102 protein-coding genes (1 of these 102 running past the window's edge) are annotated in these 101,430 nt (G+C 63.2%); 40 read left to right on the top strand and 62 right to left on the bottom strand.

Features of this window, described 5'->3' with window-relative positions:
• Positions 1–175: 175 nt before the first annotated feature.
• On the bottom strand, positions 176–529 hold the full coding sequence (gene uraH, locus ABIE20_RS18340; RefSeq protein ID WP_010225132.1) for a hydroxyisourate hydrolase: 354 nt from the start codon (positions 527–529) through the stop codon (positions 176–178).
• Positions 530–927: 398 nt separating this feature from the next.
• On the opposite strand from uraH, the gene puuE reads away from it, so the two are divergent.
• From puuE to ABIE20_RS18305, 7 genes are all read left to right on the top strand, one after another.
• Positions 928–1,854, top strand: a complete 927-nt coding sequence (gene puuE / locus ABIE20_RS18335) for an allantoinase PuuE (protein WP_429506389.1) — start codon at positions 928–930, stop codon at positions 1,852–1,854.
• Positions 1,854–2,369 (top strand): 2-oxo-4-hydroxy-4-carboxy-5-ureidoimidazoline decarboxylase, encoded by a 516-nt coding sequence (uraD, locus tag ABIE20_RS18330; protein ID WP_429506388.1) that lies wholly within the window; start codon positions 1,854–1,856, stop codon positions 2,367–2,369. Before puuE ends, uraD begins: the two co-directional genes overlap by 1 nt.
• A 104-nt stretch (positions 2,370–2,473) precedes the next feature.
• Complete coding sequence (locus ABIE20_RS18325; RefSeq protein WP_429506387.1) at positions 2,474–2,977, top strand: ureidoglycolate lyase; 504 nt, start codon at positions 2,474–2,476, stop codon at positions 2,975–2,977.
• 50 nt (positions 2,978–3,027) lie between these two features.
• Complete coding sequence (locus tag ABIE20_RS18320) at positions 3,028–4,353, top strand: urate hydroxylase PuuD (protein WP_429506386.1); 1,326 nt, start codon at positions 3,028–3,030, stop codon at positions 4,351–4,353.
• Between the two features lie 133 nt (positions 4,354–4,486).
• Complete coding sequence (locus tag ABIE20_RS18315; RefSeq protein WP_115088006.1) at positions 4,487–5,842, top strand: nucleobase:cation symporter-2 family protein; 1,356 nt, start codon at positions 4,487–4,489, stop codon at positions 5,840–5,842.
• A gap of 133 nt (positions 5,843–5,975) precedes the next feature.
• Positions 5,976–6,761: an outer membrane protein OmpK gene (locus ABIE20_RS18310; protein ID WP_429506385.1), complete on the top strand. Its 786-nt coding sequence runs from the start codon at positions 5,976–5,978 to the stop codon at positions 6,759–6,761.
• Between the two features lie 361 nt (positions 6,762–7,122).
• Positions 7,123–7,911 carry an outer membrane protein OmpK gene (locus ABIE20_RS18305; RefSeq protein WP_429506383.1) on the top strand — a complete coding sequence of 263 codons (789 nt, stop codon included), beginning with the start codon at positions 7,123–7,125 and terminating at the stop codon, positions 7,909–7,911.
• Positions 7,912–7,975: 64 nt separating this feature from the next.
• Here ABIE20_RS18305 and ABIE20_RS18300 read toward each other — a convergent pair whose 3' ends face one another.
• The gene (locus ABIE20_RS18300) at positions 7,976–8,884 is read right to left on the bottom strand and encodes a DUF808 domain-containing protein (protein ID WP_429506382.1); all 909 of its coding nucleotides are present in this window, start codon (positions 8,882–8,884) and stop codon (positions 7,976–7,978) included.
• Between the two features lie 146 nt (positions 8,885–9,030).
• Here ABIE20_RS18300 and ABIE20_RS18295 point away from each other — a divergent pair, with 146 nt between their 5' ends.
• Positions 9,031–9,639 (top strand): TetR/AcrR family transcriptional regulator, encoded by a 609-nt coding sequence (locus ABIE20_RS18295; protein WP_123568117.1) that lies wholly within the window; start codon positions 9,031–9,033, stop codon positions 9,637–9,639.
• A gap of 97 nt (positions 9,640–9,736) precedes the next feature.
• Here the strand turns inward: ABIE20_RS18295 and ABIE20_RS18290 are convergent, their stop codons facing one another.
• The gene (locus tag ABIE20_RS18290; RefSeq protein WP_010225106.1) at positions 9,737–10,177 is read right to left on the bottom strand and encodes a GlcG/HbpS family heme-binding protein; all 441 of its coding nucleotides are present in this window, start codon (positions 10,175–10,177) and stop codon (positions 9,737–9,739) included.
• A 256-nt stretch (positions 10,178–10,433) separates the two neighbouring features.
• Between ABIE20_RS18290 and gcl the strand changes: the two genes are divergently transcribed.
• The 12 genes from gcl (at position 10,434) to ABIE20_RS18230 (ending at position 26,185) form a co-directional block, all read left to right on the top strand.
• Positions 10,434–12,209 (top strand): glyoxylate carboligase, encoded by a 1,776-nt coding sequence (gene gcl, locus ABIE20_RS18285; protein WP_045200404.1) that lies wholly within the window; start codon positions 10,434–10,436, stop codon positions 12,207–12,209.
• 57 nt (positions 12,210–12,266) lie between these two features.
• Positions 12,267–13,049: a hydroxypyruvate isomerase gene (gene hyi, locus ABIE20_RS18280; protein ID WP_045200402.1), complete on the top strand. Its 783-nt coding sequence runs from the start codon at positions 12,267–12,269 to the stop codon at positions 13,047–13,049.
• A gap of 32 nt (positions 13,050–13,081) precedes the next feature.
• Complete coding sequence (locus ABIE20_RS18275; protein WP_045200397.1) at positions 13,082–13,975, top strand: 2-hydroxy-3-oxopropionate reductase; 894 nt, start codon at positions 13,082–13,084, stop codon at positions 13,973–13,975.
• Between the two features lie 172 nt (positions 13,976–14,147).
• Positions 14,148–15,416, top strand: a complete 1,269-nt coding sequence (locus tag ABIE20_RS18270; protein WP_429506381.1) for a glycerate kinase type-2 family protein — start codon at positions 14,148–14,150, stop codon at positions 15,414–15,416.
• Between the two features lies 1 nt (position 15,417).
• Positions 15,418–16,833, top strand: a complete 1,416-nt coding sequence (gene pyk / locus ABIE20_RS18265) for a pyruvate kinase (protein ID WP_429506379.1) — start codon at positions 15,418–15,420, stop codon at positions 16,831–16,833.
• Positions 16,834–16,977: 144 nt separating this feature from the next.
• Positions 16,978–17,862 (top strand): urea transporter, encoded by an 885-nt coding sequence (locus tag ABIE20_RS18260; protein ID WP_429506377.1) that lies wholly within the window; start codon positions 16,978–16,980, stop codon positions 17,860–17,862.
• A 44-nt stretch (positions 17,863–17,906) separates the two neighbouring features.
• The gene (locus tag ABIE20_RS18255; protein WP_429506375.1) at positions 17,907–18,731 is read left to right on the top strand and encodes an ion transporter; all 825 of its coding nucleotides are present in this window, start codon (positions 17,907–17,909) and stop codon (positions 18,729–18,731) included.
• A 93-nt stretch (positions 18,732–18,824) separates the two neighbouring features.
• On the top strand, positions 18,825–19,826 hold the full coding sequence (locus ABIE20_RS18250; RefSeq protein ID WP_429506374.1) for a sulfate ABC transporter substrate-binding protein: 1,002 nt from the start codon (positions 18,825–18,827) through the stop codon (positions 19,824–19,826).
• A 138-nt stretch (positions 19,827–19,964) separates the two neighbouring features.
• Positions 19,965–21,992, top strand: a complete 2,028-nt coding sequence (locus ABIE20_RS18245; RefSeq protein WP_429506373.1) for a mechanosensitive ion channel family protein — start codon at positions 19,965–19,967, stop codon at positions 21,990–21,992.
• Positions 21,993–22,033: 41 nt separating this feature from the next.
• Entirely contained in the window at positions 22,034–22,420 is a 387-nt protein-coding gene (locus tag ABIE20_RS18240) for a DUF2946 domain-containing protein (protein WP_429506371.1), read from the top strand.
• Between the two features lie 101 nt (positions 22,421–22,521).
• The gene (locus tag ABIE20_RS18235; RefSeq protein WP_429506370.1) at positions 22,522–24,690 is read left to right on the top strand and encodes a TonB-dependent receptor; all 2,169 of its coding nucleotides are present in this window, start codon (positions 22,522–22,524) and stop codon (positions 24,688–24,690) included.
• Positions 24,691–24,700: 10 nt separating this feature from the next.
• Entirely contained in the window at positions 24,701–26,185 is a 1,485-nt protein-coding gene (locus ABIE20_RS18230) for a PepSY domain-containing protein (RefSeq protein WP_429506368.1), read from the top strand.
• Here the strand turns inward: ABIE20_RS18230 and ABIE20_RS18225 are convergent.
• Positions 26,169–27,098, bottom strand: coding sequence for a class I SAM-dependent methyltransferase (locus ABIE20_RS18225; RefSeq protein WP_429506366.1), 930 nt, complete (start codon positions 27,096–27,098; stop codon positions 26,169–26,171). The two genes, ABIE20_RS18230 and ABIE20_RS18225, sit on opposite strands and share 17 nt — an antisense overlap.
• A gap of 170 nt (positions 27,099–27,268) precedes the next feature.
• On the opposite strand from ABIE20_RS18225, the gene ABIE20_RS18220 reads away from it, so the two are divergent.
• The 4 genes from ABIE20_RS18220 to ABIE20_RS18205 all read left to right on the top strand — a co-directional run bounded on the left by ABIE20_RS18220 (position 27,269) and on the right by ABIE20_RS18205 (position 33,644).
• Positions 27,269–27,925, top strand: coding sequence for a DsbA family oxidoreductase (locus ABIE20_RS18220; RefSeq protein ID WP_115088024.1), 657 nt, complete (start codon positions 27,269–27,271; stop codon positions 27,923–27,925).
• Positions 27,922–29,037 carry an efflux RND transporter periplasmic adaptor subunit gene (locus tag ABIE20_RS18215; RefSeq protein ID WP_134063549.1) on the top strand — a complete coding sequence of 372 codons (1,116 nt, stop codon included), beginning with the start codon at positions 27,922–27,924 and terminating at the stop codon, positions 29,035–29,037. The genes ABIE20_RS18220 and ABIE20_RS18215 overlap by 4 nt, the downstream gene beginning before the upstream one ends.
• A gap of 45 nt (positions 29,038–29,082) precedes the next feature.
• Positions 29,083–32,163, top strand: coding sequence for a MexW/MexI family multidrug efflux RND transporter permease subunit (locus ABIE20_RS18210; RefSeq protein ID WP_429506365.1), 3,081 nt, complete (start codon positions 29,083–29,085; stop codon positions 32,161–32,163).
• 107 nt (positions 32,164–32,270) lie between these two features.
• Complete coding sequence (locus ABIE20_RS18205) at positions 32,271–33,644, top strand: TolC family outer membrane protein (protein WP_429506364.1); 1,374 nt, start codon at positions 32,271–32,273, stop codon at positions 33,642–33,644.
• 17 nt (positions 33,645–33,661) lie between these two features.
• Here the strand turns inward: ABIE20_RS18205 and ABIE20_RS18200 are convergent, their stop codons facing one another.
• Complete coding sequence (locus tag ABIE20_RS18200; protein ID WP_429506362.1) at positions 33,662–34,576, bottom strand: LysR family transcriptional regulator; 915 nt, start codon at positions 34,574–34,576, stop codon at positions 33,662–33,664.
• Positions 34,577–35,249: 673 nt separating this feature from the next.
• Here ABIE20_RS18200 and ABIE20_RS18195 point away from each other — a divergent pair.
• From ABIE20_RS18195 to ABIE20_RS18155, 9 genes are all read left to right on the top strand, one after another.
• Positions 35,250–36,437 carry a hydroxymethylglutaryl-CoA synthase gene (locus ABIE20_RS18195; RefSeq protein ID WP_429506361.1) on the top strand — a complete coding sequence of 396 codons (1,188 nt, stop codon included), beginning with the start codon at positions 35,250–35,252 and terminating at the stop codon, positions 36,435–36,437.
• A gap of 3 nt (positions 36,438–36,440) precedes the next feature.
• Positions 36,441–37,223, top strand: coding sequence for an enoyl-CoA hydratase-related protein (locus ABIE20_RS18190; protein ID WP_429506360.1), 783 nt, complete (start codon positions 36,441–36,443; stop codon positions 37,221–37,223).
• Between the two features lie 86 nt (positions 37,224–37,309).
• Positions 37,310–39,256 carry an asparagine synthase (glutamine-hydrolyzing) gene (gene asnB, locus ABIE20_RS18185; protein WP_115088031.1) on the top strand — a complete coding sequence of 649 codons (1,947 nt, stop codon included), beginning with the start codon at positions 37,310–37,312 and terminating at the stop codon, positions 39,254–39,256.
• Positions 39,253–40,377 (top strand): FAD-dependent oxidoreductase, encoded by a 1,125-nt coding sequence (locus ABIE20_RS18180; protein ID WP_429506358.1) that lies wholly within the window; start codon positions 39,253–39,255, stop codon positions 40,375–40,377. Before asnB ends, ABIE20_RS18180 begins: the two co-directional genes overlap by 4 nt.
• 10 nt (positions 40,378–40,387) lie before the next feature.
• Positions 40,388–41,464, top strand: coding sequence for an acyl-CoA dehydrogenase family protein (locus ABIE20_RS18175; RefSeq protein ID WP_429506357.1), 1,077 nt, complete (start codon positions 40,388–40,390; stop codon positions 41,462–41,464).
• A gap of 12 nt (positions 41,465–41,476) precedes the next feature.
• Positions 41,477–41,914: a PaaI family thioesterase gene (locus ABIE20_RS18170; RefSeq protein WP_134063557.1), complete on the top strand. Its 438-nt coding sequence runs from the start codon at positions 41,477–41,479 to the stop codon at positions 41,912–41,914.
• A gap of 183 nt (positions 41,915–42,097) precedes the next feature.
• Complete coding sequence (locus ABIE20_RS18165; protein ID WP_429506354.1) at positions 42,098–42,745, top strand: FMN-dependent NADH-azoreductase; 648 nt, start codon at positions 42,098–42,100, stop codon at positions 42,743–42,745.
• Position 42,746: 1 nt separating this feature from the next.
• A complete protein-coding gene (locus tag ABIE20_RS18160; protein ID WP_115088036.1) occupies positions 42,747–43,607 on the top strand; it encodes a glutathione S-transferase C-terminal domain-containing protein in 861 nt (286 codons plus the stop codon).
• Between the two features lie 97 nt (positions 43,608–43,704).
• Positions 43,705–44,397, top strand: coding sequence for an alpha/beta hydrolase (locus ABIE20_RS18155; RefSeq protein ID WP_429506352.1), 693 nt, complete (start codon positions 43,705–43,707; stop codon positions 44,395–44,397).
• Here ABIE20_RS18155 and ABIE20_RS18150 read toward each other — a convergent pair.
• Positions 44,384–45,289: a DMT family transporter gene (locus tag ABIE20_RS18150; protein WP_429506351.1), complete on the bottom strand. Its 906-nt coding sequence runs from the start codon at positions 45,287–45,289 to the stop codon at positions 44,384–44,386. The genes ABIE20_RS18155 and ABIE20_RS18150 overlap by 14 nt on opposite strands.
• A gap of 131 nt (positions 45,290–45,420) precedes the next feature.
• On the opposite strand from ABIE20_RS18150, the gene ABIE20_RS18145 reads away from it, so the two are divergent.
• A complete protein-coding gene (locus tag ABIE20_RS18145; protein ID WP_429506349.1) occupies positions 45,421–45,858 on the top strand; it encodes an Lrp/AsnC family transcriptional regulator in 438 nt (145 codons plus the stop codon).
• A 181-nt stretch (positions 45,859–46,039) separates the two neighbouring features.
• Here ABIE20_RS18145 and ABIE20_RS18140 read toward each other — a convergent pair whose 3' ends face one another.
• Together ABIE20_RS18140 and ABIE20_RS18135 are read right to left on the bottom strand one after the other, a co-directional pair.
• A complete protein-coding gene (locus ABIE20_RS18140; protein WP_429506347.1) occupies positions 46,040–46,951 on the bottom strand; it encodes a transporter substrate-binding domain-containing protein in 912 nt (303 codons plus the stop codon).
• A 35-nt stretch (positions 46,952–46,986) separates the two neighbouring features.
• Positions 46,987–48,228 carry a D-amino acid dehydrogenase gene (locus ABIE20_RS18135; protein WP_429506345.1) on the bottom strand — a complete coding sequence of 414 codons (1,242 nt, stop codon included), beginning with the start codon at positions 48,226–48,228 and terminating at the stop codon, positions 46,987–46,989.
• Positions 48,229–48,334: 106 nt separating this feature from the next.
• Here ABIE20_RS18135 and ABIE20_RS18130 point away from each other — a divergent pair, with 106 nt between their 5' ends.
• Genes ABIE20_RS18130 through ABIE20_RS18120 form a run of 3 tightly spaced genes read left to right on the top strand, consistent with a single transcriptional unit; the run spans position 48,335 to position 50,735 of the window.
• Positions 48,335–49,258, top strand: a complete 924-nt coding sequence (locus tag ABIE20_RS18130; protein ID WP_429506343.1) for a LysR family transcriptional regulator — start codon at positions 48,335–48,337, stop codon at positions 49,256–49,258.
• A 44-nt stretch (positions 49,259–49,302) separates the two neighbouring features.
• Positions 49,303–50,052 (top strand): hypothetical protein, encoded by a 750-nt coding sequence (locus tag ABIE20_RS18125; RefSeq protein ID WP_429506341.1) that lies wholly within the window; start codon positions 49,303–49,305, stop codon positions 50,050–50,052.
• Positions 50,049–50,735, top strand: coding sequence for a hypothetical protein (locus tag ABIE20_RS18120; RefSeq protein WP_429506339.1), 687 nt, complete (start codon positions 50,049–50,051; stop codon positions 50,733–50,735). Before ABIE20_RS18125 ends, ABIE20_RS18120 begins: the two co-directional genes overlap by 4 nt.
• Positions 50,736–50,738: 3 nt before the next feature.
• On the opposite strand, the gene ABIE20_RS18115 is transcribed toward ABIE20_RS18120, so the two are convergent.
• From ABIE20_RS18115 to ABIE20_RS18105, 3 genes are all read right to left on the bottom strand, one after another.
• Positions 50,739–51,401, bottom strand: coding sequence for a histidine phosphatase family protein (locus ABIE20_RS18115; protein ID WP_429506337.1), 663 nt, complete (start codon positions 51,399–51,401; stop codon positions 50,739–50,741).
• A 210-nt stretch (positions 51,402–51,611) separates the two neighbouring features.
• Positions 51,612–51,950 (bottom strand): FKBP-type peptidyl-prolyl cis-trans isomerase, encoded by a 339-nt coding sequence (locus tag ABIE20_RS18110; protein WP_429506335.1) that lies wholly within the window; start codon positions 51,948–51,950, stop codon positions 51,612–51,614.
• Positions 51,951–52,029: 79 nt separating this feature from the next.
• A complete protein-coding gene (locus ABIE20_RS18105) occupies positions 52,030–52,968 on the bottom strand; it encodes a DMT family transporter (protein WP_429506333.1) in 939 nt (312 codons plus the stop codon).
• A gap of 153 nt (positions 52,969–53,121) precedes the next feature.
• On the opposite strand from ABIE20_RS18105, the gene ABIE20_RS18100 reads away from it, so the two are divergent.
• Entirely contained in the window at positions 53,122–54,015 is an 894-nt protein-coding gene (locus ABIE20_RS18100) for a LysR substrate-binding domain-containing protein (RefSeq protein WP_429506332.1), read from the top strand.
• Here the strand turns inward: ABIE20_RS18100 and ABIE20_RS18095 are convergent.
• From ABIE20_RS18095 to ccmA, 12 genes are read right to left on the bottom strand one after another with little or no spacing between them, the layout of a single operon-like run.
• Positions 54,008–54,415, bottom strand: a complete 408-nt coding sequence (locus ABIE20_RS18095) for a GFA family protein (RefSeq protein ID WP_429506330.1) — start codon at positions 54,413–54,415, stop codon at positions 54,008–54,010. The genes ABIE20_RS18100 and ABIE20_RS18095 overlap by 8 nt on opposite strands.
• Before the next feature lie 46 nt (positions 54,416–54,461).
• Complete coding sequence (locus ABIE20_RS18090) at positions 54,462–55,400, bottom strand: 2-hydroxyacid dehydrogenase (protein ID WP_429506328.1); 939 nt, start codon at positions 55,398–55,400, stop codon at positions 54,462–54,464.
• Between the two features lie 47 nt (positions 55,401–55,447).
• Positions 55,448–55,861 carry a hypothetical protein gene (locus ABIE20_RS18085; protein ID WP_429506327.1) on the bottom strand — a complete coding sequence of 138 codons (414 nt, stop codon included), beginning with the start codon at positions 55,859–55,861 and terminating at the stop codon, positions 55,448–55,450.
• A gap of 10 nt (positions 55,862–55,871) precedes the next feature.
• Positions 55,872–57,074, bottom strand: coding sequence for a c-type cytochrome biogenesis protein CcmI (gene ccmI / locus ABIE20_RS18080; RefSeq protein WP_429506326.1), 1,203 nt, complete (start codon positions 57,072–57,074; stop codon positions 55,872–55,874).
• Entirely contained in the window at positions 57,067–57,543 is a 477-nt protein-coding gene (locus tag ABIE20_RS18075) for a cytochrome c-type biogenesis protein (protein ID WP_429506324.1), read from the bottom strand. The genes ccmI and ABIE20_RS18075 overlap by 8 nt, the downstream gene beginning before the upstream one ends.
• Entirely contained in the window at positions 57,540–58,073 is a 534-nt protein-coding gene (locus tag ABIE20_RS18070) for a DsbE family thiol:disulfide interchange protein (protein WP_123568067.1), read from the bottom strand. Before ABIE20_RS18070 ends, ABIE20_RS18075 begins: the two co-directional genes overlap by 4 nt.
• Positions 58,070–60,043, bottom strand: a complete 1,974-nt coding sequence (locus ABIE20_RS18065; RefSeq protein WP_429506395.1) for a heme lyase CcmF/NrfE family subunit — start codon at positions 60,041–60,043, stop codon at positions 58,070–58,072. Before ABIE20_RS18065 ends, ABIE20_RS18070 begins: the two co-directional genes overlap by 4 nt.
• An 11-nt stretch (positions 60,044–60,054) precedes the next feature.
• Complete coding sequence (ccmE, locus tag ABIE20_RS18060; RefSeq protein WP_045200340.1) at positions 60,055–60,510, bottom strand: cytochrome c maturation protein CcmE; 456 nt, start codon at positions 60,508–60,510, stop codon at positions 60,055–60,057.
• On the bottom strand, positions 60,507–60,683 hold the full coding sequence (gene ccmD / locus ABIE20_RS18055) for a heme exporter protein CcmD (protein ID WP_429506321.1): 177 nt from the start codon (positions 60,681–60,683) through the stop codon (positions 60,507–60,509). Before ccmD ends, ccmE begins: the two co-directional genes overlap by 4 nt.
• Positions 60,680–61,456: a heme ABC transporter permease gene (locus ABIE20_RS18050; protein WP_429506319.1), complete on the bottom strand. Its 777-nt coding sequence runs from the start codon at positions 61,454–61,456 to the stop codon at positions 60,680–60,682. The genes ccmD and ABIE20_RS18050 overlap by 4 nt, the downstream gene beginning before the upstream one ends.
• Before the next feature lie 43 nt (positions 61,457–61,499).
• The gene (gene ccmB / locus ABIE20_RS18045) at positions 61,500–62,168 is read right to left on the bottom strand and encodes a heme exporter protein CcmB (protein ID WP_026001415.1); all 669 of its coding nucleotides are present in this window, start codon (positions 62,166–62,168) and stop codon (positions 61,500–61,502) included.
• Entirely contained in the window at positions 62,165–62,797 is a 633-nt protein-coding gene (ccmA, locus tag ABIE20_RS18040) for a cytochrome c biogenesis heme-transporting ATPase CcmA (RefSeq protein ID WP_429506318.1), read from the bottom strand. Before ccmA ends, ccmB begins: the two co-directional genes overlap by 4 nt.
• A gap of 163 nt (positions 62,798–62,960) precedes the next feature.
• On the opposite strand from ccmA, the gene ABIE20_RS18035 reads away from it, so the two are divergent.
• Together ABIE20_RS18035 and ABIE20_RS18030 are read left to right on the top strand one after the other, a co-directional pair.
• Positions 62,961–64,529 (top strand): flagellar hook-length control protein FliK, encoded by a 1,569-nt coding sequence (locus ABIE20_RS18035; protein WP_429506316.1) that lies wholly within the window; start codon positions 62,961–62,963, stop codon positions 64,527–64,529.
• Between the two features lie 64 nt (positions 64,530–64,593).
• On the top strand, positions 64,594–64,926 hold the full coding sequence (locus ABIE20_RS18030) for an EscU/YscU/HrcU family type III secretion system export apparatus switch protein (protein ID WP_429506314.1): 333 nt from the start codon (positions 64,594–64,596) through the stop codon (positions 64,924–64,926).
• Positions 64,927–65,001: 75 nt separating this feature from the next.
• On the opposite strand, the gene ABIE20_RS18025 is transcribed toward ABIE20_RS18030, so the two are convergent.
• The 39 genes from ABIE20_RS18025 to ABIE20_RS17835 all read right to left on the bottom strand — a co-directional run.
• Positions 65,002–65,394, bottom strand: coding sequence for a DUF2802 domain-containing protein (locus ABIE20_RS18025; RefSeq protein WP_429506312.1), 393 nt, complete (start codon positions 65,392–65,394; stop codon positions 65,002–65,004).
• A gap of 1 nt (position 65,395) precedes the next feature.
• Positions 65,396–65,875 (bottom strand): chemotaxis protein CheW, encoded by a 480-nt coding sequence (locus ABIE20_RS18020; RefSeq protein WP_010225041.1) that lies wholly within the window; start codon positions 65,873–65,875, stop codon positions 65,396–65,398.
• 64 nt (positions 65,876–65,939) lie between these two features.
• Entirely contained in the window at positions 65,940–66,797 is an 858-nt protein-coding gene (locus tag ABIE20_RS18015) for a CheW domain-containing protein (RefSeq protein ID WP_429506311.1), read from the bottom strand.
• Positions 66,797–67,585 carry a ParA family protein gene (locus ABIE20_RS18010; protein ID WP_045200330.1) on the bottom strand — a complete coding sequence of 263 codons (789 nt, stop codon included), beginning with the start codon at positions 67,583–67,585 and terminating at the stop codon, positions 66,797–66,799. Before ABIE20_RS18010 ends, ABIE20_RS18015 begins: the two co-directional genes overlap by 1 nt.
• A 45-nt stretch (positions 67,586–67,630) precedes the next feature.
• Complete coding sequence (gene motD / locus ABIE20_RS18005; RefSeq protein ID WP_429506309.1) at positions 67,631–68,518, bottom strand: flagellar motor protein MotD; 888 nt, start codon at positions 68,516–68,518, stop codon at positions 67,631–67,633.
• Between the two features lie 3 nt (positions 68,519–68,521).
• Positions 68,522–69,262 (bottom strand): flagellar motor protein, encoded by a 741-nt coding sequence (locus ABIE20_RS18000; protein WP_045200326.1) that lies wholly within the window; start codon positions 69,260–69,262, stop codon positions 68,522–68,524.
• A complete protein-coding gene (locus ABIE20_RS17995; protein WP_045200324.1) occupies positions 69,262–70,380 on the bottom strand; it encodes a protein-glutamate methylesterase/protein-glutamine glutaminase in 1,119 nt (372 codons plus the stop codon). Before ABIE20_RS17995 ends, ABIE20_RS18000 begins: the two co-directional genes overlap by 1 nt.
• Before the next feature lie 45 nt (positions 70,381–70,425).
• Positions 70,426–72,651 (bottom strand): chemotaxis protein CheA, encoded by a 2,226-nt coding sequence (locus ABIE20_RS17990; protein ID WP_429506307.1) that lies wholly within the window; start codon positions 72,649–72,651, stop codon positions 70,426–70,428.
• A 12-nt stretch (positions 72,652–72,663) separates the two neighbouring features.
• The gene (locus tag ABIE20_RS17985) at positions 72,664–73,452 is read right to left on the bottom strand and encodes a protein phosphatase CheZ (protein ID WP_038996365.1); all 789 of its coding nucleotides are present in this window, start codon (positions 73,450–73,452) and stop codon (positions 72,664–72,666) included.
• A gap of 19 nt (positions 73,453–73,471) precedes the next feature.
• Positions 73,472–73,846 carry a chemotaxis response regulator CheY gene (locus ABIE20_RS17980; RefSeq protein ID WP_036990294.1) on the bottom strand — a complete coding sequence of 125 codons (375 nt, stop codon included), beginning with the start codon at positions 73,844–73,846 and terminating at the stop codon, positions 73,472–73,474.
• A gap of 103 nt (positions 73,847–73,949) precedes the next feature.
• The gene (gene fliA / locus ABIE20_RS17975) at positions 73,950–74,690 is read right to left on the bottom strand and encodes an RNA polymerase sigma factor FliA (protein ID WP_115088066.1); all 741 of its coding nucleotides are present in this window, start codon (positions 74,688–74,690) and stop codon (positions 73,950–73,952) included.
• Positions 74,687–75,520 (bottom strand): flagellar synthesis regulator FleN, encoded by an 834-nt coding sequence (fleN, locus tag ABIE20_RS17970; RefSeq protein ID WP_016393812.1) that lies wholly within the window; start codon positions 75,518–75,520, stop codon positions 74,687–74,689. The genes fliA and fleN overlap by 4 nt, the downstream gene beginning before the upstream one ends.
• A gap of 120 nt (positions 75,521–75,640) precedes the next feature.
• Positions 75,641–76,951, bottom strand: coding sequence for a flagellar biosynthesis protein FlhF (flhF, locus tag ABIE20_RS17965; RefSeq protein WP_429506305.1), 1,311 nt, complete (start codon positions 76,949–76,951; stop codon positions 75,641–75,643).
• An 11-nt stretch (positions 76,952–76,962) separates the two neighbouring features.
• A complete protein-coding gene (flhA, locus tag ABIE20_RS17960; protein ID WP_045200310.1) occupies positions 76,963–79,092 on the bottom strand; it encodes a flagellar biosynthesis protein FlhA in 2,130 nt (709 codons plus the stop codon).
• A 210-nt stretch (positions 79,093–79,302) separates the two neighbouring features.
• Positions 79,303–80,439 (bottom strand): flagellar biosynthesis protein FlhB, encoded by a 1,137-nt coding sequence (gene flhB, locus ABIE20_RS17955; RefSeq protein WP_045200308.1) that lies wholly within the window; start codon positions 80,437–80,439, stop codon positions 79,303–79,305.
• Positions 80,440–80,441: 2 nt separating this feature from the next.
• A complete protein-coding gene (gene fliR / locus ABIE20_RS17950; RefSeq protein WP_045200306.1) occupies positions 80,442–81,218 on the bottom strand; it encodes a flagellar biosynthetic protein FliR in 777 nt (258 codons plus the stop codon).
• Between the two features lie 7 nt (positions 81,219–81,225).
• The gene (gene fliQ / locus ABIE20_RS17945) at positions 81,226–81,495 is read right to left on the bottom strand and encodes a flagellar biosynthesis protein FliQ (RefSeq protein ID WP_045200304.1); all 270 of its coding nucleotides are present in this window, start codon (positions 81,493–81,495) and stop codon (positions 81,226–81,228) included.
• A 21-nt stretch (positions 81,496–81,516) separates the two neighbouring features.
• Positions 81,517–82,269 (bottom strand): flagellar type III secretion system pore protein FliP, encoded by a 753-nt coding sequence (gene fliP / locus ABIE20_RS17940; protein WP_038996372.1) that lies wholly within the window; start codon positions 82,267–82,269, stop codon positions 81,517–81,519.
• Entirely contained in the window at positions 82,269–82,721 is a 453-nt protein-coding gene (fliO, locus tag ABIE20_RS17935; protein ID WP_429506302.1) for a flagellar biosynthetic protein FliO, read from the bottom strand. The genes fliP and fliO overlap by 1 nt, the downstream gene beginning before the upstream one ends.
• Positions 82,722–83,192 carry a flagellar motor switch protein FliN gene (gene fliN, locus ABIE20_RS17930; protein WP_093385593.1) on the bottom strand — a complete coding sequence of 157 codons (471 nt, stop codon included), beginning with the start codon at positions 83,190–83,192 and terminating at the stop codon, positions 82,722–82,724.
• Positions 83,193–83,238: 46 nt separating this feature from the next.
• Positions 83,239–84,207: a flagellar motor switch protein FliM gene (fliM, locus tag ABIE20_RS17925; RefSeq protein ID WP_045200301.1), complete on the bottom strand. Its 969-nt coding sequence runs from the start codon at positions 84,205–84,207 to the stop codon at positions 83,239–83,241.
• Between the two features lie 9 nt (positions 84,208–84,216).
• Positions 84,217–84,711: a flagellar basal body-associated protein FliL gene (gene fliL, locus ABIE20_RS17920; protein WP_045200300.1), complete on the bottom strand. Its 495-nt coding sequence runs from the start codon at positions 84,709–84,711 to the stop codon at positions 84,217–84,219.
• A gap of 107 nt (positions 84,712–84,818) precedes the next feature.
• Positions 84,819–86,108 (bottom strand): flagellar hook-length control protein FliK, encoded by a 1,290-nt coding sequence (locus ABIE20_RS17915; protein WP_429506300.1) that lies wholly within the window; start codon positions 86,106–86,108, stop codon positions 84,819–84,821.
• Positions 86,109–86,188: 80 nt separating this feature from the next.
• Entirely contained in the window at positions 86,189–86,536 is a 348-nt protein-coding gene (locus ABIE20_RS17910; RefSeq protein WP_429506299.1) for an Hpt domain-containing protein, read from the bottom strand.
• Positions 86,537–86,561: 25 nt separating this feature from the next.
• Complete coding sequence (locus tag ABIE20_RS17905; protein ID WP_429506298.1) at positions 86,562–88,277, bottom strand: ATP-binding SpoIIE family protein phosphatase; 1,716 nt, start codon at positions 88,275–88,277, stop codon at positions 86,562–86,564.
• Positions 88,274–88,579, bottom strand: coding sequence for an STAS domain-containing protein (locus ABIE20_RS17900; RefSeq protein WP_429506296.1), 306 nt, complete (start codon positions 88,577–88,579; stop codon positions 88,274–88,276). Before ABIE20_RS17900 ends, ABIE20_RS17905 begins: the two co-directional genes overlap by 4 nt.
• Positions 88,580–88,672: 93 nt before the next feature.
• A complete protein-coding gene (gene fliJ / locus ABIE20_RS17895; RefSeq protein WP_429506295.1) occupies positions 88,673–89,125 on the bottom strand; it encodes a flagellar export protein FliJ in 453 nt (150 codons plus the stop codon).
• Between the two features lie 6 nt (positions 89,126–89,131).
• A complete protein-coding gene (gene fliI / locus ABIE20_RS17890; protein ID WP_429506294.1) occupies positions 89,132–90,496 on the bottom strand; it encodes a flagellar protein export ATPase FliI in 1,365 nt (454 codons plus the stop codon).
• Entirely contained in the window at positions 90,486–91,247 is a 762-nt protein-coding gene (gene fliH, locus ABIE20_RS17885) for a flagellar assembly protein FliH (protein ID WP_429506293.1), read from the bottom strand. The genes fliI and fliH overlap by 11 nt, the downstream gene beginning before the upstream one ends.
• A gap of 84 nt (positions 91,248–91,331) precedes the next feature.
• Complete coding sequence (gene fliG, locus ABIE20_RS17880; protein WP_045189054.1) at positions 91,332–92,351, bottom strand: flagellar motor switch protein FliG; 1,020 nt, start codon at positions 92,349–92,351, stop codon at positions 91,332–91,334.
• On the bottom strand, positions 92,344–94,125 hold the full coding sequence (gene fliF, locus ABIE20_RS17875) for a flagellar basal-body MS-ring/collar protein FliF (RefSeq protein WP_429506292.1): 1,782 nt from the start codon (positions 94,123–94,125) through the stop codon (positions 92,344–92,346). The genes fliG and fliF overlap by 8 nt, the downstream gene beginning before the upstream one ends.
• Before the next feature lie 15 nt (positions 94,126–94,140).
• Positions 94,141–94,467 (bottom strand): flagellar hook-basal body complex protein FliE, encoded by a 327-nt coding sequence (gene fliE, locus ABIE20_RS17870; RefSeq protein ID WP_429506290.1) that lies wholly within the window; start codon positions 94,465–94,467, stop codon positions 94,141–94,143.
• 120 nt (positions 94,468–94,587) lie between these two features.
• On the bottom strand, positions 94,588–95,964 hold the full coding sequence (locus tag ABIE20_RS17865; protein ID WP_429506288.1) for a sigma-54-dependent transcriptional regulator: 1,377 nt from the start codon (positions 95,962–95,964) through the stop codon (positions 94,588–94,590).
• A complete protein-coding gene (locus tag ABIE20_RS17860; protein ID WP_429506286.1) occupies positions 95,964–97,175 on the bottom strand; it encodes a sensor histidine kinase in 1,212 nt (403 codons plus the stop codon). The genes ABIE20_RS17865 and ABIE20_RS17860 overlap by 1 nt, the downstream gene beginning before the upstream one ends.
• Positions 97,176–97,379: 204 nt before the next feature.
• The gene (gene fleQ, locus ABIE20_RS17855) at positions 97,380–98,855 is read right to left on the bottom strand and encodes a transcriptional regulator FleQ (RefSeq protein ID WP_429506285.1); all 1,476 of its coding nucleotides are present in this window, start codon (positions 98,853–98,855) and stop codon (positions 97,380–97,382) included.
• 171 nt (positions 98,856–99,026) lie between these two features.
• Positions 99,027–99,323 carry a flagellar protein FliT gene (locus tag ABIE20_RS17850; RefSeq protein ID WP_045200277.1) on the bottom strand — a complete coding sequence of 99 codons (297 nt, stop codon included), beginning with the start codon at positions 99,321–99,323 and terminating at the stop codon, positions 99,027–99,029.
• 9 nt (positions 99,324–99,332) lie between these two features.
• On the bottom strand, positions 99,333–99,728 hold the full coding sequence (fliS, locus tag ABIE20_RS17845) for a flagellar export chaperone FliS (RefSeq protein ID WP_115088085.1): 396 nt from the start codon (positions 99,726–99,728) through the stop codon (positions 99,333–99,335).
• 133 nt (positions 99,729–99,861) lie between these two features.
• Positions 99,862–101,262, bottom strand: coding sequence for a flagellar filament capping protein FliD (gene fliD / locus ABIE20_RS17840; RefSeq protein WP_429506282.1), 1,401 nt, complete (start codon positions 101,260–101,262; stop codon positions 99,862–99,864).
• A 71-nt stretch (positions 101,263–101,333) separates the two neighbouring features.
• On the bottom strand, positions 101,334–101,430 hold the final stretch of the coding sequence (locus ABIE20_RS17835; RefSeq protein WP_429506281.1) for a flagellar protein FlaG. The gene runs 269 nt beyond the window's last position; the window shows 97 of its 366 coding nt (coding positions 270–366); its start codon lies beyond the right edge, outside the window; its stop codon occupies positions 101,334–101,336.

Raw genomic sequence — 101,430 nt, 5'->3', positions numbered from 1 at the left:
AGAACAAAAGGGACCCGCCGTAAGGGCGGAAGGGGCCAACAGCGGCGCCACACCGAATGGATAAGCCCGCAACCCAACCCAAGAATCATAGCCCCCCGAGATTCCGTGAAGAACCCAAAAAAAAGCCCGCAGTGTGAGCGGGCAAGGGACCTACGAAGATTCTTCTAGCGACCAACTAGCTTCCACGATAGGTCGAGTAACTGTACGGCGAGATCAACAGCGGCACGTGGTAGTGATCCTGTTCGGCGCTGATGCCGAAACGCAGTACCACCACGTCAAGGAAAGCAGGCTCGGGCAGTTGTACGCCGCGGGCGCGGTAGTAATCGCCGGCGCTGAACTGCAGCTGGTAGACGCCACTGCGGTAATCATCGCCTTGCAGCAGCGGTGCGTCGCAACGGCCATCGCTGTTGGTCAGGGTAGTGTTCACCAGTTCCAGCTGCTGGCCTTCGACCCGGTACAGCTCGACCTTGATCGAGCTGCCAGGGCAGCCATGAGCGGCATCCAGTACATGCGTGGTCAAACGTCCCATTGCTTGCTCGCCTCTGTTCTATCTGTGGGCAAAAAATACCCGCACGCCAGCGTCAGGAAATCCGACAACGTGCGGCTGTCGGATTATTAAGACATTTTTCTATAAAATTGTACACAATAATTCGGTATTCTTTCCTGGCACGCCGCTCGCCCTCTGTAAATAGGCCATCAGTCGCAAAACCACGCCAATGGCCGACGACCCCGTCATTAGCTGACCGATCAGGCAGGTTTCTTGCAGGGCTTCTTATAGAGGTGGGAGTGGCTAAAAAGGCAAAGAAAAGCGAAAAAACAGGCTTACAAATCGCAAACAAAGTTGTATACAATCATTCCATCGTCGTGGCCGATACCCTACCCGGGTGCCCACGCCCTCCGTATTCACGTACAAGAAGGAAGACTGCAGTGAGCGCTGATTACCCTCGCGACCTGATCGGTTACGGCAACACCCCACCTCATCCGCGCTGGCCGGGGAATGCCCGCATTGCTTTGTCTTTCGTGCTCAATTACGAAGAAGGTGGCGAACGCAACATCCTTCACGGTGACAAAGAGTCCGAAGCCTTCCTCTCGGAAATGGTCGCCGCCCAGCCGCTGCAGGGCGCGCGCAACATGAGCATGGAATCGCTGTACGAGTACGGCAGCCGTGCCGGCGTCTGGCGCCTGCTCAAGCTGTTCAAGGACACCGGCGTACCGCTGACCATCTTCGCCGTGGCCATGGCCGCCCAGCGCCATCCGGACGTGATCCGCGCCATGGTCGAAGCCGGCCACGAGATCTGCAGCCACGGCTACCGCTGGATCGACTACCAGAACATGGACGAGGCCCAGGAGCGCGAGCACATGCTCGAAGCCATCCGCATCCTCACCGAACTCACTGGCGAGCGCCCGCTGGGCTGGTATACCGGCCGCACCGGGCCGAACACCCGTCGCCTGGTGATGGAGGAAGGCGGCTTCCTCTATGACAGCGACACCTACGACGACGACCTGCCCTACTGGGAACGCAACAACCCGACCGACAAGCCGCACCTGGTGATCCCCTACACCCTGGACACCAATGACATGCGCTTCACCCAGGTACAGGGTTTCAATTGCGGCGAGCAGTTCTTCCAGTACCTCAAGGACGCCTTCGATGTGCTCTACGAAGAGGGCGCCGAGGCACCGAAAATGCTCTCGATCGGCCTGCACTGCCGCCTGATCGGCCGCCCTGCCCGCCTGGCTGCGCTCAAGCGCTTCGTCGAGTACGCCAAGAGCCATGAGCAGATCTGGTTCGCCCGGCGCGTGGACATCGCCCGTCACTGGCATGCCACCCACCCTTTCCAAGCCGAGAACGCCTAATGACTGCATTCAAGAAACTGAAGCCTTCGACCCTGGATCGCACAGCGTTCGTCGAAGCCTTCGCCGACATCTACGAACATTCGCCATGGGTTGCCGAAAAAGCCTACGACCTGGGCCAGTTGCACGAAGCCGACCAGATCGAAGCCCTGCACCAGCGCATGAGCGACATCCTCCTGAGCGCCGACCACGCCGCCCAGCTGGCGCTGATCAACGCTCACCCGGACCTCGCTGGCAAGGCCGCGATCCAGGGTGAACTGACCGAATCGAGCACCAATGAACAGGCCGGCGCCGGTATCCACCAGTGCACCGCCGAAGAGTTCGAGCGCTTCACCGTGCTCAACGATGCCTACAAAGAGAAGTTCAAGTTCCCGTTCATCATGGCGGTCAAAGGCAGCAACCGGCACCAGATCCTCGCCGCCTTTGAAAAGCGCATCCACAACTCGGTCGAAGCCGAGTTTAAGGAAGCGCTGGCGCAGATCAATCTGATCGCCCTGTTCCGCCTGCTGCAGCTTTAAGGGCGTCGATCGCCGGGCTGGCCCGAGTGCGCTACGCGAGCGTACCCAGGGCCTGACCGGCGCAACAACGACACCCTCCACAACACAGAATAAAGAGAATCCGCATGCGCACTTTAGTGATTGAGCCCCTGAGCAAAGAAGCCTTCGCCCCTTTCGGTGACGTGATCGAAACCGACGGCAGCGACCACTTCATGATCAACAACGGCTCGACCATGCGCTTCCATCGTCTGGCCACGGTCGAAACCGCACAACCCGACGACAAGGCGATCATCAGCATCTTCCGCGCCGATGCGCTGGACATGCCACTGACCGTACGCATGCTGGAGCGCCATCCGCAGGGCAGCCAGGCTTTCATTCCGCTGCTCGGCAACCCCTTTCTGATCGTGGTCGCGCCCGTTGGCGATGCACCTGTATCAGACCTGGTCCGTGCCTTCATCAGTAATGGAAGGCAGGGCATCAATTACCATCGCGGCGTCTGGCACCACCCGGTGCTGACGATCGAAAAGCGGGATGACTTCCTGGTGGTTGATCGCAGTGGCACTGGCAACAACTGCGATGAGCATTTTTTCAATGAGGATGAGCAATTGATCCTCGCCCCCCACCAATAAGAGAAGACCTGAGCGCCCGGCTACAGGGTGCCAGGGTAGAGGTAAAGACTGTGGAAGCACATCTGTTGGAATGGCTGAACCTGAGCGTGCGTTGGGTTCACATGATCACTGGCGTGGCATGGATTGGCGCGTCGTTCTACTTTGTCTGGCTGGAAAACAACCTCAACCGGGCCAACCCGCGCGACGGTCTGTCCGGCGATCTCTGGGCGATTCACGGTGGCGGGATCTACCACCTGGAGAAGTACAAGCTGGCTCCGCCAAAAATGCCGGAGAACCTGCACTGGTTCAAATGGGAAGCCTATTTCACCTGGATGTCGGGCATCGCCCTGCTGTGCCTGGTGTTCTACTGGAACCCGACCCTCTACCTGCTGGCCCCTGGCAGCACCCTGAGCGGTGGTGAAGGCATCGCCATCGGTGTCGGTTCGCTGATCGCCGGCTGGTTCATCTACGACTTCCTCTGCGATTCGCCCCTGGGCAAGCGCCCTGGCCTGCTCGGCCTGGTCCTGTTCGTGTTGATCATTGCCGCCTGCTACGGCTTCAGCCAGGTGTTCAGCGGCCGCGGCGCGTACCTGCACACCGGCGCGATCATCGGCACCATCATGGTCGGTAACGTGTTCCGCATCATCATGCCGGCCCAGCGTCAGCTGGTGGCTGCCATCGAAGCCAACCAGACGCCGGATCCGCTGCTGCCGGCCAAGGGCCTGCTGCGTTCGCGACACAACAACTACTTCACCCTGCCGGTGCTGTTCATCATGATCAGCAACCATTTCCCGAGCACCTATGGCAGCCAGTACAACTGGTTGATCCTGGGCGGTATCGCGGTGGCTGCGGTGTTGGTGCGTCACTACTTCAACACCCGTCATGACAGCAACAAGTACGCCTGGACCCTGCCGGTCGGCGCCCTGGCGATGATCTGCCTGGCTTACGTAACCGGCCCTGCGCCGATGCCGAGCGCCCCTGAGCAGGCCGCCGCCAAGGTCGAGTACCAGCCGCTGCCGGAAACCGCCCTGGGCGGCAAGACCGCTGCCGAGAAAGCCGCCGAACAGGCTGCCGCCCCTGCCCAGCCAGCCGCCCCTGCTGCTGCCCCGGCCGAGACCACGGCCAAGCTCGACGATGCCGGTTTCGACAAGATCCACAGCGTCATCCAGGAACGTTGCGCGGTGTGCCATTCGGCCAAGCCGACCAGCCCGCTGTTCAGCGCCGCCCCTGCCGGGGTGATGCTCGATACCCCGCAACAGATCCAGCAACAGGCCGCGCGTATCCAGGCGCAAGCCGTGGCAACGCAGATCATGCCCCTGGGCAACATCACTCAGATGACCCAGCAGGAACGTGAACTGATTGGCGCCTGGGTCGCCAAGGGAGCACCGACCCACTAAGGCAGCCGCAAGCTGCCAGCTGTAACCGGCAAGCAAAAAAAAGCTGCAAGCCAAGCGCGACCTCCTGCTTCTTCTTGAAGCTTGGCGCTTGAAGCTTGCAGCTCCAAGAATAAAAACAAAACCGAGGTGTTGCATGTCCGAGTCACGCAAGGCGTACATCCCTGTTGCGCCCCCACGACAGCCACTGCCCCTGTTCCAACTGTTCCTGGTGGGTCTGCAGCATGTGTTGCTGATGTACGGAGGCGCGATTGCCGTGCCGCTGATCATCGGTCAAGCCGCCGGACTTTCTCGTGAAGAAGTCGCTTTCCTGATCAATGCCGACCTGCTGGTCGCTGGTGTCGCCACCATCGTCCAGTCGTTCGGCATTGGCGCTGTCGGCATCCGCATGCCGGTGATGATGGGCGCAAGCTTTGCTGCGGTCGGCAGCATGGTGGCCATGGCCGGCATGCCCGGCGTCGGCCTGCAGGGGATTTTCGGCGCGACCATCGCCGCCGGTTTCTTCGGCATGATCATCGCGCCGTTCATGTCCAAGGTCGTACGTTTCTTCCCACCCCTGGTGACCGGCACGGTCATCACCTCGATCGGCCTGTCGCTGTTCCCGGTTGCCGTCAACTGGGCCGGCGGCGGCGCCGATGCCGCACCCTTCGGCTCCCCCGTCTACCTGATCGTCGCCGGCCTGGTGCTGGCTACCATCCTGCTGATCAACCGCTTCATGCGTGGCTTCTGGGTCAATGTCTCGGTACTCATCGGCATGGGCCTGGGCTACATCATTGCCGGCTCCATCGGCATGGTCGACCTCTCCGGCCTGAGCGAAGCGCCCTGGGTGCAGGTGGTGACCCCCCTGCATTTCGGCATGCCGACCTTCAGCCTGGCGCCGATCCTGTCGATGTGCCTGGTGGTGGTGATCATCTTCGTCGAGTCCACCGGCATGTTCCTCGCCCTGGGCAAGGTCACCGACCGTGAAGTCACCCCGGGCATGCTGCGTCGCGGCCTGATGTGCGATGCCGGCGCGTCGTTCGTGGCCGGCTTTTTCAACACCTTCACCCACTCCTCGTTCGCCCAGAACATCGGCCTGGTGCAGATGACCGGCGTGCGTTGCCGCTACGTCACGGTGGTCGCCGGTGGTTTTCTGATCCTGCTCAGCCTGCTGCCCAAAGCGGCGTTCCTGATTGCCTCGATTCCGCCTGCGGTGCTCGGCGGTGCGTCGATCGCCATGTTCGGCATGGTCGCCGCAACTGGCATCAAGATCCTCCAGGAAGCCGACATCGCCGACCGCCGCAACCAGTTGCTGGTGGCCGTCAGCGTCGGCATGGGCCTGATCCCGGTGGTGCGCCCCGAGTTCTTCGCGCAGATGCCACAGTGGATGGAACCGATCACCCATAGCGGTATTGCCATGGCCACCGTCAGCGCGTTGATCCTCAACCTGCTGTTCAACATCCTCGGTGGCGCCGAGCGCGCTGCCCACAACGATACCGCCCACCAGCACTGAGCCTTTGGGCGGCGCATGCCGCCCGGCGTCACCCGAGCAACATGCAAGGCCGTCGACCCGTAGGAGCGGGTCGGCCGGGGCGCTTCGCGCCAAAAAACCGAAAACCAACAATAACAAAGCCGGGAATCACAACATGAAAGGCATCACCACTTCCCTCCTGCTGGGTAGCAGTCTGCTGGCCACCTTGCCAGCCGCCGCAGGGGACTTGCTGCTCTGGCACACCAACAGCCTCACCTACCTCTACGGCAAGGACTTTCAGGTCAACCCTGCGATCCAGCAGACGGTGACCTTCGAACATGCCAACAAGTGGAAGTACGGCGACACTTTCCTGTTCATCGACAAGATCTTCTACAACGGCGGTACCGACCGCAACAAGGGCAGCAACACCTACTACGGTGAGTTCAGCCCGCGGCTGTCGCTGGGCAAGATCTTCGATCGCAAATTCGAGTTCGGCCCGATCAAGGACGTACTGATCGCCATGACCTACGAGTCGGGCGAAGGCGACAACGAGGCCTACCTGATCGGCCCCGGCTTTGACCTGGCGATTCCCGGCTTCAACTACTTCACCCTCAACATCATGCAGCGCAACACCGAAGGCAGTCGCCCAGGTGATCGCGTCTGGCAGATTACCCCAACCTTTTCCTACACCATCCCCGTGGGCAAGTCCGACGTGCTGATCGATGGCTACATGGACTGGGTGGTTGATAACGACCAGAGCCGGCGCGGCACCTACCACGCCAACCTGCAGTTCAACCCGCAGGTCAAATACGACCTGGGCAAGGCCCTGAACCTGGGCGCCAAGCAGTTGTACGTGGGTATCGAATACAGCTACTGGAAAGACAAATACGGTATCGAGAACAGTGGAAAGCTCGACACCAACCAGAGCGTTACCAGCGCCCTGGTTAAGGTTCACTTCTAAAAGCTGACCAAACGCACAGTTTTTGCCACACCTGCTCCAGGACGGGGCACTTGAGGACCGGCGCGCAAGCCAGTAATCTGCGCGCCCCCTCGCTCAGGGCAGGACGGATCCTGTCTGCGTTTGCTGACCGCTCAGTCAATGAATTCGGGCGGTTGGCAAGCGTCACGCCATCCAGCAAGACCCTTTTCATCTGTTCAGTCTGACGTCGAGCAGGATTGTTGAGCCAGCCCCGAAAAGTTGGCCCAGCTCTTGCCAAAAAGCTGTGGCCAATCGAAAAAAACTGACTCAGAAGACAAGTAATTACCCAAAAGGTGCCACACCAGAGCACCGACACAGAATCAATCAAGGGAGCAACTACGCGATGCGTATTACCAACAGCCTGATCCTCGCCAGCGGCCTGCTGGCGGCCAGCACCGGCGCCAGCGCCGGTGATCTGCTGCAATGGCAGAACAACAGCCTGACCTACCTGTGGGGCAAGAACTTCGCCGTCAACCCGTCGATCCAGCAGACCGTGACCTTCGAGCACGCCGATGGCTGGAAGTACGGCGACAACTTCATCTTCGTCGACAAGATCTTCTACAACGGCGACAAGGACTTCAACAACGGTCCCAACACCTACTACGGCGAGATCAGCCCGCGCCTGTCGTTCGGCAAGATCTTCGACCAGAAGCTGGCCTTCGGCCCGGTCAAGGACGTGCTGCTGGCCATGACCTACGAGTTTGGCGAGGGTGACACCGAGTCCTACCTGATCGGCCCTGGCTTCGACCTGGACATCCCGGGCTTCGACTACTTCCAGCTGAACTTCTACCAGCGCCACACCGAAGGCAGCCGCGCCGGTGACAACGTCTGGCAGATCACCCCGGTATGGTCCTACACCATTCCTGTGGGCAAGTCCGACATCCTCATCGATGGTTTCATGGACTGGGTCGTCGACAACGATGCCACCAGCCGCCGTGGTACCTACCACGCCAACCTGCACTTCAACCCGCAGGTCAAATACGACCTGGGCAAGGCGCTGAACTGGGGCGAGAAGCAGTTGTATGTCGGTTTCGAATACGACTACTGGAAGAACAAGTACGGCATCAAGGACAGCGATGCCTTTGATACCGATCAGAACACGGCCAGCTTCCTGGTCAAAGCGCACTTCTGATCAAAACAATCGCGGGGCAAGCACGCTCCTACAGTAGGAGCGGGCTTGCCCCGCGATGAGGCCATCAACCTCTGACAGCTCGCCAGAGCTTGCCGATAACCGCAACCACCGCCAGCACCGCAGCACCCGCGACAATCCCCACCCCGGCATTGAGCAGCGTGCTGGTCAGTACCCCGCCGCGCCCTTCGCTGAAGGCTTCAATGGCGTGATGCAGCGGTGCCACGCCGTGCACCAGGATCCCGCCACCGACCAGAAACATCGCCGCAGTGCCGATCACCGACAGGCTTTTCATCATGTACGGTGCCGCGCGCAGGATGCCGTTGCCGATCGCCTTGGCCGCGCTGGAAGCCTTCTGGGTCAGCCACAGGCCCAGGTCATCAAGCTTGACGATGCCGGCCACCAGGCCATAGACACCGATGGTCATGACAATGGCGATGCCCGAGAGCACGATGATCTGCTGAGTCAGCGGCGCATCGGCGACCGTGCCCAGGGTAATGGCGATGATTTCGGCCGAGAGGATGAAGTCGGTGCGCACTGCGCCCTTGATCTTGCCTTGCTCGAAGGCCACCAGGTCGACCGCAGGGTCCGCCACCGCTTCGCTCAGCGCCGCATGCTCGGCTTGGTCCTCTTCCTTGCTGTGGAGGAACTTGTGCGCGAGTTTTTCGAATCCTTCAAAGCACAGGAACGCACCGCCGACCATCAGCAGCGGCGTCACCGCCCAGGGGATGAAGGCGCTGATCAACAGCGCCGCCGGCACCAGGATCAGCTTGTTGAGGAACGAGCCCTTGGCCACCGCCCAGACCACCGGGATTTCCCGCTCGGCGCGCACGCCGGTAACCTGCTGGGCGTTGAGCGCAAGGTCGTCGCCCAGCACACCTGCGGTCTTTTTTGCCGCGACCTTGGTCATTACCGAGACATCGTCGAGTACCGTGGCGATATCGTCGATCAATACCAGAAGACTGCTTCCTGCCATGTTTGCCTGATTCCAGCGGGTTGAGAGGGCCACAGTCTAGCTCAAAGTCGCCACCTTGAGCCGCTTGCGAACGCGGTGCTACCATGCGCAACCGCCCTCCCAGGCCCGGTGCCGCCAGCGGCCAGACACGAGGAACAGCGTCAACCATGAGCAGCATTCGCGAGCGCAACAAAGAACTGATCCTGCGCGCGGCCAGTGAAGAGTTTGCCGACAAGGGCTTCGCTGCCACCAAGACCAGCGATATCGCGGCCAAGGCCGGCCTGCCCAAGCCCAACGTCTACTACTACTTCAAGTCCAAGGAAAACCTCTACCGCGAGGTCCTGGAAAGCATCATCGAGCCGATCATGCAGGCGTCGACGCCGTTCAATGCCGACGGCGATCCCAAAGAAGTGCTGAGCGCCTACATCCGCTCCAAGGTGCGCATCTCCCGCGACCTGCCGTTCGCCTCCAAGGTGTTCGCCAGCGAGATCATGCACGGCGCGCCGCACCTGAGCCCGAACCAGGTCGAGCAGCTCAACGACCAGGCCCGGCACAACATCGAGTGCATCCAGGCCTGGATCGACCGCGGCCAGATCGCCCCGCTCGACCCGCACCACCTGATGTTCAGCATCTGGGCCGCGACCCAGACCTACGCCGACTTCGACTGGCAGATCTCGGTGGTCACCGGCAAGGCCAAGCTTGATGACAGCGATTATGAAGCGGCGGCGCAGACCATTATTCGTCTGGTGCTCAAGGGCTGTGAGCCGGACGCTTAGTACGCGCTGTCAGCATCGCCGGCAATGTCGGCTCCCACACTAACCCCAGTGGGAGCTGGCCTTGCCAGCGATGGGCTGCAAAGCAGCCCCAGAGGTCTTAAGCCGCTACCCCCGCATCCGCCGTCAACCCCGCCTCTTCGATCGCGCTGATTGCGCACTGCTCGTCGATATCCGACGTATCGCCACTGATACCGATCGCCCCCAGCACCACGCCCTGCTGATTACGAATCAGCACCCCGCCCGGCGCCGGCACCACCGGGCTTTGACCCAGACCATTGAGCGCGGCGAAGAACGCCGGGCGCTGTTGCGCGTCCAGCGCCAGCAGGCGTGAGCCCTTGCCCAGGGCAATTGCGCCCCAGGCTTTGCCCATCGCCACTTGCGGACGCAACAGACTGGCGCCGTCTTCACGCTGCAGGGCCAGCAGGTGCCCGCCGTTATCCAGCACCGCGACGGTCAACGGCGCGGAGGAGATCTTGCGCCCGGCCACCAGCGCAGCGTTTACCAGGCTGACAGCGACTTTCAAGGTCAAAGCGTTCATGGAAAGGTCCTCTTGTTGTTAGAAGCCCGAGGGCAGGTGTAAAAATCAATAGAACAAATAGAACACAATGGCGAATATTTTTGTATACAATAATTTCGACGCGATGAACCAATTCTGACGAAATGCCATTTTTAAAGGCTTCCCGACGAAAGCGCCGATCGCCGATGAAAATGGATTGACCAGAGTCGCCTGGCGTGAATACACTCTGACGAAAAGCCATTTGTATACAATTACAAAATCAAAGAGGCACAAAACCATGAGCAAAATGAGAGCAATTGATGCAGCCGTTCTGGTGATGCGCCGCGAAGGTGTGGAAACCGCGTTTGGCATTCCGGGTGCAGCCATCAACCCCCTGTACTCGGCCCTGAAGAAAGTCGGCGGTATCGATCACGTCCTCGCTCGTCACGTTGAAGGCGCCTCGCACATGGCCGAGGGTTACACCCGCACCAAGGCCGGCAACATCGGCGTGTGCATCGGCACATCCGGCCCTGCCGGCACCGACATGGTCACCGGCCTGTACAGTGCCTCGGCCGACTCCATCCCGATCCTGTGCATCACCGGCCAAGCGCCGCGTGCCCGCATGCACAAGGAAGATTTCCAGGCCGTCGACATCACCAGCATCGTCAAGCCGGTGACCAAGTGGGCGACCACTGTTCTGGAACCCGGCCAGGTGCCGTATGCGTTCCAGAAAGCCTTCTATGAAATGCGCTCCGGCCGCCCAGGCCCGGTGCTGATCGACCTGCCGTTCGACGTGCAGATGGCCGAGATCGAATTCGATATCGACGCCTACCAGCCGCTGCCGGTGCAAAAGCCTGCGGCCAACCGTGTCCAGGTCGAAAAAGCCCTGGCCATGCTCGACACCGCCGAGCGTCCATTGCTGGTCGCCGGTGGCGGCATCATCAATGCCGATGCCTGCGACAAGCTGGTGGAATTCGCCGAGCTGACCGGTATACCGGTGATCCCGACCCTGATGGGCTGGGGCATCATCCCTGACGATCACCCGCTGATGGTGGGCATGGTCGGCCTGCAGACCTCGCACCGCTACGGCAACGCCACTATGCTCAAGTCCGACGTGGTACTGGGTATCGGCAACCGTTGGGCCAACCGTCACACCGGCTCCGTTGACGTCTACACCGAAGGCCGTCGCTTCATCCACGTCGATATCGAACCGACCCAGATCGGCCGCGTCTTCACCCCGGACCTGGGTATCGTTTCCGACGCCGGCGCCGCCCTCGACGTGTTCCTCGAAGTGGCCCGCGAGTGGAAAGCCGCCGGCAAGCTCAAGGACCGCAGCGCCTGGCTCGAAGACTGCCAGCAGCGCAAATCGAGCCTGCAACGCAAGACCCACTTCGACAACGTGCCGGTCAAGCCACAGCGCGTTTACCAGGAAATGAACCAGGTATTCGGCAAGGACACCTGCTACGTCAGCACCATCGGCCTGTCGCAGATCGCCGGCGCGCAGTTCCTCCACGTCTACAAGCCGCGCCACTGGATCAACTGCGGTCAGGCCGGCCCGCTGGGCTGGACCATCCCTGCCGCACTCGGTGTGGTCAAGGCCGACCCGACTCGCAAGGTCGTGGCACTGTCGGGCGACTATGACTTCCAGTTCATGATCGAAGAGCTGGCAGTGGGCGCGCAGTTCAACCTGCCCTACGTCCACGTGCTGGTGAACAACTCCTACCTGGGCCTGATCCGCCAGGCCCAGCGTGGCTTCGAGATGGATTACTGTGTGCAGCTGGCGTTCGAGAACGTCAACGCGCCAGAACTCAACGGTTATGGCGTCGATCACGTCGCCGTGGTCGAAGGCCTGGGCTGCAAGGCCCTGCGCGTGACCGAGCCTGGCGAGATCGCCCCGGCCCTGCTCAAGGCGCAAAAGCTGGCTGAAGAGTTCCGGGTACCGGTGGTGGTCGAGGTTATCCTCGAGCGCGTGACCAACATTTCCATGGGCACCGAAATCAACGCGGTCAACGAATTCGAAGACCTGGCGCTGGTCGGCAACGACGCGCCAACCGCGATTTCCCTGCTCGACTGATCGCTGCGAAGGCCCTGCTGCCGGGTGCACAGGGCCCCTTTTTGCAAGGAGACAACCATGCCACGTTTCGCCGCCAACCTGTCCATGCTGTTCACCGAGCAGGACTTCCTCGCCCGTTTCAAGGCTGCTGCCGACGCCGGCTTCAGCGGTGTCGAGTACCTGTTCCCGTACGATTTCAGCTCGGCTGAAATCAAGCAGCAGCTCGATGCCCACGGCCTGACCCAGGTGCTGTTCAACCTGCCGGCCGGCGACTGGGCCAAGGGTGACCGCGGCATCGCCTGCGACCCAGCCCGTGTCGAAGAGTTCCGCGCCGGTGTCGATCTGGCCATCGCCTACGCCCAGGTGCTGGGCAACACCCAGGTCAACTGCCTGGCCGGCATCCGCCCACAAGGCCCGGACTGCGCCACGGTGCGCAAGACCTTCGTCGACAACCTCAAGTTTGCCGCCGACAAGCTGCAGGCCGCCGGGATCAAGCTGGTCATGGAAATGATCAATACCCGCGACATCCCGGGCTTCTACCTGAACACCACCAAACAGGCGCTGGAGATCCAGGCCGAGGTGGCGAGCAGCAACCTGTACCTGCAATACGACATCTACCACATGCAGATCATGGAGGGCGATCTTGCCCGTACCGTGGAGAGCAACCTGGCCAAGATCAACCACATCCAGCTGGCCGACAACCCCGGCCGCAACGAGCCGGGCACTGGCGAGATCAACTATCGCTTCCTCTTCGAACACCTGGACCGCATCGGCTACCAGGGCTGGGTGGGCTGTGAATACAAGCCGCTGACCACCACCGAAGCGGGCCTTGGCTGGCTGAAGACCCATAACGCGATCTGACCTGCATCCAACAATTACAAGAGGCATTTCTCATGGCTAAAATCGGATTCATCGGCACCGGCATCATGGGCCGCCCAATGGCGCAGAACCTGCAAAAAGCCGGTCACAGCCTGTTCCTCTCGACTCACCACGATGCTGCCCCTGCCGACCTGGTCGCCGCCGGCGCCGTGGCCCTGGCCAACCCGAAAGAAGTGGCCCAGGAAGCTGAATTCATCATCGTCATGGTCCCCGATACCCCGCAGGTTGAAGCGGTGCTGTTCGGCGACAACGGCGTGGCCCAGGGCGTCGGCCCGAACAAGGTCGTGATCGACATGAGCTCGATCTCGCCAACCGCCACCAAAGCCTTCGCCGAGAAGATCAAGGCCACCGGCGCCACCTACCTCGACGCGCCGGTGTCCGGTGGTGAAGTCGGTGCCAAGGCCGCGACCCTGAGCATCATGGTCGGCGGCTGCCCGAACGCCTTCGAACGCGCCCTGCCGCTGTTCCAGGTCATGGGCAAGAACATCACCCGCGTCGGCGGCAGCGGCGACGGCCAGACCGCCAAGGTCGCCAACCAGATCATCGTCGCCCTGAACATCCAGGCGGTGGCCGAAGCGCTGCTGTTCGCCGCCAAGAACGGCGCCGATCCAGCCAAGGTACGTGAAGCACTGATGGGCGGCTTCGCTTCGTCGAAAATCCTCGAAGTGCACGGCGAGCGCATGATCAAGGGCACCTTCGACCCAGGCTTCCGTATCAGCCTGCACCAGAAGGACCTGAACCTGGCCCTGCAAGGCGCCAAAGAACTGAACATCAACCTGCCCAACACCGCCAATGCCCAGCAAGTGTTCAGCACCTGCGCGGCCATCGGTGGCGCCAACTGGGACCACTCGGCGCTGATCAAGGGCCTTGAGCACATGGCCAACTTCTCGATCCGCGGTGAAGAGTAAGAGGCCAGCTGCAAGCCTCAAGCTGCAAGTAAAAGCAGGCCGCGCATCGATCCGCTTTCTCTTGCGGCTTGAAGCTTGAAGCTTGCCGCTTTCAGCGCCCCTGGGTCGGCCTGCACGGAGGCAGAACCAGGGGCGTTTTCGATTTTGAAAAACAATAAGATTGGAGCCTGCCATGTCGGTCGATCCGCAACACTTTCTGCGCGAGCTGTTCGCCACGGCCATCGATGCCGCGCATCCCCGCCAGGTCCTTGAAGCCCACCTGCCCAGCGACCGCAGCGGTCGCGTCATCGTCATCGGCGCCGGCAAGGCTGCCGCGGCCATGGCTGAAGTTGTCGAGCGCGCCTGGAAGGGCCCGGTTTCCGGCCTGGTGGTTACCCGCTACGGCCATGGCGCCAGCTGTTCGAAAATCGAAGTGGTCGAAGCCGCCCACCCGGTTCCGGATGCCGCCGGCCTGGCCGTGGCCAAGCGGGTGCTGGACATGGTCAGCAACCTCACGGCTGACGACCGGGTGATTTTCCTGCTCTCAGGCGGTGGTTCGGCGCTGCTGGCGCTGCCTGCCGAAGGCCTGACCCTGGCCGACAAGCAACAGATCAACAAGGCCCTGCTCAAATCCGGCGCGACCATCGGCGAGATGAACTGCGTGCGCAAGCACCTCTCGGCGATCAAGGGCGGGCGCCTGGCCAAGGCCTGCTGGCCGGCCACCGTTTACACCTATGCGATTTCCGATGTACCCGGGGATCTGGCCACGGTCATCGCCTCCGGCCCCACCGTGGCCGACCCGAGCACTTCGGCCGAGGCCCTGGCGATCCTCAAGCGCTACAACATCGAAGCGCCCGCGGCGGTTACCGCCTGGCTCAACAACCCGGCTTCCGAGACCGTCAAGGCCGATGACCCGGCCCTGGCCCGCAGCCACTTCCAGTTGATCGCCCGGCCCCAGCAATCGCTTGAAGCAGCTGCGGTCAAAGCCCGTCAGGCCGGTTTCAGCCCGCTGATTCTTGGCGACCTGGAAGGCGAGTCACGCGAGGTGGCCAAGGTCCATGCCGGCATCGCCCGGCAGATCGTCCAGCACGGCCAGCCGCTGTCGCCGCCCTGCGTGATCCTCTCCGGTGGCGAGACCACCGTGACCGTGCGCGGCAATGGCCGTGGCGGGCGCAATGCCGAATTCCTGCTGAGCCTGACCGAAAGCCTCAAGGGCCTGCGCGGGGTCTATGCCCTGGCCGGTGACACCGACGGCATCGACGGCTCCGAAGACAACGCCGGCGCGCTGATGACCCCGGACAGCTACACCCGCGCTGCGGCCCTGGGCCTGTCGGCCAGTGACGAGCTGGACAACAACAACGGCTATGGCTACTTCGCCGCGCTCGATGACTTGATCGTTACCGAGCCGACGCGAACCAACGTCAACGATTTTCGCGCCATCCTGATCCTCGAGAGTGCCTGACATGACGCCCGATAAAAAAGTCAAAATCCTTGCCACCCTCGGTCCTGCGATCAAGGGCATCGATGACATCCGCCAGCTGGTCGAGGCCGGGGTGAACATCTTTCGCCTGAACTTCAGCCACGGCGAGCACGAAGACCACGCCCTGCGCTACCAGTGGATCCGCGAAGTAGAAAGCCAGCTCAACTACCCGCTGGGCATCCTCATGGACCTGCAGGGACCTAAACTGCGCGTCGGCCGTTTTGCCGACGGCAAGGTCCAGCTGCAACGCGGCCAGGCCCTGCGCCTGGACCTGGACTGCACCCCGGGTACGCTTGAGCGGGTCAACCTGCCGCACCCGGAAATCATCGCCGCGCTGGAACCGGGCATGGACCTGCTGCTCGATGACGGCAAGCTGCGCCTGCGGGTGACCGCCAAGCACAGCGACGCAATCGAGACCGAAGTGCTCAACGGCGGCGAGTTGTCCGACCGCAAGGGCGTCAACGTGCCGCAAGCGGTGCTCGACCTCAGCCCGCTGACCGCCAAGGACCGCCGCGACCTGAGCTTCGGCCTGGAGCTGGGCGTGGACTGGGTGGCGCTGTCGTTCGTGCAGCGCCCGCAAGACATCGTCGAAGCGCGCCAGCTGATCGGTGACCGCGCCTACCTGATGGCCAAGATCGAAAAACCCTCGGCGGTCACCCAACTGCGCGCCATTGCCGAGCTCAGCGACGCGATCATGGTCGCCCGTGGCGACCTGGGCGTGGAAGTGCCGGCCGAAAGCGTGCCGCAGATCCAGAAGAGCATCATCAACACCTGCCGCGAACTGGGTAAACCGGTGGTGGTCGCCACGCAGATGCTCGAATCGATGCGCTTCTCCCCGGCCCCGACCCGTGCCGAGGTCACCGACGTCGCCAACGCCGTGGCCGAAGGCGCCGATGCGGTGATGCTCTCGGCCGAGACCGCTTCGGGTGACTACCCGCTGGAAGCGGTGCAGATGATGAGCAAGATCATCCGCCAGGTCGAGAACGGCCCGGACTACCAGGCCCAGCTCGACGTTGGCCGGCCGAAAGCCGAGGCCACCGTGTCGGATGCCATCAGCTGCGCGATCCGCCGCATCAGCGGCATCTTGCCGGTGGCGGTGCTGGTCAACTACAGCGAATCGGGGGCTTCGACCCTGCGCGCTGCGCGCGAGCGGCCACGGGCGCCGATCCTCAACCTGACGCCGAACCTGTCCACCGCCCGGCGCCTGAGCGTGGCCTGGGGTGTGCACTCGGTGGTCAACGATCGCCTGCGCCAGGTTGACGAAATCTGCTCCACCGCCCTGGAAATCGCCCAGGCCCAAGGCATGGCCAGCCGCGGCGACACGCTGTTGATCACTGCCGGTGTGCCTTTTGGCAAACCGGGGTCGACTAACACGCTGCGGATCGAGACCTTGATCTGAGGTAGACCGCATCGCGGGTCAAGCCCGCTCCCACAGGTGTTTGTGTGGGAGTGGGCTTGACCCGCGATGAATGCAACACAAACCCCCGGTGGGACAACCCGGCCCAAAGAGGCTCCCCACTCCACATCAACCCAGACTGCCCTCATGTACACCAAGAATTTCGTCAACCCGTGCCCCGACTGGGCCACGGCCTTGCTCAACGGCTTCAGCCAGGTGCTGCTGCAGCGCAATCCGCTGTGTGGCCTGTGCTGCCTGCTGGCTATCACCCTGACCGCGCCCGACCTGGTCGGCGGCGCGCTGCTCGGGGCCCTCGCCGGGCTGCTGACCGCCCAGCGCCGTGGCTACAACCGCACTGACCGCCAGGCCGGCCTGTACAGCTACAACGGTGTGCTCATCGGCCTGCTGATCAGCTATGCCCTGCCTTGGTCGGCGATCCTGCCACCCCTGATCATCGCCGCCGCCGGCCTGAGCAGCATGCTCGTGCACCAGTGGCTCAAGCGCGGCCCCAAGCAACTGCTGCCCGCCTACACCGCGCCGTTCGTATTGCTTGGCTGGATGGCGCTGGCCATCGCTGAACCCGCCAGCGCCGCCGGCACCAGTGTCGAGGCCAACCCGCTGTTCGCCCTGGCCCGCGGCCTTGGGCAGATCTTCTTGCTCGACCAGCCACTGGCCGGCGTGCTGATCGCCATTGGCCTGCTGATCTCCAATCGCTACGCCGCCGTCTGGGCCCTGCTCGGCTCGGCCATCGGTGGCAGCGTGGCGCTGATCGGGGGCGAGGCCACGGCGGCCTACAACGGCCTGTTCGGCTTCAACGCCGCCCTCGCCGCCCTGGCCTTCAGCCAGGAACGCCAGCGGCCCTGGCTGCCGCTGCTGGCCATTGTCCTGGCGATTGCCCTGCAACCGGCGGTGAGCCTGCTGCCGGTCGCCGGCCTGACCGCACCGTTCGTTCTCGCCTGCTGGCTGCTGCACGCCGGTGGCCGCCTGCTGCGTTTGCCGGCATCCCACAGCCGGCGTCGCTTGCACAGCTGAGGTGCAGCCCCTAGGCTCTGCCCATCTGCCTTTGGAACGAGCCTATGGACACCCCTTCGAGCTGGCGCGAGCGGCTCTACGTCATCGTCTTTCAATCCGACACCACGGCCGGCCGGCGCTTCGACAAGATCCTCCTGCTGATCATTCTTGCCAGCCTGGTGACAGTGATCCTCGACAGTATCGACGAGGTGCACCAAGGCTATGCCGGGCTACTGGCGGCCATCGAATGGGGCTTTACCGCGATCTTCCTGGTCGAGTACCTGATCCGCCTGTACTGCTCGCCCAAGCCATTGCGCTACGCCTTCAGTTTCTATGGCCTGGTCGACCTGCTGGCGATCGTCCCGGGGATCATCGCCCTGTACTACAGCGATGCCCAGTACCTGCTGATCATCCGCGTCGTGCGCATGCTGCGGATCTTTCGCGTGCTCAAGCTCAGCCCCTACCTCAAGCAGGCGCACTACCTGCTCGCGGCGCTGCGCGGCAGCAAGCAGAAGATCATCGTGTTCCTGCTCAGCGTCTCGACCCTGGTCACCGTGTTCGGCACCCTGATGTACGTGGTCGAAGGCCCCGAGCATGGCTTTACCAGCATCCCCAAGGGCATCTACTGGGCCATCGTCACCCTGACCACGGTCGGCTTTGGCGACATCGTGCCCAAGACCCCGCTGGGCCAGGTGCTGTCGTCGATGGTGATGATCACCGGTTACTCGATCATTGCCGTGCCCACCGGGATTTTCACCGCGGAACTGGCCAACGCCATGCGCGGTGAACAACTGCAGCACGACTGCCCGGTGTGCCGGAAAAACAGCCATGAGCACGGCGCGGCGTTTTGCTCGCGTTGTGGCAACGCGCTTTTCAAAAAAACGGAATAAGCAAAGCACTTTTTAATCTTTTAGCGCCTAAAGCCCAACCGCTATAGTCGCTGGCATAATGCCTTTAACGCCAACTCGAACAAGGAATGCGCAGTGAAAAAACTCTTCAGTGCCTCGCTTCTGGCCGCAGGCCTGGCCTTCGGCTCCGTTGCCCAGGCCGCTCCGGCGCCGCTGCTGAACGTCTCGTACGACGTGATGCGCGACTTCTACAAGGATTACAACGCCGCGTTCCAGAAGCACTGGGAAGCCGAGCACAAAGAGAAGATCACCGTGCAGATGTCCTTCGGTGGCTCCAGCAAACAGGCCCGTTCGGTGATCGATGGCCTGCCGGCTGACGTCATCACCATGAACATGGCCACCGACATCAACGCCCTGGCCGACAACGGCAAGCTGGTGCCGGACAACTGGGTCACGCGCCTGCCGAACAACAGCGCGCCGTTCACTTCGGCGACCGTGTTCATCGTTCGCAAGGGCAACCCCAAGGCCCTCAAAGACTGGCCCGACTTGCTCAAGGACGGCGTCCAGGTCATCGTGCCAAACCCGAAAACCTCCGGTAACGGCCGTTACACCTACCTTTCGGCCTGGGGCTATGTGCTGAAGAACGGCGGTGACGAGAACAAGGCCAAGGACTTTGTCGGCAAGCTGTTCAAGCAGGCGCCGGTGCTCGATACCGGTGGCCGCGCCGCCACCACCACCTTCATGACCAACCAGATCGGCGACGTGCTGGTGACCTTCGAGAACGAAGCCGAGATGATCGCCCGCGAGTTCGGTCGTGATCAGTTCGAAGTCATCTACCCAAGCGTCTCCGCCGAAGCCGAGCCGCCGGTGAGCGTGGTCGACAAAGTAGTCGACAAGAAAGGCAGCCGTGCCACTGCCGAGGAATATCTGAAGTACCTGTGGTCGCCAGAGGCCCAGGAAATCGCCGCCAACAACTACCTGCGCCCGCGTGATGCAGCGGTGCTGGCCAAGTACACCGACCGCTTCCCGAAAGTCGACTTCCTGTCGGTCGAGAAGACCTTTGGTGACTGGCGCACCGTGCAGAAAACCCACTTCAACGATGGCGGGGTTTTCGACCAGATCTACACCGGGCAGTAATGGCCTCATCACGGGTCAAGTCGAGGTGACGCCTCGATTTGACCCGCGATTGCTTCACCTCCTATCGAACTTACCCTCCCATCTGCTGATCAGTTCATTGACTACCCTTTCCGTCATCCACGGCTCAAGGAGTGCCCAGTGACCCGATCTTTACTCACCTTGCTGTTCAGTTGCCTGTTGAGCAGCCAGCTGTTCGCCGCCGAACCTTCGCCCGCCGCACCAACACCTGAACCTGAGCCGGTGGTCCAGGGCGGCCTGCTCGGCGCCATTGCCGATGGCCTTGACGATGTCAGCTCGGAACTGAATGTCGACAGCCACCTGTTCGACAGCTGGCGCCTGCGCGCCGACCGCGCCGCCAATGAAGTCGATCAACTGGTCAACCGCCACGCCGGTCGCGATGGCCTCGACCTGCTCGGCGATTTCGCCCTGCTGAGCATCACCTGGCTGGTCGCCTTCGCCGTGCTCACCAACCTCGGCCGCCTGCTGGCCCATCGCAGCAACAACAGCCGTCCGCTGCACCAACGCCCGCGCCTGCAGAAACTGCTCGGCTACCTGCTGCCCTATACCCTGCCGGCCCTGGCCAGCCTGCCGACCACGCTGTACGTCAGCCATTACCTGGCGCCCTCGGTCGGCCGTGCCCTCGGGCTGAGCCTGGCCTATGCCACCAGCAGCGGTATCTTCTCGACCTCGATCATCCTCTGCCTGATCACCCTGTTCGACACCGGCCACAAACGCGCGGCGGTGCACATCATTCGTCAGCTGGCACCACGGCCACTGTTCATGATCGGCTTTTTAGCGGCCTGGAGCGATGCCCTGACCAGCCCGCAGATCGCCCGGCAACTGGGCGGCAACATCACCAGCAGCGTGGCGGTAATCACCGGCCTGCTGGCGACCTTGTCGTTCGCCATCCTGGTGATCCGCCTGCGCCGCCCGGTGGCGCACCTGATCCGCAACCGTTCGCTCAAGGACCGCTTGCAGCACCGCGCCGTGCAGGAGACCCTGCGAATCTTTTCCTGGCTCTGGTACCTGCCGATCCTGATGATGATCCTGGTCTCGGCCATCACCCTGATCGGCGCCGGCGAAGAGAGCCAGAAGGCCCTGCAAAACGCCCTGCTGACCACCATTTTGCTGATCGGCACGCTATTCCTCAGCACCACCCTGCAGCACCTGTTCAAGACCCACGACATCGAGCCCGGGCAACGCCTGCGCCCGTACAAGGAGCTGCTGCGCAACCTTGCCCACGCGCTGCTGCGCATCGCCATGGCGGTGACCTTCATCGAGCTGCTGGGGCGCATCTGGGGCTTTTCGGTGCTCGACTTTGCCCTGCGCAACAGCCTGGGCCGGGCGATCAGTGATTCGCTGAGCAGTATCGGCCTGATCCTGCTGGTCACCTGGCTGCTGTGGGTGGTGATCGACACGGCAATCCAGGAAGCCCTCAAACCCACGGTCGGCCGGCGTTCGTCGCGCCAGCCGAGCACCCGGGTGCGGACCATCCTGCCGATGCTACGCAATGCCATCAAGATCATCCTGGTGGTGATCTGCACCATCACCACCATGGCCAACCTGGGCATCAACGTCGCGCCGTTACTGGCCGGCGCCGGGGTGGTCGGCCTGGCGATCGGGTTCGGCTCCCAGCAACTGGTACAGGACGTGATCACCGGGCTGTTCATTCTCATCGAAGACACCATCGCCATCGGCGACTGGGTGGTGCTCGACTCCGGGCATGCCGGCACGGTCGAAAGCCTGACCATCCGCACCTTGCGCCTGCGTGATGGCAAGGGCTTCGTCCACTCGGTACCGTTCGGCCAGATCAAGGCGGTCACCAACCAGTCGCGGCAGTTCGCCTATGCGTTCTTCTCGGTGCAGTTCAGCTACGAGACCGACGTCGACAGCGCCCTCAAGCTGATCCGCGAAGTCGGCCAGTCGATCAGCGAAGACCCGCTGCTGCGCCATAGCTTGCAGGGGCCGCTGCAAGTGTTCGGGGTCGACAGCATGAACCTCAACGGCATCACTTTGACCGCGCAGTTTCGCACCAGCTCCGGCGGGCAATATGCGGTCAACCGCGCCTTCAACGAACGGCTGAAAAAGCGCGTCGACCAGACCGACGACGTGAGCTTTGCGCAATACAATCCGCCGCCGCAAAAAGTCGCTGAAGAACCGGCCTGACTGCTTTAACGCCAGCGGGCATCGGTGCTAAAGTCGCGGCCATGAACCGCGCCCCCGCCGACCGCCCGCTGATTGCCTGGACCTTGTACTTCTGTGTCCTGTTCAATCTGTTCGCCTGCGGTATCGGTCACGGGCAGATGATGGGCCTGCAACTCAACGGTATCGGCGGCGCCTATTGCTCGGCCATGGGCAGCGCCGGGCCGACGCTGAAAAGCGATTTCGGCGATCAGTCTGTTGCCGGTTGGGACAGCATGCAAACCTGCCCGGTGTGCGCTGCCGCCGTGGTCTACCTTGGCCTGGTACTGGTCATCGGCTGGCTGCTGGCAGTTACCCGGGTACGTCGCTATCACCGTGAACTGCGCAGCAAGGCGCCGCCGCGATATTGCTGGCCGGCCGCCAACCCCCGCGCCTCTCCGCTTCTGGCTTGAACCTCCTGGCAGCCGCTTGGGCTGCCCGAAACCGGCCGCTTTTTGCTGTGCCTGCCTGACAGGTGCAGGCGGCCGCTGGCTCAATTTCCAGAGTGTGATTCATGCCCTACTCCTATCGCCTTTACGGTTGCGCGGCGCTGCTGTGCGCGCTGTCCTTCCACGCTGTGGCCGAGGCGCCGCTGACCCTGCCTGACCTGCGCATCAACAGCCGCGCCGATGCCGAAGACGGCGTGCTGCTCGACACCCCCTCGCAAACCGCTTCGCGCCTTGGCCTCACCCCGCGGGAAACCCCGGCTTCGGTGAGCATCGTCAACCGCCAGCAGATCGAGCAGCGCGGCGCCCAGACCACCCAGGACGCGCTTAACGGCGTGCCCGGCATGACCGCCGCCTCACCACCGGGCTCGGCAGGCTCGGTGGCTTACCGGGGGTTTTCCGGGGGGCAGATCACCCAGCTGTTCAACGGCATCAGCGTGCAGTACGACTCGGTTGCCGCGCGCCCGGTCGACAGCTGGATCTATGACCGCGTCGAAGCCGTCGGCGGGCCGTCGAGCTTCCTGTTCGGTGCTGGCGCCGTCGGCGGCTCGATCAACTACATCACCAAGCTGGCCAGCCGCGACGAGAACTTCAACGAAGGCCGAATCAAGTACGGCTCCTACGACAGCAGCGAGACCTCGTTCGGTTTCAACCATGCGCTCAACGACGGCGACGGCATCCGCAACTACGCACGCCTGGACTTCAGCCACAGCAAGAGCAACGGCTATGTCGATCGCGAAGAGCGCGATGCCTGGACCGTGGCGTTCTCGCTGCTCACCGACATCAACGACCAGCTCTCCCACACCCTGGCTGTGGAGTACCAGAACGAAACGGTAGACAGCCCCTACTGGGGCAGCCCGGTGCTCAACCCGCTGGGCGGCGAAATGAAGGTCGACGAGAGCCGCCGCTTCGAAAACTACAACGTCGAGGACGGCCGCTACGAGCAGCGCGTGCGCTGGTTGCGCTCGATCACCGAGTACCGCTTCAACGACAACACCTCGCTGCGCAACACCCTCTACCACTACAACACCGAGCGTGATTTTCGTAACCTCGAAACCTATGCCTACAACGCCGACAACAGCCGGGTCAACCGCTCCAACGCGCTGTTGCAACGCCATGACCAGGAGCTCAACGGCAACCGCTTCGAATTGCTGCACGAGGGCCAGTTGTTCGGCCTGAACAGCCAGTGGTCGGCGGGCCTGGACTACAGCCATAACGTGCAGATGACCTACCCGCGCTCGATCACCGGCATTTTCGACAACGTCGATCCGGCCAGCTTCGAACCTGGGCATTTCTATGACCTGAACGGCATGGTCCCGGGCTTTCAGAAGAACCGCGAAAACACCGTCGACACCTGGGCGACGTTCGTCGAGAACCGCCTGCAACTGACCGAGCGCCTGTCGCTGCTCACCGGTTTGCGCTATGACCATATCGACCTCGATGTGCACAACTACCGCACGGTCGATGCCAACAACCCGCTGGACTTCCAGCGCAGCTACGAGCCTACCACCGGGCGCATCGGCCTGGTCTACGAGTTGACCCCGGCGGCCAACGTTTACGTGCAGTACAGCACCGCCGCCGACCCGCCCTCGGGCATGCTCAGCACTGCCAGTTTTGCCACGGTACGCGACTTCGACCTGAGCACCGGCAAGCAGCTGGAAGTGGGCAGCAAGTTCAGCTTTCTCGATGGCCGCGGCGCCGCCACCATTGCCGCCTACCAGATCGAACGCAAGAACCTCGCCACCGCCGATGCCGCCAACCCCAGCGTCACCCAGCCGGTGGGCAAGCAGACCTCGCGCGGGGTCGAGCTGGCCGCCTCGCTGCACGTCACGCCCAAGCTGTTGGCCGAGGGCAACTTCGCCTACGTCGACGCCCAGTATGACGAGTTCAACGAGAACGTTGGTGGCCGCTCGATCTCGCGCAAGGGCAATACCCCGACCAGCATCCCCGAGCGGGTCGCCAACCTGTGGCTGACCTACGACATCGACCCGAGCTGGCAGATCGGTGCCGACAGCCGCTATGTGTCTTCGGTGTATGCCGACGCGGCCAACACCCGCTATGCGCCGGCGTACACGATCTTCGGTGCCTTCGTCGGCTTCAAGGTCGATGACGACACGCGCATCACGGCCCGGGTGCGCAACCTGACCGACGAGGTATACGCCCGCTGGACCTCCTCAAGCATGCTCTACCTCGGTGCCCCGCGCACCCTGGAACTGGCCGTGCAGACGCGCTTCTAGGACGCCGCCGATGAAACGTTACCTGTACCTGTGGCACCGTTGGCTGGGCATTGGCTTATGCCTGTTCATGGCCCTGTGGTTCTTCTCAGGGATGGTCATGCTGTATGTCGGCTACCCCAAGCTGACCCCGCGCGAGCACTTCGCTCACCTGCCGCAGTTACGCTTGCAGGATGGCTGCGTCGACCTCGGCACTGCCCTGCGCAGTGCCGACGCCGAGCGTACCCCGGCAAGCATCCGCCTGAGCACGGTAGCCGGCGCGCCGCGCTATCTGTTCAGCTACCCGGGCCGGGCCAGCGTGGCGGTGGATGCCCGCACGGCCCTGCGCCTGCAGGCGATCGATCGCGAACAGGCCCTGGCCAGTGCGCATCAATACGATCCGCAGGCAACAGCCCGTTATGCCGGCGCGGTGACCGAAGACCTGTGGAGCCACTCGCGCGCCCTCGACGCCGAGCGACCGTTGCAGCGGGTGCAGCTCGACGATGGCGAACGCACCTTGCTGTACATCTCCGGCCATACTGGCGAAGTGGTGCGCGATGCCAGCGCTCTGGAGCGCGGCTGGAACCTGGTCGGCGCCTGGCTGCACTGGCTGTATCCGTTACGCGGCATCGGCGTCGACGGCCTGTGGAGCAACCTGGTGATCTACCTGTCGCTGGCCGGCACGCTGATGGCGCTGCTCGGCGCAGTGGTCGGGATTCTGCGCTGGCGCTTGCGCAAGCCTTACCGCAGTGGCTCGCGCTCGCCCTACCGGGGCATTGCCCGCTGGCACCATATCGGCGGCTTGCTGTTTGGCGTGCTGGCGATCACCTGGATCTTCAGTGGCTTGATGTCGATGAACCCATGGCGGCTGTTCAGCAGCTCAGTGCCGCTGAACGTTGCGGCCTATCAAGGCGGGCCGTTGACCGCGGCGGCTTTTCCGCTGTCGGCCTCCGAGGCGCTGGCACGGTTCGACCAGCACGGCTTCAGGGCCCGTGAGCTGGAATGGCGCTTGATTGCGGGTGCGGGGTACCTGGTCGGTCATGATGGCGCCGGGCGCACGCGGGTGCTCTCTATGGCCGACGGCCAGGTGCTCGAACGCCTGCCGCGGGAGGTGCTGGAGCACGCCGCGCAAGCGATCCTGCCCCAGGGCCAGATGCACAGCGAGCAGCTTGAAGCCTACGACTTCTACTACTACGCCCGGGCCGAGCAAAGCATGCTCGGCCACCTGGAAAAGCGCTTGCCGGTGTTACGCGTGCGCTTTGCAGACACGCAACAGACCTGGCTGCACCTGGACCTGTACACCGGCGAGGTACTGGGTGTACTGGACCAGCCGCGGCGCGTGTCGCGCTGGTTGTTCTCGTTGCTGCACAGCTGGGACTGGCTACCGCTGTTGCAACGGCGGCCATTGTGGGATGCCTGGATGATCGCCTTCAGCCTGGGCGGGCTGGTGCTGAGTGTCAGTGGTGTGGTGCTGGGCTGGCGGCGCTTAGGCAAGCCCGCTCCTACACAAGTTCCCTGAACACCAGCGCCTTCAAGCCACCCGCCGGATCGTTGTCGGGAAATTCCGGCGGGTTGGCCAGACGTTCGACGAAGGCCAGCCCCGGCGCTTCTGCGGCCATGCCTTCGATGAGAAAGTCCGGGCCGATGGCCGGGTCGTTGACGCAGGCCAGCACCGTGCCGCCGGCGCTCAACAACTCCGGCAGGCGCCGCAGGATCTTGCGGTAGTCCTGGGTCAGGACAAAGCTGCCCTTCTGGAAGCTTGGCGGGTCGATGATGATCAAGTCATAGGGCCCGGACTTGCGCACCTTGCCCCACGACTTGAACAGCTCATGGCCAAGAAAACTCACCTTGCCCAGGTCATGGCCGTTGAGCCGATGGTTATCGCGCCCGCGGCTCAATGCCGAGCGCGCCATGTCCAGGTTGACCACCTGCTCGGCGCCACCGGCAATCGCCGCCAGCGAGAACCCGCAGGTATAGGCGAACAGGTTGAGCACGCGCTTGCCCGCCGCCTGCTCGCGCACCCAGCGCCGGCCATAACGCATGTCGAGGAACAGACCGGTGTTCTGCTTGAGGCCCAGGTCCAGCTGGTAGCGCAAGCCGTCTTCATCGATCAGCCAGTGCTCGCTGGGGGTGCCCAGCAGCCACTGCCCGGGGCTGTCCGGCAGGTAGCGGTGCTGGATAAGAATGGCCTGGCCGCGCCAGCTTGGCGCCTGGGCAAGCGTCAGGAGCATCTGCTCCAGGGCCGGCAACTGGCCCTCGGGCGGCTGGCGAAACAGCGACACCAGCAGCACGCCCTGCAGCCAGTCCACGGTGATCTGCTCAAGCCCCGGCCAGCAGCGCCCGCGCCCGTGAAACAGGCGCCGGGTTTCGCCCGGCGCCGGGTCAAGGGCGGCGAGCAGGTGCTGCTGGAGGGTATCGATCACGGAAGTCATGGGCACAATCAGTTGGCTAAAGGCGCCCATTCTACCTTGCCCGGCCCGTGCTGGCAGGCCGTTCGGCCATCGATGAAGGGGATGGGAGGATTAGCTGCACTTTTGTCGCTTTTTTCTCCCCCAGCCGCTGTGGATAGTGCCTCCATCCCCTCTGCTATCGGGTCACTACCATGTCCTCCTTGAAAGTCGAATTTTTCCACGATGTCGTCTGCGGCTGGTGCTTCGTCCTCGCCCCGCGGCTCAAGCAGCTGCAAGCCGAGCTCGACCTGGATATCCAGCACCGCAGTTTCATTCTGCAAACCAGCCGTGAGGCGATGATCGAGCGCTTCGGCTCAATGCCCCAGGCCAAGGACACCATCCTCGGCCACTGGCAAGCCTGCGCCCGCGCCGAGGATGAAAAACGCATCAACATCGAAGGCATGCGCCAGCAACCGTTCGAATACCCCAACGGCCTGCTCGCCGCCCGCGCCTGCCAGACCGCCAATGCGCTGGGGGGCAATGCCGCTCACGAGCAGATGTTCGATCGCCTGCAACTGGCGCACCTGGTGCAAAGCCGCAACATCGGCGACAAGGCCACGGTACTGGCGATTGCCGCCGAAGCCGGCTTTGACCCGCAGGCCTTCGAGCACGCCTTCGAGCATGACGCTCCGGCCCTGCTCGAACAGGACCTGCGCCTGGGCCGCCACCTGGGCATCAGCTCGGTGCCGTCGCTGGTGATTGCCGATCGGTACCTGATCCCCGGCGCCCTGGGGCTTGAGCAACTGCGCCAGTCACTGAACAACATTCGTCAGGAACTGGCGGCCAAGCCAGAAGGAGCGGTGCAATGAAAGCGCGCTACTGGGTAGGTTCAGGCAGCGCCGTCGCGGCATTGGCGGCAGCCTTCATGGTCTGGTCGCCAAACGGCGTCAGCGACACCAGCGCACCGGCACCGAGCGCGGCGCCAGCTACCCCGGTGGCCGTGGCCAATGTGCAGTCGGGGCCGATGCCGGTGGTGCTGTCCAGCGTCGGCACCCTGGCCGCGGTGCAACAGGTACAGGTATCGCCGGAAGTCGGCGGACGCATCGTCGAACTCAATTTCACCGCCGGCAAGGCGGTCAGCGCCAACCAGGTGCTGCTCAAGCTCAACGACGGCCCGGAACAAGGCGACCTGGCCAAGCTCCAGGCCCAGGCCAAGAACGCCAAGCTGGCCCTGGAGCGCACGCGCAAGGTGTTGCTGCTGGCCTCGACCCAGTCGCAACTGGACCAGGCCCAGGCCAACTACGATCAAGTCCGTGGCGAGATCGCCCGGGTCCAGGCGGTGATCAACCAGAAGACCATCCGCGCGCCGTTCGCCGGCGTGCTGGGGATCCGCAAGGTCGACCTGGGCCAGTACATCAGCCCCGGCGACAGCGTGGTGACCCTGACCCAGCTGTCGCGCCTGTACGTGAACTTCTCGCTGCCGGAACAGGCCGCCGCCCAGTTGCAACCCGGGCAGCTGATCAACCTCAAGGTCGACGCCTGGCCACAGCGTCCGTTCCAGGCCACGGTCACCACCCTGGAGCCGCAGATCGACCCCGGCGCCCGTTCGATGCAGGTCCAGGCGACCCTGGACAACCCCGAACTGCTGCTCAAGCCGGGCATGTTCGCCAACGTCAGCGTCGAGCTGCCGAGCCTGGCCGATGTGCTCAGCGTTCCGGAAACCGCGATCAGCTACAACGCCTACGGCAACTCGCTGTTCGTCCTGCGCGAGAACAACGGCCAGCTGAATGTCGAGCAGGTTTTCGTCAAGCTCGGCGCGCGGCGCAATGACCGGGTGGTGGTACTGGATGCGATCAATGCCAACGACCGGGTGGTGGTCTCCGGGCAGATCCGCCTGAGCAACGGCATGCCAGTGCGCCTGACCCAGGATGCCATGGCCGCCAGCGACCTGAAGAAACCCGACGTGGCGCAGCAACTGTAACGCCGACCTGCGCCTTGCGTGCCTTTGAAAGGGACTTGTTCCGCTATGAAATTCACTGACCTGTTCATCCGTCGGCCAGTGCTGACGCTGGTCGTCTGTTCGATGATCGTCATGCTCGGCCTGCTGGCCTTGCTGAACCTGCCGATCCGCCAGTACCCGCAGCTGGAAAGCGCGACCATCACCGTCACCACCGAATACCCGGGGGCCCGCTCCTCCTTGATGCAGGGCTTCGTCACCCAGCCCATCGCCCAGGCGGTCGCCTCGGTGGACGGCGTCGACTACCTGAGTTCGACCTCGACCCAGGGCAAGAGCGTGATCAGCATCCGCCTCAAGCTCAATGCCGATTCGAACAAGGCGCTCACCGAGATCATGGCCGCGGTCAACCAGGTGAAGTACCGCCTGCCCGAAGGCGCCTATGACTCGGTGATTGCCAAGTCCTCGGGTGAAGGCACGGCGGTGATCTATGTCGGCTTCTCGAGCAAGGAGATCGGCCTGCCGGCCATCACCGACTACATCTCGCGGGTGGTGCAACCGCTGTTCGCCTCGGTGGACGGCGTCGCCGAAGCGCAGATCCTCGGCGGGCAGAAACTGGCCATGCGCCTGTGGCTGGACCCGGCGCGCATGGCGGCGCGCAACATCTCTGCCAGCGATGTCGCCGAAGCGATCCGCAACAACAACTTCCAGGCCGCCCCGGGCCAGACCAAGGGCCAGTACGTCTCGGCCAACATCAACGTCAACACCGACCTGACCAGCGTCGAGCAGTTCCGCCAGATGGTGGTCAAGACCCAGGGCGACACCCTGATCCGCCTCAGCGATATCGGCACCGCCGAGCTGGGCGCCACGTCCTTTGACACCAGCGGCATCATGGACGGTGAACCGAGCGTGTTCATCGGCCTGCACCCGACCCCTACCGGCAACCCGCTGACCATCGTCCAGGGGGTCAAGGACCTGATGCCGCAAGTTCGCGAAAACATGCCGCCGGGCATGACCGCGAACATCGTCTTCGAGGTGGCGCGCTTCATCCAGGCATCGATCGACGAAGTGCTCAAGACCCTGGTCGAAGCGGTGATCATCGTCGCCGTGGTGATCTTCCTGTTCCTCGGTTCGCTGCGCACCGTGCTGATCCCGCTGGTGACCATTCCGCTGTCGCTGATCGGTGCGGCGGCGATCATGAGCCTGTTCGGTTTCAGCATCAACCTGCTGACCCTGCTGGCCATGGTCCTGGCCATCGGCCTGGTGGTCGACGATGCGATCGTGGTGGTGGAGAACGTCCACCGCCATATCGAGTCGGGCAAGTCGCCGCTGCATGCGGCGCTGGTCGGCGCCCGGGAAATCGCCGGGCCGGTGATTGCCATGACCCTGACCCTGGCGGCGGTGTATGCACCGATCGGCCTGATGGGCGGGCTGACCGGGGCGCTGTTCAAGGAGTTCGCCTTTACCCTGGCCGGAGCGGTGGTGGTGTCCGGGGTGGTGGCCCTGACGCTGTCGCCGGTAATGAGCTCGTTCCTGCTCAGCCGCCAGGTCAACGAAGGGCCGATGGCCCGCGCCGCCGAACGCTTCTTCCACAGCCTGGGCAATGGCTACCGGCGCCTGCTGGACATCTCCCTGCACCATCGCAGCGTGACCCTGGTGGTGGCGGCGGCGGTGTTCATCAGCCTGCCGGTGCTGTACCTCGGTGCCCAGCGCGAACTGGCGCCGGTCGAAGACCAGGCCCAGGTGCTGGCCGTGGCCAAGGCGCCGCAATACGCCAACATCGATTACACCGAAGTCTATGCCATGAAGATGGACCGCCTGTTCGCCAGCTTTCCGGAAACCGACATCACCTGGGTGGTCAATGGCAACGATGGCCCGCGCACCGCTTTCGGCGGCGCCAACCTCAGCGTCTGGGAAGAGCGTGAACGCAGCGCCGACGAACTTCAAGGCGAGATCCAGAAGGCGGTCGGTGAAATCGAGGGTGTCAGCATCTTCGCCTTCCAGCTGCCGTCGCTGCCAGGCTCCACCGGTGGCCTGCCGGTGCAGATGGTGATCCAGAGCTCCCAGGAACACCGGGTGGTATTCGAGGCGATGGAGAAGATCAAGCAGGCCGCCATGGCCAGCGGCCTGTTTGCCGTGGTCGACAGCGACCTGGACTTCAACAGCCCCTTGGTCAACATCACCATCGACCGCAACAAGGCCAACGACCTGGGCATCAGCATGCAGGCCATCGGCGATGCCCTGGCGGTGCTGGTGGGCGAGAACTACATCAACCGCTTTGCCCTCAACGGCCGTTCCTACGACGTGATTCCGCAGGTGCTGCGCAACCAGCGCATGTCCGCCGAGATGCTGGTCGGGCAATACGTCAAGGCAGCCAACGGCGCACAGATCCCGCTGTCGACCCTGGTCAGTTTCGACATGTCGATCGAGGCCAACAAGCTGACCCAGTTCAACCAGCTCAACTCGGCCACCCTGCAGGCCGTGCCGGCGCCGGGGGTGAGCATCGGCGCTGCGGTGCAGTTCCTCAGCGCCCAGGCCGACAACCTGCCGGTGGGCTTCAGCCATGACTGGCTGTCCGACGCCCGCCAGTTCGTGCAGGAAGGCAGCGCCCTGGTGATCACCTTCATCTTCGCCATCCTGGTGATTTACCTGGTGCTGGCCGCGCAGTTCGAAAGCCTGCGCGATCCGCTGGTCATCCTCATCAGCGTGCCGATGTCGATCTGCGGCGCGCTGATCCCGCTGTACCTGGGCTACGCCACGGTGAACATCTACACGCAGATCGGCCTGGTGACCCTGATCGGCCTGATCAGCAAGCACGGCATCCTCATGGTCGAGTTCGCCAACGAACTGCAACAGGCCGAACAGCTCGACCGCCGCAGCGCCATCGAACGCGCCGCAGAGATCCGCCTGCGGCCGATCCTGATGACCACCGCGGCCATGGTCGTCGGCCTGGTGCCGTTGCTGCTGGCCAGTGGCGCCGGCGCCCACAGCCGCTTCAGCCTGGGCCTGGTGATCGTGGTCGGGATGCTCATCGGCACCCTGTTCACCCTGTTCATCCTGCCGACCGTGTACTCCTTGCTGGCCAAGGACCACCGCGCCGCCAACCAGTCGCCACGCCACCAGGAACTGGCCGACGTGAGCGCCCTGGCCTGACTTCAACCGGGCACGGCCTGCGCCCTGCCCGCCTGTTTCCCTCCGCCTTCCCCGGTGGCCCCCAAGGGCCGCTGCGGGACCGGCTTGGTAAAAAAAGAGAACCGCACATGTTTCGAAAGTCGATCCTGACCCTGCTGATCCTGGCGCCGCTGGCCCAGGCCGAAGAGGCCAACCGCAGCAGCCTGATGTCGGTGTACACCCAGGTGGTGGCACACAATAGTGAAATGGCCGCCGCCCGGGAGAACTACCTGGCGCGCCAGGAGGGCATGCCCCAGGCCCGCGCCGAATTGCTGCCACAGGTGGCCCTGGAAGCTGACGCCGGCAATCGCCGCAGCGACCGCCATGATGTCGAGGAACGCAGCGGCAGCCTCTATCGCCTGACCCTCAACCAGCCGCTGTTCGATGCCTCGCGCTGGTTCACCTTCAAAGCTGCGCAAGCCGAGAGCGAGCAGGCCGAGCTGGACTTCTCGGCATTCCAGCAGCAGTTGATCCTGCGCACCGCCGAGGCCTACTTCAACACCCTGCTGACCGAGGACAACCTGGCCGCGACCAAGGCCGAACTGCGCGCCTTCGAGCGCCAGTTGCGCCAGACCCGCCAGAGTTTCGATGCCGGCCTCTCCGACCAGAACGACGTGCTCTCGGCCCAGGCCAGTTTCGACCGCGCCAACGCCAACCTGATCGACAGCCAGCGCCGCAGCGATGATGCCTACCAGGCCCTGATGCGCCTGACCGGGCAGGCGCAGCCGCCGCTGATCGGCATCCGCCACAGCCTGCCGGTGGTGGCGCCGGTGCCGAACCAGGTCGAGCCCTGGGTTGACCAGGCGCTGAGCCAGAACCTGCGCCTGCGCGCCAGCCAGTCGCAATTGAAGGTTGCCGAACAGACCCTGCGCAGCAGCAAGGCCGAACACCTGCCGACCCTCAACCTGGCGCTGGGCTATGCCGAAGGCGACAGCGACCTGATGGACAACCCCAGTCACTTTGGCCAGCGTGCGGGCAACCAGCGCGACAGTTCGGTGATGGTGCAGTTCAAGCTGCCGATTTTCAGCGGTGGCGGCACCAGCTCGCGGGTGCGCCAGGCCAGCCATCGCCTGGACCAGAGCGAATACGACCAGACCAGCCTGCAGCGGGAAGTGGTGGAGCGTTCGCGCAACGCCTTTCGTGCGGTCAACAGTGATGTCGAGCAGGTACGGGCACGGCGCCAGACCATCATCTCCAGCCAGGGTTCGCTCAAGGCCACCGAAGCCGGATACGAGGTGGGCAACCGCAACATCGTCGATATCCTCGATGCCCAGCGGGATCTGTACAACGCCGTGCGCGACTACAACATCGCCCGCTACGGCTACATCCTCAATGGCCTGCGCCTCAAGCTTGAGGCCGGCAGCCTCAACCCTGGCGACCTGCAGAGCCTGGCCCAGTTCCTCAAGCCCGACTACGACCCGGACAAGGATTTCCTGCCCGCCGACCTGGCCCGCCAGGGCTGAACCAGGCCGGCGCCGGTTCAGCTGACCAGGCGCTGCGCGCTGTCCTTGTGCTGCTGGCACAGCTCACGAATGATCTGCGCCATCAGCCGCACCTCCGGGCTGTGCTTGAACTCTTCGGCATAGCCCATGTACATCGGCACTTCGCGCTCGCGCTGGTGCTGCAGCGGCACTCGGAGCAGGCTGCCGTCGGCCAGCTCGTCGGCGATCACGTGCTCTGGCAGCCAGGCAAAGCCCAGGCCGCGCTCGACGAAGGTCTTGGCCGCCGCCAGGCTGCTGACCGTCCAGCGCTGCGAGGTACCGAGCCAGCCGCTGTTCTGCGAACTGCGCGTACCTGAGTCGCGGATCACCACCTGGCGGTGAGTCTTCATGTCATCCAGGCTCAGCTCGCCCTCGACCGCCGCCAGCGGATGGTCGGCGGCCACCACGCAGATCAGCGAGACATTGAGCAGGAACTCCTGCAGGTAACCGGACGGCAGGCTGCTGGCGATACCCAATTCGACCTTGCCGTCTTCCAGCAGCTCGCGGGCTCCGGACAGGGCGGTTTCGTACAGGCGGATGCGGTGGTCCTTGAAGGTCGAGGAGAACTCATGCAAGCCCTGCTGGAGCAATTCGATGGGAAACAACACGTCAACCGCCATCGCATGCTCGGTAAACAGTCCCGGCTGATACTGGTTGGCCAGGTGCTCGAGCTTCTGCGCAGCCCCCAGCAGGTGCTTGGCCTGGGGCAACAGGGCCTTGCCCAGCGGCGTCAGCACCGCCTTGCGCCCCTCGATGATGAACAGCTCCTGGCCCAGCAGCATCTCCATGCGATTGACCGAATGGCTGATCGCCGACTGGGATTTGTACATGTGCTCGCCAGCCTGCTGAAAGCCGCCGCACTCCACGGTGGAGACGAACGCGCGCCACTGATCGAGACTGATCTTGGAAAACATGCCTACCTCCTTGTATGACCGGCATCGGGACGTCAACTACATCACCCCGGCGTTTGTACCACAGGCGCAGCGGATACATGAAGCGGGTGACCGGTTCAGCGCTACTTAATTCACTTTTCCCGGCCTTCGCCTTCATGCGACAACTGAATAGCAAACCGATTGTTCAATCAGGGATGAACGCCTACCTTCAGGGAGAACGCTATGGATTCAGCGACTCAGGCACGAACAACTAAAGCGGCGGGAAAACCGGTGTACCGCGCCCGCCCCTACCGGCATAAATATTCAATAAAGCGACCTCCACCCGGCGCCGCCTGATTATTTAAATAGACAGTTATTGTCGAACAAACCGGCAAAACAAAATAATACTTGCCTATCGCCTGTTCTTTTCGCTTCGTGCTTGCGCGAGGCTTTAGCCTGCCTGTTACAAAGCCCTGCATAGCTGAATAATTACGGCGCCAGCGCCGTACAACAACGGCTGCTTGTCATAAAAAAACAACAGTCAACAACCCATGAACCCCCCTCATGAATCCTATCTGAATATTTCGCTTTTCCTGATTGAACCTTCAGCCGCAATAATTCTACCGCCACTTGCAACTGGATAAGTCGGCACCGGAAAACTACAACCCGGGCGTGTATCTGAAACTTCTCGAACGAATAATAAATGGGCATACACATGAAAATCGGCATTGACGATATTGGGCTGTTTGTACCGGAGCACTTCTTTCCACTCGATGAACTTGCCGCACGGCATAATATCGACCCTAATAAATACCTGGTGGGTATTGGCCAGGAATTCATGGCCGTCCCAGCCCCTGACGAAGACATCGTCACCCTGGCGGCCAACGCGGCACTGCCGTTGATCGACAGCGCAACCCGGGCCAGCATTGCCACGGTGATCCTGGCCACTGAAAGCGGCATCGACCAGTCGAAATCGGCCGGTCTGTTCGTCCATAGCCTGCTCGGCCTGCGTGCCGACTGCCGGGTGGTGGAGTTCAAGCAGGCCTGCTACGGCGCCACTGCCGGCTTGCAGATGGCCTGTGCCCTGGTCCGCCAGCGACCCCAGGAAAAAGTCCTGGTGATCGCCACCGACATCGCCCGTTACGAGCAGAACTCCGAGGGTGAATGCACCCAGGGCGCCGGCGCCGTGGCGATGATCGTCAGCGAAAACCCGCGCCTGCTGGAGATCCATCCGCACCAGGGTCGCTACAGCCTGGACGTCATGGACTTCTGGCGGCCGAACTACCGCAGCACCGCGCTGGTGGACGGCAAACTGTCGATCGATGTCTACCTCGAGTCGCTGCAACACGCCTGGCAGAACTACCGTGCCGATGGTGGCCTGGCCCTCACTGACATCAGCTACCTGTGCTTCCACCAGCCGTTCACCAAGATGGCGAAAAAAGCCTTCTCGGTGTTCGAGAATATCGAGCCGGAAGCCGCCAAGGCCCTCGGCGACAAGGCCTACAGCACCAGCCAGCTATACGGCAAAGCCATCGGCAACTGCTACACCGCCTCGCTGTACATTGCCCTGCTGTCGCTGCTGGACAAGACCGAGGAAGACCTCAGCGGCCAGCACATCGGCCTGTTCAGCTACGGTTCGGGCAGCGTCGGCGAGTTCTTCAGCGCCACCGTGGTCAAGGGTTACCAGGCCCATTCGCGACGCCAGCAGCATGCGCGCATGCTCGCCCAGCGCACGCGCCTGAGCCACGCCCAGTACAGCGACTGGTTCTACGGCAACAACCAGCCGGCCAGCGCCGACTACAGCACCCCGCGCGTGACCACTGGCGCCTTCCGCTACTGCGGCGCCGAAGGTTACCGCCGTCTGTACGAAAGCACCGCCCAGCAGCTGCAGATGGCGAGCTAGGCCATGAGCGAAGTGCTTCTGAGCTGGCTGCAGCCGACGGTTGCCTGCCTGACCCTGAACCGTCCCCATGCCGGCAACGCCCTCAATGAAAGCCTGTTGCGGGCCTTGACCGGGCATCTGGATGATCTGGCCAGCCGCCCCGGGCTGCGGGCCCTGGTGCTGGACGGTGCCGGCGAGCATTTCTGCACCGGTGCCGACCTTGAGTGGATGCGTCGCAGCCTGGCTTTCAGCGAAGCCCAGAACCTGCAGGACGCCGGCCTTCTGGCCGCTGTCCTGCAGCAACTGGACAACTTCCCGGTGCCGGTCATCGTCGTCGCCAAGGGTTCGGTGTTCGGCGGTGCCCTGGGCCTGCTGTGCTGCGCCGACTACGTGCTGGCAGCCGAACAGACGCGATTCTCCTTCAGCGAAGCGCGCCTGGGCCTGGCGCCGGCGATGATCAGCCCCTACGTAGTGCGCGCCATGGGCCTGCGCCAGGCGCGGCGCTACATGCTGTCGGCAGAGATTTTCGACGGCGACAGCGCGGTGCAGCTGCAACTGGTGCACAAGCAAGTGCCGCTGCAAGTGCTTGAGAGTTGCCGCGACCGCTGGCTGGGACTGCTGCTGCAGACCGGCCCCCAGGCCAGCCGCGCGGTCAAGCACATGCTCCTGCGCCTGGGCCGCCAGGACGGCCTGCTCGAAGAGCAACCGGAAAACCTGCGGCTGATCGCCCGCCTGCGCACTTCGCCAGAAGGCCAGCACGGACTCAACGCTTTTTTCAATCGCACCCGGCCTGACTGGGTGGAGTGAACCCTGATGTGTTGCGGGTGAGTTTGCCCCCGCTACCCGGCGCCGCCCGATGACGACGCCCGACCTCATTCAAAAAGGAATTTGCCATGTGTGGTTTTATCGGTGTGTATCAGTCCAATCGCCACAATGTTCCCGACCAGGCAGTGCTTGATGCCCTGGTCGCCATCAATCACCGCGGTCCGGACGAACACAGCCTCTGGCGTGACCCCGGCGAGCACGCCGTGCTCGGCCATACCCGTCTGAGCATCATCGGCCTGGACAACGGCATGCAGCCGATCGTTGCCGACGAAGGTGACCTGGTGATCGTGGTCAACGGTGAGTTCTACGACCACGAACGCATCCGCGCCGAGCTCGAAGCTGACGGCGCCACCTTCAAGACCGCCTCGGACAGCGAGATCGCCCTGCACCTGTACCGCCGCTCAGGCCTGGCCGGGCTCAACCGCCTGCGCGGCGAGTTCTCGATGGTGCTGTTCGACCGTCAGCGCCGCCTGATGCTGGCAGTGCGTGACCGCCTGGGGATCAAGCCGCTGTTCTACGCCCAGCATGAGGGCAACTGGTACTTCGCTTCGGAGATCAAGGCCCTGGTGGCGGCCGGTGTCAGCGCCGAGTGGGATGAAAACGCCTACGCCAGCCGCGCCTTCTACCTGCGCGACCACACCCTGTTCAAGGGCGTGCGCAGTGTGCAGCCGGGCTGCTGGATCATGGTCGACCACGGCGGCTTGCACAGCGGCCGCTACTGGGACATGGAGTTTGCCCGCCGCGACGCAGTGGCACCGTCCGACGAAGCCGGGATGATCCAGGCAGTGCGCGAAGCCATCGAGGAATCGGTGCGCCTGCGCCTGCGTGCCGATGTGCCCATGGGCGTTTACCTGAGCGGCGGCATCGACTCCTCGGCCATGCTCGGGATCGCCACCAAGCTGCACGGCGAGCCGCTGGATGCCTTCAACCTGTCGTTCACCGACATGGACGACTACGACGAGAACCGCTTCGCGCGCCTGGCCGCCGAGCACAACAATGCACGCTTCCACACCATCGAAATCACCCAGGACCACCTGGCGGACAATTTCGAGCAGGCCCTGTGGCACAACGAAACGCCATTCTTCAACGCCCACGGCGTGGCCAAGTACATCCTCAGCCGCGAAGTGCGCAAGGCCGGCATGAAGGTCGTGCTGACCGGTGAAGGCGCCGATGAAGTGTTCGCCGGCTACCCGCATTTTCGTCGCGACATGCTGCTGTACAACAACGAGCAGCAGGACCCGAAAGTCATCAGCCTGCTGCGCCAGCGGATCAAGGACAACGAACAGGGCTACACCGGCGCCAACATGCCCCATGACATCCACTGGATGGTCAATCAGCTCAAGCACGGCGTGTCCTGGCTGGACAACCAGGCCGGCTGGTTCAAAGCCCTGGAAGGCCTGTACCGCGCCGACTTCCGCGATCACTTCGCCGGTATCGACCCGTACCGCCAGTTCTTCGACCGTCTCGACCACAGCAAGCTGCAAGGCCGCGACCCGGTGCACAACTCGATGTACCTATGGGCCAAGTCGTACCTGCCCAACTTCGTCCTCACCACCCTCGGTGACCGCATGGAGATGGCCAACAGCATCGAAGGCCGGGTACCGCTGCTGGACCACCACGTGGTCGAGCTGGCCTGCCAGATGCCCGTGTGGATGAAGGTGCGTGGCGCCACCGAGAAGTTCGTCTTCCGCGAAGCCATGCGCCCCTACCTGCCGACTGCACTGTACGAGCGCAAGAAGCACTACTTCCGCGCGCCGCCGGCCACCCTGCAGCAGCAAGGACGCCTGTATCAACTGGTCCAGGACACCCTCAACAGCAGCGACCTGGACGCCCTGCCGTTCTTCGATGCGGCCAAGGTGCGCGCCCTGCTCAACCAACTGCCGAGCCTGTCGGCCCAGGAACAGGGCCTGCTTGACCCGATGCTGATGGAGCTGACCAGCCTGTGCCTGCTGCAACGTCGCTACCGCATGACCAGCCAGCAATGGAACCCCCTGGATGCAGGGGTGGCGGCATGAAGATCGCGATCATTGGCGCGGGCCTCAATGGCCTGGCCTGTGCCCTCATGCTCAAGCGCTTCGGCCTGGACTGCACGGTCTACGAACGCAGCCACGGGCCACGGGATTCCGGGACCGGGATCTACGTCTGGCCCCAGGGCGTGCAGGTGTTGCGCTTTCTGTTCAACGATCGTGAGTTCATGCAGCACGGCAAAGCCATCGAGTACCTCGACACCCATGGTCGCGATGGCCAGTTGATCCACAGCCAGCCGGTGCGTCCGGCCGGGCTGGGGATCCCGGCACCGGCGGTGATGTTCCCGCGCAGCGAGCTGTTCGGCCTGCTGCGCGAGAAGCTCGGGGCCGAGCAGGTACGCTACGAAATGGGTTGCGAGCGGATCGAGAACCTCGGCGATCGGGCCCGGGTGCACTTCAGCAATGGTCATCAACAGGACTTTGACTTGGTGATCGGCAGCGATGGCGTCGGCTCGACCGTACGCCAATGCCTGGAGCCAGGGCTCGAGCCCTACGACACCGGCCTGGTGGCCAGCCGCGGCATGGTCGAGTTCGACTCGCCGCTGCTGCACAGCGACCGCTGCCAGATCTTCACCTCGGCCTTCTCGCGGGTGGTCACCTACCCGCTGGCCGCCGACCGGCCGTACCGGTACTGGTTCGCCGCCTACCAGCACCACGACCAGCCGTTGCACGACCGTGACGGGCTGCTCGAGCTGTTCGCCGACCTGCCCGCGGACATCCTGCGGATGATCGAGCGTACCCCGCACGAGCAGATCCTCACCCACAAGATGATGGCCCTGACCGGCGCCGGGCGCTGGCACAACGGCCGGGTGGCGATGCTCGGCGACAGCATCCACGCCATGCTGCCGACTCTCGGCTATGGCCTGACCCTGGGCCTGGAGAACGGCTTCATGCTCGCCCAGGCCCTCGTCGGCCTGTGCGACGACAGCCTCGATGCCGCCCTGCAGCGCTACGAAGTGCGCGCTGCCGAGCGCTCGCGGGTGATGCTGGAAGTGATGCGCGACATGACCGACCTGTACTACTTCGAAGAAGACAGCGCGGTCACCCCGGCGCGTATCCTGCCGATCGTCAACCGCTTCCACGACCTGGCCCATACCACCGTCTTCTGAGGGAACGAGCATGAGCGAAGCCTATCGCAACGACGTGCGCGCCTTTGTCAGCCAGCACATCAGCCCCAACGTGGCGCAGTGGGAAGAGTCCGGGGCCTACCCGTCACAGCTCAATCAGCTGGCCGGCGAGGCCGGGTTGCTCAACCTGGGCCATACCAGCGCAGCGTTGCCGGACGATCCGCAGCGCCTGGCGATCCTGGTCGAGGAACTGACCCGCAGCGGTGCCCAAGGCATCACCATGGGCCTGGGTTCGCACCTTGTGAGCCTCAAGGCCCTGCAGGCCAGCGCCCCGGAACTGGCCGCCGACCTGATCCCGGCGGTGCTCGATGGCCGCCAGAGCATCGCCCTGGCGATCACCGAAAGCCAGGCCGGCTCCGACCTGCGCGCCCTCACCTGCCGCGCCGAACGCCACGCCGACGGCTACCGGTTGAGCGGCCACAAGGCGTTCATCTGCAACGGCGCGCGGGCCGACTGGCTGTTACTGGTCGGCCACTGTGAAGACGGCCTGGCCTTGTTCCTGGTCGACGGCAAGGCCGCCGGTATCAGCCATACGCAGCGCCAATGCCTGGGCTGGCGCTGCCTGCCGCTGGCCGACCTGAGCTTCGACAACACCCCGGTGGTACGCCTGACCCAGGGCGGCGGTGTCGGCCGTCTGCTGCAGGGCAGCCTGCAGCAGGAGCGCCTGAACCTGGCGGTAATGGCCAGCACCTCTGCCGATATCGCCCTGCAGCAAGCCATTGCCTGGTGCAGGCAGCGCAAGGTCGGCGGCAAGGCCCTGATCGACAAATCGGTGATTCGCCATCGCCTGAGCGAGCACTACGCGCAACTGAGCGTCAGCCGTCATTACGTGCAGGCCTGCGTGACCTTGCAGGCCGCCGGCCAGTTGAGCCCGCACCAGGTGGCAATCGCCAAGAACAGCGCGGTACAGACCCTGGAAACCATCGCCCGCGATGCCGTGCAATTGCAGGGCGCCCACGGTTGCATGGCGCCCAACAGCGTCGAGCGCATTCACCGCGACGCCCGCCTGCTGGCGATCGGCGGCGGTACCCACGAAATCATGCTGGAAATCATTGCCCGGCAACTGTGAAGGAACACAGCCATGAGTCAGATCAGTGAACACGCCGCCGCCCACTCCAGTGCGCTGCTCGAACACGCCTACCAGCGCTACTGCGGGCTCGAACTGCTGGAGCAATCGCCTGGCGCCTGCACCTGCCGCCTGCGGGTCACCGAAGCCATCGACAACCTCAGCCACACCCTGCACGGCGGGGTGATCTACTCGATGCTCGATGTGGTCAGCATGCTTGCCACGCTGCCGATTCTCGGCCCCGAGGAATATGCCCTGACCAGCAGTTTCAATACCATGCTGATGTCGGCCAGCCCCTTGCACAGCGAGCTGGAGTTCAAGGCCCGGGTGATCCGTGACGGGCGCAACCTGATCTTCACCCAGGCCGACGCCTGGCGGCTCAATGCCGATGGCAGCCGCACCCAGGTGGCCAGCGCGCAACTGACCAAGTTTCGCCTCAAACACCAGTGGTAAGGGCTGCTCCCGCAGCCCCGGCAAACAGCCCGGTAGCGCACTCGCCTGCGCCACCGGGCTGTTTGCGTTGGGGGCCGGGAAATACATGAAGACCCTTGAAGTTTGAACCTGAATATATGCGCTATTTTTGTCCGGCCAATTGTTAAAAACTCTAGTGACTCCCTCATCACAAGAGTTCAAGCCATGAATCACAAAGTACTGGTCATTCGTTCTTCGATCAAAACCGACGGCGGTTTTTCCGGGCAACTGGTCGACAACTTCCTTGCAGAACTCAAGGAGGTGATTCCAGAAGCCTCGATCGTCGTACGCGACCTGCACGCCCAACCGATCCCGCACCTCAACGCAGTGACCATGGATGCCCTGTACGGCGGCGATGCCAGCAGCGCCGAAGCCAGCGCCGCGCTGAAACTGTCCAACGAACTGATCGAAGAACTGCAGGAAGCCGACCGCGTGGTCATCGGCCTGCCCCGCTACAACTTCGGCGCACCGTCGATCCTGCATGCCTGGGTCGACTATCTGGTACGCGCCGGCGTCACCTTCAACTACGTCGATGGCGCCCCGGTCGGTTTGATCAACGACAAGCCAGTGCATGTGCTCAACACCAGCGGTGGCGTCTACAGCCAGGGCAGCGACAGCCTGGCCGGCTGGCTGTCGCAGACCCTGGGCTTCATCGGCCTGCAGCAGGTCGAATTCATCTACGCCGAAGGCCTGGGCATGGGCGAGGAAAGCCTGGCCAACGGCCTGGCCGCTGCCCGTCGGCAGATCCAGCACAGCATTGAATCCATGGGCGCACGCCCGCGCCTGAGCCTGGCTGCCGCGCAAGGGAGGTAACATGTCCAAAGCGAACGACAACACCCTGGGTGAAGCGCTGATCCTCAGTGAACTGGTGGCCGAACCCAACCGCTATCACCTGTACATCTCCCACGCCTGCCCATTCTCGCACCGCGTGCACCTGGTGCAGAGCCTGCTGGGCCTGGGCGATGCGCTGGATGTCACCTCGGTGGCGGCGCGTCGCTACGACAAGGGCTGGGAGTTCGATGAACGCGACCAGGATCCACTGCACAAGGACGTGACGCTGCTGTCGACCCTGTACCAACGCTCGCACCCGGACTTCAGCGGCAACCAGTCGGTGCCGGTGCTCTGGGACCGGCGCAAGGACTGCATCGCCCACAACGATTCGGCCGAGCTGGCCCTGCAGATGGCCACCCGCCTGCTGCCGCTGGCGCGCACCCCGCTGGACCTGGTGCCGGAGCGCTCCAGCTGCGACATCGTCGAGCTCAACAGCTGGCTGCACACCAACATCAACCGCATGGTCTACCACATGGGCTTTGCCCCCGACCAGCACAGCTACGACAAGGCCTACGCGCAGTTCTTCGCGGCCATGGACAGCCTGGAAAACCGGCTGCGCAAGCAGCCTTACCTGGTCGGTGGCACGCTGAGCCTGAGCGACCTGTTCTTGCTGCCGACGCTGATCCGCTATGAAGCGGTGTACTACGTGCACTTCAAGGCCAACTTCAAGACCTTGAGCGAATACCCGGCGCTGTATGAGTACCTGTGCCGCCTGGTACGGATTCCGGAGATCTACCGCACCATCGACATGGCCCATATCAAACTGCATTACTACTACTCCCACGACCACATCAACCCGACCCGTATCGTCCCCCAGGGCCCAGCCCTGCCCTGGCTGAACTGACCCGGGCCTGTCGCGGCGCCGTCGCCCGCGGCAGGACTCCTCGCAATCAGGCAGGAGCGTCTACACTGGCTTTCCCACCTTTAGCTGGAGAACGGCCATGAGCGACACCCCATCCATTGTCCTGGTTCATGGTTTCTGGGGCGGCGCCGCCCACTGGAGCCGGGTCATCCTTGAGCTGTCACGCCTGGGCCACCGCAACCTGCATGCGGTGGAAATGCCCCTGACCTCGCTTGCCGACGACGCCGAACGCACGCGCAAGATGGTCGCCTCAATACCCGGCAAGGTGTTGTTGGTCGGTCATTCCTACGGCGGCGCGGTAATTACCCAGATGGGCAACCAGGCCAACGTCGCGGGCCTGGTCTACATCGCCGCCTTTGCCCCAGATAACGGCGAGAGCCCCGGCGGCATCACCGCCCAGCACCCGCCGGAAGCGGCCGCCAACCTGCAACCGGACGGCGATGGCTACCTGTGGATCAAACCCGACAAGATGCATGAGAGTTTTTGCCAGGACCTGGGCAAGGACGAAGGGTTGGTCATGAGCGTGACCCAGAAAGCGCCGCTGGCCATCACCTTCGGCGACACCATCGGCGACCCTGCGTGGAAACACAAACCCACCTGGTACCAGCTCTCGACCCGCGACCGCATGATCCACCCGGACAACCAGCAACTCATGGCTCAACGCATGCAGCCCAAGGAGCTGCTCAAGCTGGACGCCAGCCACGCCTCCCTGGCCTCCAGGGCCGCCGAAGTGGCAGCCCTGATCGACCGTGCGGCGGTCAGTCTGGCTTGACCGCCGGGGCCTTGAGCGCAGGCTTGAACCACCAGCCTTGCTGCATGCCGGCTGCGGCCAGCAGGATCGCGGCCACACCCAGCCATTGCAGCGGCGCCAGGCGATGGCCAAAGGCGAACCAGTCGACCAGGATCGCCGCGATCGGGTAGATAAACGACAGCGCGCCGGTCAAGGCGGTCGGCAGCTTCTGGATCGCGCCATACAGCAGCACATACATCACCCCGGTGTGGACGATGCCCAGGGTCACCAGGCTGGCCAGCGCACCGACGTCGCCCGGCAGGCCACTGGTATTGGCCCAGGGCGCCAGCAGGAGGATGCCGGTGCACACCTGGATCAAGGCGATCAGGTGCGGCGGGGTGCCGCTCAGGCGCTTGATGATCAGCGCCGCCACCGCATACAGAAACGCCGCGCCCAGGGCCAGGGCGATACCCAGCAGATAGTCGTTGCCGCTGCCACCCTGGCGGCCATGGGCACTGACGATCGCCAGCATCCCGACAAAGGAAACCGCCAGCCAGAACAGCTTGGGCACGGTGATTTTCTCACCGAGAAACAGCGCCGCCAGGCCCACCAGCATGAACGGCTGGACGTTGTATACCGCAGTGCCGATTGCAATCGAGGCGCGTGAGTAGGAGGCAAACAGCAGCACCCAGTTGCCGACGATGGCCACGCCGCTGAGTACCGCCAGGGCGAAGGTGGCCAGGGTCAGGATACCGGGCTTGAGAAAGCCCATGGCCAGGCAGATCAGCAACAAGGTGCCGGCACCGAACACGCAGCGCCAGAACACCACATCCAGCACCGGTTGCCCGGACACCAGCACGAACCAGCCAATGGTCCCGGAAATCAGCATCGCGGCGACCATCTCGAACGACCCACGGCGTATTGAACTGTCCATCACTCACCTCCTTGACGATGGGCAAATTATGGCAAGGGCAGCGGCGACCATTCCAGTGGATAAAACAGGCTAGACTGACCTTGTACCTTTACTATCAAGGCAGTTTTCGAATTTTGCCTAACGAGGCCTGTATGACCGACGATATCGACCAACTGTTGATCAAGGCACTGATGGAAGACTCGCGGCGCTCGCTCAAGGCCCTGGCGCAGCTCAGCGGGCTGTCAGCACCGAGCGTCAGCGAACGCCTGCGCCGCCTTGAAGAGCGAGGCGTGCTCAAGGGCTACACGGTGGAGATCGACCCGCGCTGCTTCGGCTACCAGTTGCAGGCCATCGTCCGGGTGCGGCCGCTGCCCGGACAGCTGCAGGAAGTGGAGCGCCAGATCATGGCCATCCCCGAGTTCACCGAGTGCGACAAGGTCACCGGCGATGACTGCTTCATCGCACGCTTGCACGTGCGCTCGATGGAAGAGCTCGACAGCGTGCTGGACAAGCTCAACAGCCATGCCGAGACCAACACCGCGATCGTCAAGAAGACCCCGGTGAAACGGCGCTTGCCGCCGATGGCCTGAACGATCCGCGGCCACTGTGGGAGCTGGCTTTGCCAGCGATCGAGCACGCAGCGGTCGCAAGTCAGGCCGTAGATGGGGTGCTGACCGCACTGGCCTCATCGCCGGCAAGGCCGGCTCCCACAATGGATCGGCGTACACGGAGCCCGGTGGGAGCTGTGTGTCCCCTGCAAGAGCTGCGGCGTTACTGCACCGGCTCACTCGACGGCCTGGCAATCAGGCCCTTCAGTTCACTGGTCATCGGAAAGTCCAGGTTCAGGCCATTGGGTGGGATCGGCTGCTGGAACCAGCGGTTGTAGATCGCCTCGATGCGCCCGCTGCGATAGACATCCGCCAGCGCTTCGTTGACCAGCGCCAGCAAGCCGTCATCGCCCTTGCGCACCATGCAGCTATAGATCTCCTTCGATTGCGCCGCGCCCACCACCACCCAGTCGTGCGGGTTGCGCGCCTTGGCCCGCTCGCCGTACAGCAGGGCATCGTCCATGTAGAACGCCGCCGCGCGCCCGGACTGCAGCATCATGAAGGCCTCGCCGTGGTCCTTGGCACTGATCACCGAAGCCCCCAGTTGGTGCTCCAGGTTGTAGTTCTTCAGGTACTTCTCATTGGTGGTGCCCGCCGTGCTGACCACATTCTTGCCCTTGAGGTCATCCAGGCCCCGGATGCCGCTGTCTTTTTTGGTCAGCAACTGGCCTTTAACAAAAATAAAGCCATAGGAGAAATCCACCTGCTTCTGCCGCTCGGCGGTGACCCCGGTGGTGCCGCACTCCAGATCGACCGTGCCGTTCTGTACCAGCGGGATGCGCGTCTGCGAAGTCACCAGGTTGTAGCGCACCTTGAGCGGCGGCACCGCCAGCTTGGCCTGCAGGTGCTTGACGATCTCAGCCGCAAGATCGACCGAGTAGCCCATGGGCTTGCCGCTGTGGTCGCCCACATAAGAAAAAGGAATGGACGAGTCGCGATAGCCGAGGGTGATGCTGCCGGATTCGGCGATCTTCTTCAGGCTGCCGCTGAGCGCCGGCGTTTGCGCCAGCAGCGGCTGCGCAAAACACAATGACAGGGCAAGCAGAGCAGGACGGTGCAAACGGGTAATCGACATCGGGACACTCCTTGCGGTTGTTGTTCTTGTTCGGGTCAGGCCGCCCGTGGGGTCAGGCCGTGCAGGTCGATCGACGGCGCGCGGCCGCCTATCAGTTCGGCCAACAGTCGGCCACTGGCGCAGGCCAGGGTGAAGCCCAGAGCACCGTGGCCAAGGTTGAGCCAGAGGTTGCGATACGCCGTAGCACCAAGCAACGGCACGCCACTGGGGGTTGCCGGGCGCATGCCGGCCCATTCGCGGGCCTGGGCGTAGTCGGCGGCATCGGGCAAGGTCGCCCCGGCCAACTGGCGCATGCTCGCCAGCCGCGCCGGGTCGAGCGATTCATCAAAGCCGACGATGTCGACCATGGCGGCGACGCGCAGTTGGTCTTCGAGGCGGGCATAGACGATTTTGCGGTCGTAGTCGGTGATGCTTACCTGCGGTGCCCGCTGCCCGGCCTTGATCGGTGCGGTCAGGCTGTAGCCCTTGAGCGGATAGATCGGCAAGCGCAGCCCCGGCAGGCCGAGGCTGGCACTGCGGTGCCCGGCACACAGCACCAGGCGCTCCACCGGCAAGACCTGCTCGCCCAGCTCCAGCGCCTGCACTACCCCACCACTGTGGCGGATGCGCGTCACTGCCTGCCCGAGCATCAGGCGGCATTGCCCCGACGCCTGCAGGCGCTCGACCAGCGCCAGGCAGAAACGATGGCAATCGGCGACCTCTTCATCCGCGGTGAACACCCCGCCAATGAACGGCGCATCGGCCAGGGCCGGTTCCAGCGCGCGGATCTCCTGCGCATCCAGCACCTGCTGGCCCTGCGGGTCGAGCAGGTGCTGGCGGGCATGGGCAAAGGTTGCGCGATTGCGAAAGGTCACCAGCTTGCCATTGCGCCGCCAGGCAAAGCCGTCCAGGCCATCGTCCTCGCGCCACTGTTTGAGCGTGCCCTGGCTGTGTAAGGCCAGGCGCAGCAGGTGCGCAGCATTAACGCGATTGACCGAACTGCGACACGCCGCCATGAACGCAGCCATCCAGCGCCACTGCGCCAGGTCCAGGCGCGGGCGCAACTTGAGCGGTGAGTCGCTGCGCAGCAGCCAGCCCAGCGCTTGCAGCGGCACCCCGGCATCGGCCAGCGGCGCGACATAGCGATACGACAGCTGCCCGCCATTGGCAAAGCTGGTGCCGCCCGCAAAGCTGTCCCGCGCCTCGACCAGATCGACGGCAAAGCCTTCGCGCACCAGGGCATACGCCGTTGCCAGACCAATAACGCCGCCGCCGATCACCGTTACCCGCTGTGCCATGTGCTTTCCATCCGCCAATCTGAAGGCCTTCAGAGTAGGCCCGGTGACAGCCTGGCGATAATGAATAAAAATGGGCGGACCATAAACAAAGGTTATGGGCTACCCCATGCGCTTGCGTCATATCGAAGTGTTCCAGGCCATCCGCCAGACCGGCTCCATCAGCGGCGCCGCGCAACTGCTGCACGTCACCCAGCCAGCGGTGTCGAAGATACTCCAGCACGCCGAAGCACAGTTGGGCTTCCCGCTGTTCCTGCGGGTGCGCGGCAAGTTGCAGATCACCCCCGAGGCCCTGGCGCTGGAGCGCGAAGTCGACAAGGTCAGCGACAGCGTTGAAGGGGTGCGGCGCCTGGCCGCCAGCCTGCGCCGGCAACCGGGCATGAGCCTTCGTATCGGTGCGACGCCGGCGTTGGCGCTGTCGCTGTTCCCCCCGGTGATCCGCCAGTGGGCCGAGCGCCATCCACAATCCGAGTGCGAACTGTCGAGCCTGCACAGCCGCGAGCTGGTGCAGCAGTTGCTGATGCGCGAAATCGATGTCGCCCTGACCTTGCGCCACCCCGAACACCCCGGCCTGAATGTCCAGCCGCTGGCCCACGGCATGCTGGTGGCACTGGCCCCCAAAGGCTACTGGAGCGCAGACTGCCAGGGCTTGGCGCTGGCAGTTGAAGAACTGGCCGACGCGCCATTGATCGGCCTGAGCAGCAGCGACCCGCTGGCCGCCCAGGTCGGCCAGTACCTGAAGAACCTCGAGCCGGCGCCGCGCATCAGCATCCGGGTGCAGACCTATTCCCTGGCCCGGGCCATGGTTGAGTCCGGAGCCGGGTTGGCCTTGATCGATCCGTTCACCGCCCAGGGCTCGGCGCAGACGCTGGTGCGGCCGTTGGACCCGGCCTTGCCGATTACCCTGTATGCCCTGACCCGTGCCAACGAAAGCCCGCCGCACACGCTCGACGACCTCTTGCAACTGTTCAGCGAACGGGCCGAAGAACAGATCGCCCACGTCAGCCGCGCGTCTCGCCTTGAAAAGCGCTGACAAGCAGCCCATCCTTGCGCCCCCACCTTTGCAAGGATCGCAGCATGGTTCGACTTTTCATTGCGTTTGCCGCGCTGTTCGCCAGTGCCACCGTCCTGGCCGTGCCGCCCGTAAACGTCTATCGCGGCACCCAGGGCAATACCGCCATTGAAGTCGCCCTGACCTACGACGCCCAGCACAAGACCCTCGAGGGTTACTGGCTTGATGAGCAGCGCCAGTGGTTGATCCCGCTTGAGCGCACGCCCCATGACAACCGCTTGCCGTTGTTGATCAACCTCCTCAACAACCCGGAGCTGCCCTCCGCGGCGCTGCTGATTCAGCCGTTTGCCTTCAGCCACGACCGTGAACTGCTCGGCACCCGGGTGGATCTGCGCAACCGTGAGCGGCAAGCGCTGGCGCTCAAGCGCGTGACCCGTTTCAGCGACCGCCAGGATTCGTCCTGGCAGGGCGAACTGCTGCAACTGCCGCTGGACGGCCGCCGGCTATTTCGCGTGCATGCACACAAGGCCGCCGGCGAGCATGTCGGCACGATCGATCGCATCACTGTCCTCGATCGCACCAGCGGCCAGCCGGTGCAGGTCATCGATAACCTGGCGCTGTTCTTCCAGGGCACTGCGAGCCTGAGTTTTGCCGACTTCAACGCTGACGGTGTGACCGATTTCAAGGCCATTCCGGTCGGGCAATTGGCCAGCGGCGGTGCTGCGGGGCAAGACCAGCAGTACTACGTGTATCAAGCCGACAGCAATCGCTATGAACTCAAGACCGAGCAACAAGCCAGGGAGCGCAATCAATGAACACCTTAGGCAAATGCCTGCTGGGCGCCGGGGTGCTCGGCTTGAGCCTGGGCGCCCAGGCTTACCAGTCCGTTTATCAGGGCACCCTGGGCAAGCAGGCGATCACCCTAGTGATCGAGAAAACCAATGACTACAAGCACGGCTTCTACTTTTACGACCGCTACCGCACGCCGATTCGCCTCAAGCGCTCGGTCAACACCGGCCGCCAGTTGTCCATGGACGAACTGGACAGCGCCGGCCTGCCCACCGCTCGGCTGAAGTTTTTCAACCCCGATGACAATGCCGCCACCAAGCCGATACTTGGCACCTGGACGGCCTACGCCAATGCGAGGCAGCTGCCCCTGGAGCTGCGCCTGGTAGCCGACTTCGGTCATCAGCAGGTCTGGCCGGCGGGCACCCCGTCGTTACCCCAGGCGGCCTCTACCGAGCGTTTCTATTTCCAGATTCCGCTGGCCGACGACCACGACCGGGTGAAGACCATCGAGGTCATCGACAAGGCCAGCGGCAAGCGCGTGCAAACCCTCGACGTAGGCCTGCCCGGTTGCTACAGCCAGGGTATCGATAGCGTCAAGGTGCGTCTCGAAGGTGGCAGTACCCAGGTGCTGCTGGAAGCCAACAGCTATTGCCTGGGCAAGGTGTTTGAGTGGCGCGAGGCCAAGGGGCAGTTTGAAGCGCTGGACTGAGCATCAGCTCGGGCAGCTGTGCTCGCCGTTGTTTAGGCCCTGCTTGTAGTTGCGGCTGAGCAGGCTGGCCTTGCCGTCGTGCCAGGTCAGGGTCAGTACGTACATCGAGTCGAAATCCTCACCGTCCCAGTCATCGGTGATCACCCGTTCTTCACCGAGGGCCTTGCCGGCCACGGTGTTGATCAGTTCCGGCAGGTAGCCGTGGGACCAGGCGGTATAGACGGTGGCGTTGCGGTACTTGTCCTGCAGCAGCTCGTCGGCCAGATCGCCGGTATCGTTGGCGCCAAAGTCGATGTTCACCGGCAGGCCGAGCTTGATGGCACTGGGGCTGATGGTCATCAGCGGGCGGATATAGCTGTAGGCGTCGTCCTTGCTGCCCTCTTCGACGTGCCGGGACGGGTTAGCCGCGAACACATAGTCGGCCTTGCCGAATTTCTCCGGCAGCAGGGTGGCCAGGTCCAGGGCGCGGTTCAGGCCCTGGCAATTGAGTTGCCCCAGGCCCTCGCCGGGCTTTTCGGCGTGGCGCAGGAACACCAGGGTCTGCACACCGTCCACAGGTGCTGCGCGGCTTTCCACCGCCTCGACGGCCAGCAGGCCGACACCGGCAAGCAGGGCAAGGGACAACGCAGCGTGACGGTGACGCTTGAACAGGGAGGGCAACTTCATAAGGCTCTTCACAGCAAAAAGGGGTTGAGGCTGACCCGCCTGTGCCACCCCGCGGCCGAAGCCGCGGGGGGATCCCTGTCTGATATTCCATCCGTGGAATCGGGCATGCTTCAGAGTGCAAGAATGCCATTTGGTTCGATCCCTGAGCGCTCGGCCCTGAGCCAGAGCGACTGTAGCGCCTTGATGTTGCTGAATTAAGACGGACGGTGCTCAATCGTCGCGGGTAAGGACTTCGAGCAGTTCGATCTCGAAGGTCAGGTCGGAGTTGGGCGGGATCTTGCCCATGCTGCGCTCGCCATAGCCCAGGTGCGCCGGCACCTGCAGCTTGCGCTTGCCGCCGACCTGCATGCCCATCAGGCCCTCGTCCCAGCCCTTGATCACCCGCCCGGTGCCGATCACGCCCTGGAACGGCTTGCCGCGGCTGTGGGAGGAGTCGAACTCCGTGCCGTCGGCGAGCCAGCCGGTGTACTGGGTGGTGATCAGCGCGCCTTTGACCACGGCCTTGCCGTCGCCTGGCTGGATATCGATGATTTGCAGTTCGCTGCTCATGCTTGACCTCGTTGGAGCGGGATATGCCTTTGGTGGCCAGCGTTTTCGCAGGGTTGGCGAGGTTTTGCAAGGCCAGCGATCAAGCCTGGGCAGTCACCACCGCCCTGCCCGGCTCGTGCTGGCGCATCGACCAGCAGACGCCGCCGATCACCAGGACAATCGCCAGGCCCTCCAGCAGGCTCGGGCCGCTCTGGCGCCAGATGAAGGCGTAGAGCAAAGCGAACAGGGTCTCGAAGACGATCAACTGGCCGCTCAACGTCACTGGCATGCGCTTGGACGCGGCATTCCACAGCAGCGCCGCCAGCCACGAGCCGAACACCGCGCAAGCCAGGCTGTACAGCCAGAACAGCATCCAGCGCTCGGGCGCCGCCTCGACCTGCAACTGCGCCGGCTGCCACAACGCCAGCAGCGCCACCAGCACCAGGCTCAACACGCCGGTCATCACCCCGTTGAGCACCGACCATTGATGGCTGTCGAAATGCCCGCACTGCTTGAGGTAACGGCTGTTGTGCACCGCGTACCAGGTCCAGCAGGCCAGCGCGCCAAGGGCATAAAGCACCCCGGCCAGCTTGTCGGTCGCCGCCCCGGGTTCGAGGGCAAAGGTTTGCAGGTTGATACAGAGCATGCCAGCCAGAATCAGGCCCAGCGGCAACAGCAACTGACGCAGCGCCACCCCGCCGCTGTCGTGACGGCCGTACAGGGTGATGGTCAGCGGCAATACGCCGACAATCAACGACGCCGGCGCTACGCCCAGGCGCTGGATCGCCGCCACCAGGCAGATGAAGTACAACAGGTTGCCGATCAGTGCCAGGCGCCCGATCATCCACAGGTCGCCCAGGGTCAGGCGTCCCAGGGCCTTGCGCATGGGGAGCGCCAGCACCAGGGTCACCAGGCCGAACAGCACGAAGCGTGCGCAACTGAGCAGCACCGGGCTGAACTCCGGCAACAGCTGCGGCACCATCAATACCAGCCCCCACATCGCACCGGCTACTCCGGCATACGCCACACCCCGTTTCACGCGCCTGCTCCTGTTCAAAGAAGTGCGCAGGCTAACGCCTGGACAGCGCCCGGACAAAAGATCATTCGGCATGCAGGCATTCCCTAGAGGAATACCTTTCGCCCTGAAAGCATCGACCTTATGATTCAGGCATTCCCCAGACCGGACCATCCCATGAGCCGCTTCAGCCGTCACCTGCCACCCCTGGACACCCTGATCGCCTTCGAGGCGGTGGTGCGTACCGGCAGCTTTACCCGCGCTGCCAGCGAGCTGTACCTGACCCAGAGCGCGGTGAGCAAACAGATCAAGCTGCTGGAGGATCATCTGGGCGCGCTGCTGTTCGAGCGCCGCGCCCGGGGCATTGCGCTGACGGCAGCCGGCGACGGTTTCAACGCCATCGTCGAGCCCATGCTGGAAAGCCTGCTGGCCAATGTGCTGCGTCTTAAAAGCGGCCACGGCAGTCGCAACGTCAGCGTCATCTGCACCCATGCGGTGGCCCAGTACTGGCTGTTCCCGCGTTTGCTGCGCTTCAACGAGCAGCACCCGGAGCTGACGGTGAACATTCATGCCAGCAACGAAATCAGCGAAAGCGATATTGGCAACTACGACTTCGGCATTCTCTATGGCCATGGCCACTGGAGCTCGCTCAAGGCCAGCAAGCTGTTCGACGAGGCCATCTACCCGATTGCCAGCGTCAAACGTGCCCTGCCCGCCGTGCAGTCACTCAGTGAGTTGCAGGCCTTGCCGCTGATTCAACTGGACGCCTCGGCCTGGAACTGCCTGGACTGGCAGGACTGGTTCGGCCATCAGGGCTTACGCTATCAGGCGCCGGCCAATGCGGTGACCTTCAACCAGGTCAACCTGGTGTTCGATGCGGTGATGCAGGGGATGGGCGTGGGCCTTGGCTGGGAGTTCATGGCCCGCGAGCGGATCGACAACGGCTTGATCCGCCAGGTCTCGGAGTTTGTCGTGCACACCGGCCAGGCCGACTACCTGGTGCACGACAAACAGGCCCTGCGCTCGCCGGCAGCGCAGGTATTCGAGCACTGGTTGCTGGCGCTTAGCTGAACATGGCCTCAACTTGCGCCGCGGTCATTTCTTCAGTCTGGTTGGCGAAGCAGTAGTAGCCCGGCTTCTTGTCGACATACACCTGCAGGTCAAAAACCCAGTCGGTGTCACCCTCGAGCACACCCACCGACACCGCATCGAAATTGCCGGATTTCAGCCGGTACAACAGGTGCGTACCGCAGGCGCCGCAGAAACCGCGCTGGGCCCAGTCCGACGAGTCATGGAACACCGGCTGGCCGCGGGTGAACTTCACCGGCTGCGCGCAATGCACCGACAAAAACGGCCCGCCGCCCCACTGCCGGCACATGCTGCAATGGCAGGCGTTGACGCTGGCTTTTTCCAGGCTGACGCAGAGTTTGACGGCGCCGCACAGGCAGCTGCCGTGTTTTTCCAGGGACATGATCAAGGCTCCTTGCTGGGAGAAGAGCCGGCCAGTCTAGCAGCTGTCAGGCCGTGACCGGCGTCAGCACCGGCTCGCCGGCAAAAAACGCCTGCAGGTTCTTCAGCACCAGCTGCACCGTGTCGCGCGCCGCCTCCGGCGACTGGCCGGCAACATGCGGGGTCAGCACCACCATGGGCAAGGCCTTCAATGCCTCGGGCACGGCCGGTTCGTCATCGAACACGTCCAGCCCGGCACCGGCGATCACGCCGTTTTCCAGGGCATCGACCAGGTCCGGCGTGCTGACTACGCTGGCCCGGGCGATGTTGACCAGAAAGCCGTCAGCCCCCAGAGCCTCGAGCACCGGCTTGTCGATCAATTGACGGGTGCTGGCGCCGCCTGGGGTGGCGACGATCAGAAAGTCCGATTCCCGGGCCAGGGCCAAGGGGCTATCGCAATAGTGATAAGCCACGTCGGTACGCGCTGTTCGGTTGTGGTAATTCACCGGCATATCGAAGCCCTGCGCCGCCCGCTTGGCGATCGCCAGGCCGACCGCACCGAGGCCGAGAATCCCCAGGCGCTTGCCGCTGACCGAGGGGCTGATCACCCGGTTCCATTCGCCGCGGCGGGTCGAAGCATCGGCCCGGGGAATATCACGCACCAGCGCCAGCAGCAAGGCCATGGCATGGTCGGCGACTGCCGTGGCATTGGCGCCAGCGCCGTTGGTCACGGTAATACCCCGGGCAGCAGCGGCCGCAAGGTCGACCTGCTCGTAACCGGCGCCGATCACGCAGATGATTTTCAAGGTGGGCAAAGCGGCCATTTCGTCGGCATACAGGCCCAGTGGACCTCGGGTCAGCACTGCGTCGATTTCGCTGCCATGGCGGGCAATGGCCTCGGCGCGCAAGGCCGGGGTCTGCGCGCGAATCAGACGAAAGCCGTTGTTTTCCAACAGGGGAAGGTAGTCGTCGACCGTTTCTACCAGCACCAGTACCGTCTGTGTCATGCCTTGCTCCCGGGCTATTGGCGAGGGAGCATTATGCGCAGCTCAGGTTACTGGGCGAAAGCCCGGCCCAGACCGCCCGGCACGCCACTGCTGTCGGTGTCCTGCCAGGGGCCGTTGGGGTTGGTCGACCAGCTCCAGCCGTTGTTCCAGCGGTAGTAGGTGCGCTGGCGGTAGAAGGTGTTGGTCTTGCCGTCGAGCACATACACACCCAGGCGCGGGTCCCAGTGGCTGGCGCCACCGGGCGGTGGCGCGAAGCTTGGAGAGGTTCGCTGTACCGGCTTGGGCACCGGGGTGACGGCCGGCTTGCTCGGCACCGCGCCGGGCTTGGGCGCAGGCTTGGTGCTCGGGCCCGGCGGCAGGGTTTCGATCGGCGGCGCGGTGGGCTCGGAGGGCTGATGAACGGTACATGCACTCAAGCCCACAACCAGGGAAAGAAGGGTCAGGCGTGCGATGCTGTTCATAGTCGGTCTCTTACTGGTCCGGGCTGTCGATTGTCAGGTGTTGCGCAGCGGTTGTGCTGCTGGCCAGCGGAGCACCCTTGCCGATCCATTCGCCCTGGGTCGGCTGGCCAGCGCGAGAGATGCGCGCAACCAGTTGGACTTCAGGGAAGCTCGACAGTTTCATGTTCGGCATCATCGCGTCGCTGTCGCTCAGCTCGACCTCGATCGGCAGTTGCGCCACGGTTACCCGCTTGGCCGCCAACGGCATCGGCGGGCCGGAACTTGCACGGGCGAAGATGAACACGCTGTCGTCAGGCTTGACCTTGTCCTTGAGCGCCGCAGCAAGCTCGACCCGTACCTTCAGGCGTGCCGTGCCCTGCTCGGCAACTGCCGGTGCAGCCTTGCCCTCGCCGGCCTTGAGCTTGTCGCTGGCGCGCTCGATACCGCCCTGCAGCGCTGCCCGCGAGGCATCGCCCTCAGGCAGTTGCGCCAGCAGGCGGTTCCAGTAGTCAATGGCTTGCTGGTAGTGCTCGGACTCGAATGCGGCGATGCCCAGCAGGCCAAGGCTGGTGACTTCGTTGGGGTCGGCCTTGAGCGCTTCGTCGGTCAGGGCCTGCAATTGCCCGCTCCATTGCTTGTTGTTGGCAAAGTACAGCGCCTGCGCCCACTGCCCGAGCAGCTCCGGCTGTCGCCCGGCAACTGCGGCGGCACGCTCGAAGACCTTGGCGGCGTCGGCCGGACGCTCCTGGGCCATGTAGGCACGGCCAAGGAAGTACAGACCCTCGGCCGAATCCGGCTGGGCCTTGACGGCCAGTTCCAGGCGGCGGGTCATCTCTTCCATGGACTGCGGCGCCTTGGCAAATTGCTGGGTCAGCTCGACCTGCTCGCTGGCACCAAAGTGCAGGTACAGGCCCAGGCCCATCAACGGCACCAGCACCGCCGCCAGCAGCGGCAAGGGTTTGCCCAGGCGACCCAGGCGTTGCGGTTCGGCGCCTTCGGTGTCGGCCAGCAGCTCGCGCGCAGCCTCGTCGCGGCCCTTGCCGAACTGCTCGGCATCGAGCACCCCGGCAGCCTGCTGGGTTGCCAGTTCGGCGACGCGCTCCTGATACAGGGCGACGTTGAGGGCGGTGCGGTCTTCTTCCTGTTGCGCGCGACGGCCGCGCAACACCGGGATCAGCAAAAAGCTCAGGGCCACCAGCAACAGCAGGCCTGCAGCAAGCCAGAAATCAGTCATGGGTCTGTTCTTTGTCCAGCAATTTGGCGAGGCGCTCACGCTCCTCGGACGAAAGGTCGGCGCTGCCTGCCACCGCCTGGCCACGGCGCTTGCGCACAATCAGCGCGAGCACGGTAAAACCGCCCAGCAGCAATACGCCAGGGCCGAACCAGAGCAGCCAGGTGCGGGCGCTGAGGGCCGGCTTGTAGCGGACGAAGTCACCGTAGCGATCGACCATGAAGTCGATGATCTGCTGATTGCTCTGGCCCTCGCCGAGCATGCGGAAGATCTCCCGGCGCAGGTCGGCGGCAATCGGTGCGTTGGAGTCAGCGATGTCCTGGTTCTGGCACTTGGGGCAGCGCAGTTCCTTGGTCAGCTCGTGATAACGCGCGCGCTCGGCCTCATCGGCAAACTGGTAGGTATCGATTGCCGCCTGGGTCACCCCGGCCAGGCTCAGGCCGAGTACGGCGGCTGCCAGCCAGCGCTTCATGGCTTGGCCTCATCGACCAGGCTCTGGTACTGCGGCGCCAGTTGCTCGCGCCATACGGTCGCGTCAACCACCCCGACGTGCTTGTAACGAATGATGCCTTTGGCGTCGATCAGGAAGGTTTCCGGCGCGCCGTACACCCCCAGGTCCAGGCCCAGGCTGCCCTGCTCGTCACGGATGTCGAGCTGGTAGGGGTTGTGGAACTCGGCCAGCCACTTCAATGCGGCGGCGTTGTCGTCCTTGTAGTTGACGCCGTGGATCACCACGCCCTGCTCGGCCAGCTTGTTCAGATACGGGTGCTCGACCTTGCACGACGGGCACCAGGTGGCCCAGACATTGACCAGCGCCGGCTTGCCGAGCAGGTCGGCTTCGGTCAGCGGCTTGCCGTCGACCGACTGCAGGGCAAAGGCCGGGAACGGCTTGCCGATCATCGCCGAGGGCAGCTCGCTCGGGTCAAGGAACAGGCCGCGGTAGAGAAACACCGCCACCAGCAGAAACACCGCCAGCGGCAGCACCATGATCCAACGCTTCATGCAGTAGCTCCAGACATGCCCAGTGCCTCACGCACACGGGTTTTGACCTTGACGCGATAGCGACCATCCAGTGCCGCCAACAAGCCGCCCAGGCCAGTCAGCAAACCGCCCAGCCAGATCCAGCGCACGAACGGCTTGACGTGCACCCGCACCGCCCAGGCGCCGTTATCCAGTGGCTCGCCGAGGGCGACATAGAGGTCACGGGTGAAACCGGCATCGATGCCGGCTTCGGTCATCATCGACTGCTGCACGGTGTACAAGCGTTTTTCCGGGTGCAGCACGCTGATCTCGCGGCCGTTCTCGACCACTCGCACGGTGCCCTTGTCGGAGGTGAAGTTCGGCCCTTCGAAGTGTTTGGCGCCTTCGAAGATGAACCGGTAACCGGCCAGCTCGACCGACTCGCCCGGCGCCAGGCGCAGGTCGCGTTCGGCGCTGTTATTGCTCGACAGCACCACGCCCAGGGCGCACACCGCCAGGCCCAGGTGGGCAACATGCATGCCCCAGTAGCTGCGGTTCAGGCCGCGCAAGCCCTTGAACAGGCCCTTGTGACGGGTCTTGTCGAGGATGTCGCGGGCGCCGGCGAGGATGATCCACGCGGCCAGGGCGAAGGTGGTCAGCACCTGCCAGTCGAAGTCATCCACCAGCAGGCCGCCGATCGGCGCCAGCACCACGCTGGCGACCAGCACCGGAGTGAGCATGCCCAGCAGCCATTTAGTCGGAGTGTCTTTCCAGCGCACGATCACGCCCACCGCCATCACCACCATCAGCAGCGCCATCAACGGGATGAACAGCGCATCGAAGTACGGCGGCCCGACCGAAAGCTTGGCGCCGGTCAGGGCGTCGAGGATCAACGGGTAGAGGGTGCCGAGGAGGATCATCGACGCCGCCACCACCAGCACCAGGTTGTTGGCCAGCAGCAGGGTTTCCCGCGACCACAGGGCAAAGCCGACCTGGCTCTTGACCACCGGTGCGCGCAGGGCGAACAGGGTCAGCGAACCGCCGACCACGAACAGCAGGAAGATCAGGATGAAGATGCCGCGCTCAGGGTCGGAGGCGAAGGCATGCACCGAGGTCAGTACCCCGGAGCGCACCAGGAAGGTGCCCAGCAGGCTCAGGGAGAACGCGGCGATGGCCAGCAGCACCGTCCAGCTTTTGAACACGCCGCGCTTCTCGGTGACCGCCAGCGAGTGAATCAGCGCGGTACCGACCAGCCAGGGCATGAACGAGGCGTTTTCGACCGGGTCCCAGAACCACCAGCCGCCCCAGCCCAGCTCATAATAGGCCCACCAGGAACCGAGGGTGATACCGATACCGAGGAAGGCCCAGGCAACGATGGTCCACGGCCGCGACCAGCGCGCCCAGGCGGCGTCCAGGCGACCGCCGAGCAAGGCGGCGATTGCAAAGGCGAAGGCCACCGAGAAGCCCACGTAGCCCATGTACAGCATCGGCGGGTGAACGATCAGGCCGATGTCCTGCAGCAGCGGGTTGAGGTCGGCGCCGTCGGTCGGCACCTGCGGCAGCAGACGCTTGAACGGGTTGGAGGTGATGATCAGGAACGACAGGAAGCCGACGCTGATCATGCCCATCACCGCCAGCACCCGCGCCAGCATGACTTGCGGCAGTTGCCGGGAGAAGATCGACACGGCAAAGGTCCAGCCACCGAGGATCATTGCCCAGAGCAGCAGCGAGCCTTCGTGGGCACCCCACACGGCGCTGAACTTGAAGTACCAGGGCAAGGCGCTGTTGGAGTTGTTGGCGACATAGGCGACCGAGAAGTTGTCGGTCATGAAGGCGTGGGTCAGGCAGGCAAAGGCGAACGCCAGGAAGGCGAACTGGCCCCAGGCGGCCGGGCGCGCCAGGCTCATCCACAGGCTGTCGCCGCGCCAGGCGCCGAGCAGCGGGATGGTGGCCTGGACGCAGGCGAAGCAGATCGCCAGGATCATCGCCAGCTGGCCCAGTTCAGGAATGATCAACGCCGCATTCATGGCTTGGCTCCGGCATCGGTGGCGACCTGGCCGCTTTCCTTGAGGGCCTTGGTGACCTCTGGCGGCATGTATTTCTCGTCGTGCTTGGCCAGCACTTCATCGGCCACCACCACGCCTTCGGCGTTGAGCTTGCCCAGGGCAACGATGCCCTGCCCTTCGCGGAACAGATCCGGGAGAATGCCGCGGTAGGTGATCGGCACCGACTTGTTGAAGTCGGTGACCACAAAGCGCACGTCCAGCGAGTCGCCGGAGCGTTGCAGCGAGCCTTTCTCGACCATGCCGCCGGCACGGATGCGAGTGTCCAGCGGTGCTTCGCCGTTGGCGATCTGGGTCGGGGTGTAGAACAGGTTGATGTTCTGTTGCAGGGCACTCAGGGCCAGGCCCACGGCGATGCCGATCCCGGCCAGCAGGCCGAGGATGATGAACAGACGCTTTTTACGCTGCGGATTCACGGTTTGTTCTCCCGGCGCAGACGGCGCGCCTGTTCTTGCAGGTAACGGCGCTTGGCGCGCAGGGGCGCGGCGACGTTGAGGGCCAGCACCAGCAGGCAGATGCCGTAGGCCGACCAGACGTACAGGCCGTGATGGCCCATGGCGAGAAAATCACTGAAGGAGGCAAAGCTCATCGCGCCATCTCCCGACCCAGGCTGTTCAATACCTCCTCCTTGACCCAGCTGGCGCGCGCCTCGCGCTTGAGCACTTCAAGGCGCATGCGCAGCAACAGCACGGCGCCGAAGAAGCAGTAGAAACCCAGCGCCGTCAGCAGCAGCGGTAGCCACATTTCGGCGGGCATCGCCGGCTTTTCGGTGAGGGTGAAGGTGGCGCCCTGGTGCAGGGTGTTCCACCACTCCACCGAATACTTGATGATCGGGATGTTGATCACCCCGACAATGGCCAGCACCGCGCAGGCCTTGGCCGCGCTCTCACGATTGCTGATGGCATGGCTCAGGGCAATGAGACCGAAGTACAGAAAAAGCAGGATCAGCATCGACGTCAGTCGCGCATCCCAGACCCACCAGCTGCCCCAGGTCGGCTTGCCCCAGATGGCGCCGGTGACCAGCGCCACGGCGGTCATCCAGGCACCAATGGGCGCTGCGCATTGCAGGGCGACGTCGGCGATCTTCATCTTCCACACCAGGCCCACCACCCCGGCCACCGCCAGCATCACATAGCAGGACTGGGCGAGCATCGCCGCCGGCACGTGGATGTAGATAATCCGGAAGCTGTTACCTTGCTGGTAATCCTGGGGCGCGAAGGCCAGGCCCCAGACCACGCCGATGCCGATCAGCAGGAGGGCGGCAATCGCCAGCCACGGCAGCATCCGCCCGCTGATGGAATAGAACCATTTGGGTGAACCCAGTTTGTGAAACCACGTCCAGCTGATTGCGCTGCTTTTCATCACGGTACATCCAGGGTCTTTGCTGGGCGGGGCCCAGACCTCATTATTCGCCGACGCTGATCTTCAGGCCAGCCGCTATTGCAAAGGGTGCCAGAGTTACTGCCAGGGCGGTCAGGCTGCCAAGCCAGAGCAGATAACCGGTCGCCGGCATAGCTTGCAGTGCCGCCTGCAAGGCGCCACTGCCCAGGATCAATACCGGGATATATAACGGCAAAATAAGTAGCGCCAGCAGCAGGCCGCCACGTTTCAAGCCGACTGTCAGGGCGGCACCCACGGCGCCCAACAGGCTCAGCACCGGGGTACCGAGCAAGAGCGATGCCAGCAGTACCGGCAGGCACGCCGCAGGCAAACCTAGCATCAGTGCCAGCAAGGGTGCCAACAATACCAGTGCCAGGCCGGAAAAGGCCCAGTGTGCCAGTACTTTCGCCAGCACCAGAAGAGGCAGGGGGTGCGACGAAAGGACCCACTGCTCAAGCGATCCATCCTCGAAATCACTGCGGAAAAGCCCGTCCAGCGAGAGCAGAACCGATAAAAGCGCTGCCACCCAGACCAGCCCCGGAGACAAGGTTTGCAACAATTGAGTCTCGGGTCCGACCGCCAACGGGAACAGCGCAACGACGATGGCGAAGAACACCAGCGGGTTGGCAAGCTCGGCGGGACGTCGGCACAACAGACGCGCTTCTCGGCGCAACAACAGCACAAAGACACTCATGCGGCCCACTGCCCCAGGTTCAGTTCACGGTAACCGGACGGCGTGCGCTCCAGCGTGTGGTGGGTGGTCAGCACGACCATGCCGCCCTGCTCGCAATGGGCGGCCAGGTGCGCTTCGAGCTGGGCCACGCCTTGTTTGTCGAGGGCAGTGAAGGGTTCGTCGAGGATCCACAGCGGCGGGCTGTCCAGGTACAGCCGGGCCAGGGCCACGCGGCGTTGCTGGCCGGCCGACAGGGTATGGCAAGGGACGTCTTCAAAACCGCGCAGGCCGACCGCTTCGAGGGCCGTGCGGATCGCCGCAGGCGCTGCCGGACGATGCAGGGCGCAGAGCCAGGCGAGGTTCTCTTCGGGGCTGAGCACATCCTTGATACCCGCGGCGTGGCCGATCCACAGGAGAATGCGCGCCAGCTCGTTGCGCTGTTCGGCCAACGGCTTGCCACTGACTAGAATCTGCCCGGCGGTCGGGCTCATGAGCCCGGCCATCAGGCGCAACAGGCTGGTCTTGCCACTGCCGTTGGGGCCGCTGATCTGCAGCATGTCGCCTGCGCCCAGGTGCAACTCGAGGTTTTCGAAGAGCATTCGCCAGTCGCGCTCGCAGGCCAGGCCCACGGCTTGGAGATGAGGGGTCACGGTTTCGCCTTATGCTTGGGATGCCTGTCTCAAGTCGGTCCCGGCCTTGCCGTTATACTGGCAACGACGATGTGGCCCGGCCGCGCTGATCGCCAAAGATCGGGCGGCATTATACATGTGATGTCCTACTGCAAAGAGGGCTATTTCAACAGGTTGCGAGCGGATGACAGGCGAAATCAACAACCTCGGCACACAGATTCCGGCCAGCGCTCAGCTGCGCTCGGCGATGACCGGCGAACTGCTGCGCCTGCTGCAACCGCAGCAGGCCCTGCTGGCCCCGGGCGAAACCGCCAAGGCCGAGGTATTGGCCCTGCGCCAGGTCGGCCAGGACTTTCAGATGCTGCTCAAGCTGACCCAGGACAACGGCAAGCAAACCAATGTCCAGGCCAGCAGCACCCTGCCCCTGGCCCAGGGCAGCCAGCTGGCGGTGACCCAGAGCAGCAATGCCAACCTGAGCATTACAGTGCAGCAAGCCATCGCCAGCAGCGTCGCCACCCTGACCCGCATCGACACACGCGAGCTGCCGGTGGGCACCCTGCTGCAAGGCAAGGTCGTTACCAGCCAGGCATTGCCGGCAAACGCCGGTCAGCTGGCGCAGTTTCGCTCGCTGGTCACTTTACTCGGCGGCCCGCAGGCCGGTGCCACCCTGGCCATCGACAGCCCCCGCCCGCTGGCGGTGGGCAGCTTGCTCAGTGCCCGGGTACAGGGCGATCAGTCGCTAAGCTTCGTGCCGCTCAGCGGACGTCAGGAACAACTGGCGATTACCCAGCAACTGAGCACCCAGCAGAATCGCCAGGCGTCGCTGCAAGGCTTGCTGGCCAGCCTGCAGCAACTGCGCAACGACAACAGCCAGAGCGGCGAAGTACGCGCCACGGTCGACAAGCTGCTGACCAGCCTGCCAGACATCCGCCAGCTCAGCGATCCCAAGGGCCTGGCCCAGGCCTTGAGCAACAGCGGCGTGTTTCTTGAGGCCAAGCTGCTGGCCGGGCTGCCCGCGACACTCGCACCTGACCTCAAGGCGCAAGTGACGCGCCTGGTGGCGCAACTGCTGCCGGGGCTGCCGGGCAACGCCACCTTCAACCCCGCTGCGGCCGCCAGTACGCTGGCCCAGGTCATGCCCGGCATGGTCCGCAGCGCCCTGGGCATGCTCGGCCAGGTCAGCCCGCGGCCACAGCCCGGCGGCTTCCCCCTGCCCTCGCGGTCTTTGCCAAGCCAGGATGGGGAAGGCGACCTCGAGCACCTGTTGCGCCTGGCCGCCTCCGCCATCTCGCGCCTGCAAAGCCATCAGTTGGCAAGCCTTGAGCAAACCGGCACCACCGCCGATGGCAACCTGCAAACCACCTGGCAACTGGAAATCCCCCTGCGCAACGGTCAGGACTTCATGCCGCTGCAAATGAAGCTGCAGCGCGAAGAAACCCCGGAGCAGCAAAGCGACCCGGAACGCGAGCGTCGCGATCCACTGGAAATGCTCTGGCGCATTGAGCTGGCCTTCGACCTGGATCCGCTGGGGCCACTGCAGGTGCAGGCGCAAATCACCCAGGGCAGCCTGTCGAGCCAGCTATGGGCCGAACGGCCGAGCACTGCGCAATTGATCGAAAGCCAGCTCGGCAACCTGCGCGAACGCTTGCTGGCCCGTGGCCTGAACGTTACCGAACTGCACTGCCATCACGGTACACCGCCCCAGGGGCCGCGTACGCACCTGGAACAGCGCTGGGTGGATGAACAGGCATGATCGACAAACCCCATCTGGAGAGAACTACCTGGAGTACCCGCTCCCACAGGGTGGATGAACAGGCATGATCGACAAGAACCCACGCCAGGCCATCGCCCTGACCTACGACGGCCAACAGGCGCCGACCCTCAGTGCCAAGGGCGACGACGAGCTGGCTGAGGCAATCCTGAAGATTGCCCGCGAGCATGAAGTGCCGATCTACGAGAACGCCGAACTGGTGCGCCTGTTGGCGCGCATGGAGTTGGGCGATCAGATCCCCGAGGCCCTGTACCTGACCATCGCCGAAATCATCGCTTTTGCCTGGCAGCTCAAGGGCAAGGTGCCGGTGGGGTTTGTCGACGAAGGGCCGCAGGAACGCGATATCACCCCTACCGACCTGAGATTGCCGGGTACCTGAAAGCATCGCGGGGCAAGCCCGCTCCCACACAAGGTGTAGGAGCGGGCTTGCCCCGCGATTAATTCACTGCAACCCTCAGCTACGGTGCAACTTGCTCATCAACTCCGCCTCAGCCTGGGTCAAACCGCAGGACTGGGTCAGTTCATCGACGCTGGCACCCATGCCCACCAGCCGCGCCGCTTGCGCGAACGACAGGCTGTTGGGGTCACGCTGTTCCAGTTGCATGAGCTTGTCCGGCAAGGGCGCAACCACCGCGCGCAGCTCGTGCAGGGCTTCGCCCATGCGCACACTGCCGTTCTGGTAGTCGTCCAGGCGCTTGCCCAGGTCCTTGATGCGCTGGTCACGCACCGCATCGCTCTGGGCCTGTTGCGCGGCCAGCTCACGCTGGCGCTTGCTGTAGTTCAGGAAGAACCACAGGCTGACCGCCCACAGCAGCGCCAGAAATATGACTGCAACCTCAAGGATCAACTCAGATGTTCTCCAGCTCGGACCACTCTTCCTCGGTCATCATCTTGTCCAGCTCGACCAGAATCAGCAGTTCGTTGTTCTTGTTGCACACGCCCTGGATGAACTTGGCCGATTCCTCGTTGCCGACATTCGGCGCGGTTTCGATTTCCGACTGGCGCAGGTAAACCACTTCGGCGACGCTGTCGACCAGGATGCCGACCACTTGCTTGTCGGCTTCGATGATGACGATACGGGTGTTGTCGGTGATTTCGCTCGACAGCAGGCCGAAGCGCTGGCGGGTGTCGATCACGGTGACCACGTTACCGCGCAGGTTGATGATGCCCAGCACGTAGCTCGGGGCACCCGGGACCGGGGCGATCTCGGTGTAGCGCAGCACTTCCTGAACCTGCATCACGTTGATGCCGTAGGACTCGTTGTCCAGCTTGAAGGTCACCCACTGCAGGATCGGATCTTCGGAACCTTGTGCAGACGATTTTTTCATTCCCCTATCCCTCAAAACCCGCCATCGGCGGTGTGCTCAGTGCGGTCGCGGCAGATGCGGCCGATTATTTATGGGTGGTGTGCAGTTGCTTGACTGCGCCACTGGCGATCAACTCGGCCAGTTCGGCGACGTCGAGCAACGCGCACATGTGTTCAATTACGGTGCCGGCCAGCCATGGCCGTTGGCCGCGCTGGCTGCGCCACTTGATTTCATTGGGGTCCAGGCGCAGCGAACGGCTGACTTGATGCACCGCCAGGCCCCACTCGTAGCCCTGGACCGAAATCACGTACTGCAATCCCTGGCGAAAATCATCCCGGTAACGGTCGGGCATGACCCAGCGGGCAGTGTCCAATACCTTGAGGTTGCCGCTCTGGCTCGGCAGGATGCCAAGAAACCAGTCGGGCTGGCCGAACAAAGGCGTCAGTTCGTGGCCGGCCAGTGAGTAGATCGAGCCCAGGCACACCAGCGGTACTGCCAGGGTCAGGCCCGCGACATCGAACAGCAGGCATTCGAACGGCTCGGCAGCCCAGGCCGGACGGCCATCGACGGTGGCCGGCGGTACCGGTTGATTGGGTGCCGGCGGCAGGTGCACGTCGACCAGCGGCTCGACCGGTGCAACCTGGGCAATCTCAGGCACTTCGACCACAGGCTCCAGCACAGGCTCGACAAGCGCTGGCAAGGTCAGCGGCAATACCGGCCGAGTCGGCTCGGCAAACGGCAGCGGCTCAGGCTTTAGCGCGGCCTGGGCCGCCACCTGGGCATCGCGGGCCTGCTCTTCACGAACCGCTGCCTGGAATTCGTCGGGCTCGACCGATACCGGCAGTTCTTCGTCAAATTCTTCAGTGGCCTCCTGCAGCAAGCCGTCAAGGTAGGTCTGCAGGGCCATCTGTGGCCGGCTGGCAAGCTGTTGAGGACGATTCATCAGGCCACCTGCAAGGCGAGGTTCTGCGTCAGCAGGTGCTTGAGCAAGGCACGGTAGGCCACCACGCCGCGGCTCTTGCCGTCGAACTGCGAGGGCGTCAGCCCGGCCCGACTGGCATCACGCAGGCGCGTGTCGACCGGGATGTAGCCTTGCCAGATATGTTCAGGGTAAGCGTCGCGCAGCACCCGCAAGGTGCCCATCGAGGCCTGGGTGCGGCGGTCGAACAGGGTCGGCACGATGTGGTAAGGCAAAGCCTGCTTGCGCGAGCGGTTGACCATCGCCAGGGTGCTGACCATGCGCTCCAGGCCCTTGACCGCCAGGTACTCGGTTTGCACCGGGATCACCAACTGCTGGCTGGCCGCCAGGGCGTTGACCATCAGCACGCCGAGCAACGGCGGGCTGTCGATGATGGCGTAGTCGAAATCCTGCCAAAGCTGCGCCAGAGACTTGGCGATCACCAGGCCCAGGCCACTCTGGCCCGGCGACTGGCGCTCAAGCACGGCCAGGGCGGTGCTCGACGGCAGCAGCGAGATTTTCTCGTCGCTGGTGGGCAACAGCAATTGCCCGGGCAAGCCCTCGGGCACGGTGCCCTTGTGCAGGAACAGGTCGTAGCAACTGTGCTCCAGCGCATCGGGGTTGTGCCCGAAGTAGCTGGTCATCGACCCGTGCGGGTCGAGGTCGACGACCACCACACGCTTGCCCGCCTCGGCCAGCAGGCCGGCCAGGGCGATGGACGTGGTGGTCTTGCCGACTCCACCTTTTTGATTGGCTACTGCCCAGACTCTCATTGCGTTGCTTCCTCCCGGTACGGCAGCCTACCCTGCCGGGATCGGTTATAGGGTCGGTGACGGGGAATTGACGCGATTGTCGCCCACCGTCGGTGCTACCGCTGGCGGTGCAGTTTGTGTGCCAGCCCGCTTCATCGCAGCGTCCGGTGTGGCATTGGCGCTGCCAGTTCCGGTCAGGCTGCGGCGTACCTCAAGGTTGCGCGAGATCACCAATACCACCCGTCGGTTGCGCGCACGGCCTTCGGCGCTGTCGTTGCCGGCGATAGGCTGAAACTCGCCGTAGCCGACCGACGCCATGCGCGCTGGATTCACTCCTTCCATCGCCAGCAGGCGGACGATGCTCGCCGCCCGCGCCGATGACAGCTCCCAGTTGGTCGGGTACTGCGCGGTGCGGATCGGCAGGTCGTCGGTAAAGCCTTCGACGTGCACCGGGTTGGCGAACGGCTTGAGGATCTTCGCCACCTTCTCGATGATGTTGAACGCCACGTCACTGGGCATGGCGTCGCCGCTGCCGAACAGCAGCGAGGAATTGAGCTCGATCTCGACCCACAACTCGTTGCCGCGCACGGTCATCTGGTCAGATTTGATCAGGTCGCCGAAGGCGTCGCGCACGTCATCGGTAATGGTCTTGAGCGGATCGCTGCTGGTTTGCGCCAGGCCCGCATCGACCTGCTCGCTGTCCTTGATCAACGGCTCGGCCGGCTTGACGCTGAGCGGGCGCTCGTCGCCGATGGGGATCGGCTTCATGCTCCGCTCGGGGTCGTTGAACACACCGATCAGCGCCTGGGAAATGACCTTGTACTTGCCCTCGTTGATCGACGAGATCGAATACATGACCACGAAGAAGGCGAACAGCAAGGTGATGAAGTCGGCGTAGGACACCAGCCAGCGTTCGTGGTTTTCATGCTCTTCGGGTTGTCGACGGCGCGCCATGTGTTACTCCATGAAGCCCTGAAGCTTCAGCTCGATCGAGCGCGGGTTTTCGCCTTCGGCGATCGACAGCAAGCCTTCGAGGAGCATTTCCCGGTAACGCGACTGGCGCAGGGCCAGGGCCTTGAGCTTGTTGGCGATCGGCAGCAGGATCAGGTTGGCACTGGCAACGCCGTAAATGGTCGCGACGAAGGCTACGGCAATGCCGTTGCCCAGTTGCGAAGGGTCGGCAAGGTTGCCCATTACATGGATCAGGCCCATCACCGCACCGATGATACCGATGGTCGGCGCATAACCACCCATGCTCTCGAACACCTTGGCGGCCTGCACATCACGGCTTTCCTGGGTGTAGAAATCCACTTCGAGAATGCTACGGATGGCTTCCGGCTCAGCGCCGTCGACCAGCAGCTGCAGACCTTTGCGTGCGTAAGGGTCCGGCTCGGCGTCGGCGACGCCTTCCAGGCCCAGCAGGCCTTCCTTGCGCGCGGTCAGCGACCAGTTGACGACCCGGTCGATACCACCAGCCAGGTCGACCCGTGGCGGAAACAGAATCCAGCGCACGATCTGCAGCGCGCGCTTGAAGGCGCTCATCGGCGATTGCAGCAAGGCCGCCGCCAGGGTGCCGCCGAGCACGATCAAGGCCGCCGGGCCGTTGAGCAGTGCCGACAGGTGGCCGCCTTCGAGGTAGTTGCCGCCAACGATGGCGACAAAGGCCAGGATGATCCCGATAAGGCTCAAGACATCCATCAGACGCAGGCCTCGACCAGGTGCTTGCCGATCTCATCCAGGCCATACACGGCGTCTGCCAGGTTGGCTTTGACGATGGCCATGGGCATGCCGTAGATCACGCAGCTGGCTTCATCCTGGGCCCACACGGTGCTGCCACCCTGTTTGAGCAGGCGCGCACCTTCGCGGCCGTCGGCACCCATGCCGGTGAGCACCACCGAGAGCACTTTGTCGCCATAGGACTTGGCCGCCGAACCGAAGGTGATGTCCACGCACGGTTTGTAATTCAGGCGCTCGTCGCCCGGCAGGATCTTCACCGTGCCGCGGCCGTCGACCATCATCTGCTTGCCGCCAGGGGCCAGCAGGGCCAGGCCCGGGCGCAGCATGTCGCCGTCCTCGGCTTCCTTGACGCTGATCTTGCACAGTTTGTCGAGGCGCTCGGCAAACGCCTTGGTAAAGGCCGCCGGCATGTGCTGGATCAGCACGATCGGCGCCGGGAAGTTGGCCGGCAACTGGGTCAGAACCCGCTGCAGGGCAACCGGGCCGCCAGTGGAAGTACCGATGGCAACCAGCTTGTAGGGCTTGCGCTTGGGCGCCGGCGAAGCACTGGACGCTGGCGCAGCCGCTGCGCGCACAGGTGCTGCGGCGCGGGGTGCAGGCGTGCTGCCCAGGCTGCTGACGGCAGGTTGCGCGGCTGGCTGCGGCGCCGGCGCCGGGCTTGCGTAGGCACTGAAGCGACGGTTGCTGCGGGAAATGGTATGGACCTTTTCACACAGCAGTTGCTTGACCTTCTCCGGGTTGCGCGAGATGTCTTCGAAGTTTTTCGGCAGGTAATCGACCGCACCGGCATCCAGCGCGTCGAGGGTGACACGAGCGCCTTCGTGGGTCAGCGAGGAGAACATCAGCACCGGGGTCGGGCAACGCTGCATGATGTGACGCACGGCGGTGATGCCATCCATCATGGGCATTTCGTAGTCCATGGTGATGACATCGGGCTTGAGCGACAGCGCCTGATCGATCGCTTCCTTGCCGTTGGTCGCGGTACCGACGACCTGGATAGTCGGGTCCGCTGAAAGAATTTCCGAGACACGGCGGCGGAAGAAACCGGAATCATCCACCACCAGGACCTTGACTGCCATAAACACTCCATTAGGGGGCGCGGCATGTGAGCCGCGCCACCAGAATCAAATACGCCGGGCGGCGTAACGCTTGAGCATGCTCGGTACGTCGAGGATCAGCGCAATGCGCCCGTCACCGGTAATGGTGGCGCCCGACATGCCCGGGGTGCCCTGGAGCATCTTGCCCAGCGGCTTGATGACCACTTCTTCCTGGCCCACCAGTTGATCGACGACGAAGCCGATCCGCTGGGTACCCACCGAAAGGATCACCACATGGCCCTCGCGCTGCTCTTCATGAGCGGCCGAGCTGACCAGCCAGCGCTTGAGGTAGAACAGCGGCAAGGCTTTGTCGCGCACGATCACCACTTCCTGGCCGTCGACCACGTTGGTACGCGACAGGTCGAGGTGGAAGATTTCGTTGACGTTGACCAGCGGGAAGGCGAACGCCTGGTTGCCGAGCATGACCATCAGCGTCGGCATGATCGCCAGGGTCAGCGGCACCTTGATGACGATCTTCGAGCCCTGGCCCTTGGTCGAGTAGATATTGATCGAGCCGTTGAGCTGGGAAATCTTGGTTTTCACCACGTCCATGCCCACGCCACGCCCGGACACGTCGGAAATCTCGGTCTTGGTCGAGAAGCCCGGGGCGAAGATCAGGTTGTAGCACTCGGTCTCGCTCAGGCGATCGGCGGCGTCCTTGTCCATCACCCCGCGCTTTACCGCGATGGCGCGCAGCACGTCGGCGTCCATGCCCTTGCCGTCATCGGAGATCGACAGCAGGATGTGGTCGCCTTCCTGTTCGGCCGAGAGCACCACCTTGCCGCCACGGGACTTGCCCGACGCTTCGCGCTCTTCCGGCGTCTCGACGCCATGGTCGACGGCATTGCGCACCAAGTGCACCAGCGGGTCGGCCAGGGCCTCGACGAGGTTCTTGTCGAGGTCGGTCTCTTCGCCGACCAGCTCCAGGTTGATTTCTTTCTTCAACTGCCGGGCCAGGTCGCGAACCAGGCGCGGGAAGCGCCCGAAGACCTTCTTGATCGGCTGCATGCGGGTTTTCATCACCGCGGTCTGCAGGTCGGCGGTGACCACGTCAAGGTTCGACACGGCCTTGGACATGGCTTCATCGCCGCTGTTCAGGCCCAGGCGCACCAGGCGGTTACGCACCAGCACCAGCTCGCCGACCATGTTCATGATCTCGTCGAGCCGTGCGGTGTCGACCCGTACGGTGGTTTCGGTTTCGCTGGCAGGATGCTTCTCGGCAGCCGGAGCGGCCTGGCGTGCAGGTGCCGCAGCCGGTGCTTTGGCCGCAGGGGCTGGCGCAGCAGCTGGCTTGGCGGCAGGTGCCGGGGCAAGCTTGGCCGCAGCTTTCGCGGGTGCTGCGGTGGCAGCCGGTGCGGCCGTGGCAACCGCATCGGGAACGAACTTGCCCTTGCCGTGCAGCTCGTCGAGCAGCGCTTCGAATTCATGCTCGGAGATGTGATCGCCAGACGCGGCAGGCGCAGCGGCCTCCACTGGGGCGGCAGCAGCGCCCGGCAGTGCATCGACGGCAAAGGTACCCTTGCCGTGCAACTGGTCGAGCAGCGCTTCGAATTCATCGTCGGTGATGTCGCCACTGGCGTCGCCAGCGGTGGCAGCGCCAGCTGGTACTTCAGTGGCGGCGCCGAGGTTGTCGGCGGCGAACTGGCCCTTGCCGTGCAACTGGTCAAGCAGCGACTCGAACTCGGCGTCGGTGATTTCGTCACCGGCAGGCTCGGCGACCTGGGCTTCTGCCTCGGCCTTGACCGCATTGAGCGAGTCGAGCAGTTGTTCGAATTCGGTGTCGGTAATATCCGCCTCGGCCTCGGCCGCCGGCGCTTCAACCACCTCGGGTTCAGCGGCAGGGGCTGCCACTTCGTCTTCCCCGGCAGGCTCGGCCAGGCGCGACAGCGCCGCCAGCAGCTCAGGGGTGGCCGGGGTGATGTCGCTGCGCTCGCGCACCTGGCCGAACATGCTGTTGACCGTGTCCAGGGCTTCCAGGACCACGTCCATCAGTTCGGAGTCAACGCGCCGGGCACCCTTGCGCAGGATGTCGAACACGTTTTCGGCGATATGGCAGCACTCCACCAGCTCGTTGAGCTGGAGGAAGCCGGCGCCCCCTTTTACAGTGTGAAAACCGCGAAAGATCGCATTGAGCAGGTCGGCATCATCCGGACGGCTTTCCAGCTCGACCAGTTGCTCGGACAGTTGCTCAAGAATTTCGCCGGCTTCTACCAGGAAATCCTGAAGGATTTCTTCATCGGCGCCGAAGCTCATTAAACGTGCTCCCTAAAAACCCAGACTGGACAGCAGATCGTCGACATCGTCCTGACCGGACACAACGTCTTCACGCTTATCGGCATGAATCTGCGGACCTTCACCCCGAGTCGGATGTTTTTCTTGATCTTTTTCAGCGCGCAGCTGCTGGTGGTCATGTTCGATACCGGCAAAACGGTCGACCTGACTGGCCATCAGCACGAGCTTGAGCAGATTGCTTTCTACTTCGGTGACCAGCGTCGTGACGCGTTTGATCACCTGGCCGGTCAGGTCTTGGTAGTCCTGAGCCAGAAGAATGTCATTGAGGTGGCTGGCGACCTTGCGGTTGCCCTCCTCGCTGCGCGTCAGGAAACTGTCGACACGCTTGGCCAGTTCACGAAACTCCGGTGCCGCCACTTCGCGGCGCATGAAGCGCTGCCAGTCGACGCTCAGCGCCTTGGCTTCGTCGCTCAGCTCGTTGAGTACCGGTGTGCTGGCTTCGACCAGGTCCATGGTGCGGTTGGCCGCGCCCTCGGTCAGCTTGACCACGTAGGACAGGCGCTCGGTCGCGTCAGTGATCTGCGACACTTCCTCGGCTTGCGGCATGTGCGGGTCGATCTGGAAACTGACGATCGCGCTGTGCAGCTCACGGGTGAGTTTTCCGACTTCCTGATACAGGCCAAGGTCACGGGTCTGGTTCAGCTGATGGATCAGTTGCACCGCGTCGCCGAACTTGCCTCGTTCAAGGCTGTCGACCAGTTCCCGGGCGTGTTTCTTGAGTGTCGACTCGAACTCGCCCAAGGATGATTGTGTTTGCTCCATAGCGCCCCCGTGGCGTACCTCAGCTATTGACGCGCTCGAAGATCTTTTCGATCTTTTCTTTCAGCACCTGGGCGGTGAACGGCTTGACCACATAGCCGTTGACCCCGGCCTGGGCGGCTTCGATGATCTGCTCGCGCTTGGCTTCGGCAGTCACCATCAGCACCGGCAGGTGTTTCAGACGCTCGTCGGCACGCACCTTGCGCAGCAGGTCGATACCGGACATGCCAGGCATGTTCCAGTCGGTCACCAGAAAGTCGAAATGACCGCTTTCGAGCATCGGCAGTGCAGTGTTGCCATCATCGGCTTCCTGGGTGTTGGTAAAGCCCAGATCACGCAACAGGTTCTTGATGATCCGCCGCATCGTCGAGAAGTCGTCCACGATGAGGATTTTCATGTCTTTGTTCAATTAGACCTCCAAGCAGTCTTTAACGCGTTCAGCGCGGAACGCGCATTCAATCAATTCGGCACTACATTTCACGACTGCATCGAACCTGCGTTCAACGCGCCCGCCATTCCCCCAGGCGACCACGCAAACGTGCCGCGCACTGGCTGTGCAACTGGCTGACACGCGACTCACTCACCCCCAGGACCTCACCGATCTCCTTGAGGTTGAGCTCTTCGTCGTAGTACAGCGCCAGGACCAGACGCTCGCGTTCCGGCAGGTTGGCGATGGCATCGGCCAAGGCTGCCTGAAAACGCTCGTCTTCCAGATCGCGCGAAGGCTCGAGCTGGGCACTGGCACCGTCCTCGTGCAGGCCTTCATGTTCGCCGTCCTGCAACAGGTCGTCGAAACTGAACAGGCGGCTGCCCAGGGTGTCATTCAAAATCCCGTAATAATCATCGAGACTCAATTGAAGTTCGGCAGCAACCTCGTGATCTTTAGCGTCACGGCCGGTTTTTGCTTCAATTGCACGAATCGCGTCACTGACCATGCGGGTATTGCGGTGTACCGAACGCGGTGCCCAGTCACCCTTGCGCACTTCATCGAGCATGGCGCCGCGGATGCGGATGCCGGCGTAGGTCTCGAAACTGGCCCCCTTGCTCGCGTCGTACTTGTTGGAGACTTCAAGCAGGCCGATCATCCCGGCCTGGATCAGGTCCTCCACCTGCACACTGGCCGGCAGACGTGCCAGCAAGTGGTAGGCGATGCGCTTGACCAGCGGCGCGTAACGCTCGATCAGCTCGTACTGGGCGTCACGCGAAGCCTTGCTGTACATCCGATAACCGCTGGCGTTCATAGCACCGGACCCGCACTCGTCGGTTGCACCAGGCGCTCGACGAAGAACTCCAGGTGCCCCCGTGGGTTGGCAGGCAGCGGCCAGCTATCGACCTTCTGGGCAATGGCCTTGAATGCCAGCGCGCACTTGGAACGCGGGAAGGCTTCATAGACCGCTCGCTGCTTCTGCACCGCCTTGCGCACGCATTCGTCGTAAGGCACCGCACCGACGTATTGTAAGGCGACATCGAGGAAGCGATCAGTGACCTTGGTCAACTTGGCGAACAGGTTGCGCCCCTCCTGAGGGCTCTGGGCCATGTTCGCCAGGACGCGGAAGCGGTTCATGCCGTAATCACGGTTGAGCAGCTTGATCAGGGCGTAGGCGTCGGTGATCGAAGTGGGCTCGTCGCACACCACCAGCAGCACTTCCTGGGCGGCGCGGACAAAACTGACTACCGAGTCACCGATACCCGCAGCGGTGTCGATCACCAGCACGTCGAGGTTGTCGCCGATCTCGCTGAAGGCCTGGATCAGGCCGGCGTGCTGGGCCGGGGCCAGGTGCACCATGCTCTGCGTGCCCGAGGCCGCCGGCACGATGCGCACACCGCCGGGGCCTTGCAGCAACACGTCGCGCAACTCGCAACGGCCTTCGATGACGTCGGCCAGGGTACGCTTGGGCGTCAGGCCCAGGAGCACGTCGACGTTGGCCAGACCCAGGTCGGCGTCCAGCAGCATGACCCGACGGCCAAGCTCAGCCAGCGCCAGCGACAGGTTCACTGACACGTTAGTCTTGCCGACGCCACCTTTGCCACCGGTCACGGCGATCACCTGTACGGGATGCATGCTACCCATGTTTGTTCTTTACCTTGTCTTACTTAGACCGAGGCCACATGACTGGGCTGCGCTTTCAACACCTGAAAAATGCCTGGCAGACCATTGATGTAGGTACTTTGCAACGTATTCATATTCACCTCAGCCCACGCGTTTGCCGGAGCTGTGGTAGAGATCAGCGAACATGTCGGCCATGGCCTCTTCGCTGGGCTCGTCCTGCATCTGCACGCTCACTGCGCGGCTGACCAACTGGTGCCGGCGCGGCAGGTGCAGGTCGTCAGGAATGCGCGGGCCATCGGTAAGATAGGCCACCGGCAGTTCGTGACTGATTGCCAGGCTCAATACTTCGCCGAGGCTGGCGGTTTCATCTAGCTTGGTCAGGATGCAACCGGCCAGGCCGCAGCGCTTGTAGCTGTGGTAGGCGGCGGTCAGCACCTGTTTCTGGCTGGTGGTTGCCAGTACCAGGTAATTCTTGGCCTGAATCCCGCGCCCGGCAAGGGTTTCCAGCTGCATGCGCAGCGCCGGGTCGCTGGCTTGCAAGCCAGCGGTATCAATCAGCACCACGCGCTTGCGCAGCAGCGGGTCGAGGGCTTGGGCCAGCGACTGGCCCGGATCGACGTGGGTAACCGAAACATTGAGGATCCGCCCCAGGGTCTTGAGCTGCTCCTGGGCGCCGATACGGAAGCTGTCCATGCTCACCAGGGCCAGGTTGTGCGCGCCGTACTTGAGTACATAACGCGCGGCAAGCTTGGCCAGGGTGGTGGTCTTGCCCATGCCTGCCGGACCGACCATGGCAATGACACCGCCTTCTTCGATCGGTTCGATTTCCGGCACCTGGATCATCCGCGCCAGGTGTGCCAGGAGCATGCGCCAGGCGTGACGCGGCTCCTGGATTTCGGTGGTCAGGTCGAGCAGTTCGCGGGCAATCGGCCCGGACAGACCGATACGCTGCAGGCGGCGCCAGAGGTTGGCCTGCTGCGGCTTGTTGCCCTGCAACTGGCTCCAGGCCAGCGAGCCGAGCTGCACTTCAAGCAATTCGCGCAGGCCCGACAGCTCCGAACGCATCGAGTCGAACAGACGCTGGTCAATTGGCGCGGCGGCCGGCGCGGCAGGGACTGCCGGCGCTTCGACCTGCGGGTCGACCAGCGGTTCGGAAGCGGTCAGCGGCAAGCCGGCAAACAGCTGGCGATTGGCGTCTTCGCTCTCGCTGCGGCTGCTCAGCTCGGCCTGGGCGGTGACGATGCGCGACTGGGTCTTGCGCAGTTCGTCTTCGAGCTCGACATTCGGCACCCGCGGCGCGAGGGCGGACAGTTTGTAGTCCAGCGCAGCCGTCAGCTCGACACCGCCAGCAATCCGTCGGTTGCCAATGATGGCGGCATCGGCCCCCAGCTCATCGCGAACCAGCTTCATGGCCTGACGCATATCGGCGGCGAAAAAACGCTTAACTTGCATAACCCACTACCTCAGCCGTTCGGGCCCACTGTGGCGACGATGGTAACTTGCTTGTTGTCAGGTATTTCCTGATACGCCAAAACATGCAAATTCGGTACAGCCAGGCGACCGAAGCGCGACAGCATGGCTCGTACCGGTCCTGCGACCAGGAGGATCGCCGGCTGCCCTTGCATCTCCTGACGCTGGGCGGCTTCGATCAACGAACGCTGAAGCTTTTCGGCCATGCTCGGCTCCAGAAGAACACCGTCTTCCTGGCCTTGCCCAGCCCTTTGCAAACTATTGAGCAAAATCTGTTCCAATCTTGGCTCAAGGGTGATCACAGGCAGCTCGGACTCAACGCCGACAATGCTTTGCACGATAGCGCGACACAATCCGACGCGCACCACCGCCACCAGCGCGGCGGTATCTTGACTCTTGCCCGGGTTGTTGGCGATGGCTTCGGCAATGCTGCGAATATCGCGTACCGGAACCTGCTCGGCGAGCAACGCCTGCAGCACTTTGAGCAGGCCCGACAAGGAAATGACGCCCGGCACCAGCTCCTCGGCAAGCTTGGGCGACGCCTTGGCCAGCACCTGCAGCAGCTGCTGCACTTCTTCGTGGCCGATCAGCTCATGGCAGTGCTTGTGCAGAATCTGGTTGAGGTGGGTGGCAACCACCGTACTGGCATCCACCACCGTGTAGCCCAGCGACTGCGCCTGACTGCGCTGGTTAACGTCGATCCACACCGCTTCCAGGCCAAAGGCCGGGTCGCGGGCGGCAATACCATTGAGGGTACCGAACACCTGCCCCGGGTTGATCGCAAGCTCGCGGTCCGGGTAGATCTCGGCTTCGGCCAGGATCACCCCCATCAGGGTCAAGCGGTAGGCACTGGGCGCCAGGTCGAGGTTGTCGCGAATGTGCACCGTGGGCATGAGAAAGCCCAGGTCCTGGGACAGCTTTTTGCGCACGCCCTTGATCCGCGCCAGCAACTGGCCGCCCTGGTTGCGGTCCACCAGCGGAATCAGCCGGTAGCCGACCTCAAGGCCGATCATGTCGATTGGCGTGACGTCATCCCAGCCCAGCTCCTTGGTTTCCATGGCGCGCTGTGGCGATGGCAGCAGGTCCTGCTGGCGCTGCACCTCTTCCAGGGCCTTGAGCTTGGCCTGGTTCTGCTTGCGCCACACCAGATAGGCACCGCCGGCGGCCAGCAGGCCGAGGCTCAGGAAAGCGATGTGCGGCATGCCCGGCACCAGGCCCATGACGATCATCAGGCCGGCCGACACCGCCAGGGCCTTGGGCGAATCGAACATCTGCCGGTTGATCTGCTTGCCCATGTCCTCGGAGCCCGAGGCGCGGGTAACCATGATCGCAGCCGCAGTGGACAGCAACAGCGATGGCAGTTGCGCCACCAAACCGTCACCGATGGTCAACAGGGCATAGACCTTGCCGGCATCGGCAAAGGTCATGTTGTGCTGGAACATACCGACGGCCATGCCGCCGATCAGGTTGATGAACAGGATCAACAGGCCGGCGATGGCGTCACCGCGGACGAACTTGCTGGCACCGTCCATCGAGCCGTAGAACTCGGCCTCGCCAGCCACTTCAGCGCGGCGCGCCTTGGCCTGGGCCTGGTCGATCAGGCCGGCGTTGAGGTCGGCGTCGATGGCCATCTGCTTGCCGGGCATGGCGTCGAGGGTGAAGCGCGCACTCACCTCGGAAATACGCCCGGCACCCTTGGTGACCACCACGAAGTTGATGATCATCAGGATCGCGAAGACCACGATACCGACCACGTAGTTACCGCCGATCACCACCTCGCCGAAGGCCTGGATCACCTTACCGGCGGCCTCGTGGCCGTCATGGCCGTGGAGCATTACCACCCGCGTGGACGCCACGTTGAGCGCCAGGCGCAATAGCGTCGCCACCAGCAGGATGGTCGGGAACGCGGCAAAGTCCAGTGGGCGCAGGGCGTAGACGCAGACCAGCAAGACCACGATCGACAAGGCGATGTTGAAGGTGAAGAACACGTCGAGCAAAAACGGCGGGATCGGCAACATCATCATTGCCAGCATCACCAGCAGCAACAGCGGCACACCCAGGTTACCCCGGCCTAGACCGACCAGGTTGCTACGGGCACTGTTGATTAACTGAGAGCGATCCACCGGTATTCCTCGTTAGCTCAAGCAAAACTTTGACGCGTTTGAGGCGCGCAGCGCTGCCTTTGCAAGAAGCTTTCCAACTTTGCCGAACGAGGTGGTTTGAGTGACTCGGGGCTGCTGCGCAGCCATCGCCGGCAACGCCGACTCCCACAATGAGCCTGCATGCCCCCCTGCGGGAGCTGCACTTGCCAGCGATAAGGCCGACAATGTCGATCAGGAATCGCGGCGTAAATCCGGCGGGATCGGCAGATCCTTGAGCGGCTCCGGCGGCTTGCCCTTGCCGGCGCGATACTGGCGGATCTGGTAGACATAGGCCAGCACCTGGGCCACTGCCAGGTACAAACCGGCGGGAATCTCTTCTTCAAGCTCGGTGGAATAGTAGATCGAACGCGCCAGCGCCGGCGATTCGAGCACCTGGATCTTGTGCTCGTTGGCGATCTCGCGAATTTTCAGGGCGATGAAGTCGGCGCCCTTGGCCAGCAGCAGCGGCGCCGCGCCCTTCTCCGGGTCGTACTTGAGCGCCACGGCATAGTGGGTCGGGTTGGTGATGATCACGTCCGCCTCGGGAATCGCCGCCATCATCCGCCGCTGCGAAGCCTCGCGCTGCAGCTGGCGAATGCGCTGCTTGACCTCGGGCTTGCCTTCGGAGTCCTTGTACTCGTCACGCACCTCCTGCTTGGTCATCAACAGCTTCTTGTGCGCCTGCCAGAGCTGGATCGGCACGTCCACCGCAGCGATGATCAACAGCCCCGCCGCCATCCACAGCGCACTCCAGCCAACCACCTGGACGCTATGGATGATCGCCTGCTCCAGCGGCTCATTGGCAATTGCCAGCAGGTCATCGCGATCAGCCGACAACACCGTCAGAGCGACGATCAGAATCATGAAGAACTTGGCCAGGGCCTTGAGCAGCTCGGACAAGGCGTTGACCGAGAACATCCGCTTGATCCCCGATAGCGGGTTCATACGGCTGAACTTCGGTGCCAGCGAGCTACTGGAAAACAGGAACCCGCCCAGCGACACCGGGCCGATGATTGCCGCAATCAGCAGCACCAGCAATACCGGCTGGGTCGCCAGCAGGGCCATCTTGCCGGAGGCCATGAGGAAAATACCCATGGACCGCTCATCGATGAGCACCTCGCGGGACAAGCTGAAATTGATCCGCATCAGCTCCATCAGGGTTTGCGCCAGGCCACCACCAAACGCCAGCAGCGCACCCGCGCCAGCCAGGGTCACCGCCACCGTATTGAGCTCCTTGGAACGGGCAATCTCGCCCTTTTCGCGCGCGTCCTTCTTGCGCTTGTCGGTGGGGTCTTCTGTTTTGTCCTGACCGCTTTCGCTCTCTGCCATGCTCAGCGCGCCCGTGCCAGCTCACGCAGCCACTGCAAGGCTTCGGAAGCCAGTGACTGGTAGTGAGGAAGAATATCGGCCAGGGTGATCCAGAAGATCACCATCCCCAACACCAGGGTCAGCGGAAAGCCGATGGAAAAGATGTTCAGCTGCGGCGCCGCCCGGGTCATCACGCCAAAGGCAATATTGACCACCAGCAGCGCGGTCACCGCCGGCAATACCAACAGCATGGCTGCACCCAGCACCCAACCCAGGCGCCCGGCCAGGTCCCAGAAATGGTTGACCAGCACGCCACCGCCCACCGGCAAGGTGGTAAAGCTCTCGGTCAGCACCTCGAAGACCACCAGATGACCGTTGATGGCAAGGAACAGCAAGGTCACCAGCATGGTCAGGAACTGGCTGACCACCGCCACGTTGACGCCGTTGGCCGGGTCGACCATGGAAGCGAAGGCCATGCCCATCTGGATTGCGACGATTTGCCCGGCAATGACGAAAATCTGGAAGAACAGCTGCAGCGCCATACCAAACACGGCGCCAATGATGATCTGCTCGGCCACCAACAACATTGCCCTGAGATCCAGCGATTCGACCACCGGCATCGGCGGCAGGCCGGGAACGATGACCACGGTGATTGCCAGAGCGAAATACATGCGGATACGTGTCGGCACCAGGGTGGTACCGAAAATCGGCATGGTCATCAGCACCGCCGTGACGCGAATCAACGGCAGGATGAAACTGGCCACCCAGGCGCCAATCTGCGCGTCGGTCAGCTCGAGCATCGCCGGGTCAGCCGATCAGCTGCGGAATGCTGCCGTACAACGACAGGATGTATTCCATGAATTTCTGCACCAGCCACGGGCCGACCACGATCAGGGTCACCAGCATTACCAGCAGGCGCGGCAGGAAGCTCAGGGTCTGTTCGTTGATCTGCGTGGCGGCCTGGAACATCGCCACGACCAGGCCCACCAGCAGGCTTGGCACCACCAGGATGGCAACCATCAGGGTGGTCAGCCACAACGCATCGCGAAACAGGTCGACAGCCACTTCAGGGGTCATGGACTTCTTCTCCTCGCAGCGTCAAACGCCGCCGAAACTGCCGGCCAGGGTACCCATGATCAGCGCCCAGCCATCGACCAGGACAAACAGCATGATCTTGAACGGCAACGAGATGATCAGCGGCGACAGCATCATCATCCCCATGGCCATCAGCACACTGGCCACCACCAGGTCGATGATCAGGAACGGGATGAAGATCATGAAGCCGATCTGGAACGCGGTCTTGAGCTCCGAGGTGACGAAGGCCGGCACCAGGATGGTCAATGGCGCCTGATCGGGGCTGGCGATGTCGGTGCGCTTGGACAGGCGCATGAACAGGTCAAGGTCGCTCTCGCGGGTCTGCGCCAGCATGAAGTTCTTCAACGGCGCCTGGGCCTTGCTGATCGCATCCTGGGCGCTGAGTTTCTCTGCCAGGTACGGCTGCACGGCCTCCTGGTTGATGCGGTCGAACACCGGCGCCATGATGAACAGGGTCAGGAACAGCGCCATGCCGTTGAGGATCTGGTTCGACGGCGTCTGTTGCAGGCCCAAGGCCTGGCGCAGAATGGAAAAGACGATGATGATGCGGGTAAAGCTGGTCATCAGCACGACGAACGCCGGGATGAAACTCAGCGCGGTCATGATCAGCAGGATCTGCAGGCTGACCGAATACTCCTGCTGGCCGTCGGCCCCGCTGGACAGGGTGATCGCCGGGATCGACAGTGGATCAGCCGCCAGGGCCAGCGGCGCTGCCAGCATCAGCAGCAGCGTCAACATCATGCGCAACGCGCCCATCACGACCTTCCCTTCTGATCCTTGCCCATCAGCTCCATCAGCCGCTGGGCGAATTCTGGTGTTGCCTGGCGCGCACTGGCGGGCACTTCAACAGGTTCGGCCATGACATGCAGGGCCTCGATGGCGCCCGGCGAATGGCCGATGAGGATTTGCTCCTTGCCCACCTGGATCAGCAACAGCCGATCGCGCGGCCCCAGCGAACGGCTGCCGAGAATCTCGATGACCTGGCCACTGCCGGGCGCGGCGTTCTGCACCCGGCGCAGCAGCCAGGCCAAGACGAAGATCAACCCCAGCACCAGCAACAGCCCCAGCACCAGCTGGGTCAATTGCCCAGCCGCGCTGCCACTGCTTGCCGGCGCCACTACCGCAGCCGCCGGCTGCGTGGCAGCCAGGGCGACATCCACGTACAGGCCGCAGGCCAGGCCCAGGCCGTTGCGCAGGAGCCTGCTCACTCAGCGCAGCTTCTTGATGCGTTCGCTCGGGCTGATCACGTCCGTCAGGCGGATGCCGAACTTTTCGTTGACCACCACCACTTCGCCGTGGGCGATAAGGGTGCCATTGACCAGCACGTCCAGCGGCTCGCCGGCCAGGCGGTCAAGCTCGATCACCGAACCCTGGTTGAGTTGCAGCAGGTTGCGGATGTTGATCTCGGTGCTGCCGACTTCCATGGAAATGCTCACCGGAATATCCAGGATCACATCCAGGTTCGGACCATCGAGGGTGACCTGTTCGTTGCTGCGCGGCGAGCTGCCGAACTCTTCCATGGCCAGGCGGCTGGACGCCGGAGCGCTGGCGGCGCTATCGGCAGCGAGCAAGGCGTCGATGTCGGACTGGCCGGCATCGCCGGTTTCTTCCAGGGCCGCAGCCCATTCATCGGCCAGGGCCTGGTCCTCCGGGGAGGTGATGTCGTTTTCGTTAGCCATTTTGTCCTCGACGGGCAATCAATTCGGAGTTGGAACCACGAGCGCCTCAGCGGCGCTCGATCGGATCGATAATCTGCAGGGCCAGGGTGCCCTTGTGCGAACCCAGCTTGGCCTTGAACGACGGCACGCCGTTGGCCCGAAGGATCAGTTCATCCGGCAGCTCGACCGGAATCACATCGCCCGGCTGCATGTGCAGGATGTCGCGCAGCTTCAGCTGGCGACGGGCAACCGTGGCGCTGAGCGGCACGCTGACATCCAGCACGTCTTCGCGCAGGGCCTTGATCCAGCGTTCGTCCTGGTCGTCCAGGTCGGACTGGAAACCGGCGTCGAGCATCTCGCGCACCGGCTCGATCATCGAGTACGGCATGGTCACGTGCAGGTCGCCGCCACCGCCATCGAGCTCGATGTGGAAGGTCGAGACCACCACCGCCTCGCTTGGCCCGACGATGTTGGCCATGGCCGGGTTGACCTCCGAGTTGATGTACTCGAAGTTGACCGGCATGATCGCCTGCCAGGCCTCCTTGAGGTCGACGAACGCCTGGTCGAGGACCATGCGCACCACGCGCAGCTCGGTCGGGGTGAATTCGCGGCCCTCGATCTTGGCGTGACGACCGTCGCCACCAAAGAAGTTATCCACCAGCTTGAACACCAGCTTGGCGTCGAGGATGAACAGCGAGGTACCGCGCAGCGGCTTGATCTTCACCAGGTTGAGGCTAGTGGGCACGTACAGCGAATGCACGTACTCGCCGAACTTCATCACCTGCACGCCGCCGACCGCCACGTCCGCAGAGCGACGCAGCAGGTTGAACATGCTGATGCGGGTATAGCGGGCAAAGCGCTCGTTGATCATTTCCAGGGTCGGCATGCGTCCGCGGACGATCCGATCCTGGCTGGTCAGGTCATAACTTTTGACACTGCCGGGTTCGGCATTGCTTTCGGTTTGCACCAGACCATCGTCGACGCCATGCAGCAAGGCATCGATTTCATCCTGGGACAGCAGGTCCTGCACGGCCATCTGGGGCTCCTACTGCAATACGAAATTGGTGAACAGCAACTGGTCGATGACCGGCTTGCCGACTTCCTTCTGTGCCACTTCCTGGACACTGGCAGTGGCCTTCTGGCGCAGCATTTCCTGGCCCACAGGGCTGGACAGGGTGTCGAAACCCTGGCCCGAGAACATCATGACCAGGTTGTTGCGAATCACCGGCATGTGCACCTTGAGGGCATCCAGCGCCGCCTGGTCACGCCCCTGCATGGTGATGCTCACCTGCATGTAGCGCTGGCGGCCGTTCTGGTTGAAGTTGACCACGAAGGCCGGTGCCAGAGGCTCGTAGATCGCTGCCGGCTTGAGGTTGGCCAGGGCCGGATCGACCGCAGGCTTGTCCTCGGACTTGTGCAGGAAGAACCAGGTGGCGCCAACCGACAGGCCGATGGCCAGCAGCAATGCCAGCACCAGCAGCAGGATCAGCTTGAGTTTGCCTGTAGCGGCGGGGTCTTTCTCTGCTTCGCTCTTCGCCATGCCAATAATCCGTCATTCATCGGAGATTTCAGTCACATGGCGAGGGTTGAGCAAGTGTTATGCCAACCTCGAAAAGCAAGGTCGGCTAGCACAAAGAGCACAGCCAATCAGGCGTAGTAATCCACCGCGCTGGAACCCACAACCGACTGCTGCTCGACCGGCATTGCACCTGGAGCGATTTCAGCGGATTCACCAGCCTCATTGCGCCTGGCGGCTACGCCACTGAGTTTCGGCGTGTCCTGCCCCCCCTGCTGCTGGCCGCCACGGGACTGGTCAGCGACATTGACGTCCGGCTGCCCCAGGCCTTGCTGGGCGAACATTTCCTTGAGACGGTGCACCTGGTTTTCCAGCGCCTCGCGCACCCCGGCATGACCGCTGACGAAGGTCACCTGGGCTTGCTGCTCCGGCGCCAGGTTAACGCGGATGTCCAGGCGCCCAAGCTCGGCCGGCTCAAGTTTGATATCCGCCGATTTCAGGTTCTGGCTGGACAGGTACATGACCCGATTGACCAGACCTTCGGTCCAGCCGCCCTGGTTCATCGCCAACGGCTGGTTCAGCGGCGTTGCCACCGGCACGGCATTGGCGGTCTTGGCCGTGGCGGCCTGGGTCAGGTTGCTCAGGCGCTCGGCAAAGTTGTCGACACGGGTATCACTGGACGTACTCTTGAGGTCTTTGAGGCCATCATCAATCAGGCCACTGAAGGCTTTTTCGCCCGGCTCGCCCTGCTCGGCATCAGCCCCCGGCTTGTCCAGCAGGGCCGCCAGTGTATTGACGGCAGGCTGCGCGGTTGCCGCTTCAGGCTGGGCATTGCCGGCCTTGCCAGTGGCATGTGCGGAGGTAGTGCCCTGGGCCTGGGCACTTTGCTCAAGCGCCAGGCGCAAGGCCGGCAGATCAGACAGCGGATCGGCCTCAGGATCGAATTCGGGCACTTCGGCTTCCGGCTGGGCCGGCGCCGCAGCCGCCTGCAATTGTGCTGCCGCAGCCTGAATCACCGGCGCCACGGTTTCAGCCTGGGCCTGGATCAGCTGCGCGCCGGGCTGGGCATCGGTCACTTGACCGGCCACCAGGCTGGGGTCGAGCAGGGTGGGGTCAGGCACCAGTGCCGGATCGACCTCGGTGCTGTCCTGCTCCGCAGGCAAACTTTTGCCGCTGTCGGCAACCTTCGACGAATCAGCGGCCGTTTTGTTGCCGCTGCCCGGGGCGGTGGCGACCTTCTCAGGCACAGGCGTGTCTTTGGCGCTCGCAGGCGTCTCGCGAGACTGCTTGGCATACACATCGGAAAAGCCGGACGCCTTGTCGTTAGGGGCCTGAAGCGATTTTTCCGGCGCACCGGCAGCGGCCCGCGACGGCTTCGCCACGGCGCTGGTTTGCAGCAGGGGATTGGAGGCGACAGGCATGTAGGAGTCTCCGCTACAGAAGTCGTAAACGTGAATTAGCGAAGACTACGCAAAACTCGCGCCAGGTTTGCCCCGCGCGCTCAACCAATCGACGCACGCTGGCGTTCATCGTGGTACAGGTCACGAACTGCCGCGTACTCGCGGTCGATCTGGTTGATCAGGTCCTCGATCCCTTGCAGCGGCCCGTGGTTGACCCGGTCTTCGAGCTGCCGGCACAACTCTGCCAGGGCCACGGCGCCCATGTTGCTGCTGCTGCCCTTGAAGCTGTGCGCGGCATGCGCCAGCTCATCGGCGCTCTTCGCCTCATGCAACTGGCTGAGGCGTTTTTCGGAATCTTCAAGAAAGGTTTCCAGCAAGTACAGGTAGCCATCTTCCATGACCTCCTGCAGGTCGCTGAGCACCTTGCGATCGATGTGAATGTCGGACACTTGCTCACTCCTTGATCAAGTTGGATTATGCCAGAGCCTCCCAGGCGAACACCACGCGTGCGCGGCGCCCCTCGTCGGCCCATTCGGCGCGCCGGCTCAACCGGCGTATCAGGTTCAGGCCGCGCCCGCACAACCCTTGTTCGGACACTGGCCTGGCCAGCACTTTACTCACATTGAAGCCCTTGCCGCTATCTTCGACCTCAATAATCAGACGCCCGCCCTGGCGATCCGGTTCAACCCGCAGGTACACGCGGATGAAGCCCTCGCTCAACGCCCGCAAGCGCTCATCGCGCATCTGATAGTAGACGGCAAAACCCTGCGCATCGCGCTTGAGCGCCGAATCCAGAGCCAGCACACCATGCTCCAGGGCGTTGGAATACAGCTCGGCAAGGACGCTGTGCAGCGCCCCGCTCTGGGCCCGCAGACCGTGGATCTCCTGCAATAGCTGCAGCAAGTATGGTAATGGGTTGAAACGCTTTAATGTTTCGGCGCGAAACTCGAACTGTAGCGACCAATCCAGTGGACTGGACTGCCCACTGTCAGAATAGACCACCGGCAATGGCGACAACAGTTGCGGCTCGACCACCTCGATATCCAGCAGGCTGACGTCGTCTCGCGAGCGCCCGCGGAACGCTTCCAGCGCCTGCAGCACTTCCTCGAACAACAGCGCAGGCTGCCGATTGGCGCTCAGCACCCGGCGCAAGCGCTCGACACCGAACAACTGGTCGTTGTCATCGCTGGTGTCCACCACACCATCGGAGAGCAAAAACAGGCGCTCGCCCAGGGCCAGCGGCAGCACTTCGGTCGCATCATTGAAGCGCTCGGGCGCCAGGATGCCCAGCGGCAAGTGCCGCGAAACCAAGGCCATGGGCTCACCACCACCGACAGGCAACAGATAGCCGTCCGGCATGCCGCCATTCCAGACTTCGACCACGCGCCGCTGAAAACTCAGATTGAGCAGCAACGCGCAACAGAACATGTCCACCGGCAGGATGCGCTTGAGCTTGGCATTCATCTCGCGCAGCGTTTCGGCCAAGCCATAACCTTTGGCGGTCATGCCGTAAAACACCTCGGCCAGGGGCATTGCACCCACCGCTGCCGGCAAGCCATGCCCGGTGAAATCGCCGAGCAATACATGCATGTCACCTGCTGGTGTGAATGCGGCCAGGAGCAAGTCGCCATTGAACAAGGCATAGGGTGATTGCAGGTAACGGATATTCGATGCACTCAGGCAACCGGCATGCGCCACCTGGTCGAACACCGCCTTGGCAACGCGCTGTTCGTTGAGCAGATGACTGTGATGACGGGCAATCTGGTCACGCTGCTCCAGCACCGTAGCCTGAAGCCGGCGCATACGCTCCATCGCCTTGATTTTGGCGGCCAGGATCACCGGGCTATAGGGTTTTGCCAGAAAATCGTCGCCACCTGCCTCCAGGCAACGGACCAACGCCTGCTCTTCGCTCAGCGAGGTGAGGAAGATGATCGGCACCAGCGCTTCACCGGCCAGCGCCTTGATCTGTCGCGCCGCCTCGAAACCGTCCATTACCGGCATCAAGGCATCGAGCAGGACCATGTGCGGACGCTGCGTGGCGAACAGCGCAACCGCCTGCTCGCCGTTCTCGGCGGTAAGCACCTGATGGCCCTGTGTACGCACGATGGCAGCGAGCAACAAGCGATCAGCAGCACCGTCTTCGGCGATCAGGATGGTGAGCGCCTCGAAAACATGGGCTGGCTGGTTCAACTGATGTCGAACAACTTGTCGAAGTTGGAGATGGCGAGGATCTTTCGCACATCGGAGCTGGTGTTGACCACGCGTATTTCCGAATCGTCCCCACCGACATGATCGCGCAACAGCAACAGCATGCCCAAGGCGGAACTGTCCAGATAGGTTGTCTCCTTGAGGTCGACAACCACTGAATCCGGCTTGTCCGCGTCCGATTCGTAAGCCTTGCGAAATTCCTGGTGCTTGCCGAAGTCAAAACGCCCTTTGACTTTTATCGTCAGCTTTTTCCCATCCGGGGATACTTCAGATTCAACTGCCATGTCGATGATTCCTTCCATTGCGACGATTGCAGACATCTAGAAGGTTTAGCAGCCCTACCCCGCGCCAGCAAGCCGCGCCGACCAAAGCACGGATCAGTAGCGGTCGTGGCGCGGCAGGCGCTGGGACAGTTCATCGAGCAGTTTTTGCTCTCGCTTGTCTTCGATCATTCGCGCCTCGTCGATATAGCGCTGCACCAGCTTGCGCAAGCCTTCGACCCGGGCGTAGGCCTGCTGCCAGGTGCCCCGGGCATTCTTAAGGTTGTTCTGGTGCCAGGCCAGGCTCTGGCGCTGCTGGGTCATGGCAGTTTCCAGCTGACCGAGAAAGCTCTGGTAGTTGACCAGCCAGCTGCCGGAAACGCCCTGCCCACCGCGGTTGATCCACTGCAATTGGTAGTCTTCACGAAAGCGGTCAAGCTCACTGAGCTTGGCCTGGGCCATGTTCACCTGCTGCTGGAACTGCCCCAGGCGCTGGGCGGCCTGGCGCTCGGCGTTCTCCGCCATCTCCACCACCGGCGCCAGACGCGCGGCACGGCTTGGCTGGGCCATGGCCTATCAGCCGCCTGCCGCTGGCATGGGGGCAAACACGCCGACAAGGTGTTCGCGGCTTTGCTGCATGCCAACATTGTCGTTAAGGCCCTGGCGCAGGAAGTGCACAAGGCGCGGCTGCAGGGCAATGGCCAGGTCAGTCTCGGCGTCACCACCGGCGACATAGGCACCAACGCTGATCAGGTCGCGGCTTTGCGACAGGCGCGACCACAACTGCTTGAACTGCTGCGCTTCGGTCATCTGCTCGGGGCTGACCACCTGTGGCATGACCCGGCTGATCGAAGCTTCGATATCAATGGCCGGGTAATGCCCCTCTTCAGCCAGGCGCCGGGACAGCACGATGTGACCGTCGAGCACGCCCCGCGCCGAGTCGGCAATCGGGTCCTGCTGGTCGTCGCCCTCGGACAGTACCGTGTAGAACGCGGTGATCGAACCCCCACCGGCTTCGCCATTACCGGCGCGCTCCACCAGCTTGGGCAGCTTGGCAAACACCGATGGCGGATAGCCCTTGGTCGCCGGCGGCTCACCAATGGCCAGGGCGATCTCCCGCTGGGCCTGGGCAAAACGGGTCAAGGAGTCCATCAGCAACAGGACGTTCTTGCCCTTGTCGCGAAAGTATTCGGCAATGCGCGTGCAGTACATGGCCGCGCGCAAGCGCATCAGCGGCGCATCGTCGGCGGGCGAGGCCACGACCACCGAGCGCTTGAGGCCTTCTTCGCCAAGAATTTGCTCGATGAATTCCTTGACCTCGCGACCACGCTCACCGATCAGGCCGACGACAATGATGTCCGCCTCGGTAAACCGCGTCATCATGCCCAGCAGCACACTCTTGCCGACGCCGGTGCCGGCGAACAGGCCCAGGCGCTGGCCACGGCCGACCGTCAACAAACCGTTGATGCTGCGAATGCCGACGTCCAGCGGCTGGCTGATCGGATCGCGGTTGAGCGGGTTGATGGTCGGGCCGTCCATCGGCACCCAGTCTTCGGCTTTCATCCCGCCCTTGCCGTCCAGGGCTCGGCCGGCACCATCGAGCACCCGCCCGAGCATGCTCATGCCCATGGGCAGGCGACCGCTGTCGGCCAGTGGCACCACGCGCGCACCGGGCGCGATGCCGGCTACGCTGCCGACCGGCATGAGGAACACCTTGCCGCCGGCAAAACCCATGACTTCAGCCTCAACCCGCACCGGGTGATAGCTGTCGTCGTTGATCACCACGCAGCGACTGCCGACTGCCGCGCGCAAGCCTTCGGCTTCGAGGGTCAGGCCCACCATGCGCAGCAGGCGGCCTTCGACCACCGGCTGGGAAGGCAAATTGACGGCGTCGGCGTAAGCCCCCAGACGCTTGCCGAAACTGGTTCGCTCAAGGCGCATCGGGGACGTCCAGGTCGACCTGCAAGTCCGGCGCCGCCGGGTGCAGGCTTTGGTCATGGAGCTGGTCGAACAATTGCGCCATGGCCTTTTCGATACGGGTTTCCATGCTTGCATCGATGCGGCTGTGATCGGTCTCGATGCGGCAGCCACCTGGCAGCAGGGCTTCGTCTTCGAGCAGCTTCCAGCGCTCTTCGTGACGCTCGCGCAAGGCTTTGACCAGCTCGAAGTCTTGCGGGTTGATATGAATACGGATGTTCTCGGCGCCCATTGGCAGCAGCTTCAAAGCCTCTCGCAGCACCTGGCCGATCTGGCTGGAATCGCTGCGCAGCTCGCGACCGATGACCTCGCGGGCGATGTGCCCGACCAGGTGGACAACGGCCTTTTCGATCTGGCTGTCCTGCTCGGCGATAGGTTCGAGCAGGTGGGTCATGACCTGTTCGAGGCTGGCCAGTTTTGCAGTCAACGCCTCTTCGGCTTCCTGGCGGACTTTGAGCTGGGTGCTGTGAAAGCCCTCGCGCTCGCCGGTGGCAAAACCTTCGTTGTAGGCTTCCTGACGGATGCTCTCAAGCTCTTCGAGGGTCAGTGGCTGGACTTCTTCCAGCGGCACTTCTTCGATTTCTTCCTGAACCTGTTCAGGCTCGGGTTCAGGCTCGGGCTCAGGTTCCGGGTCGAAACTGGGCAGCGCCCAGCGATCGAAGCCCTCGACGTCGTTGGCGCGAATCAGTTCACTCAGGTGCTCGTTGGTTGACATGATTGCACGCACTCGTAAAGCATCGCGGGTCAAGCCCGCTCCCACAGGAGCGCTGTGGGAGCGGGCTTGACCCGCAATAAGGTCTTAGATCATCTCTTCGCCGCCCTTGCCACCGAGGACGATTTCTCCGGCTTCGGCCATGCGGCGGGCGATGGTGAGGATTTCCTTTTGCGCCGTCTCGACGTCGCTGACACGCACCGGGCCCTTGGCCTCGAGGTCGTCGCGCAGCAGCTCGGAGGCACGCTTGGACATGTTCTTGAAGATCTTCTCCTTGACCTTCTCGTCGGCGCCCTTGAGCGACACCACCAGCACGTCGGAGGAGACTTCGCGCAGCAGCGCCTGGATACCGCGGTCGTCGACATCGGCCAGGTTGTTGAAGACGAACATCAAGTCTTCGATCTGCTCGGAGAGGTCGCCGTCGATGTCGCGGATCGCGTCCATCAGCTGACCTTCGACGGAACTGTCGAGGAAGTTCATGATGTCCGCGGCACGCTTGATACCACCCAGGGTGGTGCGCGCAGCGTTGGAGTTGCCCGAGAACTGCTTCTCGAGGATCTGGTTCAGTTCCTTGAGCGCCGCCGGCTGCACGGTGTTGAGCGACGAAACGCGCAGGATGATATCCAGGCGCACCTTGTGGTCGAAGTTGCCCAGCACTTCACCGGCCTGGTCCGGGTCCAGGTAGGCCACGACAATGGCCTGGATCTGCGGGTGCTCGTAGCGGATGACGTCGGCGACCGCGCGCGGCTCCATCCACTTGAGGCTGTCCAGGCCACTGGTGTTGCCACCCAGCAGGATCCGGTCGATCAGGCCGTTGGCCTTGTCCTCGCCCAAGGCCTGGGTGAGCATCTTGCGGATGTAGCCGTCGGAACCGACGCCCAGGCTGGTCTGGTCGCCGACGATCTCGACGAACTCGCTCATTACCTGCTCGACCTGCTCGCGATGGACGTTGCCCATCTGCGCCATGGCCACGCCGACCCGCTGCACTTCCTTGGGGCCCATGTGCCGCAGCACCTGCGCAGCATCGGTTTCACCCAGCGACAGCAGCAGGATCGCCGCCTTGTCGACACGGGTCAGTTTGGCGGTAAGGGCTCGGTTATCACTCATCGGCGTTGATCCACTCTTTCACGACCTGGGCCACACGACCCGGGTCTTCGGCCACCAGGCTCTTGATTGCATTGAGCTGTGCGTCATAACCCTCGCTCGGGCTTGGCAGCAGAATGCTTTGCGGACCACCCAGGCTCACGCGGTCGTTGGCCAGTTCGCCATCCAGACCAAGCATGCCGCCCAGTTCCATGTCGCCATCGGCACCGGCGCCTTGCTTGCCATTGCCGGTGATGTTGTTAAGCACCGGACGCAGCACGCCGAACACCAGGACCAGGATGAACAATACGCCCATGACCTGCTTGATGATGTCCCAGAACCATGGCTGCGAGTAGAACGGAATCTCGGCGATCACCTCGCCACGGTCGGCGGCGAACGGCACGTTGATCACGCTGACACTGTCGCCGCGGCTGGCATCGAAGCCGACCGCGTCCTGCACCAGGCGGGTAAAGCGCGCCAGGTCTTCGGCAGCCCACGGCGTGCGGGCGGCATCACCGGTGGCCGGGTCGACCTTGAGCTGGTCATCGACCACCACCGCCACCGACAGGCGGGTCAGGCGACCCTGCTGCTGGCGGGTGTGGCTGATGGAACGGTCAAGCTCGAAGTTCTTGGTCGACTGCTGACGCTTGTCGGCCGGGTACGGTGCAAGCATCGGCTGGCCGGTGGCCGGGTCCATGATCTGCTGGCCATTGGCATCGAGCAATGGCTGGCCGGGCTGGATGGCGCTGGCAGCGGTTTGCGTGCCACCGGTGGTTTGCGGCGCCGAGGCCGGGCCAGGTGGCTGGTTGCTCAGGGCACCCGGCACGCCTTGCGGGCCCATGCTGCTGGAGCGTTGTTCGTTGACCGACTGCTCACTGCGCAGCGCCGGCTGGTCGGGGTTGAACTGCTCGGAGGTGGATTCGACCGCGCTGAAGTCTAAGTCAGCCGACACTTCGGCCTTGTAGCGGTCGTTGCCCAGCACCGGCTGGAGAATGTTGTGCACACGCTGGGTGAGCAGGCCTTCCATGCGGCGGCTGTAGTCGAACTGCTTGCCGGCCATGGTCAGCTCGGAGTTCTCGACCTGGTCGGAGAGCAGGTTGCCCTTCTGGTCGACCACGGTCACCTGGGACTTGTTCAGTTCCGGCACGCTGGTTGCCACCAGGTTGACGATAGCCATCACCTGACCGGCTTCCAGGGCGCGGCCCGGGTACAGCTCGACCAGTACCGAGGCACTTGGCTTGCGCTCATCGCGAACGAACACCGAGCTCTTCGGGATCGCCAGGTGCACACGCGCACCCTTGACGTTATTGAGGCTGGAGATGGTCCGCGCCAGTTCGCCTTCCAGGCCACGACGGTAACGGGTGGCCTCCATGAACTGGCTGGTGCCCAGGCCCTGCTCCTTGTCGAGAATCTCGAAACCGACATTGCCATCGCTCGGCGCTACGCCGGCGGCGGCCAGCTTCAGGCGGGCACGGGAAATATCGTCGGCCTTGACCAGCAAGGCACCGGAATTGGGTTCGACGTTGTAGGGGATATCGGCAGCGGCCAGGGTTTCCATGACCTGCTTGGTGTCCATGCCGGCGAGGCTGCCGTACAGCGGCCGGTAGTCCGGTTGCTGCGACCACAGCACCACGGCAAAACCGATGGCCACGCTCGCGGCCAGACCGACCAGCAGGCCAACCTGACGCAGCATGGGCATCTGCGAGATGTTTTCCAGGAACGACATGCCGAACAACGGCGGCTTGGGCGCTGCCCCGCTGCTTTTCGCGGGCACGTTATCGACGACTGCTTCGGCCATGACTCAATCTCGCCCTTATACCGGCATCTGCATGATGTCTTGATAGGCCTGCACCAGCTTGTTGCGCACCTGGGTCAAGGCCTGGAACGACACAGTGGCTTTTTGCGAAGCAATCATTACGTCGGTCAGGTCGACCCCGCTCTTGCCGATTTCGAAGGCAGTGGCCAGCTGCGAGGAAGCCTGCTGGGTGTCGTTGACCTTGTTGACGGCCTGGCCGAGCATATCGGCAAAACTGCTGGAGCCGACCTCAGGCGCCGCGGCAGCCTTCGGCATCGACATGGCGTCCATTTGCATGGCCCGCATGTCCAACATCAATCGATTAAATTCAACACCTTGGCTCATGGACTTCTCTCTCCGACGGCCCGCATTTTTTTGACACTCACGCAGCGGATAGGCAGGACATAGCAACAAGAGTGCCAGCTCTGCCTGCGGCCCGAACAAAAACTCTAATTCAATAGCAGCTCAGCTGGCGTACAGACTGGCTTCGACATCCATACCGGCATCGCGCATCTGCGCCAGCTTGTAGCGCAGGGTGCGCGGGCTTATGCCCAGGCGCTCGGCAGCCTCCTTGCGGCGGCCACGCTCGGCGCGCAAGGTGTCGATGATCGTCTGGAATTCATGACGGCGCAGGTCATCGCTCAAGCCCCCTGCGGCCTCGGCCTCGCTTGATGCGACTTCGGCGACCGGTGCTGCAGCGAACATCGGCAGGACCCCGGCGAGACAGAAATCCGCCGCCTCGATCACCCCACCCTGCTGCAGGATCAAGGCACGCTGAATGGCGTTGTCCAGCTCCCGCACGTTGCCCGGCCAGGCGTAACCCTGCAGGCAGGCCTGCGCCTCAGGCGACAGGCGAACGGGCGCATGCTTCATTTTATTGACGTGGCGCGCCAGCAAACGCTCGGCCAGCGGCAGAATATCGGCGCTACGCTCGCGCAGCGGCTTCCACGCCAGCGGGAACACCGACAGGCGATAGAACAGGTCTTCACGAAAACGCCCCGCCGCCACTTCGCCGGCCAGGTCACGGTTGGTAGTGGCGACCACGCGAATGTCCAGGGCAATCGGCTTGCGCCCACCGACCCGCTCCACTTCACGCTCCTGCAGCACCCGCAGCAGCTTGGCCTGCAGCCCCAGAGGCATTTCGGAAATCTCGTCGAGCAGCAAGGTACCGCCGTCGGCCTGCTCGAACTTGCCGGCTTGGGCGGCAATGGCGCCGGTAAACGAGCCCTTCTCGTGACCGAACAGGGTGGCTTCGAGCATGTTGTCGGGGATCGCCGCACAGTTGATTGCCACGAACGGCTGCTCGGCGCGCAACGATTGCTGATGGATGTAGCGCGCCAGCACTTCTTTGCCGGTGCCGGACTCACCCGAGATCAGCACGGTCGAATCGCTGCGCGCGACCCGCGCCGCCAGCTCCAGCAACTGCGCACTGGCAGGCTCGCGCGCCACCGGCCCGTCGCCTTCGCCAGCGCCGGCCACACCCAGGGCGTGACGCGCCACCAGCTCAAGCAGCGCCTTGGGTTCGAACGGCTTGACCAGGTAATCGGCAGCGCCTTGACGCATCGCCTCGACCGCACGCTCGACGGCGGCATGCGCAGTCATCAGCAACACCGGCAACTGCGGCTGGCGCGCGCGCAACAGGGCCAGCAACTGGTGGCCATCCATGCCTGGCATGTTTACATCACTGACCACCAGGCTGAACGCCTCGCCAGCGACCACTTCCAGCGCTTCTTCGGCCGAGCCTACGGCCTGGTAGGCAAAGCCACCTAGCTCCAGGGTATCGGCCAGTGCCTGTCTCAGGGCGCGGTCATCTTCGACCAGCAGCACCTTGATTGCTTTCATTACTCTGTCTCCACCGACTGCGCGCCGATCAGCGGCAGGCTGATCCGGGCGCAGGTGCCGCGACCGGGTCGCGAACGTAATTGCAAACTGCCCTGGTGGGCCCTGGCCACGGCCTTGACCACCGCCAGGCCCAAGCCGGTGCCGGTGGCCTTGGTGGTCAGGAACGGCTCGCCCAAACGGGCCAGCAAGGCACTGTCGATACCAGCGCCGGCATCGCTGATGCACAGGTGCAGAATCTGCCCGCGCCGGTACAGGTGAACCTTGAGCCGCGCAGGTTCGCCACTGGCCTGCAGGGCGTTCTCGATCAGGTTGAGCATGGCGCCGACCAGGGTGTCGCGATTGCACAGCAACTCACCCAGGTGACTGTCGCACTGCCAGCGCACCGCATGACCCTGGACGTGGGTCTGCGCGGCCTGCTGCAGGGCCTGGAACAACGCCTTGGGTGTCAGCCGATCGGTCAGCGGCAACTCGCCGCGGGCGAACACCAGCATGTCGCGCACCTGATGCTCAAGTTCGTGCAGGCGCTCCTTGAGGTTGCCGGCAAAGCGTTGCTGGGTTTCCACCGGCAGGCTCTGCTCGGCCAGGTGACTGGCATAGAGCATGGCCGCCGACAGCGGCGTGCGGATCTGGTGGGCCAGCGACGCAACCATGCGCCCCAGCGACGACAAGCGCTGGTGGCGCGCCAGTTGGTCCTGCAGGTGACGGGTTTCGGTCAGGTCGTTAAGCAGCACCAACTGCCCGGGCTCGGCATCCAGCGAACGGGTGGCAATCGACAGGCGCCGGCCATCGCGTAGCGATACTTCGTGGCCGTCATCCTCACGGGGGGCAAAGCTGCGGGCGATCACTTCACGCCACAGCTCGCCCACCAGCGGCTCGCCCAGCAGGTCGCTGGCAGCAGGGTTGGCTTCACGCACCCGGCCCAGGCCGTCGATGACGATGACCCCACCGGGCAGCAGCGCCAGCAGGTTCTGCAGGCGGTTGGCCAGGCGCTCTTTCTCGGCAAGCTCGGCCATACGCTGGGCGCTGACCACCGCCAGCTCGCCCTTGAGCTCGGTGACCCGGGCTTCAAGCAAGCTATAGGACTCACTGAGCTGGCTGGAAACCTGATCGAACATGGCAAAAGCCTGCTCAAGACCAAGACGGCTTTCCTGCTCGGCGGCGTTGGGCCCCTTCGGCTCAGGGACACAGGAGATGGTGGCGACCTGGGGCATCGTGCTCTCTCGCGTGACTGACCGTCATAAAACGGTGTGTTGCCAGCGATATAGCAATAGCCGTGCCGGATAGTTTGGAAGTGGCTGCGAGCAAAGCTGCGGGGCGGCGGTAAAGGCCGGCGGGACGGGCGTTACAGCCCTTTGAAAGATAGGGTTATTGGCCATGATGAGCGCATTGCGCAACTCACCATGGCCACTCAGGCGTCAATCCTCCGCCTGCTCATCCCCTTCGCGGCGGCTCATGCCGTACTTGCGCATCTTCTCCACCAGGGTGGTGCGACGAATGCGCAGGCGCTCGGCGGCGCGAGCGACGATACCGTTGGCATCATCCAGCGCCTGCTGGATCAGGCCCTGCTCCAGGCCACCGAGGTAGTCCTTGAGGTCCAGGCCTTCAGGCGGCAGCATCGCGTGGCTGGCGAAGTTCGGGGTATGGCCGTTGATCGCCACGCGCTCTTCGAGGTCCGAGCGCAGGCTGTCGACCAGTTGCTCGTCCTCGTCGTCGACGTAACGGAATTTCTTTGGCAGCTCCGACACGCCGATCACCCCGTACGGGTGCATGATCGCCATGCGCTCGACCAGGTTGGCCAGCTCGCGGACGTTGCCCGGCCAGCCATGCCGGCACAGCGACATGATCGCGGCGGAGTTGAAGCGGATAGAACCGCGCTTCTCGTGCTCCATGCGCGAGATCAGCTCGTTCATCAGCAGCGGGATGTCCTCGACGCGCTCGCGCAGCGGGGCCATCTCGATGGGGAAGACGTTGAGGCGGTAGTACAGGTCTTCGCGAAAGGTCCCCACCTCGATCATGCTTTCGAGGTTCTTGTGGGTCGCGGCGATGATGCGCACATCGATGCTCTGGGTCTTGTTGCTGCCCACGCGCTCGAAGGTGCGCTCCTGCAGCACGCGCAACAGCTTGACCTGCATCGGCAACGGCATGTCGCCGATTTCGTCGAGGAACAGGGTGCCGCCGTTGGCCAGCTCGAAACGCCCGGCACGGCTGGTGATCGCTCCGGTAAAGGCACCCTTCTCGTGGCCGAACAGTTCGCTTTCCAGCAGCTCGGCCGGAATCGCCCCGCAGTTGACTGGCACAAACGGTGCTTCGCGGCGCTTGGAGTGGTAGTGCAGGTTACGCGCGACCACTTCCTTGCCGGTGCCCGACTCGCCGAGGATCAGCACGCTGGCGTCGGTGTCGGCCACTTGCTGCATCATCTGCCGCACATGCTGGATCGCCCGGCTGGTGCCAACCAGGCTGCGGAACAGATTGGGTTCGCGCTGACGGCCGCGCTCGCGGGCCTGGTCGTACATCTCGCGATAGACCTGGGCACGGTGCAGCGAATCGAGCAACTTGCTGTAGCTCGGCGGCATTTCGAGGTTGGAGAGTACGCGACGGCGCAGGTCGTCCGACAGCTCGGCAGAAGAAATTTCGCCCAAAAGCAGAACCGGAAGGAACTCATCCCATCCAGCCACTGTCTTAAGCAAGCCCATCAGACTTGCCGGAGCATTCACGGTCCCGATCAGGACACAGAGCACTTCACGACTGGATGACAACGACTCGACAACCTGCTGCCAGTCATGGCTCGAGCAGGGCAGATTTTCTTCGCCAAGAAAATTCAACACTACCGCCAGATCACGGCGGCGAGCGCTATCGTCATCGATCAGGAGAATTTTGGTTTCACGCCACATGCAATAACAACTTCCCTAGTCATCTCGGCGCCCTTGTAAGGGCAAGCTCGACATCATTCCGACTGAACGGTCAGTGTTCGGACGTCTGAAATTAGAAAACAGCCACTAGTTAAGTCAAAAAACCGTACATAGTCAAATTTATGGCGCACTGCTTTTTGGTTTTGCCCAGCTTCAGCTGAACAAATGGTATACCTTTGCCGCGTTTTTGGCTTGTCGGATCTGCGTCATCTCATCGACTATTGATTGACGCTCCCCACTTGCAACCTCAATTAATTCCTTGTAGACGCCCAGCAACTCTTCAAGCTTGCTGCGCAGCGTCAGCTCATCCACCGACGCTTCGGCCAACACATCGTCCACACACAGGCGGCAACTGACGTCGAGCTCGCTGATCGCCTCCCAGTCGCGACTGGCCAGGGCACCCAGCAATGCTTCGCGGGTTTGTTCGATACGTTCGAGCACGACACTCATTGCAATCTCCTAGGCGTCGGTGAGTTGATCGCCGATCGCATCCCAGCCTTCCTTGACGGTAATCAGCAGGCGCGCCACTTCGTTGAGGATTTCCGGATCGTTCTGCACGTTCGCCTCGACCAGGCGCTTGCTCATGTACGAATACAGGTTATCCAGGTCAGTCAGCGAATCAGCATGGTTTTCCAGGTCCAGACCTTCACGCAGACCGCCGACGATACCGATCGCCTTGCCAATCAGGATACCGCGCTGAGCCACGTCGTTACGCGCCATGGCGCCCTTGGCCTGGGCAATGCGATCCAGGCCGCCCTGCATCAACATCTGCACCAGACGATGCGGGCTGGCCACGGAGGTCTGGGCCACGCCGTTGACTTTCTGGTACTGCCGAAGGGCCAACATCGGATTCATGTTCTACCTCGTCACCGCAAAAAAGGTTTCATATACCGCTTGTATCGCCTGCGCGTCAAAAAACTTTAGGCCGCCCAGCAAAAAGCCCGGAGTCCCCCTAGGGGTACTGCCGGGCTTCTGGCACAACGTTCGATCAGGAGTTTTTCTGCTGCGCTTCGATCGAGGCGAACATCGAGGCGATGTTCTTGCGCTGGGCTTCGAGCTTGCCGACCAGGGTATCCATGGCCACGTAGCGCTTGGTCAGGGATTCGGTCAGCGAAGTGATGCGCCGGTCCAGGGCCAACTGCTGATTGTCGAGGTCCTTTTGCAGCTTGTCCAGGCCAGCCTTGCGGGTATCGAGGATGCCACCTGTCTGCAGGTACGGCTCGACCGCCTTGGTCATGTGCGCGAACACGCCGTCAGTGCCGGTGAACAGCTCCTGCACGTCCGGGCCGAGCTTCTTGTCCTTCATCGCGGCATCGTACTTGGTGGAGTTGAACTCCAGGGTACCGTCCTTTGCCGTGTTGATACCCAACTGGCTGAGGGTGGTCAGACGACCACTGCCCGACTCGGTCGCCAACTGCTTGCGCAAGTCCGACAGCATCGAGCGCGTGGTCGGATCGTTGGTCAGCGGCCCGAGCACAGTCTTGCCGTCAGCATCCTTGGACACCGCCGTCAGGCTATTGGCCGCCTTGACCAGGGTGTTGTAGGCATCGACAAAGTTCTGCACCGAGGCCTTCAGGCCGGCAGTGTTTTCACCGACCGTTACCTTGATAGGCTTGTCCGTGGCAGTGACCTGCAGCAGCTCCAGGCTCATGCCACTGATTGCGCCGTCGACGGTATTGGACTTGCTGGTAACCTTCAGGCCGTCGATGCTCAGCTCGGCGTCCTGGGCGAGGCCGTCGATGTAGCCGGCACCATCACCGTTCATTTTGGTAGTACCGTTGATCTTCAGCTCGGCGATACCGTCGACTGAAATATCGGTACCCTCACCGGTCTTGGTCGAGCTGAAGACCAGGCGCGAGCCGTCCTTGCCATTGACGATGTTGGCAGTGATGCCCTGCTCGGCCAGCGACGAGTTGATCGAGTCGCGAACCGATTGCAAGGTCGCACCTGCCCCCACCTTCACAGTGTGGACCACGCCATCCTGGGTAATGGTCAGGTCGCCTTCAGGGATCGACGTGCTGGCCCCGCCGGCAAAGTTCTGGCTGGCCACCTTGGACGCGGTCGCCAGCTTGTCGACCAGAACGGTGTAGGTACCGGGCACAGCCTTGTTGTTCGACGTGGCCTTGACCGTGGTGTCACTGCTGGAAGTCGCGGTATAGGCACTGAAGGCTGGCGCCTTCGGATCGTTGAGCTTTTTCATCGCTTCCTGGTAAACAGAAAGCGCACTCTTGAGCGACGCTACCCCGGAAAGCATGGCCGTGTTATTGGCGGTCTGGCGCTTGATCTGATTCGACTTGGGATCGGTATCCGCCTTGACGAGCACATCAACGATCTTGTTGATGTCTACGCCGGAACCCAGACCCAGACTCGGTAAAATTGTACTCGCCATTGCTACTCCCTCATGGTTACGCGCCGCCCTAGCCTTGCCAGACTAGCGAACTTGCGGTTCAGCTGCCAGCTTCAGGCCTTGGCATTGAACAGCAGGCTGTTTACATCGCTGAGACTGTGAGCGATCTTCAACGCCTCTTCCGAAGGAAGTTGGCGGATCAGCTCTCCG

It is taken from the genome of Pseudomonas sp. 2835, assembly GCF_050435905.1.
In the GTDB taxonomy this organism is placed as follows: domain Bacteria; phylum Pseudomonadota; class Gammaproteobacteria; order Pseudomonadales; family Pseudomonadaceae; genus Aquipseudomonas.
Note: the sequence above shows the minus strand (reverse complement) of the source record. Positions and strands in the feature narration are given on the sequence as shown.

Excerpts from the sequence above, each read along its gene's own strand:
- uraH (WP_010225132.1), bottom strand. The coding sequence starts at position 529 with ATGGGACGTTTGACCACGCATGTACTGGATGCCGCTCATGGCTGCCCT.
- uraD (WP_429506388.1), top strand. The coding sequence starts at position 1,854 with ATGACTGCATTCAAGAAACTGAAGCCTTCGACCCTGGATCGCACAGCG.
- ABIE20_RS18325 (WP_429506387.1), top strand. The coding sequence starts at position 2,474 with ATGCGCACTTTAGTGATTGAGCCCCTGAGCAAAGAAGCCTTCGCCCCT.
- ABIE20_RS18315 (WP_115088006.1), top strand. The coding sequence starts at position 4,487 with ATGTCCGAGTCACGCAAGGCGTACATCCCTGTTGCGCCCCCACGACAG.
- ABIE20_RS18310 (WP_429506385.1), top strand. The coding sequence starts at position 5,976 with ATGAAAGGCATCACCACTTCCCTCCTGCTGGGTAGCAGTCTGCTGGCC.
- ABIE20_RS18305 (WP_429506383.1), top strand. The coding sequence starts at position 7,123 with ATGCGTATTACCAACAGCCTGATCCTCGCCAGCGGCCTGCTGGCGGCC.
- ABIE20_RS18300 (WP_429506382.1), bottom strand. The coding sequence starts at position 8,884 with ATGGCAGGAAGCAGTCTTCTGGTATTGATCGACGATATCGCCACGGTA.
- ABIE20_RS18295 (WP_123568117.1), top strand. The coding sequence starts at position 9,031 with ATGAGCAGCATTCGCGAGCGCAACAAAGAACTGATCCTGCGCGCGGCC.
- ABIE20_RS18290 (WP_010225106.1), bottom strand. The coding sequence starts at position 10,177 with ATGAACGCTTTGACCTTGAAAGTCGCTGTCAGCCTGGTAAACGCTGCG.
- gcl (WP_045200404.1), top strand. The coding sequence starts at position 10,434 with ATGAGCAAAATGAGAGCAATTGATGCAGCCGTTCTGGTGATGCGCCGC.
- hyi (WP_045200402.1), top strand. The coding sequence starts at position 12,267 with ATGCCACGTTTCGCCGCCAACCTGTCCATGCTGTTCACCGAGCAGGAC.
- ABIE20_RS18275 (WP_045200397.1), top strand. The coding sequence starts at position 13,082 with ATGGCTAAAATCGGATTCATCGGCACCGGCATCATGGGCCGCCCAATG.
- ABIE20_RS18270 (WP_429506381.1), top strand. The coding sequence starts at position 14,148 with ATGTCGGTCGATCCGCAACACTTTCTGCGCGAGCTGTTCGCCACGGCC.
- pyk (WP_429506379.1), top strand. The coding sequence starts at position 15,418 with ATGACGCCCGATAAAAAAGTCAAAATCCTTGCCACCCTCGGTCCTGCG.
- ABIE20_RS18260 (WP_429506377.1), top strand. The coding sequence starts at position 16,978 with ATGTACACCAAGAATTTCGTCAACCCGTGCCCCGACTGGGCCACGGCC.
- ABIE20_RS18255 (WP_429506375.1), top strand. The coding sequence starts at position 17,907 with ATGGACACCCCTTCGAGCTGGCGCGAGCGGCTCTACGTCATCGTCTTT.
- ABIE20_RS18240 (WP_429506371.1), top strand. The coding sequence starts at position 22,034 with ATGAACCGCGCCCCCGCCGACCGCCCGCTGATTGCCTGGACCTTGTAC.
- ABIE20_RS18235 (WP_429506370.1), top strand. The coding sequence starts at position 22,522 with ATGCCCTACTCCTATCGCCTTTACGGTTGCGCGGCGCTGCTGTGCGCG.
- ABIE20_RS18230 (WP_429506368.1), top strand. The coding sequence starts at position 24,701 with ATGAAACGTTACCTGTACCTGTGGCACCGTTGGCTGGGCATTGGCTTA.
- ABIE20_RS18225 (WP_429506366.1), bottom strand. The coding sequence starts at position 27,098 with ATGACTTCCGTGATCGATACCCTCCAGCAGCACCTGCTCGCCGCCCTT.
- ABIE20_RS18220 (WP_115088024.1), top strand. The coding sequence starts at position 27,269 with ATGTCCTCCTTGAAAGTCGAATTTTTCCACGATGTCGTCTGCGGCTGG.
- ABIE20_RS18215 (WP_134063549.1), top strand. The coding sequence starts at position 27,922 with ATGAAAGCGCGCTACTGGGTAGGTTCAGGCAGCGCCGTCGCGGCATTG.
- ABIE20_RS18210 (WP_429506365.1), top strand. The coding sequence starts at position 29,083 with ATGAAATTCACTGACCTGTTCATCCGTCGGCCAGTGCTGACGCTGGTC.
- ABIE20_RS18205 (WP_429506364.1), top strand. The coding sequence starts at position 32,271 with ATGTTTCGAAAGTCGATCCTGACCCTGCTGATCCTGGCGCCGCTGGCC.
- ABIE20_RS18200 (WP_429506362.1), bottom strand. The coding sequence starts at position 34,576 with ATGTTTTCCAAGATCAGTCTCGATCAGTGGCGCGCGTTCGTCTCCACC.
- ABIE20_RS18195 (WP_429506361.1), top strand. The coding sequence starts at position 35,250 with ATGAAAATCGGCATTGACGATATTGGGCTGTTTGTACCGGAGCACTTC.
- ABIE20_RS18190 (WP_429506360.1), top strand. The coding sequence starts at position 36,441 with ATGAGCGAAGTGCTTCTGAGCTGGCTGCAGCCGACGGTTGCCTGCCTG.
- asnB (WP_115088031.1), top strand. The coding sequence starts at position 37,310 with ATGTGTGGTTTTATCGGTGTGTATCAGTCCAATCGCCACAATGTTCCC.
- ABIE20_RS18180 (WP_429506358.1), top strand. The coding sequence starts at position 39,253 with ATGAAGATCGCGATCATTGGCGCGGGCCTCAATGGCCTGGCCTGTGCC.
- ABIE20_RS18175 (WP_429506357.1), top strand. The coding sequence starts at position 40,388 with ATGAGCGAAGCCTATCGCAACGACGTGCGCGCCTTTGTCAGCCAGCAC.
- ABIE20_RS18170 (WP_134063557.1), top strand. The coding sequence starts at position 41,477 with ATGAGTCAGATCAGTGAACACGCCGCCGCCCACTCCAGTGCGCTGCTC.
- ABIE20_RS18165 (WP_429506354.1), top strand. The coding sequence starts at position 42,098 with ATGAATCACAAAGTACTGGTCATTCGTTCTTCGATCAAAACCGACGGC.
- ABIE20_RS18160 (WP_115088036.1), top strand. The coding sequence starts at position 42,747 with ATGTCCAAAGCGAACGACAACACCCTGGGTGAAGCGCTGATCCTCAGT.
- ABIE20_RS18155 (WP_429506352.1), top strand. The coding sequence starts at position 43,705 with ATGAGCGACACCCCATCCATTGTCCTGGTTCATGGTTTCTGGGGCGGC.
- ABIE20_RS18150 (WP_429506351.1), bottom strand. The coding sequence starts at position 45,289 with ATGGACAGTTCAATACGCCGTGGGTCGTTCGAGATGGTCGCCGCGATG.
- ABIE20_RS18145 (WP_429506349.1), top strand. The coding sequence starts at position 45,421 with ATGACCGACGATATCGACCAACTGTTGATCAAGGCACTGATGGAAGAC.
- ABIE20_RS18140 (WP_429506347.1), bottom strand. The coding sequence starts at position 46,951 with ATGTCGATTACCCGTTTGCACCGTCCTGCTCTGCTTGCCCTGTCATTG.
- ABIE20_RS18135 (WP_429506345.1), bottom strand. The coding sequence starts at position 48,228 with ATGGCACAGCGGGTAACGGTGATCGGCGGCGGCGTTATTGGTCTGGCA.
- ABIE20_RS18130 (WP_429506343.1), top strand. The coding sequence starts at position 48,335 with ATGCGCTTGCGTCATATCGAAGTGTTCCAGGCCATCCGCCAGACCGGC.
- ABIE20_RS18125 (WP_429506341.1), top strand. The coding sequence starts at position 49,303 with ATGGTTCGACTTTTCATTGCGTTTGCCGCGCTGTTCGCCAGTGCCACC.
- ABIE20_RS18120 (WP_429506339.1), top strand. The coding sequence starts at position 50,049 with ATGAACACCTTAGGCAAATGCCTGCTGGGCGCCGGGGTGCTCGGCTTG.
- ABIE20_RS18115 (WP_429506337.1), bottom strand. The coding sequence starts at position 51,401 with ATGAAGTTGCCCTCCCTGTTCAAGCGTCACCGTCACGCTGCGTTGTCC.
- ABIE20_RS18110 (WP_429506335.1), bottom strand. The coding sequence starts at position 51,950 with ATGAGCAGCGAACTGCAAATCATCGATATCCAGCCAGGCGACGGCAAG.
- ABIE20_RS18100 (WP_429506332.1), top strand. The coding sequence starts at position 53,122 with ATGAGCCGCTTCAGCCGTCACCTGCCACCCCTGGACACCCTGATCGCC.
- ABIE20_RS18095 (WP_429506330.1), bottom strand. The coding sequence starts at position 54,415 with ATGTCCCTGGAAAAACACGGCAGCTGCCTGTGCGGCGCCGTCAAACTC.
- ABIE20_RS18090 (WP_429506328.1), bottom strand. The coding sequence starts at position 55,400 with ATGACACAGACGGTACTGGTGCTGGTAGAAACGGTCGACGACTACCTT.
- ABIE20_RS18085 (WP_429506327.1), bottom strand. The coding sequence starts at position 55,861 with ATGAACAGCATCGCACGCCTGACCCTTCTTTCCCTGGTTGTGGGCTTG.
- ccmI (WP_429506326.1), bottom strand. The coding sequence starts at position 57,074 with ATGACTGATTTCTGGCTTGCTGCAGGCCTGCTGTTGCTGGTGGCCCTG.
- ABIE20_RS18075 (WP_429506324.1), bottom strand. The coding sequence starts at position 57,543 with ATGAAGCGCTGGCTGGCAGCCGCCGTACTCGGCCTGAGCCTGGCCGGG.
- ABIE20_RS18070 (WP_123568067.1), bottom strand. The coding sequence starts at position 58,073 with ATGAAGCGTTGGATCATGGTGCTGCCGCTGGCGGTGTTTCTGCTGGTG.
- ccmD (WP_429506321.1), bottom strand. The coding sequence starts at position 60,683 with ATGAGCTTTGCCTCCTTCAGTGATTTTCTCGCCATGGGCCATCACGGC.
- ABIE20_RS18050 (WP_429506319.1), bottom strand. The coding sequence starts at position 61,456 with ATGAAAAGCAGCGCAATCAGCTGGACGTGGTTTCACAAACTGGGTTCA.
- ccmB (WP_026001415.1), bottom strand. The coding sequence starts at position 62,168 with ATGAGTGTCTTTGTGCTGTTGTTGCGCCGAGAAGCGCGTCTGTTGTGC.
- ABIE20_RS18035 (WP_429506316.1), top strand. The coding sequence starts at position 62,961 with ATGACAGGCGAAATCAACAACCTCGGCACACAGATTCCGGCCAGCGCT.
- ABIE20_RS18030 (WP_429506314.1), top strand. The coding sequence starts at position 64,594 with ATGATCGACAAGAACCCACGCCAGGCCATCGCCCTGACCTACGACGGC.
- ABIE20_RS18020 (WP_010225041.1), bottom strand. The coding sequence starts at position 65,875 with ATGAAAAAATCGTCTGCACAAGGTTCCGAAGATCCGATCCTGCAGTGG.
- ABIE20_RS18015 (WP_429506311.1), bottom strand. The coding sequence starts at position 66,797 with ATGAATCGTCCTCAACAGCTTGCCAGCCGGCCACAGATGGCCCTGCAG.
- ABIE20_RS18010 (WP_045200330.1), bottom strand. The coding sequence starts at position 67,585 with ATGAGAGTCTGGGCAGTAGCCAATCAAAAAGGTGGAGTCGGCAAGACC.
- motD (WP_429506309.1), bottom strand. The coding sequence starts at position 68,518 with ATGGCGCGCCGTCGACAACCCGAAGAGCATGAAAACCACGAACGCTGG.
- ABIE20_RS18000 (WP_045200326.1), bottom strand. The coding sequence starts at position 69,262 with ATGGATGTCTTGAGCCTTATCGGGATCATCCTGGCCTTTGTCGCCATC.
- ABIE20_RS17995 (WP_045200324.1), bottom strand. The coding sequence starts at position 70,380 with ATGGCAGTCAAGGTCCTGGTGGTGGATGATTCCGGTTTCTTCCGCCGC.
- ABIE20_RS17990 (WP_429506307.1), bottom strand. The coding sequence starts at position 72,651 with ATGAGCTTCGGCGCCGATGAAGAAATCCTTCAGGATTTCCTGGTAGAA.
- ABIE20_RS17985 (WP_038996365.1), bottom strand. The coding sequence starts at position 73,452 with ATGGAGCAAACACAATCATCCTTGGGCGAGTTCGAGTCGACACTCAAG.
- ABIE20_RS17980 (WP_036990294.1), bottom strand. The coding sequence starts at position 73,846 with ATGAAAATCCTCATCGTGGACGACTTCTCGACGATGCGGCGGATCATC.
- fliA (WP_115088066.1), bottom strand. The coding sequence starts at position 74,690 with ATGAACGCCAGCGGTTATCGGATGTACAGCAAGGCTTCGCGTGACGCC.
- fleN (WP_016393812.1), bottom strand. The coding sequence starts at position 75,520 with ATGGGTAGCATGCATCCCGTACAGGTGATCGCCGTGACCGGTGGCAAA.
- flhF (WP_429506305.1), bottom strand. The coding sequence starts at position 76,951 with ATGCAAGTTAAGCGTTTTTTCGCCGCCGATATGCGTCAGGCCATGAAG.
- flhB (WP_045200308.1), bottom strand. The coding sequence starts at position 80,439 with ATGGCAGAGAGCGAAAGCGGTCAGGACAAAACAGAAGACCCCACCGAC.
- fliR (WP_045200306.1), bottom strand. The coding sequence starts at position 81,218 with ATGCTCGAGCTGACCGACGCGCAGATTGGCGCCTGGGTGGCCAGTTTC.
- fliQ (WP_045200304.1), bottom strand. The coding sequence starts at position 81,495 with ATGACCCCTGAAGTGGCTGTCGACCTGTTTCGCGATGCGTTGTGGCTG.
- fliP (WP_038996372.1), bottom strand. The coding sequence starts at position 82,269 with ATGGGCGCGTTGCGCATGATGTTGACGCTGCTGCTGATGCTGGCAGCG.
- fliN (WP_093385593.1), bottom strand. The coding sequence starts at position 83,192 with ATGGCTAACGAAAACGACATCACCTCCCCGGAGGACCAGGCCCTGGCC.
- fliM (WP_045200301.1), bottom strand. The coding sequence starts at position 84,207 with ATGGCCGTGCAGGACCTGCTGTCCCAGGATGAAATCGATGCCTTGCTG.
- fliL (WP_045200300.1), bottom strand. The coding sequence starts at position 84,711 with ATGGCGAAGAGCGAAGCAGAGAAAGACCCCGCCGCTACAGGCAAACTC.
- ABIE20_RS17915 (WP_429506300.1), bottom strand. The coding sequence starts at position 86,108 with ATGCCTGTCGCCTCCAATCCCCTGCTGCAAACCAGCGCCGTGGCGAAG.
- ABIE20_RS17900 (WP_429506296.1), bottom strand. The coding sequence starts at position 88,579 with ATGGCAGTTGAATCTGAAGTATCCCCGGATGGGAAAAAGCTGACGATA.
- fliJ (WP_429506295.1), bottom strand. The coding sequence starts at position 89,125 with ATGGCCCAGCCAAGCCGTGCCGCGCGTCTGGCGCCGGTGGTGGAGATG.
- fliI (WP_429506294.1), bottom strand. The coding sequence starts at position 90,496 with ATGCGCCTTGAGCGAACCAGTTTCGGCAAGCGTCTGGGGGCTTACGCC.
- fliH (WP_429506293.1), bottom strand. The coding sequence starts at position 91,247 with ATGTCAACCAACGAGCACCTGAGTGAACTGATTCGCGCCAACGACGTC.
- fliG (WP_045189054.1), bottom strand. The coding sequence starts at position 92,351 with ATGAGTGATAACCGAGCCCTTACCGCCAAACTGACCCGTGTCGACAAG.
- fliF (WP_429506292.1), bottom strand. The coding sequence starts at position 94,125 with ATGGCCGAAGCAGTCGTCGATAACGTGCCCGCGAAAAGCAGCGGGGCA.
- fliE (WP_429506290.1), bottom strand. The coding sequence starts at position 94,467 with ATGAGCCAAGGTGTTGAATTTAATCGATTGATGTTGGACATGCGGGCC.
- ABIE20_RS17865 (WP_429506288.1), bottom strand. The coding sequence starts at position 95,964 with ATGAAAGCAATCAAGGTGCTGCTGGTCGAAGATGACCGCGCCCTGAGA.
- ABIE20_RS17860 (WP_429506286.1), bottom strand. The coding sequence starts at position 97,175 with ATGCCCCAGGTCGCCACCATCTCCTGTGTCCCTGAGCCGAAGGGGCCC.
- fleQ (WP_429506285.1), bottom strand. The coding sequence starts at position 98,855 with ATGTGGCGTGAAACCAAAATTCTCCTGATCGATGACGATAGCGCTCGC.
- ABIE20_RS17850 (WP_045200277.1), bottom strand. The coding sequence starts at position 99,323 with ATGAGTGTCGTGCTCGAACGTATCGAACAAACCCGCGAAGCATTGCTG.
- fliS (WP_115088085.1), bottom strand. The coding sequence starts at position 99,728 with ATGAATCCGATGTTGGCCCTTCGGCAGTACCAGAAAGTCAACGGCGTG.
- fliD (WP_429506282.1), bottom strand. The coding sequence starts at position 101,262 with ATGGCGAGTACAATTTTACCGAGTCTGGGTCTGGGTTCCGGCGTAGAC.